This is a genomic window from Pseudoduganella sp. GW821-FHT12E03, assembly GCF_058807115.1.
Window position 1 is genome coordinate 658,554 of the sequence record NZ_JBXAQJ010000001.1, and the last position, 115,343, is coordinate 773,896.

The 115,343-nt window shown below is 65.8% G+C and carries 96 protein-coding genes (2 of these 96 cut by a window edge); 40 read left to right on the plus strand and 56 right to left on the minus strand.

Annotation, left to right across the window (positions count from 1 at the left end):
- A protein-coding gene (locus tag AC1RRC_RS02515; RefSeq protein ID WP_493053667.1) for a glycoside hydrolase family 2 protein crosses the window boundary here: on the minus strand, positions 1–416 show its 5' end (the start). Its footprint begins 1,651 nt before the window's first position; only the first 416 of its 2,067 coding nucleotides appear in the window; its start codon is at positions 414–416; its stop codon lies beyond the left edge, outside the window.
- A gap of 287 nt (positions 417–703) precedes the next feature.
- On the opposite strand from AC1RRC_RS02515, the gene AC1RRC_RS02520 reads away from it, so the two are divergent.
- Complete coding sequence (locus AC1RRC_RS02520; protein WP_493053668.1) at positions 704–1,531, plus strand: crotonase/enoyl-CoA hydratase family protein; 828 nt, start codon at positions 704–706, stop codon at positions 1,529–1,531.
- A 105-nt stretch (positions 1,532–1,636) separates the two neighbouring features.
- Here the strand turns inward: AC1RRC_RS02520 and AC1RRC_RS02525 are convergent, their stop codons facing one another.
- The 10 genes from AC1RRC_RS02525 to AC1RRC_RS02570 form a co-directional block, all read right to left on the minus strand.
- Complete coding sequence (locus tag AC1RRC_RS02525) at positions 1,637–3,049, minus strand: sensor histidine kinase (protein WP_493053669.1); 1,413 nt, start codon at positions 3,047–3,049, stop codon at positions 1,637–1,639.
- A complete protein-coding gene (locus AC1RRC_RS02530) occupies positions 3,046–3,720 on the minus strand; it encodes a response regulator transcription factor (RefSeq protein WP_493053670.1) in 675 nt (224 codons plus the stop codon). Before AC1RRC_RS02530 ends, AC1RRC_RS02525 begins: the two co-directional genes overlap by 4 nt.
- A 24-nt stretch (positions 3,721–3,744) precedes the next feature.
- Positions 3,745–4,383, minus strand: a complete 639-nt coding sequence (locus AC1RRC_RS02535; protein ID WP_493053671.1) for a tetratricopeptide repeat protein — start codon at positions 4,381–4,383, stop codon at positions 3,745–3,747.
- A 32-nt stretch (positions 4,384–4,415) separates the two neighbouring features.
- Positions 4,416–5,210 carry an SDR family oxidoreductase gene (locus tag AC1RRC_RS02540; RefSeq protein ID WP_493053672.1) on the minus strand — a complete coding sequence of 265 codons (795 nt, stop codon included), beginning with the start codon at positions 5,208–5,210 and terminating at the stop codon, positions 4,416–4,418.
- A gap of 1 nt (position 5,211) precedes the next feature.
- Entirely contained in the window at positions 5,212–5,886 is a 675-nt protein-coding gene (locus tag AC1RRC_RS02545; protein WP_493053673.1) for an iron-containing redox enzyme family protein, read from the minus strand.
- On the minus strand, positions 5,883–7,355 hold the full coding sequence (locus tag AC1RRC_RS02550; protein ID WP_493053674.1) for an AMP-binding protein: 1,473 nt from the start codon (positions 7,353–7,355) through the stop codon (positions 5,883–5,885). Before AC1RRC_RS02550 ends, AC1RRC_RS02545 begins: the two co-directional genes overlap by 4 nt.
- Positions 7,333–7,941, minus strand: a complete 609-nt coding sequence (locus AC1RRC_RS02555; protein WP_493053675.1) for a thermostable hemolysin — start codon at positions 7,939–7,941, stop codon at positions 7,333–7,335. Before AC1RRC_RS02555 ends, AC1RRC_RS02550 begins: the two co-directional genes overlap by 23 nt.
- Positions 7,942–8,114: 173 nt before the next feature.
- The gene (locus AC1RRC_RS02560) at positions 8,115–8,270 is read right to left on the minus strand and encodes a hypothetical protein (protein WP_493053676.1); all 156 of its coding nucleotides are present in this window, start codon (positions 8,268–8,270) and stop codon (positions 8,115–8,117) included.
- 27 nt (positions 8,271–8,297) lie between these two features.
- Positions 8,298–8,993, minus strand: coding sequence for a sensor histidine kinase (locus AC1RRC_RS02565; protein WP_493053677.1), 696 nt, complete (start codon positions 8,991–8,993; stop codon positions 8,298–8,300).
- A gap of 3 nt (positions 8,994–8,996) precedes the next feature.
- Complete coding sequence (locus AC1RRC_RS02570) at positions 8,997–9,764, minus strand: helix-turn-helix domain-containing protein (RefSeq protein WP_493053678.1); 768 nt, start codon at positions 9,762–9,764, stop codon at positions 8,997–8,999.
- A gap of 353 nt (positions 9,765–10,117) precedes the next feature.
- On the opposite strand from AC1RRC_RS02570, the gene AC1RRC_RS02575 reads away from it, so the two are divergent.
- Positions 10,118–10,873 carry a polysaccharide deacetylase family protein gene (locus AC1RRC_RS02575; RefSeq protein ID WP_493053679.1) on the plus strand — a complete coding sequence of 252 codons (756 nt, stop codon included), beginning with the start codon at positions 10,118–10,120 and terminating at the stop codon, positions 10,871–10,873.
- A gap of 283 nt (positions 10,874–11,156) precedes the next feature.
- Positions 11,157–12,770 carry a hypothetical protein gene (locus AC1RRC_RS02580; protein WP_493053680.1) on the plus strand — a complete coding sequence of 538 codons (1,614 nt, stop codon included), beginning with the start codon at positions 11,157–11,159 and terminating at the stop codon, positions 12,768–12,770.
- Between the two features lie 58 nt (positions 12,771–12,828).
- On the opposite strand, the gene AC1RRC_RS02585 is transcribed toward AC1RRC_RS02580, so the two are convergent.
- The 8 genes from AC1RRC_RS02585 to gmd are packed head-to-tail and all read right to left on the minus strand — an operon-like array spanning position 12,829 to position 21,736.
- Positions 12,829–13,095 carry a hypothetical protein gene (locus AC1RRC_RS02585; RefSeq protein ID WP_493053681.1) on the minus strand — a complete coding sequence of 89 codons (267 nt, stop codon included), beginning with the start codon at positions 13,093–13,095 and terminating at the stop codon, positions 12,829–12,831.
- A complete protein-coding gene (locus tag AC1RRC_RS02590; RefSeq protein WP_493053682.1) occupies positions 13,092–13,847 on the minus strand; it encodes a WecB/TagA/CpsF family glycosyltransferase in 756 nt (251 codons plus the stop codon). The genes AC1RRC_RS02585 and AC1RRC_RS02590 overlap by 4 nt, the downstream gene beginning before the upstream one ends.
- A complete protein-coding gene (locus AC1RRC_RS02595) occupies positions 13,828–15,066 on the minus strand; it encodes a glycosyltransferase family 4 protein (RefSeq protein WP_493053683.1) in 1,239 nt (412 codons plus the stop codon). Before AC1RRC_RS02595 ends, AC1RRC_RS02590 begins: the two co-directional genes overlap by 20 nt.
- A 29-nt stretch (positions 15,067–15,095) precedes the next feature.
- The gene (locus tag AC1RRC_RS02600; protein ID WP_493053684.1) at positions 15,096–17,054 is read right to left on the minus strand and encodes an acyltransferase family protein; all 1,959 of its coding nucleotides are present in this window, start codon (positions 17,052–17,054) and stop codon (positions 15,096–15,098) included.
- Positions 17,051–18,355: an O-antigen ligase family protein gene (locus tag AC1RRC_RS02605; RefSeq protein ID WP_493053685.1), complete on the minus strand. Its 1,305-nt coding sequence runs from the start codon at positions 18,353–18,355 to the stop codon at positions 17,051–17,053. Before AC1RRC_RS02605 ends, AC1RRC_RS02600 begins: the two co-directional genes overlap by 4 nt.
- Complete coding sequence (locus AC1RRC_RS02610; protein ID WP_493053686.1) at positions 18,336–19,277, minus strand: glycosyltransferase family 2 protein; 942 nt, start codon at positions 19,275–19,277, stop codon at positions 18,336–18,338. The genes AC1RRC_RS02605 and AC1RRC_RS02610 overlap by 20 nt, the downstream gene beginning before the upstream one ends.
- A complete protein-coding gene (locus tag AC1RRC_RS02615; RefSeq protein WP_493053687.1) occupies positions 19,237–20,565 on the minus strand; it encodes an oligosaccharide flippase family protein in 1,329 nt (442 codons plus the stop codon). Before AC1RRC_RS02615 ends, AC1RRC_RS02610 begins: the two co-directional genes overlap by 41 nt.
- A gap of 1 nt (position 20,566) precedes the next feature.
- Complete coding sequence (gene gmd, locus AC1RRC_RS02620) at positions 20,567–21,736, minus strand: GDP-mannose 4,6-dehydratase (protein ID WP_493053688.1); 1,170 nt, start codon at positions 21,734–21,736, stop codon at positions 20,567–20,569.
- Between the two features lie 286 nt (positions 21,737–22,022).
- Here gmd and AC1RRC_RS02625 point away from each other — a divergent pair, with 286 nt between their 5' ends.
- Entirely contained in the window at positions 22,023–22,625 is a 603-nt protein-coding gene (locus AC1RRC_RS02625) for a sigma-70 family RNA polymerase sigma factor (RefSeq protein ID WP_493053689.1), read from the plus strand.
- 30 nt (positions 22,626–22,655) lie between these two features.
- On the opposite strand, the gene AC1RRC_RS02630 is transcribed toward AC1RRC_RS02625, so the two are convergent.
- From AC1RRC_RS02630 to AC1RRC_RS02645, 4 genes are read right to left on the minus strand one after another with little or no spacing between them, the layout of a single operon-like run.
- Positions 22,656–24,341, minus strand: a complete 1,686-nt coding sequence (locus tag AC1RRC_RS02630) for an FAD-dependent oxidoreductase (RefSeq protein WP_493053690.1) — start codon at positions 24,339–24,341, stop codon at positions 22,656–22,658.
- 36 nt (positions 24,342–24,377) lie between these two features.
- Positions 24,378–25,556 (minus strand): GNAT family N-acetyltransferase, encoded by a 1,179-nt coding sequence (locus AC1RRC_RS02635; protein ID WP_493053691.1) that lies wholly within the window; start codon positions 25,554–25,556, stop codon positions 24,378–24,380.
- A gap of 29 nt (positions 25,557–25,585) precedes the next feature.
- Positions 25,586–27,880 (minus strand): polysaccharide biosynthesis tyrosine autokinase, encoded by a 2,295-nt coding sequence (locus AC1RRC_RS02640; protein WP_493053692.1) that lies wholly within the window; start codon positions 27,878–27,880, stop codon positions 25,586–25,588.
- Positions 27,881–27,898: 18 nt separating this feature from the next.
- A complete protein-coding gene (locus AC1RRC_RS02645) occupies positions 27,899–29,002 on the minus strand; it encodes a polysaccharide biosynthesis/export family protein (RefSeq protein WP_493053693.1) in 1,104 nt (367 codons plus the stop codon).
- A gap of 184 nt (positions 29,003–29,186) precedes the next feature.
- Between AC1RRC_RS02645 and AC1RRC_RS02650 the strand changes: the two genes are divergently transcribed.
- On the plus strand, positions 29,187–31,430 hold the full coding sequence (locus AC1RRC_RS02650; protein WP_493053694.1) for a glycosyltransferase: 2,244 nt from the start codon (positions 29,187–29,189) through the stop codon (positions 31,428–31,430).
- 42 nt (positions 31,431–31,472) lie between these two features.
- Here AC1RRC_RS02650 and AC1RRC_RS02655 read toward each other — a convergent pair whose 3' ends face one another.
- The 9 genes from AC1RRC_RS02655 to AC1RRC_RS02695 form a co-directional block, all read right to left on the minus strand.
- A complete protein-coding gene (locus AC1RRC_RS02655; RefSeq protein ID WP_493053695.1) occupies positions 31,473–32,552 on the minus strand; it encodes a GDP-L-fucose synthase family protein in 1,080 nt (359 codons plus the stop codon).
- 41 nt (positions 32,553–32,593) lie between these two features.
- A complete protein-coding gene (locus AC1RRC_RS02660; RefSeq protein ID WP_493053696.1) occupies positions 32,594–34,003 on the minus strand; it encodes an undecaprenyl-phosphate glucose phosphotransferase in 1,410 nt (469 codons plus the stop codon).
- Between the two features lie 77 nt (positions 34,004–34,080).
- Positions 34,081–34,329 (minus strand): hypothetical protein, encoded by a 249-nt coding sequence (locus AC1RRC_RS02665; protein WP_493053697.1) that lies wholly within the window; start codon positions 34,327–34,329, stop codon positions 34,081–34,083.
- An 8-nt stretch (positions 34,330–34,337) separates the two neighbouring features.
- The gene (locus tag AC1RRC_RS02670; RefSeq protein ID WP_493053698.1) at positions 34,338–35,420 is read right to left on the minus strand and encodes a sensor histidine kinase; all 1,083 of its coding nucleotides are present in this window, start codon (positions 35,418–35,420) and stop codon (positions 34,338–34,340) included.
- Entirely contained in the window at positions 35,381–36,202 is an 822-nt protein-coding gene (locus tag AC1RRC_RS02675) for a Crp/Fnr family transcriptional regulator (protein ID WP_493053699.1), read from the minus strand. The genes AC1RRC_RS02670 and AC1RRC_RS02675 overlap by 40 nt, the downstream gene beginning before the upstream one ends.
- 48 nt (positions 36,203–36,250) lie before the next feature.
- The gene (locus AC1RRC_RS02680; RefSeq protein WP_493053700.1) at positions 36,251–37,003 is read right to left on the minus strand and encodes a helix-turn-helix domain-containing protein; all 753 of its coding nucleotides are present in this window, start codon (positions 37,001–37,003) and stop codon (positions 36,251–36,253) included.
- On the minus strand, positions 37,000–37,920 hold the full coding sequence (locus AC1RRC_RS02685) for a diguanylate cyclase domain-containing protein (protein WP_493053701.1): 921 nt from the start codon (positions 37,918–37,920) through the stop codon (positions 37,000–37,002). The genes AC1RRC_RS02680 and AC1RRC_RS02685 overlap by 4 nt, the downstream gene beginning before the upstream one ends.
- 106 nt (positions 37,921–38,026) lie before the next feature.
- Positions 38,027–38,368 (minus strand): hypothetical protein, encoded by a 342-nt coding sequence (locus AC1RRC_RS02690; protein WP_493053702.1) that lies wholly within the window; start codon positions 38,366–38,368, stop codon positions 38,027–38,029.
- A 29-nt stretch (positions 38,369–38,397) separates the two neighbouring features.
- A complete protein-coding gene (locus AC1RRC_RS02695; RefSeq protein ID WP_493053703.1) occupies positions 38,398–39,168 on the minus strand; it encodes a Crp/Fnr family transcriptional regulator in 771 nt (256 codons plus the stop codon).
- 452 nt (positions 39,169–39,620) lie between these two features.
- Here AC1RRC_RS02695 and AC1RRC_RS02700 point away from each other — a divergent pair, with 452 nt between their 5' ends.
- On the plus strand, positions 39,621–41,051 hold the full coding sequence (locus AC1RRC_RS02700; RefSeq protein ID WP_493053704.1) for a UDP-glucose dehydrogenase family protein: 1,431 nt from the start codon (positions 39,621–39,623) through the stop codon (positions 41,049–41,051).
- Between the two features lie 29 nt (positions 41,052–41,080).
- On the opposite strand, the gene AC1RRC_RS02705 is transcribed toward AC1RRC_RS02700, so the two are convergent.
- A complete protein-coding gene (locus AC1RRC_RS02705) occupies positions 41,081–41,830 on the minus strand; it encodes a Crp/Fnr family transcriptional regulator (RefSeq protein WP_493053705.1) in 750 nt (249 codons plus the stop codon).
- A 139-nt stretch (positions 41,831–41,969) separates the two neighbouring features.
- Complete coding sequence (locus AC1RRC_RS02710) at positions 41,970–42,317, minus strand: hypothetical protein (RefSeq protein WP_493053706.1); 348 nt, start codon at positions 42,315–42,317, stop codon at positions 41,970–41,972.
- A 100-nt stretch (positions 42,318–42,417) separates the two neighbouring features.
- Here AC1RRC_RS02710 and AC1RRC_RS02715 point away from each other — a divergent pair, with 100 nt between their 5' ends.
- On the plus strand, positions 42,418–43,764 hold the full coding sequence (locus AC1RRC_RS02715; RefSeq protein ID WP_493053707.1) for an MBL fold metallo-hydrolase: 1,347 nt from the start codon (positions 42,418–42,420) through the stop codon (positions 43,762–43,764).
- Positions 43,765–43,773: 9 nt separating this feature from the next.
- Here AC1RRC_RS02715 and AC1RRC_RS02720 read toward each other — a convergent pair whose 3' ends face one another.
- Positions 43,774–44,493, minus strand: a complete 720-nt coding sequence (locus AC1RRC_RS02720) for a hypothetical protein (RefSeq protein ID WP_493053708.1) — start codon at positions 44,491–44,493, stop codon at positions 43,774–43,776.
- 29 nt (positions 44,494–44,522) lie between these two features.
- Between AC1RRC_RS02720 and AC1RRC_RS02725 the strand changes: the two genes are divergently transcribed.
- Entirely contained in the window at positions 44,523–44,924 is a 402-nt protein-coding gene (locus tag AC1RRC_RS02725; protein ID WP_493053709.1) for a hypothetical protein, read from the plus strand.
- Positions 44,925–45,135: 211 nt separating this feature from the next.
- Here AC1RRC_RS02725 and AC1RRC_RS02730 read toward each other — a convergent pair whose 3' ends face one another.
- Together AC1RRC_RS02730 and AC1RRC_RS02735 are read right to left on the minus strand one after the other, a co-directional pair.
- On the minus strand, positions 45,136–47,505 hold the full coding sequence (locus AC1RRC_RS02730; protein WP_493053710.1) for an FtsX-like permease family protein: 2,370 nt from the start codon (positions 47,503–47,505) through the stop codon (positions 45,136–45,138).
- Positions 47,498–48,259, minus strand: coding sequence for an ABC transporter ATP-binding protein (locus AC1RRC_RS02735; RefSeq protein ID WP_493053711.1), 762 nt, complete (start codon positions 48,257–48,259; stop codon positions 47,498–47,500). The genes AC1RRC_RS02730 and AC1RRC_RS02735 overlap by 8 nt, the downstream gene beginning before the upstream one ends.
- A gap of 171 nt (positions 48,260–48,430) precedes the next feature.
- On the opposite strand from AC1RRC_RS02735, the gene AC1RRC_RS02740 reads away from it, so the two are divergent.
- The 7 genes from AC1RRC_RS02740 to AC1RRC_RS02770 all read left to right on the plus strand — a co-directional run bounded on the left by AC1RRC_RS02740 (position 48,431) and on the right by AC1RRC_RS02770 (position 55,686).
- Positions 48,431–49,474: a sensor histidine kinase gene (locus AC1RRC_RS02740; protein WP_493053712.1), complete on the plus strand. Its 1,044-nt coding sequence runs from the start codon at positions 48,431–48,433 to the stop codon at positions 49,472–49,474.
- The gene (locus AC1RRC_RS02745; RefSeq protein WP_493053713.1) at positions 49,467–50,216 is read left to right on the plus strand and encodes a LytR/AlgR family response regulator transcription factor; all 750 of its coding nucleotides are present in this window, start codon (positions 49,467–49,469) and stop codon (positions 50,214–50,216) included. The genes AC1RRC_RS02740 and AC1RRC_RS02745 overlap by 8 nt, the downstream gene beginning before the upstream one ends.
- Positions 50,217–50,310: 94 nt before the next feature.
- Positions 50,311–51,057 (plus strand): hypothetical protein, encoded by a 747-nt coding sequence (locus AC1RRC_RS02750; protein ID WP_493053714.1) that lies wholly within the window; start codon positions 50,311–50,313, stop codon positions 51,055–51,057.
- A gap of 162 nt (positions 51,058–51,219) precedes the next feature.
- Entirely contained in the window at positions 51,220–52,296 is a 1,077-nt protein-coding gene (hppD, locus tag AC1RRC_RS02755; protein ID WP_493053715.1) for a 4-hydroxyphenylpyruvate dioxygenase, read from the plus strand.
- 10 nt (positions 52,297–52,306) lie between these two features.
- A complete protein-coding gene (locus tag AC1RRC_RS02760) occupies positions 52,307–53,500 on the plus strand; it encodes an amino acid aminotransferase (protein WP_493053716.1) in 1,194 nt (397 codons plus the stop codon).
- Positions 53,501–53,653: 153 nt separating this feature from the next.
- Entirely contained in the window at positions 53,654–54,469 is an 816-nt protein-coding gene (locus tag AC1RRC_RS02765) for a heparin lyase I family protein (protein WP_493053717.1), read from the plus strand.
- Between the two features lie 44 nt (positions 54,470–54,513).
- Positions 54,514–55,686, plus strand: coding sequence for a putative peptide maturation dehydrogenase (locus tag AC1RRC_RS02770; protein WP_493053718.1), 1,173 nt, complete (start codon positions 54,514–54,516; stop codon positions 55,684–55,686).
- A gap of 17 nt (positions 55,687–55,703) precedes the next feature.
- Here the strand turns inward: AC1RRC_RS02770 and AC1RRC_RS02775 are convergent, their stop codons facing one another.
- Entirely contained in the window at positions 55,704–61,388 is a 5,685-nt protein-coding gene (locus AC1RRC_RS02775; protein WP_493053719.1) for a diguanylate cyclase domain-containing protein, read from the minus strand.
- A 198-nt stretch (positions 61,389–61,586) separates the two neighbouring features.
- On the opposite strand from AC1RRC_RS02775, the gene AC1RRC_RS02780 reads away from it, so the two are divergent.
- A complete protein-coding gene (locus AC1RRC_RS02780) occupies positions 61,587–62,693 on the plus strand; it encodes an acyl-CoA dehydrogenase family protein (RefSeq protein WP_493053720.1) in 1,107 nt (368 codons plus the stop codon).
- Between the two features lie 3 nt (positions 62,694–62,696).
- Here AC1RRC_RS02780 and pdxR read toward each other — a convergent pair whose 3' ends face one another.
- Complete coding sequence (gene pdxR / locus AC1RRC_RS02785) at positions 62,697–64,175, minus strand: MocR-like pyridoxine biosynthesis transcription factor PdxR (protein ID WP_493053721.1); 1,479 nt, start codon at positions 64,173–64,175, stop codon at positions 62,697–62,699.
- Between the two features lie 115 nt (positions 64,176–64,290).
- On the opposite strand from pdxR, the gene gabT reads away from it, so the two are divergent.
- From gabT to AC1RRC_RS02810, 5 genes are all read left to right on the plus strand, one after another.
- Positions 64,291–65,571: a 4-aminobutyrate--2-oxoglutarate transaminase gene (gabT, locus tag AC1RRC_RS02790; RefSeq protein WP_493053722.1), complete on the plus strand. Its 1,281-nt coding sequence runs from the start codon at positions 64,291–64,293 to the stop codon at positions 65,569–65,571.
- A 23-nt stretch (positions 65,572–65,594) separates the two neighbouring features.
- Positions 65,595–67,055 carry an NADP-dependent succinate-semialdehyde dehydrogenase gene (gabD, locus tag AC1RRC_RS02795; protein ID WP_493053723.1) on the plus strand — a complete coding sequence of 487 codons (1,461 nt, stop codon included), beginning with the start codon at positions 65,595–65,597 and terminating at the stop codon, positions 67,053–67,055.
- Between the two features lie 150 nt (positions 67,056–67,205).
- On the plus strand, positions 67,206–67,766 hold the full coding sequence (locus tag AC1RRC_RS02800; RefSeq protein ID WP_493053724.1) for a dihydrofolate reductase family protein: 561 nt from the start codon (positions 67,206–67,208) through the stop codon (positions 67,764–67,766).
- A complete protein-coding gene (locus AC1RRC_RS02805; RefSeq protein ID WP_493053725.1) occupies positions 67,763–68,692 on the plus strand; it encodes an MBL fold metallo-hydrolase in 930 nt (309 codons plus the stop codon). Before AC1RRC_RS02800 ends, AC1RRC_RS02805 begins: the two co-directional genes overlap by 4 nt.
- A 121-nt stretch (positions 68,693–68,813) precedes the next feature.
- A complete protein-coding gene (locus AC1RRC_RS02810; RefSeq protein WP_493053726.1) occupies positions 68,814–70,004 on the plus strand; it encodes an acetyl-CoA C-acyltransferase family protein in 1,191 nt (396 codons plus the stop codon).
- Between the two features lie 3 nt (positions 70,005–70,007).
- Here the strand turns inward: AC1RRC_RS02810 and AC1RRC_RS02815 are convergent, their stop codons facing one another.
- Both AC1RRC_RS02815 and AC1RRC_RS02820 read right to left on the minus strand, forming a co-directional pair.
- On the minus strand, positions 70,008–70,283 hold the full coding sequence (locus AC1RRC_RS02815; protein WP_493053727.1) for an acylphosphatase: 276 nt from the start codon (positions 70,281–70,283) through the stop codon (positions 70,008–70,010).
- A gap of 10 nt (positions 70,284–70,293) precedes the next feature.
- Positions 70,294–71,994: a PHA/PHB synthase family protein gene (locus AC1RRC_RS02820; protein WP_493053728.1), complete on the minus strand. Its 1,701-nt coding sequence runs from the start codon at positions 71,992–71,994 to the stop codon at positions 70,294–70,296.
- 122 nt (positions 71,995–72,116) lie between these two features.
- Between AC1RRC_RS02820 and AC1RRC_RS02825 the strand changes: the two genes are divergently transcribed.
- The 3 genes from AC1RRC_RS02825 to AC1RRC_RS02835 all read left to right on the plus strand — a co-directional run bounded on the left by AC1RRC_RS02825 (position 72,117) and on the right by AC1RRC_RS02835 (position 75,008).
- Complete coding sequence (locus AC1RRC_RS02825) at positions 72,117–72,896, plus strand: enoyl-CoA hydratase-related protein (protein ID WP_493053729.1); 780 nt, start codon at positions 72,117–72,119, stop codon at positions 72,894–72,896.
- 73 nt (positions 72,897–72,969) lie between these two features.
- Positions 72,970–73,770 carry a ferritin-like domain-containing protein gene (locus AC1RRC_RS02830; RefSeq protein ID WP_493053730.1) on the plus strand — a complete coding sequence of 267 codons (801 nt, stop codon included), beginning with the start codon at positions 72,970–72,972 and terminating at the stop codon, positions 73,768–73,770.
- A gap of 56 nt (positions 73,771–73,826) precedes the next feature.
- Positions 73,827–75,008: a sterol desaturase family protein gene (locus tag AC1RRC_RS02835; RefSeq protein ID WP_493053731.1), complete on the plus strand. Its 1,182-nt coding sequence runs from the start codon at positions 73,827–73,829 to the stop codon at positions 75,006–75,008.
- Positions 75,009–75,037: 29 nt separating this feature from the next.
- Here the strand turns inward: AC1RRC_RS02835 and AC1RRC_RS02840 are convergent, their stop codons facing one another.
- The 3 genes from AC1RRC_RS02840 to AC1RRC_RS02850 all read right to left on the minus strand — a co-directional run bounded on the left by AC1RRC_RS02840 (position 75,038) and on the right by AC1RRC_RS02850 (position 78,846).
- The gene (locus AC1RRC_RS02840; protein ID WP_493053732.1) at positions 75,038–76,315 is read right to left on the minus strand and encodes a glycerate kinase type-2 family protein; all 1,278 of its coding nucleotides are present in this window, start codon (positions 76,313–76,315) and stop codon (positions 75,038–75,040) included.
- A 15-nt stretch (positions 76,316–76,330) separates the two neighbouring features.
- Complete coding sequence (dctA, locus tag AC1RRC_RS02845) at positions 76,331–77,674, minus strand: C4-dicarboxylate transporter DctA (protein ID WP_493053733.1); 1,344 nt, start codon at positions 77,672–77,674, stop codon at positions 76,331–76,333.
- A gap of 83 nt (positions 77,675–77,757) precedes the next feature.
- Positions 77,758–78,846 (minus strand): tartrate dehydrogenase, encoded by a 1,089-nt coding sequence (locus AC1RRC_RS02850; RefSeq protein ID WP_493053734.1) that lies wholly within the window; start codon positions 78,844–78,846, stop codon positions 77,758–77,760.
- A gap of 121 nt (positions 78,847–78,967) precedes the next feature.
- On the opposite strand from AC1RRC_RS02850, the gene AC1RRC_RS02855 reads away from it, so the two are divergent.
- The 3 genes from AC1RRC_RS02855 (at position 78,968) to AC1RRC_RS02865 (ending at position 81,491) form a co-directional block, all read left to right on the plus strand.
- On the plus strand, positions 78,968–79,897 hold the full coding sequence (locus tag AC1RRC_RS02855) for a LysR family transcriptional regulator (RefSeq protein ID WP_493053735.1): 930 nt from the start codon (positions 78,968–78,970) through the stop codon (positions 79,895–79,897).
- Positions 79,898–79,969: 72 nt separating this feature from the next.
- Positions 79,970–80,176, plus strand: coding sequence for a hypothetical protein (locus AC1RRC_RS02860; protein ID WP_493053736.1), 207 nt, complete (start codon positions 79,970–79,972; stop codon positions 80,174–80,176).
- A gap of 112 nt (positions 80,177–80,288) precedes the next feature.
- The gene (locus tag AC1RRC_RS02865) at positions 80,289–81,491 is read left to right on the plus strand and encodes a pyridoxal phosphate-dependent aminotransferase (RefSeq protein WP_493053737.1); all 1,203 of its coding nucleotides are present in this window, start codon (positions 80,289–80,291) and stop codon (positions 81,489–81,491) included.
- 25 nt (positions 81,492–81,516) lie between these two features.
- On the opposite strand, the gene AC1RRC_RS02870 is transcribed toward AC1RRC_RS02865, so the two are convergent.
- Genes AC1RRC_RS02870 through AC1RRC_RS02880 form a run of 3 tightly spaced genes read right to left on the minus strand, consistent with a single transcriptional unit; the run spans position 81,517 to position 83,326 of the window.
- Positions 81,517–81,723, minus strand: a complete 207-nt coding sequence (locus tag AC1RRC_RS02870) for a hypothetical protein (RefSeq protein WP_493053738.1) — start codon at positions 81,721–81,723, stop codon at positions 81,517–81,519.
- Positions 81,724–81,741: 18 nt separating this feature from the next.
- Positions 81,742–83,046: a permease gene (locus tag AC1RRC_RS02875; protein ID WP_493053739.1), complete on the minus strand. Its 1,305-nt coding sequence runs from the start codon at positions 83,044–83,046 to the stop codon at positions 81,742–81,744.
- A gap of 31 nt (positions 83,047–83,077) precedes the next feature.
- A complete protein-coding gene (locus AC1RRC_RS02880; RefSeq protein ID WP_493053740.1) occupies positions 83,078–83,326 on the minus strand; it encodes a DUF2249 domain-containing protein in 249 nt (82 codons plus the stop codon).
- Between the two features lie 174 nt (positions 83,327–83,500).
- Here AC1RRC_RS02880 and ubiU point away from each other — a divergent pair, with 174 nt between their 5' ends.
- From ubiU to AC1RRC_RS02910, 6 genes are all read left to right on the plus strand, one after another.
- Entirely contained in the window at positions 83,501–84,532 is a 1,032-nt protein-coding gene (gene ubiU, locus AC1RRC_RS02885) for a ubiquinone anaerobic biosynthesis protein UbiU (protein WP_493053741.1), read from the plus strand.
- A gap of 10 nt (positions 84,533–84,542) precedes the next feature.
- Positions 84,543–85,532, plus strand: coding sequence for a U32 family peptidase (locus AC1RRC_RS02890; RefSeq protein ID WP_493053742.1), 990 nt, complete (start codon positions 84,543–84,545; stop codon positions 85,530–85,532).
- A complete protein-coding gene (gene ubiT / locus AC1RRC_RS02895) occupies positions 85,529–86,020 on the plus strand; it encodes a ubiquinone anaerobic biosynthesis accessory factor UbiT (protein WP_493053743.1) in 492 nt (163 codons plus the stop codon). Before AC1RRC_RS02890 ends, ubiT begins: the two co-directional genes overlap by 4 nt.
- Positions 86,021–86,096: 76 nt before the next feature.
- Entirely contained in the window at positions 86,097–86,900 is an 804-nt protein-coding gene (locus AC1RRC_RS02900; RefSeq protein ID WP_493053744.1) for a thiamine pyrophosphate-binding protein, read from the plus strand.
- Positions 86,863–87,129: a hypothetical protein gene (locus tag AC1RRC_RS02905; protein ID WP_493053745.1), complete on the plus strand. Its 267-nt coding sequence runs from the start codon at positions 86,863–86,865 to the stop codon at positions 87,127–87,129. The genes AC1RRC_RS02900 and AC1RRC_RS02905 overlap by 38 nt, the downstream gene beginning before the upstream one ends.
- A gap of 371 nt (positions 87,130–87,500) precedes the next feature.
- Complete coding sequence (locus AC1RRC_RS02910; RefSeq protein ID WP_493053746.1) at positions 87,501–89,225, plus strand: methyl-accepting chemotaxis protein; 1,725 nt, start codon at positions 87,501–87,503, stop codon at positions 89,223–89,225.
- Between the two features lie 517 nt (positions 89,226–89,742).
- On the opposite strand, the gene AC1RRC_RS02915 is transcribed toward AC1RRC_RS02910, so the two are convergent.
- From AC1RRC_RS02915 to AC1RRC_RS02925, 3 genes are all read right to left on the minus strand, one after another.
- Positions 89,743–90,516 carry a ferredoxin--NADP reductase gene (locus AC1RRC_RS02915; RefSeq protein ID WP_493053747.1) on the minus strand — a complete coding sequence of 258 codons (774 nt, stop codon included), beginning with the start codon at positions 90,514–90,516 and terminating at the stop codon, positions 89,743–89,745.
- 253 nt (positions 90,517–90,769) lie between these two features.
- Entirely contained in the window at positions 90,770–93,088 is a 2,319-nt protein-coding gene (locus AC1RRC_RS02920) for a TonB-dependent receptor (protein ID WP_493053748.1), read from the minus strand.
- Positions 93,089–93,116: 28 nt separating this feature from the next.
- Complete coding sequence (locus tag AC1RRC_RS02925) at positions 93,117–93,263, minus strand: hypothetical protein (RefSeq protein WP_493053749.1); 147 nt, start codon at positions 93,261–93,263, stop codon at positions 93,117–93,119.
- A 202-nt stretch (positions 93,264–93,465) separates the two neighbouring features.
- On the opposite strand from AC1RRC_RS02925, the gene AC1RRC_RS02930 reads away from it, so the two are divergent.
- Both AC1RRC_RS02930 and AC1RRC_RS02935 read left to right on the plus strand, forming a co-directional pair.
- A complete protein-coding gene (locus AC1RRC_RS02930; RefSeq protein ID WP_493053750.1) occupies positions 93,466–96,615 on the plus strand; it encodes a TonB-dependent receptor in 3,150 nt (1,049 codons plus the stop codon).
- Between the two features lie 60 nt (positions 96,616–96,675).
- Complete coding sequence (locus AC1RRC_RS02935) at positions 96,676–98,691, plus strand: family 43 glycosylhydrolase (RefSeq protein WP_493053751.1); 2,016 nt, start codon at positions 96,676–96,678, stop codon at positions 98,689–98,691.
- Positions 98,692–98,922: 231 nt separating this feature from the next.
- On the opposite strand, the gene AC1RRC_RS02940 is transcribed toward AC1RRC_RS02935, so the two are convergent.
- Genes AC1RRC_RS02940 through AC1RRC_RS02965 form a run of 6 tightly spaced genes read right to left on the minus strand, consistent with a single transcriptional unit; the run spans position 98,923 to position 105,851 of the window.
- The gene (locus AC1RRC_RS02940) at positions 98,923–100,350 is read right to left on the minus strand and encodes an FGGY-family carbohydrate kinase (protein ID WP_493053752.1); all 1,428 of its coding nucleotides are present in this window, start codon (positions 100,348–100,350) and stop codon (positions 98,923–98,925) included.
- Entirely contained in the window at positions 100,347–101,399 is a 1,053-nt protein-coding gene (locus tag AC1RRC_RS02945; protein WP_493053753.1) for an ABC transporter permease, read from the minus strand. The genes AC1RRC_RS02940 and AC1RRC_RS02945 overlap by 4 nt, the downstream gene beginning before the upstream one ends.
- Positions 101,400–102,392: an ABC transporter permease gene (locus tag AC1RRC_RS02950; protein WP_493053754.1), complete on the minus strand. Its 993-nt coding sequence runs from the start codon at positions 102,390–102,392 to the stop codon at positions 101,400–101,402.
- Positions 102,392–103,933, minus strand: coding sequence for a sugar ABC transporter ATP-binding protein (locus AC1RRC_RS02955; protein ID WP_493053755.1), 1,542 nt, complete (start codon positions 103,931–103,933; stop codon positions 102,392–102,394). The genes AC1RRC_RS02950 and AC1RRC_RS02955 overlap by 1 nt, the downstream gene beginning before the upstream one ends.
- 11 nt (positions 103,934–103,944) lie before the next feature.
- A complete protein-coding gene (gene rhaS / locus AC1RRC_RS02960) occupies positions 103,945–104,964 on the minus strand; it encodes a rhamnose ABC transporter substrate-binding protein (RefSeq protein ID WP_493053944.1) in 1,020 nt (339 codons plus the stop codon).
- 20 nt (positions 104,965–104,984) lie between these two features.
- Positions 104,985–105,851, minus strand: a complete 867-nt coding sequence (locus AC1RRC_RS02965; protein ID WP_493053756.1) for a DeoR/GlpR family DNA-binding transcription regulator — start codon at positions 105,849–105,851, stop codon at positions 104,985–104,987.
- Between the two features lie 317 nt (positions 105,852–106,168).
- On the opposite strand from AC1RRC_RS02965, the gene AC1RRC_RS02970 reads away from it, so the two are divergent.
- The 5 genes from AC1RRC_RS02970 to AC1RRC_RS02990 form a co-directional block, all read left to right on the plus strand.
- Positions 106,169–108,280 (plus strand): bifunctional rhamnulose-1-phosphate aldolase/short-chain dehydrogenase, encoded by a 2,112-nt coding sequence (locus AC1RRC_RS02970; RefSeq protein WP_493053757.1) that lies wholly within the window; start codon positions 106,169–106,171, stop codon positions 108,278–108,280.
- Positions 108,281–108,354: 74 nt separating this feature from the next.
- Positions 108,355–109,656 (plus strand): L-rhamnose catabolism isomerase, encoded by a 1,302-nt coding sequence (gene rhaI, locus AC1RRC_RS02975; protein ID WP_493053758.1) that lies wholly within the window; start codon positions 108,355–108,357, stop codon positions 109,654–109,656.
- Positions 109,657–109,869: 213 nt separating this feature from the next.
- Positions 109,870–112,650, plus strand: a complete 2,781-nt coding sequence (locus AC1RRC_RS02980) for a glycosyl hydrolase (RefSeq protein WP_493053759.1) — start codon at positions 109,870–109,872, stop codon at positions 112,648–112,650.
- A complete protein-coding gene (locus AC1RRC_RS02985) occupies positions 112,647–114,137 on the plus strand; it encodes a glycoside hydrolase family 28 protein (RefSeq protein WP_493053760.1) in 1,491 nt (496 codons plus the stop codon). The genes AC1RRC_RS02980 and AC1RRC_RS02985 overlap by 4 nt, the downstream gene beginning before the upstream one ends.
- Positions 114,134–115,343, plus strand: partial view of a glycoside hydrolase family 88/105 protein gene (locus AC1RRC_RS02990; protein WP_493053761.1) — the 5' portion only. It continues 56 nt past the right edge of the window; the window shows 1,210 of its 1,266 coding nt (coding positions 1–1,210); the start codon lies at positions 114,134–114,136; its stop codon lies beyond the right edge, outside the window. The genes AC1RRC_RS02985 and AC1RRC_RS02990 overlap by 4 nt, the downstream gene beginning before the upstream one ends.

Genomic DNA, 115,343 nt, shown 5'->3' on the forward strand with positions numbered 1-115,343 from the left:
TTCAGCCAGCGCGTGACATCAAAACGGAAGCGCGCGAAGCCGCCCGCGTGGCGGCCGGCGTGGCGGCCATTGACCCAGACGTCGGTGACCAGCATGGCGCCGTCGAATTCCAGGAAATGGCGCCGGTCCGCCTGCCGGCGCGGCAAGTCGATGGTGCGGCGATACCATCCCGCGCCCCGGTAGTATTGCGGACTGGCGCTGTCGGCGCCGTTGAAGCTGTGCGGCAGGGTGACGGGTTGCCAGGCTGGCTGTTGCGCGGTACGGAATTGCCAGCCGGCATCCAGCGGCATGGACAGGCGTGGCTGCGCCCATGCGGCCGGGGCGGCGCACAGCGCCAGCGGCAACAGCCAGTTGCGGAAGAGGCTGGCGGCGGCGCGCCGGGTGACATCGCGGGGATATTGCGGATTGCTGGTCATTGCTCGCTGTCTGTTCAGTGATGGGACGGATTCTCGGAGGGTTCGCCGCCATCATAGAAACCGGCTTTTTGCGGTGTCAAACGGAAGTGGGCGGATCCGGCAATTTCATTGGCGGGTCTGGCTGTTTTGATGAAGCGGGCAGGGGAAAACGCCGCCGTGGTGATTTTCGCACTTGTGTCGCCAGGGCCTGTGCCCGGCCGTCCGGGCACGCCGGCGTTTCTTTAGGTTGACCCCTCGGGAAGATGTACAGGAAGATGGGGGTTTTCCACCATTCCCACGGACGCCCGATGCCCACCGAACTGCCTGCCTATGAAACCGTCACCGTCAGCGTGGCCGACCATATCGCCACCGTGCGCCTGAACCGGCCGGAAAAGATGAATGCAATGAACCTGGCGATGTGGCGCGACATCCGCCGCGCCTTCGAATACATCGACGCCTTGCCGGAAGCGCGCGTGGCGGTGCTGGAAGGAGAGGGCCGCGCCTTCACCTCGGGCATCGACCTGCAAATGATGATGGGCCTGAGCGGCCAGATCCAGGATGACTGCGACGGCCGCATGCGCGAGGCGCTGCGCCGCGTGATTCTCGACTTGCAGGACACCTTGACCAGCCTGGAACGCTGCCGCAAGCCGGTGCTGGCGGCGGTGCACGGCGCCTGCGTCGGCGGCGGGATCGACCTGATCACGTGCGCCGACATGCGCTACTGTTCGGCCGACGCGTGGTTCAGCATCAAGGAAATCGATATCGGCATGACGGCCGACGTGGGCACCTTGCAGCGCCTGCCGAAACTGATCGGTGACGGCATGGCGCGCGAACTGGCCTATACCGGCCGCAAGTTCGACGCGGCCGAGGCCCGGGAAATGCGCCTGGTCAACCGCGTGTACGAGTCGCCCGAAGCGCTGCGCGACGGGGTGTGCGCGATCGCGGCGGAGATCGCCGCCAAGGCGCCGCTGGCGGTGCGCGGCGTCAAGGAAATGATTACCTATGCGCGCGACCATTCGGTGGCCGATGGCCTCAACTACAACGCGACCTGGAACGCGGCGATGCTGATGTCGGCCGACCTGCAGGAAGCCATGATGGCCGGCATGGCCAAACGTGCGCCGGCATTCAGGGATTGAGGGCGGCGCCCTCAGCGCTTGCGTAGTCGGTTCGCGCAAACGGCGACCAGGTTGTTGTCCTTGGTATCAAGCGACGATCACGTGCCAGGTCCGCTTGCCGGTGCGTCAAGCCGGCCGGGCGCCCATTCCGGCGTCGCGGGGCAATTTCACACGCACCAGGGTACCCTGGCCATCGGGCCGGGGGCCGACATCGATCGTGCCGTGATGCCGGTCGACGATTTCAAGCACGATCGCCAAGCCGAGACCATGGCCGCCGGGTACGGTACCCGGCAAGCGGTAATACGGCGTAAACAGTTTGTCCCGTTCCTGTTCCGGGATGGGCGGACCGTCATTGGCCACGCCGAGGATGGCGCCATCCGCGCCGGATTCCAGCGTAACCTGGATGTCGCCGTGCGGCGCGCCATGGACGGAAGCGTTGTCGATCAAATTTTGCAGCATGCGATACAGTTGCGCTGGTTCGCCCCGGACTTCGCAATCGTGCGCGGCATCGAGGCCGATGCTCTGGCCGCGGCGGTCGAGCAGCGGGTCCATGGCGGCTATCACGTCGCAGCACAGCGCCCTCAAGGACAGGGTTTGGAATTGCAGGTGGTCGCCACCGGACGCGATGCGGCTCAGCGTGAGCAATTGTTCTGCCAGTTTGCTGGTGCGGCGCGCGCCGGCCATGGCCTGCTCCAATGAAGCGTCGCGCTGCGCCCGCGTGGCGGCGCGTGTGGCGTTGTCCAGGTGCAGCTGGATGGCGGCAATCGGCGTGCGGATTTCGTGCGCGGCGGCGTTGAGGAAGCGCTGCTCGCGCTGGAAGGCGGCGCGGATGCGGTCGAGCAGGTGATTCAGTTCGGTGACGATGGGTGCCAGTTCCAGCGGGGTTTCCCGCAAGGTGACCGGTTCCAGCGATTCCGGCTCGCGCGCCGCGATGCGGGCAGCCAACTCCGACAGTGGGCGCATATTGTGCAGGATCAGCAGGTTGACAGCCGCCAGCATCAGCACGCCGCCGATCGCCAGCGGCACCAGGATGGACATGCCGATGTCGTCCGACATTTCTTGGCGGACCTCATCCAGCTCGGCGGTCAACACCCAGATGGTGCCGGACTGGAGGGCGAAAACTTGCCAGTCGGCACTTTCAATATGGTTTTCCGAATACCCCGCGCGCAGCGGCGCCAGGGCCTTGGAGGGGGCCGAGGCCGACTTGGCCAGCAGCACGCCATTATCGCGCCAGACCTGGAAGGCGATCTTGGTTTCATAGCGGTGGCCAAACACTTCCGGTTCGTCGCTGGTGGAAGACTCGATCTCATGCGGCAGGGCAATCACGATGGGCGCGCTGATCGTGGCATGCTCGAGCTGGCGCGCCACCAGCGCTTCGAGCACCCGCGCCGAGGTGGCCAGGCGCGCGCTGAACAGTTCCACCGATTCATGGCGCGCCACGGCGCGCGCGCCGATGCCGATGCCCAGGAAGATGACAACCATGCACAGCAGCGTCGCCGCGACCAGGCGCCGGCGGACCGAGTATTGGCCGTGCCTCATCGGCTTTGCGCGGCCAGGTCGCCGATCCGGTAGCCGACGCCGCGGATGGTCTTGATGACGGCCGGGCTGATTTTGCGGCGCAAATGGTGCACATGCACATCGATGGTGTTGCTTTCCGCGCCTTCGCCCCAGCCGTACAACGACTCCTCCAGCTGGGCGCGGTTGAATACGCGCTGCGGGTTTTCCGCCAGTTGCAGCAGGAGCATGAATTCCAGCCGCTGCAATTCGACCGGCCGGCCCTGCCACGTGGTGCTCAGGTTCTCCGGGTTCAGGGCCAGGTCGCCCAAGGTCACTTGGTTGACCTGGCGGCCGCTGCGGCGCCGCAATAGTACGCGCAGGCGGGCCAGGAGTTCGTCCAGCTCGAATGGCTTGACCAGGTAGTCGTCCGCGCCCAGGTCCAGCCCCTTTACCCGGTCGCGGGTGGCATCGCGCGCCGACAACACCAGCACGGGAATCGGGTTGGCGCTGGCGCGCACGGCCCGCAGCACGTCGGTGCCATCCAGCGTCGGCAAGCCCAGATCCAGCACCATCAGGTCGAACGGGTTGTGCGCCAGCGCCTGGATCGCGGCCGGGCCGTCGCCGACATGTTCGACCGTATAACTGGCGCGGCGCAGCGCCACCAGCAAGCCGCTGGCTAGCAGGGCGTCATCTTCGACGAGCAGGATTTTCAAGGATGCGGCCTCCACTGGCTGTATTCATTTACGCATGGCGGCGATTTTCGCCAGCAATTGCTCGATCTCCCCGCGCCGGCCCTCGTCGGACACCTTGCGGCCCGGGCGGGGCGCCGCTTGCAGCGCCTTGTTCAGCGCGCGTTCCGCTTCCGCCAGTTCACCCTTGCGGAACAGGAAATCGCCGTAAAAGTAGTTGGGGTCGATGCCGTCCGGGTTGATGGCCAGCCCCTTCTTCAGGTATTCCAGCGCTTTCTTGTCATCGCCAAAGCCGATCGGCCAGCCAGGCACCTGGTAGTACAGCGAACCGAGGCTGGTATAGGCGGACCCGGACAGGGCGTCGGGGTTGATCGCCAGCGCCTGTTCCAGCGATTTCTTGGCGCTCTTCACATGCGTTAGCGCGCCCAGGCCGCCTTTGGCGCCGGCGTAGGTCGATTCAATAATACCGTACCAGACCAGGATTTCGGCACTGCCGGGATTGGCGGCGGCGGTTTTTTTTGCCTCGGCCACCAGTTGTTCGTACTGCGCTTCCTGGGCCGTCGCGGGCGTCTTATAGCGGATCTGTTCCCACTTTTGTTGCAGGCTGCTGACGTCTTCGGGCGCGCCCGCAAAGGCGAGAGCCGCCGGCAGCAGGAACAGGGCGATGAGTTGGGCAATGGATTTCATAGGATAGGTCGCGTTGGTTTGTGGGGGCGGATTTATTTCGGCAAGTACTGGCGGATCACCCCCAGTTGCTTGCGGATTGCGTCGTCGGGCAGGGCGGGGAGCAGCCGGTTGAGCAGGACAAAGAAACGCTCCTTGCGCCCCATGGTGGCTTGCCAGGCGCCGCCGGCCAGGAATTCCGCGAAGGCGGCCGCGACGGTTTCCGGCGTGTCCTGGGCGGTGCCGAGCGCGGTGTTCATGGCGTCCACGGCCGCGCTGTTGATGGCGGTACGGGTGGCGCGCGGTGCGAAATGGCGCACCTCGATGGCGCTGTCGGCCAGTTCGCGCCGCAGCGCCTGGGAAAACCCTTGCAGGCCGGCCTTGCTGGCGCCATAGACGGCGAAACCGGGATAACCCAGCATGCCGAACACGGAGCCGATATTAACCACCTGGGCCGACGGGGCTTGGTGCAGCAGGGGCAGCAACTGGCGCGTGAGCAACATCGGCGCCAGCAAGTTGGTGTCGAGCATGGCGCGGATGGTGTCGGGCGACTGCGTCTGGAAGCTGTGGAACTGGCTGACGCCGGCATTGTTGACCAGCAGGTTGAGGCCGCCGGCCGCGCCGGCCGCCTGCTCGATGGCCGCCAGCGTTTCCGGCGCCGTCAGGTCGCCGCAGACCACCTGGACGTGGCTGCCCAGTTCGGCTTGCAGGGCCCGCAGCGGGGCGGCTTGGCGCCCGACCAGCAACAAGGCGTCCGCTTGCGGCGCCAGGCGGCGCGCGATGGCGGAACCAATGCCGCCGCCGGCGCCGGTCAGGACGGCGCGATAGCGTTGGGGAGTGCGCCGGCCCATATCACGCCGCCTGTTCAAACAAAGCGCCGCCGTGAGGCAAGCTGCGGAACACGTCCCCATATAGCTGGTACATCATGCGCGCCACGTGCAGCACGGCCTGCTGGTCGGCCGGGCGCGTGAGGCGATTGACCAGGTCCTCGAAGAAGGCCACATGGCCGATGTCCAGGGTGCCATGCGAAGCGAGGTAAGTGAATGCTTCGAGTGGCAGGCCCAGCGCGCCGCGCAGGGTGTCGGCCGCATGGGTCGCCAGCGCCGTGCTGGTGCCTTCCAGCACGTGCACCATGCCGAGGAAACCGACCGGGTTGCCACGATCGACCTGGTGGTAGGCGTAGGCGACCATCAGCTCGGTGCTGGCGTGGGGCTGGCCATGGCGTACCGCGTCCGGTTCGCCGCCGCAGGCGGCGATATCGGACAGGATCCATTCCTGGTGCCCGACTTCCTCGTCAATGTATTCGGCCATGGCGGTGCGCAGCCACTCGTAGTCGGGGCCGAGGCGGCTGCCGCACGCCATCAGCAGCGGCACCGTGTGTTTAACGTGGTGGTAGGCCTGGCCCAGGAAGGCGATGTATTGCCCGGTGCTGGCCTGGCCGCGCAGCGCGTCCTGGATGATGGGAGTGGCAAACAGTTGCTGGCGTTCCAGTTCGGTGCCGGCTTTCAGGGTGTCGAAAAAACTCATACGGGTAACTCCAGTGGCTCATACAGGGAAGTGATCAGCGCGGCGTGCTGTTGCAGGATCGCGGCGCGGCGCGGCCGGCCGTTGGGCGTGGCCAGGCCGTTGGCGGACGTGAAAGGTGGCGCCACGGCCCAGCGCCGTACCTGGGCATAGTCCGGCAATTCCCGGTTGGCCAGGTCGACGGCCTGCTGCAGCTGGGCCGGCGTGAGCCGCTCCGTCGCCGGCACCAGCAATGCCGCCAGCCATGGCAGGCCGTCACCCACCACCAGAGCCTGCGCCAGCAAGCCGCTGCCCAGCAGGGCGGCTTCCGGCCATTCCGGCGACACATTGCGGCCATAGCCGGTGATCAGGATGTCCTTCTTGCGGCCATCGATGTACAGGAAGCCGTCTTGGTCCAGATGGCCCAGGTCGCCCGTGGCCAGCCAGTCCAGGCTGCCGGCCGGCTGACCCAGGTAATGGGCCGGCGCACCGCCGACTTCGATCTCGCCATCGGCGGCAATGCGCACCGGCCGGTGCGGCAGCGGCCGGCCGACGCTGCCGGGCCGTTCCGCGCCGGGCAAATTGAGCGCCACCACCGAGCAGCATTCCGTCAGGCCGTAGCCCTCGAACACCGGCAGGCCGCGCTGTCGCGCCGCCGCCAGCAGCCGCGCCGGCACCCTGGCGCCGCCAACCGCGACGAAGCGCAGGCTAGTGGTGCGGGCATCGTTGGGCGCCATGGCCGCGACCAGGGCTTGCAGCATTTGTGGCAGCACGATAATGCTGTGTGGCTGGTGGCGCGCGATGGCGTCCAGGCAGCGTAGCGGATCAAACTGGCTGGCGCCGGCCAGGCCGATTTCCGCGAGCGGCGGGCAGATGGTGGTGGCCCCGCTCAGCATCGCGGTATACGGGCCGGCGATGTTTTCCAATAAGACCGCGAACGGCAACAGGCACAAATGCCGTTCCAGGCGCAGCGGCGCGACGCCCTGCTGCAGCGTGCGCGCCAGTTCCCACTGCTGCGCGGTGGACAGGCAGACGCCCTTGGGGCTGGCGGTGGTGCCGGAAGTGAAGGTGATCTTCTGGGTGTGCGGCGGTGCGGGCTGGTCGGCCGCGCCGGCGGCCTCGTAGAGCCGCAGCGGGGCACCGTAGTCGGCCGGCGCGCCGAAGCCGAACCCCGCCAGCGGCGAGCCGGGTGGGGCCAGCACGGCGCCGGCGCCGCTTTCCTTCAGCACGTGGCCCCATTGGGGCGGTGTGAAAAACAGTGGCAAGGGCACCAGTGTCAAACCCAGTTGCTGTGTGGCGAGGTCGGCCACCAGCCATTCCGGGCCGTTGTCGGCCAGGATGGCCACTGGCGCGTGCGGCGCGCGGCGCGCCAGCAAGGCGGCGCACAGGCGGTTTACGCGCGCTGCCAGGGCGTTGGCGTCGAGGTGCTCGCTGCCGTCGCTGAGGACGGTGCGGGCGCCGGGAAAGAGATCAGGCAAGTTGTCTAAAACCATAATGGATATCGCCGAACATGACTTTGGGTTGGGTGTCGTAATAGCTGCCCCAGCGTTGACCGCCATCGGGCAGGCGGGCTGGATCGGCCGGGGCCAGCACATGGGGCTGAAGGCGGAGACGGCTGAAAGAATTGAGCAGGCTGGCGGTGGCGGTAAAGACCACCCAACGCAAGCCGAGCCCGTTCAACAGTTGCGTGGTGCTGATGATCAGGGCGCGTGCCGCGCCCGGCCGCAGCGCGGCCAGGTTGCCGACTTCGACAATGGTGTTCCGATCCACCGGGCCGCGCGCGTGGGCGCCGATAGCCTCTTCCACCGGGGCGTCGAGGTAATGTTCAAGGAACAGGTGGCGGCCGGCGGCCGGAGTAAAGCCCAGCGCGGCGACCAGGTGTCCCGCGCTGTCGCGCTGGCCAAGCAGGACGTCGCTGAAATGATTCACTTCGGCGCCATAGCTGGCGCGGAACGAGCGGGCAATAAAACGCTCCAGTTCGTTCCTGCCTGCGGCGCCGCGCGGGAACAGGGCGATCGTACCGGATTTCCCGGCACTTTCCGCGGGCACGGCGGGCAATTCAGTCTTGGCGCTCAACATGGCATCCCTCGAAAACGGCTGTTGGGATGACTTTAAGCAGGGAAGATTATCTGGGGATTAACCGGCGCGTGTCCGCGCACGGGCGCCGGATGGCCAGATCGCGTGCATCGTGGGGTGCCAGTGGTTGTCCGTTTCCCACTCCACCGCTCCCAGGCTGACAACGACCAGGTCCTTCATATCATTGAGACTGCGCGCGTTGGCGACTTTATCCGCACGGGGCCATCGAGGGCATACAGGATGTTGCCATGGTCAAGGCTGAACACGGGCTTGGCGGCGAAGGTGGAATTGGCCAGGCGTTCGGTGGAGGGGACGGTGACGAACGCATCCATTTCCCGGGTTCCACCAGGTGTTGCCGCTCAGCCAACCGGCAGCGGCAACAGCGCCATAATCCGCGTGCCGCCCTGGCCGCGCACCGAGATTTTCCCGTTCAGCGCCATCACCCGCTCGCGCATGCCGACCAGTCCCAACGAACGCGGCTTATGCAAGCTCCCGGCGTCCAGGCCGATGCCGTCATCCTCGATGCGGATGCGCAGCATGCTGTCCTGGCGGCGCACCGACACACACACATTGCGCGCCTGCGCGTGGCGGCCCACATTGGTCAATGATTCCTGCACGATGCGGTACACCGTGGTGCTGTAGCCAACGTCGAAATCCAGTTCGGATTCCACGATGTCGAGTTCGCACTGCAAGGGGTGGCGCCGGGCAAAGTCCAGGCACATGGCTTGCAAGCCATGGTACAGGCCGCCGCCGTCCAGGGCTTGGGGGCGCAGGTTGCGGGCGACGCGGTGCATCGAGGTGATGGCCGTCAGCAGCAACTTGTCCATGCCGTGGAGCTGCGCGGCGGCGGCGGGAGGCAAGGCCTGGACCTTTGCCAGCAAGGCCATGTCGACCCGCAGCGTGGCCAGCAATTGGCCCAGGTCGTCATGCAGTTCGCGTGCGATATGGGAGCGCTCGTCTTCCCGCACCAGTTGCAGTGTCGAGGCGTCGGTGGCGCGCCGTCCCAGGCTGCGTTCGCTGCGCCGGTTGCGCATGCTGTTCTTTCGCTGGTGCATACGTTATCCAGGGGCGCTGGCAGGGAGGGACAGTGGCGGCTGGCCGCCGCCGCCCGCCGGGATGGCGGCGGCGGGGATCGTCAACACGCGCCCGTTGACCAGCAACTGTCCCTCTGCCTGCAATTCGCTCAGCAGGCGGCTGACGGTGGTGCGGCCGATGCCCAGGTGATCGGCGAGATCCTGGCGCGACATCGGCAGGCGCAGGCGCATGCCACCGGCGCCGGACTGCGCTTGCAGGCCTCCCAGCGCGATCAGCGCACCCATCAGGCGCTGCCGCGCGTTATTGTTATGCAGCCGTAAGGTGATGGCGCGCTGTTGCTGCAACTGTTGCTGCATCAGCCCGAACATCACCGATCGCAGCGCGGGGTGATTGGAGGCCATCCGCTGCAGCGCGCTGAAGGACAGTTCGCACACTTCGACCGTATTGAGGGTGACGGCGCTGTTGATATGCTGGCTCAGGCTGATGGTGTCGAGTCCAACAATGTCGCCTTCACGGGGAAAGCGGTCGATGAAGCCCCGCCCGTCGCCGGCTTCCTGGACGATTTTCACATCGCCGCGCCGCAGGGCATACACACGGCCGTGCACCTGGGTCCCGGCACGGTACAGCCATTGACCGCGCGGCAAGGTCCGGCGCCGTTCGACCAGGCGGCCCACGCGTACCGTGTCGTCATCGTCGAGGGTGGCGGTAAAACAGCGCTCGCGCATGGCACAGCCCAGGCAGGCATTGGCGGCCTGCGTCAGGGCGTGGATATCGTGCTTTACGGGGATCATGGCTGCCTTGTGGAAACAGTGATTGGCGGAGGCGGAAACATCACTTGCCGCTTACTAGCGATGGTGGATGGTTCGGCGATGGAGTTTGCCATAACGACAATGGCAATGTAAGGGAAGAAGCCCGTCAGTTCTGTCTCCGCAATCAATTTTTAAGCAATCATGCACCGGCGAAAGCCCGGCCAGGCACATTTGCGCGCCAGCCGTCTTGTGTTTCGTCAGGTGCGGCACGGCTGGCGGACAAACGCGCCGACGGTCCTGTTGCTAGGGTGGGCGTGGGGATGGCAGGCGGATGAGACCGTATGGATATGGCCAGGCCACCCCGTAATGCGGCGCGGCCGCGGGGAGCGGCAACGATGCTGTGGTTCACCTGTTCCGTCGATGATGGCCATCCATCCGACCTGAAATTCGCGGCGCTGCTGGCGCACCATGGCTTGCACGGCACGTTTTTTGTCCCATTGTCGAACCAGGAGGGGCCGCCCGTCATGGCCGCGCCCGCGCTGCGCGAATTGGGCAGCCGCTTTGAAATCGGTTCCCATACCCTGACGCACCAGTTCCTGACCCGGGTCCCGCCGCAGCGGGCGGCGCGGGAAATCGTCGATGGCAAGCGAGCGCTGGAAGATCTCCTCGGCAACGCGGTGCACGGGTTTTGCTATCCCGGCGGGCGCTACCGCCGGAGTCACCGGGAGCTGGTGCGCGCGGCGGGCTTTGCCTACGCCCGCACCACGGTCAACCTGGCCTGCCATGCCGGCCCCGGCCCGTATGACATGGCCACCACCTGCCAATTTTTTCCGCATACCGCCGCGGTCTACCTGCGCAATTTTGCCAGTGGCGGGGGCTGGGTGCGCCGTGCCCCCGGCCTGGGCGTCGCGCTGCGGGCCGGGGATTGGGAGCGCCGGCTCGATGGCTTGCTGGCGTTGGCGGAGAAACAGGGGGGCGTGTTCCATTTATGGGCGCATTCGGCCGACATCGACCGGCTGCGGGCATGGGACCTGCTGGACCGGTTTTTAGGGCGCGTGGCGCGCAGTGTGGCTGTTCCGCAACGCTTGACAAATTACAGGTTAGCTGAGCTTGCATTTTTCGGTAAAAGCGGTGTAGTGCAAATGCCATGAGGGATCTTTCGGGAAGATCCGAGAAATCCCGTGTATTTCAATTAAATGTCGCCATCTACAGCTATCGTGCTTGCAATTTATCCATTTCAGAGCCATATCAGCCATTAATTGTCTTTAAATTATTAAACTTCCATGGATATTTCATAATGTGAAAAATTTCTTGTAGATAGAAAAGTTTGGCCCTTAAGATTGACGCAAATAAAAATTACTTCACGTTATTTTCTTGCGTTTTTTCTACAAAGGGCTTTCTATGTATTCCTGCAATTCACCTTCCGGAGTGGCCGTGTCGGTCCTGTCTTTCAGCGCTGCGATTTTGTTGGCAGGCTGCGGTGGCAATCCTGACAGCTCCACCGATGCGGCTGTTGCCGCACAGGCCGTCAAGATGGGTGGCGCCGCCACCAGCTGTACGTTCCCTGATTACAAATGGGGCACCAAGTACGTCACGGGCAACATCGTCCGCTACCCCGAGAATGGCCAGTTTTATATTGCCGAGCACGACAATCCCGGCTGGGATCCGGTCATCAGCACGTATTTCTGGAACCCGTACAGCTGCACACCGACCACGCCGCCACCGGCGCCCGGCACCGACCCCGGTACCGGCACCGCCTGCAGCTATCCAACCTGGCGCGGGGGTGTGCAATACAAGACCGGCGCCATCGTGTCCTACCCTGACAACGGCAAGCTGTATATCGCCGAGCATGACAACCCGGGCTGGGATCCGATCATCAGCACGTATTTCTGGAATCCCTACACCTGTACCGCGCCGGCGCCATCCCCGACGCCAACGCCGACACCTACGCCAACGCCGACTCCGACACCCACGCCAACGCCGACGCCACCCGTCACCAGCGGGCCGCAAATTCCCGCCAACGGTTGCAGCTTTGCCGCGGTGTCGGCGGCGGTCACGGCGGCGCCGGCCGGCAGCACGGTGATCATCCCCGCCGGCGATTGCAGCTGGGGAACCCAGCAATTGAACGTGCCGGGCGGGGTGGCGTTGCGCGGCGCGGGGCAGGACAAGACCACGATCCGGCGCGTGGGCGCGGTGTCCAATACCGCCTACCTGGTGGCCTATAACTGTTCCAACGGTAAACCAGCGACGTTCTCCGGCATGACACTGGTTGGCAACGGCAATGGCGCGATCCAGGATAAAGGCCTGGGGCTGCTCAATGGCTGCAGGGATTTCCGTGTCACCGACTCGAAATTCACGAAATTTATCTTCAGCGCGGTGTTTGTCGGCGATGCGCCGAACCAGCGCGGCGTGATCTACAAGAATAATTTCATCGATAACTACAGCGCCAGCCTGCGCAACCTCGGGTACGGCGTGGTGGTGTATGGCGGCGGCGCCTGGCCGGCGCTGAGCCTGGGGTCGGCCAACGCGGTGTTCGTGGAAGATAATTACTTCTCCGGCAACCGCCACAACATCGCTTCCAACAACGGTTCGGTGTACGTGTTCCGCCATAACAAGGTGGTCGGCACCGATGCCGCCAAGGACTATGCGATGACCGATGTGCACGGGCTGTCGTCGTCACCGCGCGGCTCGCGCAGCTTCGAGATCTATAACAACGCGTATTCCACCAATATCAGCGGCGGCTTGCAGCGCTCCGCGGTCGGCATCCGTGGCGGCGACGGCGTGGTGTTCAACAACACCGCGCCCGCCACCATCAGCCGCACCGTGGAACTGATGGTGGAAGGCTTCGGCTGCGGGACCTACCCGGGGCCGGACCAGTCGCGTTCGGTGTATATCTGGAACAATACCGCGAATCCGCAAAACGGCTACACCAGCAACGGTATCGACAATACCTGCCCGGCGTCGCTCGTGCTGAACCGCGATTACTTCCTGACCCAGAAACCAGGCTACACGCCGTATGCCTATCCGCACCCGCTGCGCGCCCAGTAATTGCCAGGCGCGGTGATGTAACAAAGCCGTAACGCGGTGATGGCGCCGCGCGGGACCGCTAATCCGCCAGCCGGATGCGGCCCCGCCGGTCGCCCATCAAGTCGCGCAATTCCTGGATACTGAGTTCGCTGACCTCATGCAAGCGTAGCAGCAGGCCGGCGCCGACCCGCATCCGCCGGTGCCGGATCTTGCTGATGGTGGGGGGCTCGATTTCCAGCAAGCGCGACAGCGCCGCGTCATTTTTCAGATTGAGCAGGCCCAGCAAGTGATCGAACAGGCGGTTCGGGTCATAGCCGGGCGGACTGTCGGACGAGACCGGGCTCATCGCAGCCGCCGGGCGCCCAGCTGGCGTGCCATGCCCAGGATGAACAGGGAATTGGTCACCAGGTAGCGGCCGGCCAGGCGGCGCGGTTCGCTGGCCAGCCGGTACAGCCACTCGAGTCCATGCCGCTGCCACCACAGCGGCGCGCGCCGCACCACACCGGCGTGGTAGTCGAACGCGGCGCCCACGCCGATCATGGGCGCGGCCACCCGGCCGCAATGGGCGCCCATCCACAATTCCTGCTTGGGGCAACCCAGTGCGACGAACACCATGTTGGCGCCGGAACGGTTGATCGCATCGACGTCGGCCTGGTCTTCGTCCGCGCTGAGCTCACGGTAGGGTGGCGCGCAGGCGCCGGCAATGCGCAGGCGAGGGAAGTCGCGCGCGATCGCCAGCTGCAAAGCGTCCAGGGTGGCGGGGCTGCAGCCATACAGGTACACGCTCTGGCCGCAGTCTTGCGCCGCGGCCATGTAGCGCTGCATCATGTCCGGTCCGTTGATGCGCTCCTGGCGCTGGCGGGCGAAATGTCCGACCGCCCAGGCCACCGGGGCGCCGTCCGGCGCCGCCAGGTCGGCATTGTCGATCACGGCGTGAAATTGCCGGTTACGGGTGCTGGTCACGACCGAATGCACGTTGCACAGGCAAACGTAGCGCGATGCCCGCTGCCGGCCCCACTCCAGCAATTGCGCCACGGTGGCGTCCCAGTCCAGGGCGGCGATGCGGGCGCCCAGCACTTCATGCGATGCGAGTTTCATTCAGGCCTCCTGAGAGTTGGCCGCCGCGCGACCGCATGGCGGTGTGATAAATCTGTTCCAGCCGCACCAGGTTGTGTTGCGGCGTATAGCGTTCCAGGTAACGCTGATACGCCGCCTGTCCCATGCGCAGCAATTGTTCCGGGTGGTTGTGGGCCCAGGTGATTTTCGCGGCCAGGTCGGCCACATCGCCGGGCGCGGCCAGCAAACCCGTGACGCCGTCTTCGACCAGTTCCCCCAGGCCGCCGTGGGCGCAGGCGATCACCGGCACGCCGCACGAATACGCTTCCACCGCGGCCAGGCCGAAGGTCTCCAGGCAAGTGCTGGGCGCCACCAGGAACTGGCTGCGGTGCAGCAGTGTGCGGACTTCGGCCGGCGCGCACCGCCCCAGGTAATCGTGTTGCAGCGCATGCGCCACGCTGGCGGCCAGGGGGCCGTCGCCCACCACGCGCAGTTGCAGGGGACGGCCGTCCCGCGCGGCGCGCTGCCGCAGCTGCGGTAATGCCGCCAGGAGCTGGGGCACGCCTTTTTCCGGCGACAGCCGTCCGACATACAGTCCGCCGGCGCGCCCGCTCCACGCCGGGGCGCCCGAGGGCGCCACGAAATTCGGTTTGAGGTGCAGCCGCGCCGCCGGCCAGCCGGCCGCGATGAACTGGTCTCGGCTGAAATGGCTGAGTGCGATGTAGTGCGCCAGCGGTTGCCGGTAGGTGCCGGCCAGCCGGTGCGCGACCAGCGCGCCGGTGGCAACGGCCGACTGCATGCGGGAATCGCGGTAGCATCCGTGCACGACCGCGCGCCACGGCGCCCTGCCGGCGCAATCCCGGCAAATCTTCCCGTCACGCAAGAACGTCGCCTGCGGGCAGAGCAGGCGGAAATTGTGCAGCGTCTGCACCACGGGAATGCCGTGCCGGGACGCCACCCAGTACGGCGCCGGCGACACCAGCGGGAAGGTATTGTGCAGGTGGATCACGTCGGGACGCTGGCCGGCGCACAGCTGGTCCAGTTCGCGCCCGGTGCGGTGCGACCACAGCGCCGAGGCGCCGGCCGCCAGCGCGGACATCGCGCGCAGTTCGTCATTGTGGCGCAGGTACAGCTGCACCTGGTGTCCCGCCGCGCGCAGCAGCGCCGCTTCGGCCTCGGCCACGACGTCTTCGCCGCCGCGCTGCTGGTAGCTGTTATGCACGATCAGGATACGCAGTGCTGTTGGGGAGCGGATGTCCATGGGCAGGTCCGGTGGCAAGTTGGTGGATGTTATTTCAGGCCGGGCGCGCCTGCCGCCGCCTGCAAGGTCCGCGCCAGGGGATTGCCTGCGGTGGCGGCATAGCGCCGCGCCAGCAAGTCCGCCGCCTTCAGGTTGATATGGTTGGCATCCTTGTAGAGGGCGGTATTGCCGATGGACGTGACACAGGTGTGCGCATTGCACATCACGCGTTTCGGATCGATGACGATGGTTTGCGGGTAGCGCTGCCGCAGCGCATCGATCACCGCGTCCATCGAGCCCTGGCGGGCGGTGATCTCGGCGGCGGCCATGTCGCAGTCGGCCGACGGCGGCAGCCAGCCGCGCCGGCGGAACAGGACGCAGCGCGACATGTCCTGTTCCAGCGACGGGTTGTCCTTGAACACCACCGGCACCGCGCCGGCCGCCGCAATCCGCCGCAGCACTTGCTCCAGGCGCTGTGCGAACAGCGCCTCCTGTCCCTTGTATTGCCAGAACGTGGCCAGCGCCACGTAACGGTAGCCGGGCGCCAGCGCCAGCAGGTCGGCGTTGCGCCGCTGGCAGGGCGTGGGCGCGGTGGCGGCGGCGGCATCATGCAAGTCGATGGCCGAACAGCTGCCTTCGACAAAATAGACCATCCGGATACCGCCATCGTGCGCCAGGCGCGACATGAACGGTTTGAAATGGTTGGCGTGGGAATCGCCAAACAGCAGCAGCTCGGCGCGCGGCTGGCGCCGGTCACCGGCGCTGCAGCGCTGTTCCAGGTAGTGCGCGCTGACGCCCTGGTATTCGCCGGATTTGATTGCGCAGGCCCCGCTCAGGTCGCGCTCGAACGAGTAGCTGGCGATCAGTTCCCGGGTCTCAAGGCCAAAGCGCGCGGGCAAGCCTTCGGTGGCATACGACGCGATGCCGACCGCCAGCGCCGCCACGGCCGGCGCCGCATACCAGCGCGGCAATGTCGTGCGCAGGCGTGCCGCGCCGTTGCGCCGCACCGGCAGTTCGACATAGCGGTACGACAGCCAGGCCAGTGCGAATGTCGCGGCACAGGCGGCGGCGATGGTGGCGCCATCGAACGGGATGCGGCGGTAATGCATGAATGAAAACAGCGGCCAGTGCCACAGGTACAGCCCGTACGACATGCGTCCAATGGCGGCCAGCGGCGCCAATCCGGTCCAGGCCGAGACCGGGTTGGCGCGGCTGCCCGCATACAGCATGAGCGCCGCGCCCGCGCTGGGGTAGAGGGAATTAATGCCGGGGAAATGCACGCCCCGGTGCAGCAGGAACAGGGAGACAACGGCCAGGCACAGGCCGGCCAGCGCCAGGAACGTGGCCGCGCCCGCCGCTGGCGGCGCGCGGTGCGCCGCGCGGGCCGCCAGTGCCCCCAGCAGCAATTCATGGGCGCGGTACGGCAGCAGGAAATAGGCGCCGGTCACGCCGGCGCGCCATTCCGACAGCGCCAGCGTGGCCAGCGCCAGCAATCCCAGGATGGCCGTCACCTGGCGCGGGCGGCGCCGCAACAGCCACACCAGCAGCAGCGGATAGAGAAAATAAAACTGTTCTTCCACCGACAGCGACCAGGTGTGCAGCAGCGGGAATTCCTCGGTGCGCCGGCCAAAATACCCCCAGCTCAGCATCGAAAAAAAGACGTTGGACACAAACCCCCACGACGCGGCCAGCGACGTGGTGAAAAACACGTAGTCGTTCGGTATCATCAGGTAACTGGCGGCCAGCAAGGTGGCCAGCGCCACCACGGCATAGGCCGGCAGCAGGCGCTTGATGCGCCGGTTATAGAATTCCGCGAGGCTGAAGCGGCCTTGTTCGGTCTCGCGCGTGATCAGGCTGGTGATCAGGTAGCCGGAAATCGCAAAGAAAATGTCGACCCCGGCGAACCCGCCGGTGACACCGGCCGGCCAGGCATGGAACGCGATCACGGCCAGCACGGCCAGCGCGCGCAGGCCGTCGATGTCGGCGCGGTAAGCGGCGGACGCAGTCATGGCGCGCTCCCGGCGGGCGGCGGTTTGGCCGGGTGCCAGGGCTGGCTGGCGCCGACGCACAGCAGGGCCAGGAAAATCACCCACATCTGGCCGCGTGGCGAGACCAGCGACGCTTCGGTCATGTTGTGCATCAGGTACACCAGCACGAACGTGACACTGAGCGGTGCGATGGAGCGGGCCAGGCGGCGCGGCCGCAGGAAATCCATGGCCCAGAACAGCAGCACCAGCGCCGTCAGCAGCAGCGCGGCCGCGCCGCCGTTGACGGCCAGGTCCAGCATGCCGTTGTGGTAGCTCGAATACGGCATGCCGGCCGAGGCGATCAGGTAGGCATGGTCGTCGAAACTCCAGCCCAGCAGCGGCCGCGCGCCGATGGCTTTCCATGCGTCGGCCCACACATTGGCGCGGCCGGTCAGTTCGCTGTCGCGTCCCAGCATGCCGAACAGCCAGCGCAAGTCCACCGCGCTTTCCAGCAGCTTGTACAGCGTGACGGCGGCGCCGCCGAGCGCCAGCGCGGCCAGGTAGACCCGCAGTCCGGCGCCGTGCCGCCACAGTGCGCGCAACGACGGCGCCAGCAGCAGCACCGCCAGGCAGGACAGTTTCGACGTCACGCTGTCGGCGCCCACCACCGCGGCCAGCGCCAGCAGGCAATAGCCCCAGTGCAGCCGCCGGTGGCGCGCGTGCGGCAGGCAAAACAAGACGCAGGCATTGGCCCAGAACGTGGTGAAGGCCAACGCGCCCAGCGTGTTCGGGTGCGGACTCAGCCCTTGCCAGCGGGCCTGCCAGTCCACCGCATAGGCCGGCGCCAGCAGCACCGCGGCCAGGTGCAGCGCCATGTTCAGGCCCAGCACATGGCCAAGATCGGTGGCCAGGCGCCACGGATCGCTCCGGTAATAGCCGGCGGCGGCCAGCGCGATCGCCATCACGCCGGCGTTGTGCACGAAATTGAGCGCCACCTTGGCCGGCTGGTAACTCCACAGCACACCGGCGCAGATCAGCGCCAGCAGGGCCGCCAGCGGCCAATGCCGGCCCAGCACCATGACGGCGCCGCGCGGGTGGCGCAGCAGCGCCAGCAGCGCGACGCCATACTGGCAACCCAGCACCGCCATGCTGAGCAGCGAATTCAGCGAATTCTGGCTGGAGGCGGCGGCGTAGGTCATCTCGGCGACGTCGGCCACCAGCATCGGGCGCGACTGCGTCAGGCTGTAGGCGATCGGCATGCCCGAACACGCCATGTACGCGAGCAGCGGCCACGCCATCCAGCGCCGGTCGGCGGCCGGGTGCTCAATGCTCAGGGCGGCCATGGTATTCCTCGACATCGCGGGTCACCAGGCAGCGCGCCAGCTGGCCGGCGGCGCCGGCGCCGCGCAAGGTCAGCGCCACGTAGGCCGGACGGCTGGCCAGCAGCAGCAGCGGCGCGGCGGCCAGCGCGCCCAGCAATTGCGCCACTTTCAGGGCAAACCACAGCGCCACCCTGGACGGCGGATAGCGGCGTACCACCACGCGGTAATAGGTTTGCCCGCTGCGGAACGCGCGCCGGCGGGCCCAGGACAGTTTCAGCCGCGCGTCCGGCACGGTCTCGGTGGCGGCTGCCTCCGCGCACCACACCATGCGGCGGCCGGCCAGGTGCAGGCGGTAAAACCAGTCGGTGTCTTCGCCGCCGGTGCGCCCGTAGGCGGGGTCGAACGGATCAGGGCGGTTGCCCAGCACCGAGCGCCGGAACGCCACGTTGCCGGCGCCGCCATGGGTGACCGGGGCGCCGGTGGCCAGCACCTGCTTGCGGTAGCACAGCCTGGCCCAGCGCGGCGCGTGGGGCGGCAGGACGCTGTCCACCGGCCCGAACACCACATCGGCGCGGAAGTGTTCCAGGCAGCCGAGGATGGCGGCCAGCCAGCCGGGCGACGGCAATTCATCGTCGTCGAGGAACGCGATGCGGCAGCCCCGGGACAGCGCCAGCGCGCGGTTGCGCGCCAGTGCGATGTTTTGCCGGGGCTCGATGTCGTACACCAGCTCGATGGATCCGCCATGGGCCGCGCGCCACGCGGCCACCGCGGGTCCGGCGCCGCCCTGCGCGTCGTTGTCGACGACAACGATCCGCATTTGCCAGCCTGGCGCCGTTTGCAGCGCCAGCGCATCGAGCAGGGCGGCCAGCTGGCCGGGGCGGCGGAACGTGGCAATACAGACATCAACCGTGCGCAACGGTTTGTGGGATGGCTGGGGGCGCATAGCGGATTTCCTTCCAGATCAGGTAAGTGAGGGTGAGTTCGCCAGCGAGCAGGCCCAGCAGGGCCCCGCCGGCGCCGTACAGCCCGGCCAGCAGCGCGCCCGCCGCCAGGGTCACGGCCGCGCTGGGCAGGTTCAGCAAGGTCAATACGCGGAAGCGCTGCTCGATTTGCAGCAAGACCGCGCCGCCGCTGCGCAACACCTGGAATACCAGCACGGCGCACCACAGCGCGGCCAGCTGCGCGACCCCGGGCACGCCGCGTCCCAGCAGCAATCGTTCGGCCAGGTCGAAGCCAGCCAGCAGCATGGCGCTATAGGCCAGCGCCAGCGCCGTCAGCGCGGCGGTCAGGCGGTGCGACAGGCGGCGGGTGCGCAGCGGATCAGTGGCGCGCAATTGCGCCAGGCGCGGGATGGCGATCTTGTTGACCGCCGGCAGCAGGAAAGAGAACGGCGAAATGAAGATGCGCGCCATGTTGGCCAGGCCCGCGCCTGCCGGGCCCAGCAGGGCGGCCAGCACGTAGGTATACGATTGCGCTTGCAGCCACGTGATGGCGACACCCCCCAGCGCCCAGCGGCCGTGGCGCCAGGCGGCGCGCCATTCGCGCCGCACGCTGGGCAGGCTGTGGCGCAGCGGCGGCCGGGCCAGCAAGGCCGCGGCGGCGCAGCCCAGCGCCAGCGCCGCGCAATACGCCAGCAGCACGGCCGTCGCCGACAGCGGCAGGTGCAACAGGTGCAGGGTGGCCAGGCCGGCGGCCAGCGCCGCCATGGTGACGGCATTGGCCGCCAGCGCGCGGTGTTCCATGCGCCGCAGGTAGGCATAGGATGCGAAAAATTCCAGGCCCAGCATCAGGGCGGCGGCGGGGGCCACCAGTTGCAGCGGTTGCAGCAGGGCAGGCCAGGGCGCGGGCAGCCAGGGCAGGCCCAGCGCCAGCAGCAGCGCCGGCCCCAGCAGCAGGCCGTTGAGCAGCAGGACCGCCAGCAGCAGGCGCCCGGCGCGCACCTGCTGTTCGGCCGGTGGACACCCCGGCAGGACGATGCTCAACTGGGTCAGGATCAGCGCGTTGCCGATGCCGACATACAGCAGGCAGGCGCCATAGCACATGCCATATAGACCGAACTGGTCGAGCGGCATGGTGCGGGCCAGGTACAGGCCGAGCAGGAAGTTGCCGCCGCTGCCGACCCCCTGGTTTGCCAGGCTGACCAGCAGCGGCCCGCGCCACGCCTTGCCGCCGGCATGCAGCCGGCGCAGCAGCGCGCGCTCCGGTACCGCCGGTGGAGTTGCGGCGCCCACGTCAGACCGGCTGCAGCGGCGTGGCGTGCGGGGCATCGCTGCGCAATGCCCGCTGCACCGCGTCGAGGTCGGACGCCACCATCTCGTCGACCAGCTGTTCAAAGCCGCAGGTGGGTTGCCATCCCAGCGCCCGTTGCGCCTTGCCGGCGTCGCCCAGCAAGGTCGCCACTTCGCTGGGACGGAACAGGCGCGGATCGACCTGCACCACCAGCTGGCCGGGATGGCAATGGCGCGCCGCCACGCTGTCCGGCTGCAGGCGGTCGATGACGGCCCGTTCCCCGCAGGCCTCGCCGCGCCATGCCAGCGTGATGCCCAGGCGCGCCGCCGCCGCGCTGACGAAGTCCCGCACGCTGTACTGGTGGCCGGTGGCGATCACGTAATCGTCGGCGGCGCTTTGCTGCAGCATCAGCCATTGCATTTGCACGTAATCGCGCGCGTGGCCCCAGTCGCGCAGCGCGTCGAGGTTGCCCAGCGCCAGCGGGTGCGGCTCGCCGCAAGCGATGCGCGCCAGTCCCAGGGTGATTTTGCGGGTGACGAAATTTTCTCCGCGCAGCGGCGATTCGTGATTGAACAGGATGCCGTTGCAGGCATACATGCCATACGCTTCGCGGTAATTCACCGTGATCCAGTAGGCATACAGCTTGGCCGCCGCATACGGACTGCAGGGGGCGAACGGCGTGCTTTCACGTTGCGGCGTTTCACGCACCCGGCCGAACAGTTCCGAGGTGGACGCCTGGTAAAAACGGGTCCGGTTGGACAAGCCCAGCTGGCGCACCGCTTCCAGCAGGCGCAGCGGCCCGATCGCGTCGGCGTCGGCTGTGTATTCCGGCACCTGGAACGAGACCGCGACGTCGCTTTGCGCCGCCAGGTTGTAGATCTCGTCGGGCGCGGTTTGCGCCACCACCCGCATCAGCGACACCGTGTCCGTCATGTCGCCATCGTGCAGCACCAGCGCTTCCCGTTCTTGCGCGGCGCGCAGGTGCGCGATGCGGCCATCGTTCGGCAGCGACGTGCGGCGCCGCACGCCGTGCACCTGGTAACCCTTGGACAGCAGCAGTTCGGCCAGGTAGGCGCCGTCCTGCCCGGTTATGCCCGTGATCAGCGCGGATTTGCGGTAGGGCGGCACGACTGGCGCGGTCATCGGTGGTTGCAGGGCGGGTTCGTTTCGCATGGAAGACTCCGTGAAGGTCGGGACGCGGGCGCCCGTTGCGGCAACGGGTCTGTGACCTGTTTTCCTGCCGGGCTTGTATCGATACTAGGCCAAGCCAGGCCCCGTCAGGCGCTAGACGCAGGCCGGTTGACTGCCGTCACTTTGCGGGCTGCCGTGCGTGCGCGGCGCGGCGCGCGGGGCGCGCCTGGACAGTTGCGCGCATGACCGATTCGCACCGGCCGCATTGGTACGCGACGGTATAACAGGGCACTGGGCGCAACCGGGCCGGCAACGCGGAGACAGCTTGATGAACCACGCCAGGCAGCCACGGCAGGTACCGGGCCTGTGCTATCCGCAATTGCCGGAAGACGTGCTGGTGCGCCTGGCGCAAGCGGGGGATGGCGCCGCGTTTGGCGAACTGGCGCGGCGTTGCCGCCCGCGCCTGGCCGGCATGCTGGCACGGATGCTGGCCAACCGGGCCGACACGGACGATGCGGTGCAGGGGGTGTTGCTGTGCGCGTGGCAGGCATTGCCGGAATTCCGTGGCGAAGCGCGTTTTTACAGCTGGCTGCACGCGATCGCGCGCAACTTCGCGCTGTACCAGCTGCGCCTGCTGCGGCTGCGCCCCGACCGTGCGGCGGAGGCGTCGGACGGCGCCGAGGAAGCCGATCCCGGCGCGTCGGCGCAACCCGAGCAGGTCCTGGCCTGCCGCCAGTTGCAGGCCACCTTGTTTGCCAGTGTGCGGGCGTTGCCGCCGCCGCTGCGGGCCGCGTATGTGCTGCGCGAGTACAGCGGCTTGCCGTATGGCGACCTGGCGCGTGTGCTCGATTGTCCGGTCGGCACCGTGCGCAGCCGCCTGGCGCGGGCGCGCGCCAGTGTCATCGAGGATGTGCGGCGGCAGGTGCTGTGACGGCCATGCCGCTTATGCCGCTCACGGCGCTTACGCCGACTGCGCCAGGGGCCGCTCCAATGGCTGCTCCAAGGGCGGCGCGTCCCGCAGTTCGGTGGCGGTGGCCAGGGTGGCGGCCAGCCGGTCCGCCAGGCGCAGCGCCAGCGCCGTCAGGGTGATGGTGGGGAAATTGGCGCCGGCGGTGGGAAACACCGAACTGCCCGCGATGTGCAGGTTGGCCAGGCCGTGCACCCGGCCATGGGCGTCCACCACGCCCTGGCGCGGGTCGTGGTGCATGCGCGTGGTGCCCATGTGGTGCCAGGTGCCTTCCGGCGCCAGGCTGGCGGGCCAGGGGCCGCCTTCCAGCGGAGCGTCCAGTTCCACCGTGGCCACGCCGCCCAGCTGCAGTTCGGCGGCGACGATGGCCAGCGTGCGGTCAAACGTGCGCTGGACGTTGTGGCCCAGGCGCCAGTTGACGCTCACGCGCGGCAGGCCCAGCTGGTCGTGGCTGCCGACCGCCAGCCTGACGCGGCTGTCCGGATCCGGCGCCGGTTCGACGATGGCCTGCAGCCGCACCTGCCGGATCAGGCAGCGCGGCTGGACCAGGCGGGTCATGCCGTAGCCCAGCGTGTCGAGCGGGTGCGCCGCCATTGTCGCCAGGTCGCCGCGCCAGTTCCAGCCCGGCTGGTCCTTGTGCAGCGTGGCTTGCTTGTAGCGGTACAGCGCGCCCGCGGCGGCGCTGCCTTCGCCGGGAAAGACCGACTGGAACCAGACCCGCGCATTCAACAGCCGTTCCTGCGCCAGCGTCGCTTCCGTCAGCGCCAGCTGGGCCGCGATGTGGGTGCCGCCGGCCGCCACGGCGCGGTTCATGTAATGGTATTTAATGTCAAACAGCTTGTTGCGGGCCCACGGCCGCGCGAACACCACGTTGCCCGACAGCAGGCGCGGATGGTCCATGAAGTAGCGGCCGACCAGGTCATGGCCGTTGCCGACGCCGGCCGGTTCAATGCGGTTCGACGCCAGCAGCAGGCGCGCGTTTTCAATACCGCCACAGGCCAGCACGTAATGCCGGGCCGTCACCGACAGGCGCAGGCCGGACAGCGTGGCGACGGCCACGCGCCGCACGCGCGTCGCGGGGCGGTCGGTTTCGATGTCCAGCGCATTGGCGTACAGGTGGATGTGCGCGTGGCGCGCCCGCGCCAGGTCGTCCCGGTACAGTTTGCCAAAGCGTACCGGCGGGCTGAACTGCGACACGGTATCGCGCACCCGGCCGCTCGGCAGCGGCAGGCGGCGGCAATCGTCGCGGCCGATGGCTTGTTCCCAGTAGGCGGCGGAAAAATTGTCCGGTCCCAGCTTGAGCACGGCCTGGGCGCGGCGATAGTAGCCGTTCAGTTCGCTGGCCGCGAAGGGCCAGCCGCTGTGCGGGATCCAGCTGCGCTGCTGGAAGTCCCACGGGTCCAGGGGGCGGCACCAGCCGCCCCAGCAATTGCTGCTGCCGCCCAGGAAGCGGCTGCGGCAGCCGTCGGCAAACTGGTAAGGCAGGCCGGTGTCATAGCCGCGATACAGGTCGCGGGTGGCCGGGTCAGGCGCGAAGCCGCCGCTCTCGAGCACGCAGCAAGGTATGCCCAGGGCGTCCAGCTCGAGTGCAATGGTCAGGCCGGCGACGCCGCCGCCGATGATGCAGACGGTGGTGTTGATCGTATGGCCTTGCGGTAACTGGCGGGTATCGATGAACATGGTGTGCTTTCATGGTGGTCAACAGGCATGCGTGTGTCAGGCGCCGGGCGCCGTGGCGTTGCCGATGCGCCAGCGGCGCCAGCGCTCCAGCAGATTCAACGCCACGGCAAACAACGGCGACGGATGCTGGCGGCGCTCATGCAGCCACAGCATGGCGCGCCGCCGCTGGCCGTTGTACCAGGTCCGGGCCACCAGCCCGCCCTCGCGCAGCATCGCCAGGCGCGAGCGGTACAGCACGATGCGGTACAGTTCCCGCAGGGCGCCGCCGAATGTCTGCTTGTACGCGTAGCGGCCCCACAGGAAATGGAATTCGCGGCCACCGCGCCCGATGCAGGCGCAAATGGTGTGGAAGCAGCACAGGAACCCCAGGCTCTGCTGGTCATACGCGGGATCGTGGGCCAGCGCCAGCAGGAAGTAGTTGTTGCCGGTGCGGCAAGCGATCGCGCCGGCCCGCACCACGCCGCCGACTTTGATCACGCCCACCAGGCCGCTATGTTCCACCAGCGACAGGATGCGCCGGATTTCGGTTTCATTGAAGCCGGAGCGCTTGTTCTTGCCGGCCATGCGCGCATAATTGAGTGCGATGATGGCCCGCACGTCGGCGGGCGGCACCTGGCCGCTGTCATAGACTTCGAACGCGCATTGCGCCAGCGCGTCGGCGGCTCTTTGTGCACGCTTGATGTTGCGCCGTGCATTCTTGCTCAGGCTGTCGTGGTAGATGGCCACGCTGGCCGGTAGCGTAATGACCGTATCTTCCAGGTAGTCATAACGCTGGCACGGGCGGGCGCCCCGGCAGTCGGCGGCGTGCACCGCGCGGCAGCCAACCGCCCGTACCTGCGGATGGCGCGAAAACGCCTGTTCCGCGAACGCGCGGATTTCCGCCGGCTCCAGGCAAATCACTTCATTGAGCACTTCAATCCGGTTGCCGGACAGGCGGTAGACCAGCAGCGTTTGCAACACGCCGCCCTGGTGTACCGCATAGGTGTGGCAGCCGTCGACGCTGCCATCGAACAGGAACTGGGGCAGCGTGGCGTACAGGTTGCCATACAGTTGCACCAGCGCGGGGCCGACCTGGGCGGGATCGACGCCGTCGCGCATGGTCACGGCGCGCGGCGGCGTCTGCGGCGGCGGCGCGCCAGCACCGGGCGGGAGCGGGGCCGGCCCGGCGCTGGCGCGCCGTAGCGGGAGGGGCGAGGGGGAGGCATTGCCGGGCATGGGTATCCTTTCTGTCAGGAATGGATGGATTAGCTGGCATGCGCCAGCAGGGGCGGGTAGTTGTCCAGTTGGCGCGCGCTTAATTTCTGGTCGTTGAACAGCACGCCCTGGGGCGAGACGCCCGCATGGTGGAGCCGCTTGATCGATTCATTGATGTCGTCTTCGGTGGTGACGCCGGCGCGCGCCAGCAGGAAGACCGCGCCGGCATGGGCCGCGCTGACCAGGCCGTCCGACACGTTGAGCAGCGCCGGGGCGTCGAGCAGCACGTAATCGTATTGCTGCGCCAGCGTTTGCAACAGCGTGGCGAAGTTCGGGTGCAGCAGGAATTCCGAAGGATTGGGCGGCAGGTTGCCGGTGGTCATGAAGTCCAGCCCCGGCAATTGGTTGGGATGGACCGCCTGGTGTGGCGCCACCTGGCCGGCAATGGCTTCGCACAGGCCATTTTCGCGCGGACGCTTGAAGCAGGCGTGCAACTGGCCATGGCGCAAGTCGGCGTCCACCAGCAGCACGCGCTTGCCGCTCATGGCCAGCACCGCCGCCAGGTTGGCGGTGACAAAGGATTGGCCGAGGTGGTCGGTGGCGCCGCTGACCTGGATGATGTTGTTGCGGAAGCGTCCCATCGTGCACAGCAGCGCGGTCCTGAACGTCCGCAGGCATTCGATGGCCGGGTCGGCGGGGGCGATGCACGCGAGCAGGTTGGGGATGCCGTTGGGGCCGGGCCAGTTTTTCTGCACATGGTGCTGTGCCGCGCTGTGGGGAATGCTGGCATAGACCACGCGCGCGCCCAGCATGCGTTCTATCCGCGCGGGCTGGTCGATGCCCTTGTGGAGCATGCTGCGCAGCGCCGCCAGCGCCAGTCCCAGCACCAGGCCGCCGATGGTGGCCAGCGCGACGATCTTGCCGCGGTCGGGGCGCGCCGGTTCCAGCGGCAGCATGGGCGGATCGACCAGGCGCACGTTGCTGACCTTGCCGGCCTTGACCAGCCGCAGTTGCTGGGCGGAATTCAGCAATGTGCTGTACAGGTCGGTGTTGATCTTGACTTCGCGGCTCAGGTGAAGCAGGTTGCGTTCAAGGCTGGGCAACTGGCGGATATGGCTTTCAGCCCGGCTGATTTCCGCGCCGACCGCCGCCAGTTGCCGGTCCACCGCTTGCAGCGCCGGATGTTCGGGGGTAAAGCTGGCCAGCAATTCGTGGCGTTTTTGCTGCAACTCCAGGCGGCGCGCCTTGGCGGCGGCGGTTTGTTGCAGGCTGAGCTTGGTTTCCTCGGCCAGGTCGATGGTGCCGCTGCCGTGGCGGAAACGATAATACTCGGCTTCGGACCGGTCCAGCCGTTCCTTGATGTCGGGTAGTTGGCGGTCCAGGAAGGCCAGCGACTTTTCCGCTTCCTCCAGCTTGCGGGCCACGTTCTGGCGCAGGTACTCGCGGCCGATTTCGTTGAGCACGTTGTGCGCGGAACTGGCGTCCGGCGCTTCCAGGGTCACGCTGATCAAGCCGGACTGCTTGCCGATTTCCGCCACGGTCATGGAGCGCTGCACATGTTCGATGGCATCGAGTTTGGCCACGTAGCGCAACTGGAAGCGCGCGCCGGGCAGGGCATCGAGGCGGTTGACGCGCAGCGACAGGCGGCCCTGCGGCAGGGTGGCCGTCATCAGCGTGTCGACGGCGCCCACCAGGTCCACAGCGAAGCGCTGCTGCTGCAAGCGGTATTTACCGGAGGGCAGCGTGATGACGTCGAACGGGACGCCGTGCAAGGCGGGCGACACATAGAATTCGGCGATGTCGATTTTTTCTCCCCCCCACGCGTAGCCGCCATAGCCGAAGATGCCGGGGGTGGACAAGCCGGGGTTCCAGCGCGCCAGGGCGCGGCCGACCAGCGGCAGGTAGACCGGGTGCGCGTCGACGTACAGCCCCAGGGTGTCGACGGCCTTGGCGATCACCATGCGCGACTTGAGCAGTTCCATTTCCGAGATCGCGGCGGCCTTGACATCGAACAGGGCGGAAATCTCGCCGATCATGTTCTTGGAATTGTTCGGCTTGTCTTCTTCGACATGGATCAGCATGGTCGCTTCATAGACCGGACTGGCCAGCAGCGCATATAGCAGGCCCAGTGCGCAGCAGAGCAGGGTGGACGCCAGGATTACCCAGCGGCTGGCGGCGAGCATGCGGGTATAGCCGGCCAGTTCCATGGTGTCGTCGACCAGCGAAGCCGGTGCGGCGGGGTGCAGCGGCAGTGGGCCCGGCGCCGGCAGCGGGGCGACCGGATGCGGGGATGAATGCGGGGATGACTGCGGAGACGAGTGCTGGGGCGAGTCTTGTAGCGGCATGGCGGCCTCCCGGGGCGGTTATTGGCGGCCGGCCGAAACGGCCGATGGCAGCGAGCCGGGAATCAGCAGGCTGAGTGTGCGGTGCCAGCTGGCCAGGGCGCTTTGCGCGACATACACGGTGTCGCGCGGGGTCAGCTCGAAGCTTTCCGCCACCGCCATCGCACCGGGGACCCCGGCGTCGAGCCGGTACACCACGGCGTCGGCGCCATTGCGGCGCACCACATACACCTGGCGCGGATCGCCGGTGGTGGTGTTGATGCCGCCGGCCTCGCCGATGGCTTCGTTCAGTGTCAGGCGGCCGTTATGCATTGGCAGCGCCTTCGGCGTCATGACTTCACCGGTGATGAACACTTTGCCCTCGTCGGCGCTGGGGACGCGCACCGCGTCGCCATGGCGCAGCAGGATGCCCGACGGATCGATCCCCTGGCGCACCAGTTCCGGCAGGCTGACCTGGTAGCGGTCGCCGCCGCGCATGATGGCGATGCGGCTCTGGTCGCCGGTGGGCAAAATGCCGCCGGCGCGGTTCAGCGCTTCCAGCAAGTGCATCGGAATATCGTTGATGGCTTGCAGCCCGGGGCTGCGCACTTCCCCGTCAATATAAATGCGCTGGCTGCGGTATGACTGGACCCGCAGCGTGACGCTGGGCTGATGGATGTAGCGCGCCAGCCGCTTGCGCAGCAGTTCGCCGGCGCCGAGGTCGGTCAGTCCGCCGACCGGCACCGTGCCGGCGAACGGAAATTGCAGCGTGCCCTGCGGGCCGACCACGAAACCCTGCGCGGTGGCGGCCGCCGCGGCCTGTTCAACCGGCGAGATGTTGGCGGCATTGCCGTTCAGCTGCGCCACGGTCAGCTCGGGATGGCCCCAGACCGTGATGGCCAGCACGTCGCCCGGGCCGATGGTGTAGGGGGCGGCGGTGGCGATCAGGACGCCGAGGTCTTCGGCCTTGCGGCGCAGGCGCTGGCTATACTGGTCCGCCACCAGTTCCGGCGTGATGGCCAGCGGCGTCACGGACAATTCGGCGGAGCCCCGCAGCGGGCCCGATGGCGGCGCCGCGCAAGCATTCAACAGCGCCGCGACGGAAACCAGCAGCGGTATACGGTGGCGTGACAGGACAAGTCCCATGGTGTGCACTCCTTCCGGGTTGGGGCCGCAAGCGCGGCCTTGTTTCAGCTTAGGGGAGGCGGCCCATGGCCGGTTGACGCCTGTCACTGCGGAAAATGACGGTGTGCAGCCGCTATGGCGGACACAGCGGTTTCAATGGGAGGGCGCCGGGGCATCCCCGGATCCGTCTCGCGAAAGGAACAGTATGTTAAAGATCGCCATTGTCACCAACACGCTCGCGCCATACCGCACGCCGGTGTTTTCCGCGCTGTCGCGGATGCCCGGCATCGCGGTCTGCGTGATCGCCTGCACTGAACGCGAGCCCAACCGGGAATGGGATTGTCCGCCCCTGGCGTGCGAGCAGACCATCCTGCGTCCCGCGATGACCGAGCATCGCGGCCGCTACATCCACCATAACGCCGACGTGGTGGACGCCTTGCGGCGCTATGCGCCGGACGTGGTGGTGACCGACGGCTTCAATCCGACCCACCTGTATGCGTTTGCCTATGCGCGCTGGCGCCGGCTGGCGCACGTGGCGATGACGGACGGCACCGAGCAGTCCGAACGTTCGCTGACCATTCTGCACCGCCTGGTGCGGGCCCTGGTGTATGCCCGTTCGCAGAGCTATGTGGCGGCCAGCAACGGCGGCCTGGCGCTGTTTGACCGCTACCGCTTGCCGAAGGCGCAGCGTTTCCTGTCGCAACTGTGCGTCGACAACAGCGCCTATGCACCGGCGCAGCCGCCGCCACGGTATGACCTGATTTTTAGCGGACGGCTGGAACCGGTCAAGAATCCGCAATTCGTGCTGGCGCTGGCGGTCGAACTGGGCAAGCGGCTGCGGCGCCGCATCCGTGTGCTGTTTGTCGGCGCCGGATCGCTGGAGCCGGAAGTACGGCGCGGCGCCGGCCTGTTCCCCGGCCTGGTGGACGCCAGTTTTGCCGGCTTTGCGGCGCAGCGGGAATTGCCGGCGCTGTATGGCGCGGCGCGGCTGTTTGTGTTCCCCAGCAGTTGGGATCCCTGGGGCGTGGTGGCCAATGAAGCGTGCGCCGCCGGCTTGCCGGTGCTGGTGACGCCGCATGCCGGCGTGGCCCATGAACTGGTGCGCGACGGTGAAAATGGTTTCGTGTGCGAGCTTGACGTGGCGGGCTGGGCCGACCGGGCGGAACTGTTGCTGACCCAGGAACCGCTGCGGCGCCGCTTTTCCGAGCGCAGCCGCGCCATCGTGGCGGAGTACACGTTCGTGCATGCCGCCGAAGGGCTGGCGCAGGCTTGCGCGCTCGCGGCCGGCCGGCAGCGCGAACTGCTGGCGGCCGGCCGTACTTACCGTTCGCGCTCGCGCGTCGTGATTGTCGAACGGCAGTTGCTGGGCTACCGGGTTGGTTTCTATGCGCGGCTGCGCGAACTGCTGGAGGCCGACGGGATCGAGCTGGAATTGCTGGTGGGGGAAGGCACCACGGCGGAAAAAATGAAGCGCAATGAAGCCCACCTGCCGTGGGCGCGGCAAATTCCCACGCGCTACCTGACGCAAAGCGGTTTGTGCTGGCAACCGTTCGGCAGCGCGGCGCGCGGCGCCGACCTGGTGATTGTCATGCATGAAAATAAAATCCTGTACAACCTGTGGCTGATGTTCGGCGCCCGGCCCCGGCGGCTGGCCTTCTGGGGCCACGGCGCCAACCTGCAGTCGGACCGTCCGCACGGCTGGCGCGAACGGTTCAAGCGCTGGACCGTGGGCAGGGCCGACTGGTGGTTTGCCTATACCGACCTGAGCGCCCGCCTGCTGGCCGCCGCCCGGTATCCGGCCGAGCGCACCACGGTGGTGGAAAATGCGGTGGACGTGGAGGAAATGATCGCCCAATGCGCCGCCATCACGGCGCCGGACCTGGCCGCCCGGCGCGCGGCCATGGCGCTGGAAGATGGCCCGGTCGGACTGTACCTGGGGTCGCTGTACAAGGAAAAGCGGCTGGAATTCCTGCTCGACGCGGCATGCCGGATCCGCGAACGGTTGCCGGCCTTCCAGTTGCTGGTGGTGGGAGCGGGGCCGCAGGAAAGCATGATGGCGGAGGCCGCCGCCAGGCTGCCATGGGTTCGCCTGCTGGGGCCGCTGCATGGCCACGCCAAATGCGAGGCCATGATGCTGGCCGACGTGATGCTCAATCCCGGCATGGTGGGACTGGGTATTCTCGATTCGTTTGCCAGCGGGCGGCCGATGTTTACCACCGATTGCGGCATGCATTCACCGGAAATCGCTTACCTGGAGAATGGCGTCAATGGCGTGATGACCGCCAACGGCGAGGCGCCTTATGCCGACGCGGTGGTGGCCGCGCTGCGCAACCCGGATCAGATGATTCGCCTGGGTGAGCAGGCCCGCGCCGGCGCCCGGCGCTATACCGTGGATAACATGGCCCGGCGCATGCACGCGGGCATCGGCGCGGCGTTATCGGTGCAATGACAATGCTGGGATTGCCGGGGCGCGTGGCGCCCCGGCCGCCGTTCAGGTGGGAGCCGACATATCCTGGTAAGCGTGGTGGCGCGCGGCATCGGTGAAGAACGAGCGGCGGCACTGCAGTCCGATCCCGTCCAGCCGGCGCGCCGGTGCATAGCGCTCGCCTTCGTTGGTGGCGCGGCAGTAGCTGTGGTAGGTTTCACGCAAGCCCGTTTCCAGCGCGACATGCGGCTGCCAGCCCAATTGCCGCATCAGCGACGAGTCGAGCAGCTTGCGCGGGGCGCCATCGGGCTTGCTGGTATCGAAGCGCAGCGTGCCGGTATATCCCACCACGTCGGCGACCAGCTGCGCCAGTTGTGCGATCGTGATATCGCTGCCGCTGCCGACGTTCAGGTGCGACATGTGCGGCGCGGTGGCGTCGCGGTAAGCCAGGCTGCTCAATCCCATCACATGCAGGCAGGCTTCCGCCAGATCGTCCACGTACAGGAATTCGCGCAGCGCCTGCCCGCTGCCCCAGATCGTCACTTCCGGCGCGTCCGCCAGCCGCGCCTGGTGCAGCCGCTGGATCAGCGCCGGGATCACGTGGCTGTTTTCCGGGTGGTAGAAGTCGCCGGGGCCATACAGGTTGGTGGGCATCACACTGCGGTAACTGGTGCGGTACTGGCGGTTGTACGCTTCGCACATCTTGATGCCGGCAATCTTGGCGACGGCATACGCTTCATTGGTCGGTTCCAGCGGGCCGCTCATCAATGCCGCCTCACGCATCGGCTGCTCCGCCAGGCGCGGGTAGATGCAGGACGAGCCGAGGAACAGCAGCTTGCGAATGCCGTGCCGCCAGGCTTCATGGATCACGTTGGTTTCGATTTGCAGGTTCGAATAGATGAATTCGGCCGGGTAGCGGTCATTGGCGCGGATCCCGCCCACCATGGCGGCGGCCAGGTAAATCTGGTCGATGGCTTCGGCCTGGAAGAATGCGCGCACCTGCGCCTGGTCGGTCAGGTCCAGCCGTGCGCGGCTGCGCGTGATGATATTGCGGTAGCCGTGCTGCCGCAGCGCGCGCACGATGGCGGCGCCGACCAGCCCGTTATGTCCCGCCACATAAATGCGGGCGGTTTTGTTGGTGTCCATTTCCTTCTCCTTTGCGTAAGGGGTAACAACAAGGGAACGCGTCAATAGGCGTTGCGGTCGCTCCAGCCGCGCAGCGCGGTCCACAGCACGATGCGCAGATCCAGCCAGAGCGTGCCGTGCCGGATGTAATACACGTCGTACTGGACCCGCTTGATCATTTTGTCGAGGGTGTCGGTTTCGCCGCGGCTGCCATTGATCTGGGCCCATCCGGTGATGCCGGGCTTGGCCCGGTGCCGCACCATGTAGGTGTCCAGCAAATCGCTGTACATCGCGGTATGCTGCACCGCATGCGGACGGGGGCCCACCACCGACATGTCGCCCAGCAGCACGTTGAGAAACTGGGGTAATTCATCGAGGCTGGTGCGGCGCAGGAATGCCCCGAACGGCGTGACGCGGCTGTCGTTGGCGGTGGCCTGGCGCAGTTCGTGGCCCGGCGCGTCATGCAGCCACATGGTGCGGAACTTGAACACATTGAAGACGGCGCCGTTCAATCCCACGCGGCGCTGGATGAAGCAGGCCGGTCCCGGTGACGACCGCTTCACGCCGATCCAGATTGCCAGGTACAGGGGCGACAGCAAGGTCAGGACCAGCACCGCGAACACCTTGTCGAACACCAGTTTGCCGAGCCGGTTGCAGTAGCCGGTACCGGGACAGTTCAGGTTCAGCGTCGGGTAGCCAAAAAAGGTTTCCATGTTGGTGCGCAGGATTTGCAGCGGGCCGGTGTCCATGATCCAGCGTATTTCCACGCAGTGGTGGCGCAGCAAATGCTGCAACCGGGCGATGGTGCCGGCTTCGCTGATCGGCAAGGCGATCCAGATTTCATCGATGGCGTTGTGTTGCAGGTACTCCGGCAACCGGTCCACCTGCTCCAGCGCGTCGACGCCGTGCGCCGGGGGCGCGCCGCCTTCCCCTGGCGCCGGGCACCATGCCCGTACCGTGTAGTCGAGATGGCCTTCGGTGCGCGCGTGCCGCAGCAATTGCCGGCCGAGGACGCCGCCGCCGATCATCAGCACTTGCGCGCCGTGCCAGCCGTGGCGGCGCGCCAGGGGCAGGCTCCAGCGTGTGGCGGCGCGGACCAGCGCCAGCAGCGCGGCGCCGGTTGCATACCAGTACAGCAGCCAAAGGCGGGACAAGTCGCCGGCCAGCCGGGTCAGCACGCCAAACAGGACGAGGATGCCGAGTGTGCAGGCCCAGGCGGAGCACAGTTGCAGCGCCATCCGTCCCGGGGTTTGCGTCGACCACGCGCTGTACAGGCCGAAGCGGGGCAACAGTGCGTAGCCGAGGCCGACCGCCACATATTGCAGCACGCTGTAAATCGGCGGAAATTCCGCGGTGGCGGGTCCGAAGCGCAGCAGAGTGGCAACTTCGGCGGCCAGCACCAGCGCCAGCAGGTCGAGCACACGGAGTATCGTGGCCAGCCTGAGGGGATCACGTTCTGTCGTGCGGTTCATGGGCTTCCTCTCGGAGGGGACGCGCGCTGCTTCAACGGTAGTGTGGCGCGGCGCCGGCCGGGGTGGCACGGTGGCAGTCATGCCCCGGCGTGACCGCCGTCAAGCGCGCGCCGCCGTGCGCGCGATGCGTGCAGCTTGAGGCGTTTGTGCCACCAGCCGTGGTCGCCCACGCGCGCCGCCAGCCAGTCCAGCAAATGGCGCCGTTCATGCGCCGTGACGGGTGGCGCGTGGGGCGGCAATTCGACGCCGTGGCTGCGGCAGTACTGCAGCAATGCGTGGTAATCCCCCTGTTCGGCCATGGCGTAACAGGCTTGGGCGTGTTTCAACGCTTGCTTCACGCTGGTGACAGCGTAAAACGCGGCAGGGTGATCGTGAAGGTACACCCGGCGCCCGGGCGGTCCGTGACTTCCAGGGTGCCGCCGCTGCCCAGCACCGACTGGCGGGCGATGGTCAGCCCCAGGCCCAGGCCGCTGCGGTTGCCGCCGGGCTGGGAAAATGGCAGGAAGATGGCGCCGGCGCAGCCTGGCGGCAAGCCGCCGCACTGGTCGCTCACTTCAATCAGGATGCGGGTGGCGGGAGCGTGGGCGCGCAGCGTGACACTGCTCCGGTCACGGGTGAATTTGAAGGCGTTGTGCAGCAAGTTGGCCACGGCCGCCAGCAGTAATTCGCGCTTGCCGTACACCGCCAGTTGCGGGTCGACTTCCGGTGTGACCAGGGTGCATGCCCTGGCGCGCGCCGCCAACTGGGCGGACAGTTGGGCTTCCTCGATGAAGCCGGCCAGCGAGAACAGCGCCATCGGCGTGCCCTGCTGATGGACGTTGCGCACTTCCGCCAGCGAGCTGGCGATCAGCCGCTCCATCCTGACCAGGCTGCGTTCGACGATCGCGGCGGGGATGCCGTCCAGCGCCAGGCGCCCGGACTTGACGGCGCTGAAGGCCAGGGTGGCGTTGTTGAGCAAGTTGCGCAATTCGTGCACGAAGACACCCAGCCGCCGGTTGCCATCGTCGTGGCCGGCGGCGGGAAAGGCATCGGCGGCGCCATATTCATTCAGGGTGTCGGCGATGGCGTTTTCCAGGCCCCGGCACAGCACGCGGAATTCCCCGGACTGGAACGGGACGCCGCGTTCCGTCGCCAGGTCGGTGATGGCCAGGCACAGGGCGCCATAGCCATGCACCACGTGATCGACGCTGAAGCCGAGTTCCTGCAATGCGCGGCCGCGCTGCGGGGCGCCGCGCCCGTGGGCGGAGGCATCGCCGTCCTGCGCGGTGCGCAACGCGTGGATCAGCTGGCCGAGCAGCATGGGGACGCCGTTGTTCAGTTCCGCGTCATACGCCGGCGGGTCCGGCCGCAGTCCCAGCATGGCGCGGCAACGCGTGTTCAGGGCTTCCCGGTTGTGGGAGACGAATTCGTACAACATGGCACACCTCTCTGCCTTGACGGGAGCCGCGCCGCTGGCAAGGCGCATTCCGCCGTGGTCCATTCCAGCGCGCCGTTCAGTTCCACTTGCTGCGCCGCGAACATGGCCAGCATGACGGTGCCGCATTCACAGGCGTGGCAGGCCAGCGCGCGCGGCTCCAGGATTTCAATCAGGCCCCGGGTGTACTGAACGATGCGCCGCAGCTGCAATCGCCGCAGCACGTCGTTGACGCACTCGCGCCGCACGCCCAGGATCGCCGCCAGGACTTCCTGCGTGATGTGCAACCGGTCCGACCGGCTGCGGTGCGCCATCAGCTGCAGCCATTTGCAGAGCCGTTGTTCGGCGCAGTGGTGGCGCACGCAAATGGCTTCCTGCAGCAGTTGCGCATTCAAGGTCCGGCCGTAATGCTGCAGCACGTGGCGCAGGGCGCCACTGTCATCGAGCGGCGTTTGCAGCATCGCGCAGTCGATGCGGTAAGCCGAGCCGCCATGCTGCACCTGTATCCGTTGCGAACGGGTGGTGCGCGCCAGCCATGGCGGCGCGCCCAGCATGCCTTCGCTGCCGACCGCGACGATCTCGGAGGTGTCGCCATTCTCCAGCAGACAACGCACCGACAGCACGGCGGTCAGGGGAAAATACGCATGCGTGATGGGACAGTCGGGGCCATACAGCAACTGTTTCGGCGCCAGCTCCACCAGGCGGGCACTGGCCACCCACGGTGCGCCGCCGCTGTGGAGGATCGCATCGAACAGTTGATTGCGCGGGCCATCGCGGGTCGCCATATTGCTGCCTCTCTTGATGACGGCATGCGCTCGTGTCCGCATGCGGGTTCAGTCACTCACCGCCGCCCGGGACCGCCCCGGCTGCTCCGGCGGCTCGCCGGTGGCGGCTTGCTGCAATGCCACCGGATCGAGCATGTGGATGGCCCTGCCATGAATCGCCAGCACGCCGTCGCGCTTGAACTGCAAAAAGCGCCGGCTGACGCTTTCCGGCGTCAGGTTCAGGAAATCGGCGATGTCATGCCGCGCCATCGGCAGATTGAAGCGTTCATGCGAATAACCGAGTTCGCCGTAGCGCAAGCCGAGGCGCAGCAAAAACGCGGCCAGGCGTTGCTCGGCGCCGGTGTAGCGCAGCAGCAGTCCGGTATGCTGCACGGTTGCCATTTGCCGGCTGAACATGCGATGCAACTGCGGAAACCCCGCCGGAGCGGAGCCGACGTCCAGCACGCACACTTCACTGTCTTCCACCGCGCTGGCGCCGCCGGCATGCCGCGCCAGGCCCAGATCGTCCAAGCCGATGAGGTCCGCGCTCATGGGAAAACCGGTGACATGGCCGCCGGGGCCGCCGTCATAGGTTTTGAAGCTGCCGAAACGCACCACGTACAACTGGCCGCCGGTGGGGGTGCCGGGCTGATACAACTGGGCGTTGCGGGCCACGCGTTGCCGATGCACGAGGGGCAGCGGCGGCTGTCCCGGCTCTTGCGGCACCAGGCAAATCCGCCGCAGCCGGCAACCGTCGCAACTGTCGGTGTAGGCGGGCGGCGGCGCGGCGCTGACCGGCGCCAGGGGCATGGCGTGGCTCATGGGGCGCTCCGCGCGGCGGCATGTTCGATGCGGCTGGCAGCCGCATGGTTGCCGCCGCCGCGCTTGGCGGCATACATGGCCCGGTCCGCGTGCATCAGCAGGGTGGCGCCGTCGGCGCCATCGTCGGGATACAAGGCGATTCCCAGGCTGGCGCCGATCACGATCTTCTGGCCGCGCAGCGTATAGGGCTGGCCGATCGCCTGTACCACCTTGTCGGCCAGCGCCAGCGCCACTTCCTTGCCCGGCACGATAGGCAACAGGATGACGAATTCATCGCCGCCATAGCGCGCCACCAGGTCGCCGTGCCGGACCGCGGCGCGCAGCCGGTCCGCCACCGCCACCAGCAGCAAATTGCCGACCTGGTGGCCGTGGGTGTCATTGACGGGCTTGAACTGGTCCAGGTCGACAAACAGCGTGGCGACGATGTGGCGCTGGCGGCTGGCATTGGTGATGGCCCGCTGCTGCTCCTCGATGAACTTGGTGTAGTTGGGCAAGCCGGTCAGCGCGTCATGGTAAGCCAGGAAATGCTCGGCGCCGCCATCGGGGCAGTGCTGCCCGTTATGCTGGATCGCGATGAAGTAATTGATGCCGCCTTGCTCGTCGACCAGCGGGGTGACCATTTCCGCCACCGCATAGGTGCTGCCGTCCGGCCGCCGCGCCAGCAATTCGCCTTGCCACACCTGGCCGGCCTGGACCGTGCGCCACATGTCCGCACTGTTCGGGCCGCGATAGGCATCCAGGGAAAACGCCTCCTGGCGCGATGCGCCCGCCTGTCCGTTGAGCCGTTCGAACGCCTGGTTCATCCACACCAGCCGGCCACTGCTGTCGGCAATGAAGATCGCATTGGCGGATAGCGCCAGCGCGTGCGCCAGCTGGGCCGGGGGCATGGTGTTGTCGCGGGTGATGTTCGGCGCCATGTAAACGTCCTTTCAGGATGGGGAGCGGTGGACGCGGCGGGAATTTCCACTGCCGCTTCACTATCGTGCTCCACAGGTAATTGCTGGCATTTGTTGCTTGTCATTTTTAAAACTGCCGCTGCATTGGTGCCGATGCGCACCAGCGTTCGCCGGCCGGCTGGTAGCGGGCAACCAAGTCGTAGATCGTCAAGATGCGGTCGATCGCGATGGCCAGGTCGTGTTCGCTCAGCGCGGCGATCGTGGCTGGCAGCCCGGCCTGTGTGGACTGCCCCGCGATCCCCAGGCACTCGCCCAGCTGGTCGAACTCGCTGCGCGCTTCGAGCGGGATTTCCTTGCGCGGCAAGCGGGCCAGGCCGGACAGGCAGGCCTGCAGCAAGCGTTCCCGCTGGGTTCCCGGCCCCGCCAGCAAGTGCACCGCGGCGTTGAATTCAAAATAGGCGCGCGACAAGCCGTGCTCCTTTGGCGAACGGCGCCATGTCAGCGCCGGTCACGCTGCAGGTTGCGCAGGGCGATCGCGTCGTGAATGCGGATCAGGCGGCGGTTCACTGCAATCAGGCCTTCGCTCTCGAGCATGCCGAGCGTGCGGATCACGGTTTCGGTGGCCATGCACAGATAGTTCGCAATATCTTCCCGCTGCATGCGCAAGGTGAAGGTGTTGCCGGAAAAGCCGCATGCGGCATGGCGTTCCGCCTGGTGGATCAAGAAGCGCGCGACGCGGGCGCGGGTGCCAAGACCGGCGCGTGTCCCGATCAGTACCGGCGCGCGCGCCAGGTTGCGGCCCATGACGCTGCATATGGCCAACTGCAAGCCGGGATGGCGCCGGCCCAGCATGGTCAGGTCGGCGAGGGGAATCAGCACCAGTTCGCAGTCCGACAGGGCCACCGCTTCCAGGGTATGGCGGCCGCTGGCGATGCCGTCTATGCCGAGCATGTCGCCGCGCATGGGAAAGCTGAACACTTGCTGCTTGCCGGGTTCGCCCATTTGCGTGGTTTTAAGGAAGCCGTTTTTCACGATGAACAGTTGATCGCATTGCTGGCCGATCAAATGCAGGCTTTGCCCGCTGTGCAAGATCACGTGGCGAAAGCGGTGCGGCTCCTGCTCGCAATCGGGCAGGTCGACGATCCGCAGCAACTCGCAGACGTTGGCGAAGCTGGAGCTGGACGCCGCGTGCGGCACGCCCGGTGGCGGGGACGGGCGGGGCGACAAGGGTGCAAGCGTGCCAAGCGGGACCGGAAAAGTGGAGTGCATCGTTGTCCTCCGTAAATAATAGTTTGGCTAAGCAGGCGCTGCCCATGTTGGACGCTGGCGTTGCTTCGCCACGCTTAGCCTGCGGCAGGCAACAAAAATTAATAAAAAGCAATAGGAGTATTCCTAAAAACTGCCTCTGTGAGTCCTAAAAAGCATTCGGAATACAGGTTACATTTTTAAGGTAACACCTAAGTCCGTAAAAATTTGTGACGAGAGTCATTTTTTTATCAAAATTACACAATAACTGGTGCAGCGCAGCAAAATTGCCTCAATTCCACATTTTGTCTATGACATCGCGCTTGACAAGTTTCCGCGCCAGCCTTGCCTCAGCCCATGACGACGGTCTTTTTCGCACATGCCATCCATCAATCGCCACGTTGCCGGTAGCCGATAGCGTGATGGTGCGGCGCGCAATCCTGCGTAGCCATCAACGGACTGTGAAAGGACATCCCATGAGGGTGACAGTGATAGGCGCCGGCTATGTGGGGTTGGTGACCGCGGCTTGCCTTGCCGAACAGGGTAACCATGTGTTGTGCATTGATGCGAACCGCAGCAGGATCGGCGTGCTGGAGCAATGTGGCATGCCGCTGCATGAAGCCGGGCTGGCGGAACTGGTTTCCCGCAACCGGGCGCGTGGCCGGCTGCGATTTTCCTGCGACCTGGACGACGCCGCGGCGCAATGCGGCATCCAGTTCATTGCCGTGGGGACCCCACCCAACGAAGACGGCTCGGCCGACCTGCAATACGTGCTGGAAGCGGCGCGCACCATCGGGCGGCGCATGGAATCGTTCCAGCTGGTGGTCAACAAGTCGACCGTGCCGGTCGGGACCGCGGCTTTGGTGCGGACGGCCATCCAGGCCGAACTGGACCGGCGCGGTGTGGCGCTGAGCTTTGCCGTGGTCTCGAATCCGGAATTCCTCAAGGAAGGGTCGGCGGTCCACGACTTCATGCATCCCGACCGCATTCTCGTCGGTTGCGAAGAGTCGCCCGAAGGGCGCTGCGCGGCTGAATTGATGGCGAGCCTGTATGCGCCGTTTAACGCCGACGCGGACCACATGCTGTGGATGGACACCCAGTCGGCCGAACTGAGCAAATACGCGGCCAACGCCATGCTGGCGACCCGCATTTCGTTCATGAACGAGATCGCCAACCTGGCGGACGCGCTGGGGGCGGACGTGGAAGCGGTGCGGCGCGGGATTGGATCGGACGGCCGCATCGGGACCCAGTTCCTGCGCGCCGGCTGCGGCTATGGCGGCTCATGCTTCCCCAAGGACGTGCAGGCGCTGTGCCGCATGGCGGACGAGGCGGGCCAGCCGCTGCTGCTGGTGCGCGCGGTGGAGGCGGTGAACCAGCAGCAGCAAGCCTTGCTGGGGACGCGGCTGCTGGCGCGCTTCGGCGACGATTTGCGCGGGCGCCGGTTCGTGCTGTGGGGGCTGGCGTTCAAGCCGGACACCAACGACGTCCGGCGCGCCACGTCGCTGGTGCTGTTGCGGCAATTGCTGGAGGCGGGCGCGCACGTGGTGGCGTATGACCCGGCCGCGCGCAACGAAACCGAGCGCACCATGGCGGATGATCCCATGCTCAGCGCGGCCATGCTGGCGCGCCTCAGCTATGCCGAGCGGCCGATGGACGCGGCGCGGGGCGCCGATGCGCTGCTGGTGGTGACGGAATGGCGGCAATTCGGGCAGGCCGACCTCGCCGAGCTGAAGGCGAAGTTGCGGCAACCGGTGGTGTTTGACGGCCGCAATGTGTTCGACCCGGCGGCGATGGCGCAGGCCGGCTTCGAATACCATGGCATTGGCCGTGCGGTACATACGCGCCTGTTACCGCCGTTGCCGGCCATGCGCCCGCAGGCCGATGTGCTGCCGGCGGGGCTGATCTGAACCGCGTCACCGGCGCCCCGCGCCCGGCGTCACGGCGCCGGTTCCTGTCCCGCCAGGCCGCGCAGACGGGACAGGTCGCGGATGACGATGGCGCGCCGGTCCAGTGCGATGGCGCCATGTCCTTCCAGCCGCACCAGCAGGCGGCTAACGGTGGCGCCGCTGAGGCCCAGATGGTCGCCGAGTTCCTGGCGCGACATGGGCAACGCCAGCCGCAGCGCTACCGCGCCGCGCGTGGCGCAGGTGTCGGCCAGGTTGGCCAGTGCGCCGGCCAGGCGTTGTTCCGCGTTGGCGCAGCGCAGCAGCCGGGTCAACGCTTGTTGCCGCAGCAATCGTTTTTGCAGCATGCTGAACAGCATCTGGGCAATCACACTGTCCAGCAGTGCCGCCTCGCGCAGCCGCCCCAGGGAAAATTCGCAGACTTCGCTCTCGCACAGCGCCTGCGCGCTGGCGGGCGTGGTGCCGCATTCCACGGGTTCGAGCGAGAACAGGTCGCCTTCGGCCAAAAAACTGTCGATGCATTGCACGCCGCTGTCGGCCCCCCGCAACACTTTCAGGTGCCCGCGCCGCACCGCGTACAGGCGGTCGTAGCCGGCGCCGCCGCTGACAGCCAGTTGCTGGCCCCGCTCCAGCGGCAGCCGCCGGTCGATCAGGCGCGCAACGCGCCCGGCATCGGCGTCGGGCAATCCCGCCACCATGCAGTGGGGGCGTGCCGGGCAGGACGGGCAACCGGCGACCGTGAGTTCAGGGAGAATGGTGGCCCCAGTATTGTGGTTGGCCATAGATGTAGGGATTCCTGGCAGTGATTTGCCAGGCAGAAATTGGATGGCATGCAGCCGATACTAGCTTGAAAGCCGAGTTTGATATTTGACAACCGTCAGTTTGGGGCCGGCGATTGCCTGACGGCTGACCGCTGTGCAGCTACTCGTCGAATTCCGAACTTAAATCCTTGAAGCCCTTGCGCACGGCAAACGGCAGGAATTCGTCCGGCGTATCGAGCACGACCAAGCGCTTTTCCTGGATCACCGGATCGCCCGCAGTCAGGTCGGGACCGGCGTAACCCAGCGTGCGCAAGTGCGCGCTGATGCCTGCGATCAATTTTTTATCCCGGTGCAAGCCGTCCGGCGCCGGGGCGGCAAGGTCCACATACAGGTCGATGACGCCATAGCCCTCATCGAAAATGCGGATGGCTTTGATGTCGACGGCGCGGCCGCTGCCGTCGGTGGTCTTGAAGGGGCCGCTGAGCTGGATTTCAGTGTCTTGGTTCATGCCGGCAGCATACACCAAATGGACGGACCGGTCCGCTTCGCTGTCCGCGAATCCGGCCGCTCCGGTACAATCCGGCGGCCCTCCACCCACCGCGACCGCCATGACCCAGCCCGCCCTGACGATTTCCCGCATCTTGCACGCCGGCTATGTGTTCGCCTGCGACGGCGTGCGCATCGCCTTCGACACCATCTTCGAGAACCCGTTCAGCCGCAACTGCCACGCGTTTCCCGGGGTGCGTTTCGACACGGAGCAGATCCGCCGCGAGCATTTCGACGCGGTCTTTATTTCCCATTTTCACGACGATCATTGTTCGCTGGAGAGCCTGGATTTACTGGACCGCGCCACGCCGCTGTACCTGTATTGTATTTTCGACGAACTGTTCGACATGGTGCGCCGGCTGGGTTTTACCAATGTGCACCGCTTGCACCTGAATCAGCCGGTCGAGGCCGGCCCGTTCAGGGTGACGCCCCGCGAAGCCATGGATGCCGACGTCGATTCAATGTTCCAGGTCCAGGCCGCCGGGCTCAATGTGCTCAATGTGGTCGATTCCTGGATCGACGACAGCACGCTTTCCCAACTGGTGCGGGAAGGGCCGTGGGACATGGTGCTGTGGCCGTTCCAGACCATGCGCGAAATCGAGGTGCTGGCGCCCACCCGCGCCGTGGCGGCGCCGCCGGCGTTGCCCGGGGAGTGGCTGGAGCAGTTGCAGGCGCTGGCGCCGCGCTACATCGTCCCGAGTTCTTGCCAGTTTGTGCAGGAACCGTGGTCCTGGTACAACCGCGCTTTCTTCCCGATTTCCTATGCGCAATTCGCGCGCGACGTGGCGGCCGTGCTGCCGGCGACGCCGGTGGTGCGCCTCGATCCGTCGGTCTCCGTGCTGCTCGACGCGGCGTCGCTGCGTCCGGCGCCACCGCTGAGCTGGGTGGTGCCGGTCGGTCCGCAGGCGGTGGATTATGTTTACGAGGGCCATGCCGCACCGCCGTCCACGGCGGACATCGCGCGTCATTTTGCACCGCTGACGGCCGCGCAGCAGGCGCGCGTGCTGGATTATTGCCACGCGGGGCTATTGGCAAAATATGGCACGGTGGAAACCGAATCCGAGTACTTCGAACAGCCCCGCATCTGGCAACTGTCGCTTTATGATCACGCCGGCGCGGCCACTTGTTTCCGCTACCGGCTCGAGCCCGGCGGGGGGATCCAGGCTTGCGGCGCCGGGGTAGTGGGATGGACCACGGAAATCCCGGCGGCCAAGCTGTACGCGGCGCTGGAAAATGGCGAATCGCTGACGTCGATGTACATGCGCATCAATGGCGCGGTATTCGATGCCGATACCGAACGGGACCTGGCGCAGGCCGATGTGGTCGACGATCCCCTGATCCGCTGCCTGTTCAGCGACACGTTCGGCGCGTACCAGCAGGCGCAACTGCGGCGGCTGCTGGCGCGCTAGGCCGCCTGGCTATTTCCCCAGCAAATGCAGCGACTCTTCCCAATCGGCTTCCCAGTCCATCAAAAAATCGTGGGTCTTGAAGGCGCGCTTCAATGGTCCCAACGGCGTGCGATAAACGTCGTGCAGTCCCAGCGCCAGGGTGACCGGATGCCACAGCGCGTTGCGTTTGGATTTCTTGACGCTGGCCTTGATGCGGGCGCCGTCGTCGCCGAAAATGCCCACCGCCTCATCGAGCGCGCGCCCCAGGTCCATCCGCACGCAGGTGGAAAACGCGGCCAGGACGTCGGCCTTGCCGATCCCGGCCTGGGATTCCCTGGCCCCGGCGGTGGCCGGCGGGGTGTGCCGCGCCGCTTGCGCCGCGTGTTTCAGCTTGCCGGCCAGCTTTTCCAGGTCCCGCTTTTGAAAACGCAAGTCATCGAGCGGCCTGCGAAAGCCCGGTTCCGGCAGCCTGACCGGCAATTTATACGCGTCCTTGGTCATCGTGATCAGCACGTCGGCGCTGCCGGCGGCCAGGCGGGCGACGTCGCCCTCGTAATAGATCGGCGCCGCATAGCCGCCGTTGGCGTCGCCGAACAGTTCGGGATACGCCGCGTCATAGTCGAGCCACACGACTGGCGTCAGCCCGTGCTCGAGCAGGCGGGCCAGCGTCCAGGCGGCGCCGGTCTGGTGCGCCAGCCAGGCGCAGGCTTCGGCGGTGGTGGCCCGGAAGGGCAGGTCGGTAAGGCTCATGGTGCTGGTTGACAATGAAGGCGAGGTGCATGCCGGAAGCCGCATGGTACCGGCAAAGGAATCGTGCTGACAATGATTTGCTGCGCAGTCGCGGGCGGACAGCGGCGGAACTTCATTACCTTCCCGTAACGGATCGCCAGCGCGCCGGCTTCGCGGTACAGTATGGGTTGGAAAGCGAACCCAAGCATATTCTCAGGAGCATCATGGCAAGTACCATCACACATCGCGGCGTTGCCATCATCACCCTTGCGGAGGGCGAGTCGATGCAGGAGCAATGTGCGGCCAATTGCATCGCCATCCGCCACGATGATGCGGGCTGGTGGACGTGTTTTATTGGCGAAGGCGGTGAAATCGAGTGCTACGACGAACCGTATCCGAGCCGTGACCAGGCCACATGGGCGGCGAAGGCCGCGGCGGAATTCGGAATTTAGCCGGCGTTCCCATGCCGGGAAACCGGCCGTTCATGACATCAAAGCCGCCTTTCGCCGCATCGCGCGGCGCAGCACCGGGCGTGCCGCGCACAGCGCGACGAACCGGGCAACATCACCGTGGAATTGCGCGGCCACCCGGCCCGGCTCAAGGTGGCGCAAAGCTGCAGCTGGCGCTTCAAGAGCGACGTGTACGTTGGCTGAGCGTTGCTCCTTATTCGTACTGCAGCGCCCTGACCACCGGCATCCGCAGCGCCTGCCGCGCCGGCCATGCGCAGGCGAGGAGCGATACCAGCGTCACCAGCAACAGCCAGCGTGCGGCGCTGGCGGGTTCCGGCGCCAGCGAGGCCGGCAGCGTGAACATCACGCGCCCGAACGCGTCGCCCAGCAGCGCGCTGACCGGGACCGACAGCGGCAGCGACAGCAGCCATCCCAGCAGCGCCATCACCAGGCCTTCCAGCTGGACCATGCCAAACACGGTGCGGTTGCGGGCGCCGATCGCGCGCAGTACGCCGATTTCGCGCTGGCGTTCCAGCACCGCGACACTCATGGTGGACGCCAGTCCCATGCCGCCGACCACGATCATGACCCAGCCCATCATGCCCAGGAAATTCACCACCATAAGCAGGTGGTCTTCAATGCCCTGGCGCGTCTCGCTCTGCAGCTTGGTGCCGGCGACCACCATGCCCTGGCTTTCCAGTGTGGCGCGCAAGCGGCGCAGCAAGCCGGGCTGGTCATCGTGGTGGCGGTCCTCCGCCCTGACCAGCAGCAATGACGCCAGGTCGGCGCCGCGCAGCGCCGCAAACGCGGGCCGGGCAATAAAGGCGACCGATTCGATGCCACTGTCAACAATGCCGGCAATCCGCAACGTTACCGGCCGGCTGTCAATGATCAGCGGCAACTGCTGCCCCACTTGCAAGCCTGGATACAGTTTCAACAGGGCGCTGCCGGCGACGATGCCGTCCGGCGCGTCCTCGCGCAGCCAACTGCCGGCGGTCATCCGGGGCGCCAGCACGCGGCTGTGGACCGGCACGGCCACCAGGTCAAAGGCTTTGCCGACGGTGCCATCGCCCAGCGCCAGTGCGGCGCTGGTCCGGCCCCAGGCTTCGGCGACGGCAACGCCGGCCTGGCCACTGACGCCGGCTTCGAGCGCCGGCGGCGGCAATGGCGTACCCACGCGCAGCACCATGTCGTAGCGCTGGCTGGCAAACAATCCATCCACCGATTGCTGGACGGCCAGCCGCAGGTTGCCGGCGCCGACGAACACCGCGCCCGCCACCGCCAGCGCCAACAAGCTCAGCCAGCAACGTGTCCGTTGCCGGAACGCGTTATGCAAGGACAGCAACTGCGGGCGCGCCAGGCGCACGCGATGCAGCCAGCGCCGCACGCGGTTGCCGGAGGTCGCGGCAGGCAGCCCGGTGTCGCGCAGCGCGTCGGACACCGGCTGGCGGCATGCGCGGGCGACCGGCCAGGCCGCCGCCAGCACGGGCAATCCGATGCCAACCGCCGCCTGCAGCAGCAACGCCCACGCCGGAATGGCATAGCGGTCCACCGGGAAATTCAGCAATTCGCCCTGGAAGCTGCCATAGGCGCGGCCCAGCAGGGCGGCCAGCGGCAGCGCCAGCGCCGTGGCAAGTATCCCCAGCCCGGCCGCCAGCACCAGCGCTTGCGCCGCCAGTTGCGATTCACTGGCGCCGATCGCCTTCATGATGCCCAGTTCGCGGCGCTGGCTGGCCAGCATGGCGGAAAACAGGTTGACGATCAGGGTGCCGCACACCAGCAGGGTCAGTACCCCGAACGCGCCTTGCACCATGGCCAGCGAATCCATTTGCGCCGCGTGCACATGGACGCCGTGTTCCGGCACGTCGATGCGGCCGACGCGCCGCCCGTCCGCCTCGGCCAGCGCCTTGATCCGCCACGCCAGTTGGCGCACCGCCTGCTGGGTGGGATGCGGCGCGGCGACGGTCAATTGCAGTTCATCGAATTCGGGCGGCACGCCGAGGCGCGCCATGGCCGCAGGGTTGACATAACCATACACCACGTGGTCCATCCAGCCGGGCGCCACGGCCACGTCGCGCACCACGCCGGCGACGTTCAACGTGGCCGGCGCCTTGCCGGCGGTGGCCAGCACGGCATCCTGGCCCACCTTGGCGCCGGAATAGCGCAGCGACGAGCGCTCGATGATGATGGCGCCGTCAGGCGGCGGCCAGGCGCCTTCGCTGTCCTGCAAGCGGCCGATATCGGGCCGCTGGACATCGTCGAGGGCGACCAGCACGGCGGTCTTGCGCTCGCCCCTTGAGAGCAGCGTCGCCACCACGGTGCGGCGCGCCCGCACCGCGGCGACTCCCGGCATTTGCCGTACCCGTTCGAGAAAGGCCGCATCGAGCGGCGACACTTTCAAGGTCGCCGCAACCGGATGGCTGGCCGCATAGCTGGCGCGGGTGGCCGTCTTCACCAGGGCCCAGGCATCGAGCACGGCGCCGGCGCCGGTCAGTCCCAGCGCCACGGCAAACACCACCAGCAGGGTGCGGGCCCGGTGGCCCCAGGCGTCGCGCAAGGTCTTGCGCCAGCGGGTATCAACCATGGCGCACCCCGCCACAGTCCACCGCGCGGCCGTCCACCAGCGTGACCGTGCGGTGCGCGCGCCGCAAGACGGCGGGGTCGTGGGTCACCATCACCAGGGTCTGTCCCTCGGCCACCAGTTCTTCCAGCAAATCCAGCAGGGCCGCCGCGTTGTGCGTGTCGAGGTTGCCGGTCGGCTCGTCCGCCAGCAGCAGGGCCGGGGCGTTGGCCAGCGCGCGGGCCACGGCAACGCGCTGTTGCTGGCCGCCGGACATGGCCGACGGCAGCTTGTCGGCCTGTTCGCGGATGCCGAGCCGTTCCAGCAGCGCCAGTGCGCGGCCGTGGCGCTCGCGCGTGGGCCAGTGCCGCGCCAGGTCCATTGGCAGCATGACGTTTTCCACGGCCGAGAGGCTCGGCATCAGCTGAAAGAACTGGAACACGATGCCAACCGCGCGGCCGCGCCAGCGCGCCAGTTCGCGTTCCGGCAGCGCGTGCACCGCCAGGCCGTCGACCCATACTTCGCCCGCGCTGGGCCGGTCCAGGCCGCCCAGCAAATTAAGCACCGTGGATTTGCCGCTGCCGGACTGGCCGGTGATGGCGACAAATTCGCCCGCGCCGACCTGCAAGTCAAAATCCGCCAGCGCGGTACAGCTGGCGCCGGCGCCGGCGTAAGTCTTGCCCGTGCCGGCCATCCGGATCAGTTGCACGGGCGGCGCGGAGGCCACGGGTTCGGCCGCGGCGCGCGGGCGGAAGGAGGGCGGGGTGGACAGGTTCATGGGGGGCTTTCGACAGGAATGGAACATGGGGCATAGCGTAAGCCGCCATGGGCCCGGCATGCGTGCCATTCACCGGCCTCGCCGGGCGATTGGGCGAATTCGGGCCGAATTTGCGCCCAATCGGATCCGGAAGCGGTTTGCCGGCGGGTGGACGCGTGCTAACCTTGCGCCATGTTGACTACGGCATCTCCTTCCCGCAGCTGGTTCTGGCTGCAAATGGCCGTCGGCTGGGCGCCGATGTGGATCTTGTTTACGCTGATGATCATGAGCGTGCATGAGTTCGCGTTCGGCGCCAGCGCCTGGATGGCCGGGCGCATGATCTTCAGCGCCGCCTTGCTGGGAATCGGCGTGCATGCGCTGACGCGGCGTTTTCCGTGGCCATCGCCATTTCGCTGGCCGTTTTTGCTGGTGCATATCCTGGCGGCGCTGCTGTATGCGGCCCTGTGGATCGTGTCGTACAACCTGATCGAGAGCCTGTTGCGCTGGCGGCTGACCTATGTCCCCGGTCCCGGCCTGCTCCGTTTCGGAATGACCGGCATCTGGCTCTACCTCACCATCACCGCCGTGGCCTATGCCCAGCAGGCAGCCCAGCGCACGGCGCTGGTGCAGGCGGCCGCCGCGCGGGCGCAACTGGCGGCGCTGCAGGCGCAGTTGCACCCGCATTTCCTGTTCAATGCCTTGCACACGGTGGTGCAACTGATTCCGCTCGATCCCGCCAGGGCCGCCCGGGCGGCGGAACAATTGGCGGAATTGCTACGCGTGGCGCTCGATGAACGCCGCGACCAGCTGTCCCTGGCCGAGGAATGGCGTTTTGTTGAGCGCTACCTGGCCATCGAGCAGTTGCGCTTTGGCGAGCGCCTGCAAGTCAGCGCCGACTTGCCGCCGGCTGTGCAGGACCAGATGTTGCCGTCGTTTGCGCTGCAAACCCTGGTGGAAAACGCGGTGCGCCATGGCGCCGCGCCCAAGGTGGGGCCGACCCGGCTGAAGGTCGGCGCCGCCATCCGTGGCCAGGTGTTCACCTTGGTGGTCAGCGATGACGGCGTGGGGGCGGAACCGGGCGCCATCGCGCACAGCGGCGGCACCGGCTTGCGCCGCCTGCGCGAGCGGCTGGCATGCTTGTACGGCGGCAGCGCCATGCTCGTGGTTGCGGCGTCGCGTTCCGGGGTGACGGCGACCTTGTCGCTGCCCGTGACAGCGGGGAGCGGCGATGACTGAACCCGCACCGGTAACGGTCTTGATTGCCGATGACGAACCGGTGGCGCGCGCCGGGCTGCGCCACCTGTTGCAAGACATCGGCTGGCTGCGGTGCGTGGGGGAAGCGGCGGATGGCCCGGCGGCGGTCGATGCCATCGGGCGCCTGCGGCCGGATGTCGTCTTGCTCGATATACAGATGCCGGGATGGTCCGGCATCGAGGTGCTGCGCCGCTTGGCGCCGCCGGCGCCACGCATCGTGTTTACCACCGCCTATGCCGAACACGCGGTCACGGCGTTCGAGCTGGGCGCGCTGGATTACCTGCTGAAGCCCTTTGGCGCGGAACGCCTGGGCGGGGCGCTGGCCCGGGTCCGCGCCGCGCTGGGCGAACCGCTGCCGCCCGCGCTGGACCGCTATGGCGAAATGCTGGCCAATGGCCCGATGCGGCGCCTGTTCGTGCGCAGCGGGCGGAGCATCCAGCCGGTCGCCGTTGGCGATGTGCAGCGCTTTGAAGCGGTGGGCGACTATGTCATCGCGTACACCGCCGGCGGCCAGCACCTGGTGCACCTGGCGCTGAACCGGCTGGAAGCGCGGCTCGATCCCCAGCAATTCGCCCGCATCCACCGCACCCACCTCGTCAACCTCGACCATGTGGCGCGCTTCCGGCGCGAGCTCGATGGCCGGCTCACCGCCGTGCTGCGCGGCGGTGAGGAACTCCCGGTCAGCAAGGGCAAGGCGCAAGTGTTGCGCGAACTGGCGCGCTGACCGGAGGGCCATATGGCATCCCGCGCACCTGCGACGAACAGCATTGGCGGTGCGGAAATGTTATAGTTGCTTGCGCCCTGACATTTGACCTCGCATGTTCTTCAAGAAATTCCACAACGTTTGTATTTTGCTGGCCGCCCTGGCCGCCCCGGCATGCGCCGCCACGGACATCCGCATGGGGACCGCCAACGGTGCGATCACCCAGTCCGCACTGACCGTCTTGCGCGAAGCGTACCGGCGCATTGGCGTTACCGTGTCGACCTCGGTGGAATCGGTCGACCAGTCGCTGCAACTGGCCAGCCGCGGCGAACTCGATGGCGTGGTGGCCCGCGTCGCGGGACTCGAAGCGCGCCATCCGGGCCTGGTGCGGGTGCCGGTCGCCGTGGTGCAGGTGGACGCCATGGTATTTGGTAACAAGACGCCGCTGGTGGTGGGCGGCTGGGATAGTTTGCGGCCGTACCGGGTCGGCATCCTGAAAGGGGTGCAATATGCGGCGGAAGGGACGCGCGGCATGCGGGTCGATGTGTCGGCCGATAACGCCCAGCTGTTCAGCAAGCTGGAAAACGATGACATTGATTTCGCCGTGTCGACCCGGATTGAAGGCGTGCTGGCGATGCGCGAACTGCGGACCCGCAAGAGCACCATGCTGGAGCCGCCGCTGGCCAAGGTGGTGTTGTACCACTACCTGCACACCAGCCACCGCGACCTGTTGCCGAAAATCACGGCCAGCCTGACTGAAATGGAGCGGGAAGGACGGATGCGCCACATCATGCAGCAGACCCTGGCGCGTATGCTGGACGAGGCCCGCGCCAGCGGCGCGAAACGGACCGCCGGCAACTGACACCGGGCCGGAATCGCCATGCCTGCGCAAAATATGCATAAAATCATATGAAAATCGATTTTATGTGCGCGTTTTCCGTTGCTGATCCTCCAAATCGCGCGCAATTTGCATAGTCCGCGCAATACACTTTCATGCATACCTACATCATACAAGGAGCATGACATGTCCGATCTGTTTGACAACCCAATGGGCCTGATGGGCTTTGAATTCGTCGAGTTCGCATCGCCAACCCCTGGCGTGCTGGAACCCGTGTTTGAAGCCATGGGTTTCACCAAGGTCGCCAACCACCGCTCCAAGCAAGTCACCCTGTACCGCCAGGGCGGCATCAATTTCATCATCAACAGCGAACCGCGCAGCGCCGCCGCCTACTTCGCCGCCGAACACGGCCCGTCGGCCTGCGGCATGGCGTTCCGCGTGAAAAATTCGCAGCAGGCTTACCGCCGCGCGCTGGAACTGGGCGCGCAAGCGGTCGACATGCCGGTCGGCCCGATGGAACTGCGCCTACCGGCCATCAAGGGGATCGGCGGCGCCCCGCTGTACCTGATCGACCGCTTCGAAGAAGGCAAGTCCATCTACGATATCGACTTCGAGTACCTCGACGGCGTGGACCGCAACCCGGTCGGCTTCGGCATGACGGAAATCGACCACCTGACGCACAATGTATACCGTGGCCGCATGGCTTATTGGGCCGGCTTCTATGAAAAGCTGTTCAACTTCCGCGAACTGCGCTATTTCGATATCAAGGGCGAGTACACCGGCCTGACCTCGAAAGCCATGAGCGCGCCGGACGGCAAGATCCGCATTCCGCTGAACGAGGAATCGTCGAAGGGATCGGGCCAGATCGAGGAATACCTGATGCAGTTCAACGGCGAAGGCATCCAGCACATCGCGCTGTTTACGCCCAACCTGATCGACACGCTGGACCGCCTGAAGGAAGCCGGCGTGCCGCTGATGGATGCGCCGCCGGCCACCTATTACGACATGCTGGAAGGCCGCCTGCCGGGCCACGGCGAACCGGTCGATGCGCTGAAAACGCGCGGCATCCTGCTCGATGGCGACATGTCCAATGGCCAGCGCCGCCTGCTGCTGCAAATCTTCTCGAAAACTCAGCTGGGTCCTGTATTCTTCGAATTCATCCAGCGCAAGGGCGATGAAGGCTTCGGCGAAGGCAATTTCAAGGCGCTGTTTGAATCCATCGAACGTGACCAGATCCAGCGCGGCGTACTGAAAGCAGACTAAAGGAAGAACGATGTTCAAGCATGTGGAACCATTTCCGGGCGATCCGATCCTGACGCTCAATGAACAATTTGGCGCCGACACCCGCGCCAACAAGGTCAATCTCAGCATCGGCGTCTACCTGAACGACGCCGGCAAGATGCCGGCCATGCGCGCGGTGCTGGCGGCGGAAACCGCGCTGGCGGCCGACCTCGGCACGCGTCCCTACCTGCCGATGGAAGGCAATGCCGCCTACCGCAAGGCGGTCGCCGCGCTGACTTTTGGCGGCGTGGTGCCGGTCGAGCGGATCGCCGTGGCGCAAACCCTGGGCGGTTCGGGCGCGCTGAAAGTGGGCGGCGACTTTATCGCCCGCTACTTCCCGCAAACCACGATATGGGTCAGCGACCCGACCTGGGATAACCACCACAGCATCTTCCAGGGCTCGGGCCTGAAGGTGAAGAAATACCGTTATTTCAACGCGGCCACCGGCCTGGTCGATTTCATGGGGATGCTGTCGGCGCTGGAAGCCATTCCCGCCGGCGACGTGGTGCTGCTGCACGCGTGCTGCCACAATCCGACCGGCGCCGACCTCGATGCCCAGCAATGGCGCGAAGTGGCGGCCCTGGTCAAGCGCCGCGGCTTGCTGCCGTTCTTTGACATGGCTTACCAGGGCTTTGGCAAAGGCGTCGATGAAGATGCCGGCCCGATCCGCCATTTTGCGCTGGAAGGCATCCCGCTGTTCGCCGCGACGTCGTTCTCGAAGAACTTTTCGCTGTACGGCGAGCGCTGCGGTTCGCTGTCGGTGGTTTGCGCCGATGCGCAGCAGGCCGACAACGTGCTGGGCCAGCTCAAAGCCACCATCCGCCGCAACTATTCGAATCCGCCCACGCATGGCGCCCGCATCATCGCGCGCGTGCTGGGCGACGAAACGCTGCGGGCCGACTGGCGCGCGGAACTGGAAGGCATGCGCCTGCGCGTGGCCACCATGCGCCAGTCGCTGTATGCGGCGCTGCGTGAACGCCTGCCGGACGGCGACTTCGAATACCTGGTGCGCCAGACCGGCATGTTCAGCTACACCGGCCTGAGCCCGGAAGAAGTGGCCAGCATGCGGGTGGAGTCGGCGGTCTACCTGGTGGGTTCCGGCCGCCTGTGCATTGCCGCGCTGACCGACGCCACCATCGCGCCGACCGCCGACGCGATGGCGCGCGTATTGAAGTTGCGCACTTGATATAACATGGTGTCAACTAAGTTAGCCTAACGTTATTCGAAGTGTTTTATTTTTAACGAAATATAATTTCGTAACGTTGGTCTGTGGCAACATATATTTGCCACACACATGCTATCGTGCCTCCCATTCGTATCCAAGCGTTTGGGAGGACACATGATTGCGTCAAAATTTGCCTGGCTGCTGTCCGGATGCCTGTTATGCGGCGCTGCCAGCGCCCAGGTCGATCCGCTGATCGGCGGCGTCACCACGCCGGCCGCCTTTTTTAACCGCTATGCGCTCAATTCCGGCGCCAGCGGCAACGTGGCGTTTATTCCCGACCCGGCCGGCACCAGCCGCACCGTGATCAGCACCACCGTGCGCGACACCGATACCCCGGTCGGCGCCCTGATGCGCACCGATTACACGCCGCTCAATGAAGCGCTGGCCACCGGCGTGCGCTGGTATGGCATCAGCGTGTACCTGCCGGCCGGCTGGACCGTGCATCCCTATCCCACGGTCATCGCGCAAATTGAAAACATCGGCGCGACCGCGCCCGGTTTGCCGTCGCTGCTGTCGCTGCTGGTGCGCGGCGACAACCTGGAATTGAACATCAACGCGAATTACCTGGACCCCGGCAGCGCCACCGAATCGAATTCCGCCACCCAGGTCATGATGCTGGGCCCCGCCATCAAGGAGCGCTGGAATTGCATGGTGGTGCGCTCGGACTGGCAACCGGCGCTGGGCAGCGGCGCCGTTACCATGTGGATCAATGGCGAGAAGGTGTATAACGCGGCGATGACCACCAGTTCCTATGTCGGCGCGGCGCAGCGTCCCAGCGCGGGCTTGCTGTTCCCCGGCATGATGGGCGTGCCCGAGCGCACCCTGGTGACCGATTTCATCAGCGTCGGCGGCCCCGCCACGACGGTGTCGCAGATGTACCAGAACAGCCCCTGTTCGGGCTATATCTCGGGTGGCAATATCCAGTGGTAAGCAGTGGTAAGATGGTCCGGCGTCCCCCATGACCGGAGCCTCCGATGCTGATCAGGCGCTGTGCCGTACTGCTGATTGAACCCAGGGAAGAACTGGGGCTGGATTTGAAGGCGATGTTTGCCGGTGGCGAGGCGCTGGCGGCATCGGTGCGCTGGGTGGCGCTGGCGCCGCACCTGGACCGTGAAGTCGACGTCAGCGCGGTCGATGTGGCGATCCTCGGCGCGCTGGGCCAGACAGTGTGGCGGCACAGCGCCGTGCTGGAACAGGAGTGGGGCGGCGACGCCGTGGCGCGCCTGCTCGATTGCGGCTTGCTGGTGGCGGACGCGCCGGAAGGCGCGGGCGCGTTGCCTGGCCGCCTGTCGCACTGGCGCGAGCGCGATGACACGCTGCGGGCGCAGCACTGGCGGCCCCTGTCCGCCGTGGCCCACGTGTTCAGCCGCTGGCATGGCATGCGCAGCGAATCGGGCATGCAATTTCCCTCGTTCGAAGAACTGGTCAAGGTGTATGGCCAGCCGCCGCCCCCGGTACTGGGACGTGGCGGCGCGCTCATCGCGCTGCCCGCGCCGGAAAGCAATGCGCTCGATGACGTGCTGCTGCGCCGCTATACCGGGCGCAATTTCGACACCGCCGCGCATGTGCCGCTGGCGCTGGCCGCGCGCCTGCTGCAGCGCACCTTTGGCGCGCAGGACCGCCGCATGATGGCGCCCGATGCGTGGGTGCTGAAGAAAACCAGTCCGTCCGCCGGCGGCCTGCATCCCTGCGAAGCCTATGTGCTGGCGCAGCGCATCGAAGGCATCGCGCCGGGCTTGTATCACTATCACGCCGCCGACCACGTGCTGGAAGCGGTGCAGGCGCTGCCCGCTGAAGAAGCGCACCGGCTGGCGGTGGTGGCGGTGGCCGACCAGGTGTGGTTTGCCGATGCGCCGTTCATGGTGGTGCTGGCGGCGCGGGTGGCGCGTAATTTCTGGAAGTACCGCAACCATGCTAAGGCGCACCGGGCATTGTTGCTCGACGCCGGGCACTTGTCGCAAACGCTGTATTTGCTGGCCACGGAAGCGGGCATGGCGGGATTCGTCACGGCCGCCATCAATGAAGCGGAACTGGAGCAGGCGCTGGGCCTCGATCCGCTGGCCGACGCCGTGATCGCGGTGTGCGGCTGTGGACCGGCCGGGCCGGGGGATTATGTCGAGTTGCGGGGCGCCCCGGACCGCGCGTGACAGGCGCCGCTCCCCGCTTATGCGCCGCCGCTCAATTCTTCGAGGAATTTCATGCTGACGTGGCGCTGCGTGGCCCGGAAGGCCGCGCGGTTGCGTCCATCCGCCTTGGCCTGGTACAGCATCTGGTCCGCCGCCTCCAGCAACTGGCTCCGCGATTCGTCGCCGGACAGCGCCCAGGTGGCGCCGCCCACGCTGACCGTGATGACCGGGGCACAGACGGAATGCGCGTGCGGTATCGCCAGCGCTTCGACGCCGGCCCGGATGCGCTGTGCAATGTCGAGCGCGGATTCCGCATCGGTGTCCGGCAGCACCAGGATGAATTCTTCGCCGCCGTAGCGGGCCGCCAGGTCGGCCGGGCGGCGCGCGCAGGCGCGCAGCACGCGGCCGAGCGCCTGCAGCACCTGGTCTCCGGTGGCATGGCCGTAATGGTCGTTGTATTGCTTGAAGCAGTCGACGTCGAGCAACAGCAAGGACAACGGCGACCCGTTGCGTTGCGCGCGGTTCCACTCGGCCGCATAGTGGTCGTCGAAGCGGCGCCGGTTGGGCAATCCTGTCAGACCGTCGATGTGGGCCAGGGCTTCCAGCTGGCGGCGCTGGCGCGCCAGTTGCAAATGCAGGGCGACCCGCGCCCGCACCACGGCCGGACTGAACGGCTTTGAGATATAGTCGGAGGCGCCCAGTTCCAGCCCGTGCGCCTCGTCTTCAGTACTGTCCAGGCCGGTGATGAAAATCACGGGAATGTGCGCCGTGGCGGCGTCCTGCTTTAAGCGGCGCAACACTTCGTGGCCGTCGATGCCTTCCATCATGACGTCCAGCAAAATCAGATCCGGCATGTGTTCGGACGCCCACGCCACGGCACCCGCGCCATCGCCGGATGTCTCGACGGCATAGTCGCCTTCCAGCAGCAGCGACAGGACATCGCGGTTCAATTCGTGGTCATCGACAATCAGGATGCATTGCCGCTGCAAGGGCGGTGTGGCGCCAGTGCCGGCAGGCGGCGCGGCGGCCGGTACGGCGCCGGCGCCCTGCGCCATGGCGTTACCCGGCCCGCCCACCAGCGCGGTCTCCAGCGCCGCATCCATCGCCGCCGCCAGCGACGCCAGCGCGGCGGCCAGCGGCGCCCGCAAGGCGTGCGCGTCGGCGCCACGGTCCTGGCGCAGCGCGTTTTCCAGCGCGGCCGCCATTTGCACGATGGCGTGGGCGCCCAGCGTGGCGGCGGCGGATTTCAAGCCGTGCGCAAAGCGCAGCAGGGCATCGGCGGCGGTGGCGTCGTCCAGCAGCAGCGCCTGGCCGGACGCGCCATAGGATGTCCTGAAGCCTGCCAGCACTTTCAGCAGCACGTCGTCCCGCTGGCCGACGTGGCGCAGCGCGGCTTGCCAGTCGATGCCAGCGATGGCCGGCAAGCCGGCGGAAACCGTTGCCCGCCCGGCGGCCGGCGGCGCGCCGGATTCGCCGGCGGCCAAGCGAGGCTGCCCGGAATCTTGCCCGGATTCTTGCCCGGCGCGCGGCGCAATCCAGCGCAGCAAGACGCCATACAGCGCGAAAGCATCGATCGGTTTGGTCAAATGCTCATTCATGCCGGCCGCCATGCTGGCGTCAATGTCGCTGGCCAGCGCATGGGCCGTCATCGCCACGATCGGCAACTTGGCATGGGCGCCCAGGGCGCGGATGGTGCGGGCGGCCGTCAAGCCATCCATGACCGGCATTTGCACGTCCATCAGCACCAGGTCGTAAGGGGTGCGCCGGACCATTTCCACCGCCTGCACGCCATCAAACGCCACGTCGACCGTGACCGGGGCTTCGGCCAGGAGGGCCAGCGCCACATCGCGGTTGATTGCATGGTCTTCCACCAGCAGCACGCGGGCCCCGGCCAGCGCTGACAGGTCGGGCCGGTCAGCTTCCGGCCCGGAGCGGGACGGCGTATCCGCCGCGCCGGCCGCATCGGGCGCGGCAACGCCCAGTGCAATGTCGAAATGGAAGCAACTGCCGACACCCGGCTCGCTGGCGACAGTGATGTCGCCGCCCATCAGTTGCACCAGCTGGCGCGAAATGGCCAGCCCCAGGCCGGTGCCGCCATATTTGCGCGTGACCGAATTGTCCGCCTGCGAGAACGACTGGAACAGACCGCTGATTTGCTGTGGCGTCATGCCGATGCCGGTGTCGCGCACGGCAAAGCGCAGCATGACCGTGTCCGGCCGGCGCGCGAGAACCTCGACCGAGATATTGATTTCACCCTGTTGCGTGAACTTCGCCGCGTTGCCGGCCAAATTCAGCAAGACCTGGCCCAGGCGCAACGGATCGCCCAGCAACCAGCCCGGCACCTCGTCCGCCACGCGCAATACCAGGCCGACCCCTTTTTCCCCGGTTTTTTGCGCCAGGACGCCGGCGACGTTGCCCAGCACATCGTCGAGCGGGAACGCGACCTGTTCCAGGTCCATGCGGCGCGCTTCGATCTTGGAAAAGTCCAGGATGTCATTGATGATGCCCAGCAGGTTTTCGCCTGACCACAGGATCTTGCCAAGGTAATCGCGCTGTTGAGGGTGGAGTTCGGTGCGCAAGACCAGCCGCGACAAGCCGATCAGCGCATTCATCGGCGTGCGGATTTCATGGCTCATGTTGGCCAGGAATTCGCTCTTGGCGCGCGAGGCGGACACCGCGTCGGCGCGGGCGCGCTCGATCACGCGCAGCGCGTGCGCTTTCTGGAAAGCGGAAACAAAGTGTTCCTTCAGGCCTTTCAGCAAATCCTGGTCGCTCTGGTCAAACGCCATGCTGTTGTGGGCGTTGGCGAAAACCAGGTAGCCTTGCACCATACCTTCGACCTGGATGCGCAGCGCCAGCCGGGCCGCCGCGCCGTCCGCCCCGGCATTGGCGCCGCGCACGACAAAAATGTCGTCGGAAATCGCACTGCCGGGCGGCGCGTAGCAGGCCGCCGCCGCGTCCGGCCCCAGCGCCGGCAATTCCGGGGCGGCGCCGCTGCGGGCCCACGCGGCCCGCACCGCAAAGGCGTCCGTTTGCGGGTCGCAGACCAGTGCATGGGCGGTTTCCACCCCTTCAATCACGGTCGCTTCGCGCAGCATGGTGACCAGCAGCGCGTCGAAGTCGACCTGCTCATTGATGGAGCGCACAATGGCGTTGAGTTTTTCCAGATGCCGGGTGCGGGCATAGATGCGGGCTTCGAGCCGCGCCCTGGCGCGCAACAGGTAGCCCATGCGCCAGCGGTACACGCCCCACACGGCGCCGCCGGCGGCCAGCGCATACAGCCATTTTGCCCACCACGACTGGTACCACTGGGGCGGCACAATCACTTGCAGCGACAGGGTTTGCGCGGTCCACGCGCCGCTGCGGTTGCTGCCGCGCAGGTGCAGGCGGTAAGCGCCGGGGGCCAGGTTACGGTAGATCGCCAGGCGTCCCGTCGCATCGATGGAGACCCAGTCGCGGTCCACGCCATCCATCCTGGCGGCATAGCGGTTCAGGTGGGGGGCGGAGTAATCGAGCGCCGCCAGCTGAACTTCCAGGCTTTTCGCGCCGGGCGCCAGCGTCAGCGTGGGATCCGCACCCGCGAGCCGGGCCATGATGCCACCCGCCGGCACCGGCTGGCCATCGATGCGCAGCGCGCTGATCACCAGGGGCGGTGCAAACGACCACGGGGCCAGTTGCTGCGGGCGCACCACGGTCAGCCCGCCGGTGGCGCCAAAGGCGAGATCGCCGTCCGGAGTCAGCGCCGCCGCGCCGCTGAAGTAGGTGCTGAACGCCATGCCATCCTGGCGTCCGAGAGGACGCGCTTTCAAGGTGGCCGGGTCGATGGCGGCCAGGCCATTGGCGGTCGACGCCCAGACCGTGCCCTGCGCATCCATTTGCAGGGCCGTGATGGCGCCATACGGCAGGCCGTGCGCGGTGCTCAACTGGCGAAAGACCGGCGTGCCATCGGCATGGCGCCTGAGCAGCACGTACACGCCGCCGCCATTGGTGCCGACCCACAGGCGGCCCAGGCGGTCCCTCAGCAGCGATGTCACCAGCGGATAGTGCAGCGCGCCGGCCACGTTGGGGTGGGCCGGGATGTGTTCGACCTTGCCGCTGCCTGGCGTCAGGTGGTTCAATCCGTTGCGGGTGCCGATCCACAAGCCGCCCTGGCCGTCATCGGCGATGGCATGGATACGGTTGTCGCTCAAGCCGTCCGGCGCGCCGCCCTGGACGATCGCGCGCAGCGCGCCGCTGTCCGGTTCATAGCGCAGCAAGCCATCGAAGGTGCCCAGCCACAGGACGTTGTCCTGTACCAGCATGGTGTTGATGCGCGGATAAGGCATATCGTGCGGCAATTTGACGTGCCGGACCTTGCGGCCTTGTGCGCTGCTGCGGTACAGGCCCAATTGGGTGCCGATCCACGCTTCATTGCCGGGCGCCGGCGCCAGCGCCAGCACAAAGCGCCGGGGCAGCGCTACATCCGGTTGCGACGGATCGGGCCGCAGCGCGGCGATGCGGCGGCCGTCCGGCAACACCTGGTCGACACCCTGGTCGGCCAGCGCGATCCACATGGTGCCGGCGGCGTCGCCCATCAGCGCCGACACGCCGGTTTCCGCCAGCCCCTCGGCGCCATGGATATTGCGCACGCCCTCGGCCTGGGGATTATAGGTATCGACGCTGCGCTCGTTGGCGACCCACACCAGGCCGCTGCGGTCGCGCAGCACGGCGGCGGTGCGGTCGGCGCCCAGGCTGCTGCCGACGGCTGGCTGGTGCACGATGCGGCGGGCGCGGCCACTGGCCATTTCCACTTCCACCACGCCGCCGCCATAGGTGGCGGCCCACCAGCGGCCGGCGCTGATTTCCGCGAGGCTGAGCACCATGTGCGCATGGACCTCGCTGACGCCGGCCAATGCCAGCAACTGGCCACCCCGGGCGCCGGCCTTGCCCAGGCCGCTCTTCATGGTGCCGAACAGAATGCCGCCGTGGCGCTCTTCCGCCAGCGACAGCACGGTGTCCGCCACCGGGGCGCCGCCGGCGCCGAGTACCTTGACCGTGTGGATCGCGCCGTCATGTGCCGAGCGCCGTTCCAGTCCGGTGACGGACCCGATCCACAGGTCGCCGGCGCGGTCGCGCAACAGCGAACGCACTTGGCTGTCGGGCTGCCCGGAGTTGCTGGTGGCAGCGCGGGTGATATGGCGTACGGCGCCACGGTCCGGCGGCAGGTAATCCAGGCCGGCCGCGGTGCCGATCCAGATCCCGCCGTCGGGTTCGCTGGCGATGGCATTGACGGCGGCGTGGCGCAGGCCGTCCGGCCCGGCGCCAAAACGCTGGAAGCGTTCGTTGACCTTGTCGTAGAGCGCCATGCCGCCGTTGGCGGTGCCGATCCACAGGCGGCCCTGGTGATCGACGTGCAAAGCCTGGATCAAGTCGCCCGGCAGCGAGTGGGGATCGGCGCCGTCGAACAGGAAATTACGCGTGCGGTAGCCATCCCAGCGCGCCAGGCCCTGCTGGGTGCCGATCCAGATGTAGCCGTCCCCATCCTGCGCCATCACCACGGTGACCGGATGGGGCAGGCCCTGTTCCATGCCGATGTGGTTGAACAGCGGGGTGGTATGCGGATCCCAGCGGGAAGCGCCGGGGGCCGCCGGCGCGGCAACGGGCGCGGCCAGCAGCAGCGCCAGCGCAATGCCGCGCAGTGTGCGCAGCGTGCGCAAGGTCGGGGGAGAAGCGGGGCGGATCAAACCGGAAGGGCTCCTGCGTATTTCCTGCGTCATTGAAACAGACATGGCGCGACGGGGATTGGGGCGCGGTGTCGGATTAGTCCTACAAAGTACATGCTAGCATGCCAGTGCGTTTCGCATATTAAAAGTTGCGTAAAATATATGGGTATTCGGCGCCATGCTATGCTGCGGGCCCCGACCGAACCGCTGGATGTCACGATGTTGTCACCTTCGATGTTGCCCCCTTTACCGCCCGCCGATGCCGCGCGCCTGGCGCGCCATGCCGCCGCCGCCGACCGCGGCGGATTCTTGCATCCGGTGCAGCAGGCGCTGATCCACCGGCGCGGCTGGCTGCGGATGCTTGCGCCGGCGGCGGCGGGCGGCATGGAATGGCCGCTGCCGCGTGCCGTGCGGCTGGAGGAGGCAGTGGCCCGGGTGGACGGCAGCGCGGGCTGGGTCGTGACCTTGTGCGCCGGCGCGGGCTGGTTCACCGGTTTCCTGCCGCCCGGGGTCGCGGCCGAAGTGCTTGCCACCGGTCGCGTGTGCCCGGCCGGCAGCGGTGCGCCGACCGGGTACGCGGATGAGGAGGGCGATGGCTATCGCCTGAGCGGCCGGTGGGATTACGCCAGCGGCGCGCCGATGGCCACCCATTTCACGCTCAACGCCGTGCTGCGCAGCGGCGGCCGGCCGCTGCTCGATGCGCAGGGCGCGCCCCGGATCCGGGCTTTCCTGGTGCCGGCCCGCCACGTCACGATCGAGCCGACCTGGAACATGACCGGGCTGCGGGCGACGGCGTCGCACAGTTACCGGATCGATGGACAATGGATACCGGCCGGTTACAGTTTTGCGATCCACCCCGGGGCGGCCACCGCGCCGGGGCCGTTGTACCGCTTCCCGTTTTATTCGCTGGCGTATGTGACCCTGGCGGCCAATGTGGCCGGCATGGCGGCGCACTTCATGGCGCTGGCGGGCGAGTGCCTGGCGCACCGGCGGCAGCCGGGTGCGTTAGCGCCGATGGCGCAGGCGCCTGCCGTGCAGCGGCGGTCGGCGGCGCTGCACGCGGCGTTTGATGAAGCGCGCGGCGCGTTTTACCGGGCGCTGGACGATGCCTGGGCGCGGGTGGAGTCGGACGGTGAACTCGATGACGGGGGGATGGCGTTGCTGAAAGACGTGTCGCTGGCGCTGGTGCGGGTGGCGCGCGACGCGGTGGACGGGCTGTATCCGTATTGCGGGCTGTATGCGGCGCGGGAAGACAGCGATATCAACCGGGTGTGGCGCGATTTTCATACCGCGTCGCAGCATTCGCTGCTGCTAGCGCTGGATTGAACCCTAGATGTACCTTGCGATAACGGCAGCGAGTTTCGCAAACGTGGGCCCGATCAGTTCATCGGGCACACAGGCATAGCCGAGCAGCAGCCCCCGCGCGGCGTGTTGCGGATCGCTGTAATACCCGGACAGTGGCCGTGCAATCACGCCTTCGCGCGCCGCCGCGCGGCTGATGGCCTGGTCGTCGCAGCCGTCGGGCAGCATCAGGGTCAGGTGCAGTCCCGCATCGCCGCCCGTGGTGGCCAGCCTGCCTTGAAAACTGTCATCGATCGCCTGCTGCAGCAACTGGCGGCGCTGTCCATACAATTGCCGCATGCGCCGGATGTGCGAAGCGAAATATCCCTGCGTCATGAAGTCCGCCAGCACCGCTTGCGTGAACATCTGGCCACCCCGGTACAGTTCCGCCACGCCGGTGGCAAAAGCGTCGGCCACCGGCTCCGGCACCACCATGAAGCCGATGCGCAACCCTGGAAACAGGGTTTTGCTGAATGAACCCAGGTACACCACGCGCTGGAACGTGTCCATGCCCTGCAGCGACGCCAGCGGCCTGCCGGTATAGCGGAATTCGCTGTCGTAGTCATCTTCCATGATCCACACCTGGTGCTTGGCCGCGTATTCCAGCAGCGCGCGGCGCCGCGCCAGCGACATCACGGGCCCCAGCGGATACTGGTGCGACGGGGTGACAAAGATGAAGCGGGGCGGCGCGCGCAAGGTATCGGGCGGCAACGTGATGCCTTCGCCATCGACCGGCACCGGCACGGGCGCCAGGTCCAGCGAATTCAACACGCTGTGCGTGCCCCAGTAGCACGGATCTTCCACCCAGGCGCGGTCACCCGATTCGCCCAGCAGCTTGGCCGCCAGGTCGATGGACTGGTGGATGCCCGCCGTGATGATGACCTGGTCCGAATGGCAATTGACAGAACGCGCCACGCGCAGGTAATCGGCGATCGCAGTCCTGAGCGGCAGGTAGCCGGCGCCCGATGCGTACGACAGCAATTCCGGCTTGCCGCGCTGCCAGTGCACGTTTTGCAGCCGGCTCCACACCTTGACGGGAAAGCGCGTGACATCGGGCACGCCCGGCATGAAAGCGCCCCACTGGGTTTTCGAGGCGCCCGCCCGCTTGACCAGCCGCGCGCCGCGCGCCGACAGGCCCGCGTGGCCGCCGGCGCCGGCCAGCGCGGGTTCGGCGCGGTGGGCGTCGGACCACTGGTCCGGCACCGTGTCCGTGACAAAGGTGCCGGCGCCGTGGCGCGTGGCGATATAGCCCTCCGACGCCAGGTGGTCATACGCATTGATGACGGTGTTGCGCGAAATCGCCAGTTCACGCGCCAGGTCGCGCGATGACGGCAGTTGCAGCCCGGCTGGCAACACTTCGGCCAGGATCGCGGCGCGCACCACCTGGTAGAGCTGGCGGTTCAGCGGCTGGCCGCCATGGCGGTCCATGCGTTGCAGTACAAAGTCGGAAAGGGTGGCGATTTTCAAGACAAGCCCGGAAGTGGATCCATCATTTATTGTGGATTGGATCTCTATTGTAGGTCCATTGTAGCTTTACCATGCGGCTTCAGTTGATTAATTTATTTCCTGGAGCGACACGACCATGACGAACGCCGATCTGCAACAGCGCAAGGAACAAGCCACCCCACGCGGCGTCGGGGTGATGTGCCAGTTTTACGCGTCCCGCGCCAAAAATGCCGAACTGTGGGATGTGGAAGGCAAGCGCTATATTGATTTCGCGGCCGGTATTGCCGTGCTGAACACGGGCCACTGCCATCCAAAACTGGTGGCGGCGGCGCAAGGGCAAATGGAAAAGTTTTCCCATACCGCGTACCAGATCGTCCCGTATGAAAGCTACGTGGAACTGGCCGAGCGCATCAACCGCCTGACCCCGGGCAGCCACGCCAAGAAAACCGCGTTCTTCACCACCGGCGCGGAAGCGGTGGAAAACGCGGTCAAGATCGCCCGCGCCGCCACCGGGCGTTCCGCCGTCATTGCTTTCAATGGCGGCTTCCATGGCCGCACCATGATGGGCATGGCGCTGACCGGCAAAGTGGCGCCCTATAAAATCGGCTTCGGTCCATTCCCGGCCGAGGTGTACCACGCGCCTTACCCCTGCGCGCTGCACGGCGTGTCGGTGGAGCACGCGGTGCGGGCGCTGCAAAACCTGTTCAAGGCCGACGTGGAGCCCCGGCGCGTGGCGGCCATCATCCTGGAGCCGGTGCAGGGCGAGGGCGGTTTTTATATGGCGCCACCGGACTTTATGGAGGCGCTGCGCGCGCTGTGCGACCAGCACGGCATCCTGCTGATCGCCGATGAGGTGCAGACCGGTTTCGCCCGTACCGGCAAGATGTTCGCGATGGAGCACTACGATGTGCTGCCGGATTTGATGACGATGGCAAAAAGCCTGGCGGGCGGGCTGCCGTTGTCGGCCGTGTGCGGCCGCGCGGAAATCATGGATGCGCCGCTGCCGGGCGGCCTGGGCGGCACTTATGGCGGCAACCCGGTGGCGATCGCATCGGCGCTGGCGGTGCTGGCCGTGATCGAAGAGGAACGGTTGGTGGAGCGCGCGGTGGCCCTGGGCGGCAAGCTGCGCCAGCGCCTGCATGCGGTGCGCGAAGCGGGCGTGGCGCAGATTGCCGAAGTGCGGGGCGCGGGCGCCATGGTGGCGGCGGAATTCCTGCACCCGGGCACGCACCTGCCGGATGCCGGTTTCACGAAGCTGGTGCAATCCCGCGCGCTGGCAAACGGCTTGCTGCTGCTGACCTGCGGCACCGATGGCAACGTGATCCGTTTCCTGTTCCCGCTGACCATCGAAGATTCGCTGATGGATGAGGCGCTCGCTATTCTGGAAGGCGCGCTGCGCGACGCGGCGGGCTTGTGATCCAACTCCCGGAGGTATTCACCATGCTGCACCTGAAAGACCCGGCATTGCTGCGCCAGCAAGCCTACATCAACGGCGCCTGGACCGGCGCCGACAGCGGCGAGCGGTTTGCCGTCACCAATCCTGCCACCGGCGAAACCATCGGCAGCGTCCCCGGCATGGGCGCCGCGGAAGCGCGCCGCGCCATCGCCGCCGCCCATGCCGCCTGGCCGGCATGGCGCGCGAAAACCGCCAAAGAGCGCAGCGCCATCCTGGGCCGATGGTCCGATTTGATGTTGGCCAACCTCGACGACCTTGCAACCCTGATGACCGTGGAACAGGGCAAACCGCTGGCCGAGGCCAAAGGCGAAATCGCCTACGCCGCGTCGTTCATGGAATGGTTTGCCGAAGAAGCCAAGCGCGTGGCCGGCGACACCCTGCAGTCGCCATGGGCCGACAAGCGCTTGATGGTGACGAAAGAACCGATCGGCGTGTGCGCCGCCATCACGCCGTGGAATTTCCCGGCCGCGATGATCACCCGCAAGGCCGGTCCCGCGCTGGCGGCCGGCTGTCCGATTGTCGTCAAGCCGGCCGAGGCGACACCGTTTTCCGCGCTGGCGCTGGCGGTCCTGGCGGAGCGCGCCGGCGTGCCGGCGGGGGTGTTCTCGGTGGTGACGGGCGACGCCCGCGCGATCGGTGGCGAAATGACGTCCAATCCCACCGTGCGCAAGCTGAGCTTTACGGGGTCCACGGAAGTGGGGCGCCTGCTGATGCGCCAGTCGGCGGACACCATCAAGAAGCTGTCGCTGGAACTGGGTGGCAATGCGCCGTTCCTTGTGTTCGACGACGCGGACCTGGACGCGGCCGTGGAAGGCGCGATGATCTCCAAGTTCCGCAACGCGGGCCAGACTTGCGTGTGCGCGAACCGCATCTATGTGCAGGACGGCGTGTATGACGTGTTTGCCGCGAAACTCACCGCCGCCGTGGAAAAACTCCAGGTTGGCCATGGCCTGGAACCCGGCACCACGCAAGGCCCGCTGATCGACAGCGCCGCCGTCGCCAAGGTCGAGCAGCACATCGCCGACGCGGTGGCCAAGGGGGGCCGTGTGCTGACGGGCGGCAAGCGCCACGCGCTGGGCCACGGTTTTTTCGAGCCGACCGTGATTGCCGGCGCGACGCCGGCCATGCTGGTGGCCAGGGAAGAAACCTTCGGCCCGCTGGCGCCGCTGTTCCGCTTCAAGGACGATGCCGACGCGGTTGCCATGGCCAACGACACGGAATTTGGCCTGGCCGCGTATTTTTACGCCCGCGACGTGGGCCGCATCTGGCGCACGGCCGAGGCGCTGGAATCCGGCATGGTCGGCATCAACACCGGCCTGATCTCCAATGAAATCGGCCCGTTTGGCGGCGTCAAGCAGTCCGGCCTGGGCCGCGAGGGGTCGCACTACGGGATGGACGACTACCTGGTGATCAAATACCTGTGCCTTGGCGGGTTGAACGTGTGATGCAGGGGGCAGCGTTCTGCTGACCGCTATTCCCCTGCGGGCTTGGTGTCGGCTGGAAATCGCGCGTGCTACAGTGGCGTCAATTTTTCATAACAAGCCCACGACACTGCCGCCCGAGGACAGCGATGGGCCATGATTGGGAGAACATGCATGCGCCCCCTGAAATACTCCATCAACCTCACCCTGGACGGCTGTTGCGATCACACCGCCGTACAGGCGGACGAGGCCTTGCACCGCCATCACGCCGCCAACCTCGCGCAAGCCGATGCGCTGCTGTTTGGCCGCGTGACTTACCAGATGATGGAAGCGGCATGGCGTCCGCAAGCCGGCACCGGCGCCTGGCCGGAATGGATGGCGCCGTGGATGGTACCGTTTGCGCAAACAATCGACGCGGCAAAAAAGTACGTGGTTTCCAGCACCCTGGAGCAGGCCGACTGGAATGCGCAACTGTTGCGCGGGGACCTGGAAACGGCTGTGCGGCAACTCAAGAGCGAGCCGGGCAAGGGGATATTCACCGGTGGCGTTACCCTGCCGCTGGCGCTGGCCGAACTGGGGCTGATCGATGAGTACGAATTCGTGATCCATCCCCGGATCGCCGGCCACGGCCCGGCCCTGTTCGCGGGCCTGTCGAAATACGTCGATCTGCAACTGACCAGCCAGCACGCGCTCGGTTCGAATGTGGTCGTGCTGCGCTATCGGAGCCGCACATGATCGCCACCCTGATGCTGGCATTGGGCGTGGCCGCCACGCCGGCGCCGTATACCTTTATTGAAGGCAAGGTTCCGCAGGGCGTGCAGCCGGACGGGAATTCAATCGTGTTCGAAGGGCCGGATGGCATGCTGGTCATCGACACCGGCCGCCATCCCGAGCACACCGACAAGATCATCGCGGTGGCCCGGGCGCGCAACAAGCCCATCACCGCCATCGTCAATACCCATTGGCACCTCGACCATTCGACCGGCAATGCGCGCATCCGCGCCGCTTATCCGGGCGCGAAGCTGTACACCAGCAGCGCCGTCGAGGGCGCCCTCAAAGGCTTCCTGGCCCGCAATGCCGAACAGGCCAAAGCCAGCCTGGACGATCCGGCGGTGCCGGAATCCCGCAAGGCCGATACCCGCCTGTACCTGAACGCGATCAGCGATCCCGCCAACCTGGTTCCCGACCAGCCGGTCAAGGACGCGATGACGATCAGGCTGGGCGAGCGCGAATTGCAGCTGCACCTGGCGCCCCACGCGGCGACCGAAGCCGATGTCTGGGTGCACGACGCGGCCAGCAAGACCGTGTTCGTGGGCGACCTGGTGGTGGCGCCACTGCCATTCTTTGACACCGGCTGCGCGGAAGGCTGGCGCCGGGCGCTGGCGCGGATCGACCAGCTGGATTTCCAGACCCTGGTGCCGGGCCATGGCTTGCCGATGGACCATCCAACCTTTTCCACCTACCGCGAGGCGTTTGACGCCTTTACAACGTGCGCCGAAGGCGCGCAGCCAGCGGCAAGCTGTGTCGCCATCTGGATGCGGCGCGGCGCGTCCTTCGTCGCCATGCACCCGGACCCCAAGTACAGCGAGGCGGCGCTGGCTTATTACGTTGACAAGATCTTGCGTGTGCCGGCCAAGCGCGCGGAACTCTGCGGCAAGTGAGCACGAGACCTCTGCAATAAAGAACGATCGTGCTTTAAATTTAGTTTCTGTGTATAGTGCGTTTACACTAAACCGCATTGCGACGAATTCTCACTTGAACACACCTTACCAGGAACCCATCATGACCCTCTCCAAAGACGTAGTAATTGTCGGCGCCACCCGTACCGCGATCGGTACCTTCGGCGGCGCGCTGAAAGATTTTTCCGCTGCCGACCTGGCCGCCATCGCTGTCAAGGAAGCGTTTGCGCGCGCCAAGGTGGATCCGGCGTCCGCACAGCAAATCGTGCTGGGCAATGTGATTCATTGCGAACCACGCGACATGTACGTGTCGCGCGTGGCCGGCATCAATGCCGGCATGGTCAAGGAATCGGCGGCGCTGACCCTGAACCGCCTGTGCGGCTCCGGTCTGCAAGCCATCGTCACCGCCGCCAACGCGATTCAACTGGGCGACGCGGAAATCGCGGTCGGCGGCGGCGTGGAAACAATGAGCCGCGCCCCGTACGTGGTGCAGGCGGCGCGCTGGGGTGCGCGCATGGGCGACACCAAGATGCTCGACATGATGCTGGGCGCGCTGCAAGACCCGTTTGGCGCGGGCCACATGGGCATCACGGCGGAAAACGTGGCCGACCTGTACCAGATTTCCCGCGAAGAGCAGGACGCGTTCGCGGCGGACAGCCAGCGCAAGGCGCTGGCGGCCATCGACGCCGGCTACTTCCAATCGCAGATCGTGCCGGTGGAAATCAAGGGCCGCAAGGGCGTGACGCTGTTCGATACCGACGAACATCCGAAACAGGGCGTCACGGCGGAATCGCTGGGCGCATTGAAACCGGCGTTCAAGAAGGAAAACGGCACCGTGACGGCCGGTAACGCTTCCGGCCTGAACGACGGGGCCGCCGCCTGCGTGCTGATGGACGCGGCCGCCGCATCGCGTGCCGGCCTGGCGCCGTTGGCCCGTATCGTGTCGTATGCGGTGGCCGGCGTGGATCCATCGCTGATGGGCACCGGCCCGATCCCGGCCGTCAAACTGGCGCTGCAGCGCGCCGGCCTGACCCTGAACGATATCGACGTGATTGAATCGAACGAGGCCTTTGCCGCCCAGTCGCTGGGCGTGTGCCGTGGCCTGGACCTCGATCCGGCCCGCACCAACCCGAACGGCGGCGCGATTGCGCTGGGCCACCCGCTGGGCGCGTCCGGCGCCATCATCACCGTCAAGTGCCTGTATGAATTGCAGCGCACCCAGAAGCGCTTCGGCCTGGCGACCATGTGCATCGGTGGCGGCCAGGGTATCGCGGTGATCTTCGAGCGCCTGTAATTCTCAGGCGGTCGGCGCGATCTGAAAGCCGGTGGCGGGCAATTCCGCCCCGGCCTGCGTCACCTGCACCTCATCGACCCGCGCCGCCGGCGGCCCCTTGCGCGCCCACGCGACGATCTGGTCGATGGCGGGGGCGGCGCCCTGCACACACGCTTCCACCGTGCCATCGCGCCGGTTGCGCACCCAGCCGGCGAGCCCCAGTTGCGCGGCCCGGTCCGCAAACGCGTAGCGGTAACCCACGCCCTGCACCCGTCCCGCCACCACAATGTGCGTCGCCATGGCGCTCCTCCTATTTCACCAGCACATACTGGCCAGGCGCATCGTCTTGCGCCGGGTACGCTTCGCATCCCATGGCGGGCGGCGCCACGGGCGCGCCGGAATGCGACTGCAGCCACGCCAGCCACGCCGGCCACCATGAGCCTTGCTGTTCGGGCACGGCGTCGTGCCAGGTGTCGGGGGCGGTATAGGGCATGCCGCGCTGGCGCGTGCCGAGCCGGTAATGGCGCAGCGGGTGGCCGGGTTCGCTGATGATGCCCGCGTTGTGGCCGCCGGAAGTCAGCACGAAGGTGAGTTCGGCGCTGGTCAGGTTATGCAGCTTATAGACGGAACGCCAGGGTGACACATGGTCGGTTTCCGTGCCGACGCAAAACAGGGGCTGGGCGATATCGTTGAGCGAGACGGGGCGGCCGTCGACCGGATAGCGCCCTTCGCTGAGGCGGTCTTCGAGGAACAGCCAGCGCAAGTACTGGCTGTGCATGCGCGCCGGCATGCGCGTGGTGTCCAGGTTCCATGCCATCAAGTCGTTGACGGCGGTGGTTTCGCCCAGCAGGTACTGGTTGATCATGCGCGACCACAGCAAATCGTAGGAGCGCAGCATCTGGAAGGCGCCCGCCATTTGTTCGGCTTTCAGGTAGCCGGTTTCAGCCAGTTGCGCTTCGATCAGGCTGACCTGGCTCTCATCGATAAACAGCCCCAGTTCGCCCGGTTCGCTGAAATCCGTTTGCGCGGCAAACAAGGTCAATGAGCGTAGCCGTTGGTCGCCATTGCGCGCCAGCGCCGCCGCGCCGATCGCGGCCAGGGTTCCGCCCAGGCAGTAGCCGGCCACGTGGACCGGCGCGCCCGGCACGATCCGGCCCACCGCATCGAGCGCATCGAACATGCCCAGTTTCAGGTAGTCGTCCATGCCCAGGCCCCGGTCGGCGGCATCGGGGTTTTTCCATGAAATGCAAAACACGGTATGGCCCTGCGCCACCAGGTGGCCGATCAGGGAGTTATGGGGGGACAGGTCGAGGATGTAGTACTTCATGATCCACGCCGGCACCATCAGGATCGGCTCCGGGCGCACTTGCCCGGTGGCGGGGCGGTATTGAATCAATTCGATCAAGGCATTGCGCAGCACCACCTTGCCGGGCGTAACGGCGACTTGCACACCGGGCACATAGTTCTCCAGGCCGGGTTGCGGGCTGTTGTCCACCTTGCGCAGCGCATCGGCCGCCAGCGCTTGCGCGCCCCGCGCAAAATTCGCGCCGTATTCCCCCGCCGTGCGCTGCAGCACCGTCGGGTTGGTCAGCCACAGGTTGCCGGGCGACGTCACATCCTGCCACTGGCGCGCCAGGAACGACAGCACATCTTCATGGTGCTGGCTGACGCCCCAGACGCCCCGCACCGCCTGTTCCCACCAGTGCTGGCGCAGCAGGAAGGCTTTGCGCCAGACGTGGAAGGGCCAGTTTTGCCATTCCGGCGCGGCAAAGCGGCGGTCACGTCCCGGGGTGGCGTCGGCGTCGGTGGGCTTCCACATGGCGGCCATCAATTCGAAGGTTTCATTCCACGCCAGCCAGGCCAGGTCTTGCTGCTTGCCCGGGGACAGCGCCAGGTGCCGGGCCCAGTCCAGCCAGGCCAGCCGTACGGATTCCGGCGACAGTGTCTTGTTCAGCCGCGCCCACGCCGCATGGACGTGGGGATCGAGTGCTTGCGCACAGGTGGTGGTCATGGCGGTTCCCCTTTGGCTGGAAATCACATATGATTCACAAATGCATGGAGTGTATTGAAATCTGTATCAAGAAAAATCCGGGCAACCCGGACAACACGACTAAGACGAACGGAAACGACATAATGAACGAATATCAGGATATCGTGGTGGAACCCGCCGCCTCCGGTGTGCAAGTGATCCGGCTGAACCGCCCGCAGTCGAAAAACGCGCTGCGCAACGCGACCCTGCGCGAAGTAGTGGTGGCGCTGGCGGCGGCCAGTGACGATGCGGACGTGCGTGCCGTGGTCATCACGGGCGGCGGCGAGATTTTCGCCGCCGGCGCGGATATCCATGAAATGGCGGCGCTTGACGCGATTTCCGCCGCCCGCGATGTGCGGCCCCAGTACTGGCGCGCCATTGCCGGTTTTTCCAAGCCGCTGGTCGCCGCCGTGAATGGCTATGCGCTGGGCGCCGGCTGCGAATTGCTGATGCATGCCGATATCGTGGTGGCGGGCGAGTCGGCCCGCATAGGCCAGCCGGAAATCAACCTTGGCGTGATTCCGGGCGCGGGCGGCACGCAGCGCCTGGTACGCGCGGTCGGCAAGCCGCTGGCCATGAAAATGGTACTGGGCGGTGAAATGATTTCCGCCGAGCGGGCGCTGGCGGCGGGCCTGGTCAGCGATGTGGTGCCGGATGGCGAGGTGCTGGCGACCGCCATGGCGCAGGCGCAGCGCATTGCGCAAAAATCGCCGCTGGCGGTGGCGCTGGCCAAGGAAGCGGTGTTGCGGTCATTTGACATGCACCTGGAGGCGGGGCTGCAGTTCGAGCGCAAATCGTTCTCGCTGCTCGCCGCCAGCGAAGACCGCAAGGAGGGAATCGCCGCGTTCATGGAAAAACGTCCGGCGGTTTTCACCGGCAAATAAAGCAGCGCAAATGCAGGGCGTGTAGCCGGCCGCGTGGATTTGGTACACTCGCAGCTTTTTGCTGCAAGGAAGTATGATGCCGGAATTGCGCGCCCTGGCGCTGGAATGCCTGTTGATCGCGGACCCCGCCGCCAAAGTGGCGGCGATCGCCGCCATGAACGACGCGGTGCAGGCCAACGCCTGCGCGCTCGACAGCAGCGCCGCGCTGCGGAACGAAGGCCCGGTGCCGGGCCGCCCGCACCGGCCGGAACTGGTGCCGCCACGGCAGGTCGGACGCCGTTCGATGGCCACCGTCGAAGGGCGCGCGATGCTGGTGCACGCGCTGGCCCATATTGAATTCAACGCCGTCAACCTGGCGCTCGACGCGCTGTGGCGCTTTCCCGGCATGCCGGACCCGTATTACCACGACTGGCTGCGCGTGGCGCGCGAAGAGGCCTATCACTATTCGTTGCTGTCGGCGCACCTGGGCACACTGGGTTTCCAGTACGGCGACTTCACGGCGCACGACAGCCTGTGGGAAATGGTGGAACGCACCTGCGGCGACGCCCTGGCGCGCATGGCGCTGGTGCCGCGCACGCTGGAGGCGCGCGGACTCGATGCGATTCCGCCGTTGCGCGCCAAGCTGGCGCAGGCCGGCGACCACCAGGCCGCCGCCATCCTCGACATCATCTTGCGCGATGAAGTGGGCCACGTGGAAATCGGCAACCGCTGGTATGGCCACCTGTGCCGCCTGCGCGGGGTCGATCCGGTGCCGACGTACAGCGCCTTGCTGGTGCAGTACCGGGTGCCCGTCAAGGGACCATTCAACCTGGACGCGCGGCTGCGGGCGGGCTTCAGCGAAGAGGAAATGCGCAGCTTTGCCCGCTTTGATTAGCCGCTGAATCCGGTTATGATCGTGTTTTAAAGGCAACTTTGCAGGGTGGGGGCATCATGGTCGATAAACGAATCACCGAGCCGGCCAGGACGGCCGTCAAACAGGTGAGCGGGGCGGTCAACGAGACCAGGGATTTGCTGGGACAAAGCGGCCCGCTGACACCGGGCAGCGGACTGGCCAGCGGCGTGCTGGCGTTGTCGCTGGCGTTTTTAAGTTTGCTGGGCGTGGCGGCGTTCCACTTCCCGCAATATCTGACCACGCCGGAATTGCGGCGGGAATACGACCCGGACCTGATCCGCCATATCATGTTCGCGGCGCTGGTGCTTGCCGGTTCCATCAGCCTGCTCAACGTGCTGTTCAAGCGCGAGCGCGCATTGAACGGCATCGCCGGCGTGATGGTGATTGCCGCCGTGGCGGCAGGCGGCTCGCATGTCCCCGTCAGCGACTTCCCCGACCACACGCCTTACATCGGCCTGGACTGGTTCATCCTCGACTTGCTGGGGTCCACCGTGATCTTCGCGGCGATTGAAAAAGTCTTCCCGCTCTATAAAGGCCAGTTGCTGTTCCGCCGGGAATGGCAGACCGACATGGTGCATTTCGCGGTCAACCATTTTATTGTCGGCCTGGCGCTGCTGACGGTGAACTTCGCGATCCACCGCCTGTTTGGCTGGATGGTCAACGACTCGGTGCAGACGGTCGTGCAAACGCTGCCGTTTATCCCGCAACTGCTGCTGTGCATCCTGGTGGCGGACCTGGTGCAGTACTGGACCCACCGCAGCTATCACGAAATCCCGTTCCTGTGGCGCTTCCACGCCGTGCACCATTCCGCCAAGACCATGGACTGGCTGGCTGGTTCGCGCCAGCATATCCTGGAATTGCTGTGCACCCGTGTTGGCGTGCTGGGCGCCCTGTATGTGCTGGGCTTTGAAAAGGAAGTGATGGATGTGTACATCATCGTGGTCGGCTTCCAGGCCGTGTTCAATCACGCCAATGTGCACCTGCCATGGGGCCCGCTGAAATACGTGATCGTCACGCCCGACTTCCATCACTGGCACCATTCGTCGGACGACATCGCGATCGACCGCAATTACGCCGCCCATTACGCCTTCCTCGATCACCTGTTCGGCACCGCCATCAAGGGGCAAACGGGCTTCCCGGAAAAATATGGCGTGCAGGGCGACTACATGCCCGATGGCTTTGTCAACCAGTTGCTGTTCCCGTTCCGGCGGCAAAAATAAGGCTGCCCGCGCGCAAACCGCCTTTGGCCTCATCCGGGCGGCAACACCAGCAACGCCCGGAAGTCATTGACGTTGGTGCGCGTGGGGCCCGTCACCACGCTGTCGCCCAGGTGCTGGAAAAAGCTGTGCGCATCGTTGAAATCGAGCGCATCGCCGGGCCGCAGGCCTGCCGTCCAGGCGCGCCGCAGCGTATCGGGCGTGATGACGGCGCCCGCGATGTCTTCCTGGCCGTCGACGCCATCGGTGTCGCCCGCCAATCCGTATATCCCCGCCGCACCCTGCAACGCCAGCGCGCATGACAGCAGGAATTCCACATTGCGGCCGCCACGGCCCTTGCCCCGTACCGTGACCGTGGTTTCCCCGCCGGACAGCAGCACGCACGGTGCGGCAAACGGCTGCCCTTGCCGCGCCGTGTGCAGCGCGATGCCTGCCAGCACCTTGCCGACGTCGCGCGCCTCGCCTTCCAGGCTGTCGCCCAGGATGCGGGGCGCCACGCCGGCATCGGCAGCCACCCGGGCTGCCGCTTCCAGCGCCATTTGCGGTGTGGCGATCATCCGTACCTCGGCCCGGGCCAGGCGTGGATCGCCAGGTTTGACGGTTTCACCGGTGCCGCTTGTCAACGTCTCGAGCACCGCGGGCGGCGCGGCAATGCCATAGCGCCGCAAGATGGCCAGCGCGTCGGCGCAGGTCGATTCATCGGCCACCGTCGGGCCGGAGGCGATATCGCGCGGATCGTCGCCCGGCACATCGGAAATCAGCAAAGTGATGACACGGGCCGGATGGCACGCCGCCGCCAGCCGTCCGCCCTTGATGGCCGACAGGTGGCGCCGTACGCAATTCATTTCCGAGATCGTCGCGCCGGACGCCAGCAAGGCGCGGTTGATTTGCTGCTTGTCTTCCAGGCTGATGCCGGGCAAGGGCAGCGGCAACAGCGCCGAACCGCCGCCGGAAACCAGGCACAGCACCGTGTCGTCGGCCGTCAGGCCGCGCACCAGCTCCAGCACGCGCCGCGCCGCTTGCAGGCCCGCCATATCCGGCACCGGATGCGCGGCTTCGACGATCTCGATTTCCGTGCATGGCGCGCCATATCCATAGCGTGTCACCACCAGCCCTTGCAGCGGGCCGCGCCAGTGCTGTTCCACGGCCAGCGCCATTTCCGCCGAGGCCTTGCCGGCGCCAATCACCAGCAGGCGGCCTTTGGGCCGTGGCGGCAGCGCCGGCGGCACGCACAGCGCCGGCTGGGCGGCCGCCACGGCGGCGTCAAACATGCGGCGCAGCAGGGCGCGGGGTTCGATGGGGGAAGTCATGTTGCGCTCCATGGTTCAGGCGGTGGCTTTATGCAGCGTGACCGGCGCCGCGCCGGTGCCGCCGTCACCGCTGGCATACAGCGCCTGCAATTCCGCGGCGGACGAACCGCCGTCGAGCACCCGGTGCATGCGCTCCTGGTCGATCGCGCCAACCCAGCGCGCGATCGCCATGGTCGCCACTGCATTGCCGATGGTGTTGGTGATGGCGCGCGCTTCGGACATGAAGCGGTCCACGCCCAGCAACAGCACCATGCCGGCCACGGGGATCTTGCCCATCGACGCCAGGGTGGCGGCCAGCGTGATGAAGCCGGAGCCGGTGACGCCGGCCGACCCTTTCGAGGTGACCATCAGCACCCCGAGCACCACCAGCTGGTCGGTCAGGGTCAATGGCGTATTGGTGGCCTGCGCAATGAAGATGGCGGCCATGGTGTAGTAAATGCATTGGCCGTCCGGATTGAAGGTGACGCCGGACGGAATCACCAGTCCCACGACGGGCTTGGAAATGCCCACGTGTTCGAGCTTGCGCATCAGTTGCGGCACCACCGATTCGGACGAGCTGGTGCCGAGCACGGTAAAGATTTCTTCACGGATGTAGCGCAGGAATTTGAACAGGGAAAAGCCGCACACGCGCGCCACCAGGCCCAGCACCACCACCACGAACACGATGCACGTGATGTACATGCACGCCATCAATTGTCCCAGCGACATCAGGGACGCCAGGCCGTATTTCCCCACCGTGAACGCGATCGCACCGAAGGCGGCGATGGGCGCGACCCGCATGATCATGCCCACCATCAGGAACATGCCGTTGCTGAACGCTTCCAGGACATCCACCACCGGTCTGGCGCGCTGGCCCATGTGCGACAGCGCCACGCCAAACATGGTGGCAAACACCAGGATTTGCAGGATATCGTTCTTTGCCAGCGATTCCACCACGCTGGTGGGAATCATGTGCATCAGGAAGTCAACAAAGGTGCCGCCCTTGGCCGCCGCCGCCGTGTAGTTGCCGATTGCGCTGGTGTCCAGGGTCTTCGGGTCGATATTCATGCCGGCGCCGGGTTGCGCGAAGTTCACCACCACCAGTCCCAGCAACAGGGCAAAGGTCGACATGACTTCGAAATAAATCAGGGCGCGCACACCGACGCGGCCCAGTTCCTTCATGCTTTCCATTTTGGCGATGCCGAGCACCACCATGGCAAAGATGACGGGGGCGAATACCATTTTAATCAGGCGGATGAAGGCGTCGCCGAGCGGTTTCAGGTCCGCGCCGAGTGTGGGATGGAGCAGGCCAAGCAGGCCGCCCGCCAGTACGCCAATCAGCACTTGCACGTACAGTTTTCCGAAAAATTTCCTGGACATGATAGTCTCCTTGTTGTGATACATAACCATGAGGGCGCCCCGCCTCGCTCTTTGGCGGGTCGGGGCGCCGGGATACCGCGTCTTTATGCGGCTTGGCGCCGCGTGCCTTGCGCCAGCCATGCGCACACGGCGCCGGTGACGTCGGCCGTGGTGGCGGTCCCGCCCAGATCACGGGTGTGCAGCGACGGATTGGCGGTCACCGCTTCAATGGCCTGCATGACGCGCTGCGCGGCGGCGTGTTCGCCCAGATGATCGAGCAGCATCACGACCGACCAGAAGGTGCCGACCGGATTGGCCAGGCCTTTGCCCATGATGTCGAACGCTGAGCCGTGGATCGGCTCGAACATCGATGGATAGCGCCGTTCAGGATCGATGTTGCCGGTCGGGGCGATGCCCAGGCTGCCCGCCAGTGCGGCGGCCAGGTCGGACAGGATGTCGGCGTGCAGGTTGGTGGCGACGATGGTATCGAGCGTGGCCGGGCGGTTGACCATGCGCGCTGTCGCGGCATCGACCAGTTCCTTGTCCCATTGCACGTCCGGGAAGTCACGCGAGACTTCCAGCGCGATTTCGTCCCACATCACCATCGCGTGGCGCTGCGCGTTGCTCTTGGTGATGACAGTCAGCTGCTTGCGGGGACGCGATTGCGCCAGCACGAAGGCAAAGCGCAGGATGCGTTCGACGCCGGTGCGGGTCATCATCGACACGTCGGTGGCCGCTTCGATCGGATGCCCCTGGTGCACCCGGCCGCCCACGCCCGAGTATTCGCCTTCCGAGTTTTCCCGTACGATCACCCAGTTCAAGTCGTCCTGTCCGCAACGTTTCAGCGGCCCGTCGATGCCGGGCAGGATGCGGGTTGGACGCACGTTGGCGTACTGGTCGAAGCCCTGGCAGATTTTCAGGCGCAAGCCCCACAGGGTGATGTGGTCGGGGATGTCCGGATCGCCGGCGGATCCGAACAGGATGGCGTCCTTGCCGCGCAGCGCATCGAGGCCGTCGGCCGGCATCATGACGCCGTGCCGGCGGTAGTAATCGCCGCCCCAGTCGAAGTCTTCGAAAGCAAAGCGGAATTCCCCGCCGCCGGCGGCCAGCGCTTCGAGCACGGCGCGGCCGGCGGGAACCACTTCCTTGCCGATGCCGTCGCCTGGAATGGTTGCGATGTGGTAAGTCTTCATGGTGCGTCTCCTTGGTGGTTGGGGGGAATCGGGGGCTGACGAGGGCACTGTAAAGGGTGGACGGCATTGAAAATGGCCGATAAACTCAATCCATTGTTAACCCGTACCTCCACAATCAACCATGAGCAGCGCGTTCCAGCCGGCCGAACTGGCCTTTTTTGTCACCTTGTCCACTTGCGGTAGCCTGAGCGGTACGGCGCGGGAACTGGGCATTACCACCTCTGCCGTCAGCAAGCGGCTGGCCCTGATCGAGGCGCGCATCGGTGTGCCTCTGGTGAACCGCACCACGCGGCGCATGGGACTGACGCCGGAAGGCGACGTGCTGGTGCGGCATGCGCGCCGCATCCTCGATGAGATGGCCGAACTGGACCAGTTGCTGACCGCGTCGAAAGGTGTGCCGAAAGGCCAGTTGCGCGTCAATGCCACCCTGGGATTCGGGCGGCTGCATGTGGCGCCGGCGATTTCCCGCTATGTGCTGCGCTATCCGGAAGTCGATGTGCAATTGCAACTGTCGGTGGACCCGCCTGCGCTGACCGATGACCAGTTCGACGTGTGCATCCGCTTCGGCGCGCCGGCCGATACCCGGGTGCTGGCGCGGCGCCTGGCGCCGAACCGGCGCTTGCTGTGCGCCGCGCCGAAATACCTGGCGGCGCACGGCGAACCGAAAGCGCCGGATGATTTGCGTAAGCACAATTGCATCAGCATCCGCCAGGGCGATGAAGCGTATGGCCTTTGGCGGCTGGTGTCCGGGCGCGACACCGACAAGCAGGCCGACGCCGTCAAGGTGCGGGGCAACCTCACTACCAATGATGGCGAAATTGCCGTCAACTGGGCACTGGACGGCCATGGCATCCTGATGCGGGCGGAGTGGGATATCGCACGCTACCTGCAGAGCGGGCGGCTGGTGCAGGTGCTGCCTGCTTATCGGACAACGGATGCCGACATTTACGCTGTCTATCCGCAACGGCACCAGCTGTCGGCGCGGGTGCGCACGTTCGTGGACTTCATGACCGACGCGCTGGCGCCAAAAATAGCTGAAAAAGACGCTTGACCTTCCCATGATGGGAATGATTAACCTGATCTTGCTGGCACACCTGGCCAGCGCCACTTCAAGGAGATCAGCATGAACTTTACCAATCGTTATACTTCCCGCCAGTCGGCCGCCACCGCCTGCGCCTGCCGCGCGTGCGCCGGTGCGGGGTGCGGCTGCGGTTGCGCGCCACAGGCAGCGGCGGCGCAATGCAGTTGCGGCCCGAACTGCGGCTGTGGCGATAATTGCCAGTGCAATGCGGTGGCCGCCGGTCCGTTGGCCGAGACGCGGGGACTGTAAGCGGCGGTGCGGTATACGGCGGCGTGGCGCCGTCCTATACCGCGCTGCGGGGTTTTCGCAGAACAGCGTTCCGCTATAATCGGAGCCCCGCCGTTCCGCCTGAAAGCACCGTATGAATCCGACCCAGCCTGAAGCTTCCCGCGCCCTGCAAGCCGCCGCCCGTGTGCAGGCGATCGAACCGTTCCGTGTCATGGAAATCATGAAGGCGGCCAGCGACGTGGCGAAGTCCGGTGTCGATGTGATCAGCATGAGCGTGGGCGAACCGGATTTCACGGCGCCCGAACTGGTGGCCGAAGCCGCCGTGCGCGCCATCCGTGGCGGCGCCACGCAATATACCGATGCACTCGGCTTGCCCGCGCTGCGCGAAGCGATCGCCGAACATTATCGCGCCGCGTTCGGGCTGGACATTCCCGCGCGCCGCATCATCGTCACGGCCGGCGCGTCGGCCGGGTTGCTGCTGGCGTGCGCCGCGCTGGTGTGCGAAGGCGATGAAGTACTGATGCCGGACCCCAGCTATCCCTGCAACCGCCATTTCGTTTCGGCGTTTGGCGGCAAGGCGGTTTTGCTGCCCTCCGGCCCGGAACAGCGCTACCAGTTGACGGCGGAGCACGTGGCGCAACACTGGGGCGCCGCTACCCGTGGCGTCATTGTGGCGTCGCCGTCGAATCCGACCGGCACTTCGCTGACGGTCGAACAAATGACGGCGTTGCTGGCGGCGGTCAAGGCGCGCCACGGCTTTGCCATCGTCGATGAGATTTACCAGGGCCTGTCCTATGGCCAGCCACCGCACAGCGCGCTGGGCCTCGATGACGATGTCATCACCGTCAACAGTTTTTCCAAGTATTTCAATATGACGGGCTGGCGCCTGGGCTGGCTGGTGGTGCCCGACGCGCTGGTGGGCGTGATTGAAAAACTGGCGCAAAACCTGTTTATTTGCCCGTCAACGGTGGCGCAGCACGCGGCGCTGGCGTGCTTCCACCCGGAATCGATCGCAGTGTACGAACAGCGCCGCCTTGAATTCCAGCGCCGCCGCGATTTCTTCGTGCCGGCCTTGCGCGAGCTGGGTTTCAGTGTGCCGGTGATGCCGGACGGCGCGTTTTATGTCTATGCCGATTGCAGCGCCGTGCCGCACCAGAGCGCCGGCGACAGTACCGCGTTTGTCATGGCGGTGCTGCGCGAAGCGGGGGTGGCCTTTGTGCCGGGCGACGATTTCGGTGTCGCCGCGCCACATCGGCACGTGCGCTTTTCCTATGCCACCGCTTATGACCGTATCGAGCAGGCCGTGGCGCGCATGGGCAAGCTGTTCGGGCGCTGATGGTGGACGCGACCGGGGGGCCAGGTCAGGCGGCGCGCTTGTTGCGGCGTGGCGGTTTGCCTGGCGCGCCGAACAGCGCCGCCACCATCGGGTCGCGCCGGATCACGCAAGTGTGCACCCGCCCGTGGTAGGGCCGGTCGTCCGCCAGCCGGTGTACCCGGTGGCCATCGGTGGTGACGGTGACGCTCATGGAAGGGCCGCGATAGGCGGGAAGGATCGGGGTACTCATCATCGTTCTCCAAGCAAAGTGTCAGGCAGGGCGCGGCAGGGGCGCGCCGGTCCCGTTGCGGCGCAGCCGCGCATAGACGCGCAGCGCGCACGCCAGGTTGGCGCACAATAAACAACACGACAGGCAAAATGCCGCCGCCGCCGGACGCGCCAGCCAGTCCGGCCGTACGCACGCGCCAAGCAACAGCGCCAGCGCCGCGGCGTGCACGCCGAATTGGCGCCGGGTCCAGGGATCAGGAATCATGGTTTTCACATCGGGCACACTGCGGCTGCCGCCTTGGACCGACTCCTGCAAGTGGTACCAGACCAGGAACGGCACGATCTTGTACAACATGCCGTTGATGGCGGAAAACGCGAATCCGACCACCAGCAGCACGCCCGGCACCAGCGGCGCCACGCTCATCGCGCCCACTGCGCCCAGCGTGCAGGCCGCCACCAGGCTTCCGATCGCCGTGTACCAGAACAGGCTGGTGACGTCCGGCTTGGGACGCTTGCGGCCCAGCAGCAGCGCGCCGGTGACGGCGCCGAACACCGCGAAGCCCGCCGCGCCCAGCACCACCCCGGCCCGTGTAAAGGTTTGCGCGGCGTGTTCCGCCAGGCCGCTCGCGACCGAGACGACCGCCAGCAAGATGAACATCGTGCTGGTGAAACCGCGCGTCATCCAGCCGGGATACAGCGCCGTCACCTGGAACATCGGCACCACCTGGTAAGCCACGCCGGCCACCAGCAAGCCGGTCCAGCCCAGCAAGCCCCAAGCCGCATGGATGTCAGTCACGTGGAGCAGCGGCAGCGGCAGCGACGAGGGCCAGGCAAACTGGCTGGCCAGCAGCACGCCCAGCACCACGGTGACCACCAGCGCGGCCAGCGCGGTGCGGATCGCCGCCACCATCGATGCCGCGCCATCGGCGTGGCGCTGCCACAAGCCGGCCGCGCACAGGCCGGTCAATCCCAGCAGCGCGGGCGCCAGCATTGCCGGCGCGCCGATGAACAGCATTGGCAGTTCAAACAGGAAGCCGCCTGCCAGGGCCAGCGTGCCGGCGCACAGGAGCGCATGGGCGGCGGCGCCGCAGCGGTGCTGCGGGATCGCGACACCGGCCACCGACGGCAGCATTTGCAGCAGGGAGCCCAGCATGGCCATACACAGGCTGCCCAGGGTCAGCAAGTGCGTGGCGGCCAGCATGGGTGAAGTCCAGCGGCTGGCAAAGGCGGCCGGCCCGGACCACAGCAGCACGCCGCCCGCCAGCAGGGCGAACAGCGGCGCGCACAGCAGGAAGCGCAGCGGCACCGACAGCGGAGGATTGTGGGAAAAGGTCAGGGCGCGCTGCATGGCAGATCCGAACGGGAACGGGTTGCGTGGCTCAGGCGGGGTCGCGCCAGATCAGCAAGCGGTAGCTGCGGTCTTCCTGCCAGCCGCCGTGGCGGCGGTAATCGTTTTGATCGAGCACCCGGAACAGCGGATGCGGCTCGCGGTCGAGTTTCACCAGCAGGGCGCCATGCTCCGGCAGCACCTCCAGTGCTTCGAGGATGGCCAGCATGGGTTCCGGCGGCTCCATGCCGGTGACGTCGATTTCGCTGGTGGCGGAGGGGAGGGTGGTGGTGTTCATCATGCGCTCTCTTCGGTATTGATCTGAATCCATTGTCACATTCAGTCAAGTCTTGCTTCCTTGATCAAAGTCAAGGAAAGCCGCGATAGGGGCGCGGTACAGTGCGTCGTGCCTGGCGGATTCCCCACCCTGCATGTTTGCCGGCCGTCCGCGGCCGGCTTTTTTTCACTCACTACCATGACCCAGACAGCCGTACCTGAAACCGCCCCGCCGATCGAACTGGTGTGCCCCGCGGGCAGCCTGCCGGCGCTGAGGGCCGCCGTTGACAACGGCGCCGATTGCGTCTATCTCGGCTTTCGCGACGCTACCAATGCGCGCAATTTCGCCGGCCTCAATTTCGACGATGCCGCCATTGCGCAAGGCATTGCATACGCCCACCGGCGCGGCCGCAAAGTCTTGCTGGCGCTGAACACCTACCCGCAACCGGGCGCCGTGCAATTGTGGCGCAACGCCGTGGGCCGCGCCGCGCAGGCCGGCATCGACGCCGTGATCCTGGCCGACCCGGGCCTGATGCGCTACGCGTCCGAACGCTATCCGGACTTGCGCCTGCACTTGTCGGTGCAGGGGTCCGCCACCAGCGCCGACGCCATCAACTTTTACCAGCGCCACTTCAACGTGGCGCGCGCCGTCCTGCCGCGCGTCCTGTCACTGGCCCAGGTTGGGCAGGTGCTGGAAAACACGTCGGTGGAAATCGAAGTGTTCGGTTTTGGCAGCCTGTGCGTGATGGCGGAAGGGCGCTGCGCGCTGTCGTCGTACGCCACCGGCGAGTCGCCCAATACCCACGGGGTCTGCTCGCCGGCCAAGGCGGTGCGCTGGGAGCCTGCCCCGCAAGGGCTGGAAGCGCGCCTGAACGGCGTGCTGATCGACCGCTACGCCGATGGCGAGAACGCCAGTTACCCGACCCTGTGCAAGGGCCGCTTCGATGTGGCGGGAGAAACCTATTATGCGGTGGAAGAACCGGCCAGCCTGAATACCCTGGAATTGCTGCCGCGCCTGATGGCGATGGGTGTGCGCGCGGTAAAAATCGAAGGCCGCCAGCGCAGTCCCGCGTATGCGGCGCAAGTAACGCGCGTGTGGCGCGAAGCGATCGACCAGTGCCGCGCCAACCCGGCGCGCTACAGCGTGCGCCCGGCCTGGATGGCGGAAATGAACAAAGTCGCGGAAGGCCAGCAGCACACGCTGGGCGCCTATCACCGCGCGTGGAAGTGAAAGGAATCCCATGTTGAAACTTGCGCTGGGCCCATTGCAGTATTACTGGCCACGCGACACCGTGCTGGCGTTTTATACCGGCGTCGCAGCCAGTGCGGCCGATATCGTATACCTCGGCGAAACCGTGTGTTCGCGCCGCCACGAACTGCGCCTGGCGGACTGGATGGCCGTGGCGGAGCGGCTGCAGGACGCCGGCAAGAAAGTCGTGCTGTCCACCCTGGTGTTGCAGGAATCGGGTTCGGACGCGGCGGCGCTGCGCCGCGTTGTGCGTAACGGCCATTACCAGGTCGAAGCGGGCGATATGGGGGCGGTGCATCTGCTGACCGGCGACGATGCGCTGCCCGGTGGCTTTATCGCCGGTCCCCACCTGAATATTTATAACGCGTGCACCTTGCACCTGATGCATGACCTGGGCGCGCGGCGCTGGGTGATGCCGCTGGAAATGGGCCGCGAGGGCCTGGCGGAGATCCTGCGCAAGCGTCCGGCCGGCATGGAAACCGAAGTGTTTACCTATGGCCGCATGCCGCTGGCGTTTTCCGCCCGCTGCTTTACGGCGCGCAACCGCAATTTGCCGAAAGACGATTGCCGCTTCAGCTGTATCGACTATCCCGACGGATTGCTGCTGGAAACGCGGGAAAAGCAGCCGTTCCTGGTGCTCAATGGCATCCAGACCCAGTCGGCCAAAGTCTATAACCTGGCCGGCGACCTCCCGGAGTTGCAGGAACTCGGGGTGGACGTGCTGCGTATCAGCCCCCAGTCGCGCGGCACCATGGAGATTCTGGCGGCGTTTGACGCGTTGCGGCGCGGCTTGGTGCCCGTGGCCGGCAGCCTTGAACCGGTCGCGCCGGACGGCGCGTGCAACGGCTATTGGCATGGCCGTCCCGGGATGGAGGGGATGCCGCCCGAGGGCGGCATCCCTGGCGCAATTGCGGCCCACGCCGGCATCGGCGGCAATGCCCGGCGCGCTGGCGCGGCCGTGGTGGAAGGAGCGGCATCATGAGCGCGCAGCCATCGCGGTCCGGCGCGGCCGCTCCGGCGCGCCCGGGCTTGCCGCCGCCACTGGCCGCGTTGCTGGGCCGCCTGCCGCCGTTTCCCGGTTCCGTGCTGTTTTGCGCGGCGCTGAACGTGGTGCTGCGGCCGCACTTGCCGGCCGACGTGCGGGACAGCTTGCAAGGGCGGCCGTTGCGCATCGCCGTCACGGACGCCGGCGTGGCGTTTGATTTCACCTGGCAGGGAACGCGCTTTGGCGCACTGCCGCGCGGCGCCAGGGCCGACCTGGAAATCGCCGCCAGCGCGGGCGACTTCGTGGCGCTGGCGCGGCGCGAAGAAGACCCGGATACGCTGTTCTTCAGCCGCCGCCTGGCCATGTCCGGGGATACCGAACTGGGCCTGCTGGTGAAAAACACCCTCGATGCGATGGAGTCGCCGCTGCCGCAAACGCTGCGCACCGCACTGTCGGACTGGCTGCGGAAGGCCGCTCCGCGCTAATGCTGACGGTCCCCGCCATCGTGCACGCGGTGGCGGAGCCGCTGGCGCAATCCGTCATCTCAGAAAAGGAATCCACATGAATAACTTGTCGATCGCGCTGCTGGAAGCCCTGAAAGCCCATGGCGCGCAAGCGCTGTTTGGCTTGCCGGGCGACTTCGTCCTGCCGTTTTTCCGCCAAGCCGAACTATCCGGCATCCTGCCGCTGCACACGCTGAGCCACGAGCCCGGCGTGGGGTTCGCCGCCGATGGCGCGGCGCGCTACCAGGGCGGTCCCGGGGTCGCCGTGGTCACCTATGGCGCGGGCGCGCTGAACCTGGTCAATGCGGTGGCCGGCGCCTACGCGGAAAAAGTACCGCTGGTGGTGATTTCCGGTGCGCCCGGCGCGCTGGAACGCGGCAACGGCTGGCTGCTGCACCACCAGTCGCGCAACCTGCAATCGCAGCTGGCGATCTTCCGTGAAATCACCTGCGACCAGGTGATCCTGGATGACACGAAGCAGGCGCCGGCGCTGATCGCGCGCGCGCTGCGCAATTGCCTGTCGCAGTCGCGGCCCGTGTATATCGAACTGCCGCGTGACATGGTCGATGCGCCGTGCGCGCCGGTGGTCCCGCTGCCGCCGCCGGCCTGGGATGCCGACGCGGTGCGGGCCTGCGCGCGTGAAGTGTTGCGGCGCCTGGCGGCGGCGGTCCGGCCGCTGCTGCTGGTGGGGATCGAGATCCGCCGCTGCGGCGTCGAGCACAAGGTGGCGCAACTGGCGCGCCTGCTGCGGGTGCCGGTGGCCACCACCCTGATGGGACGCGGCTTGCTGGCCGGGCAGGACGCGCCGCTGCTGGGGACTTACCTTGGCGCTGCGGGCGGCGATGGCCGACCTGCTCGATGACTTGCGGCAGGATTTCGTGGCGGAAGAACGCGTGTTGGCGGCGCTGCGCAGCCACAGCGCCGCCGGTCACATTGCTGAGCACGGCAATGTGCTGGCGCGGCTGGAAATGGCGTCCGACTCGGGTACCGAGGTTTGCCACCAGGCGCTGCGCGCCTTGCCCGGCTGGTTCCGGCACCATCTTGACCACTGGGATGCCCTGCTGGCGCGGGACTTGGGGCAGACGGGGTGATGCTGAGAAAAAGAGCCCGCCGAGCTCCGTCTGATGGTGATCTGGGACAATTGTCACATCCGCGCAAAGCCTGAATCTGTGATTGAAACCTAAAAGCCCACTTTCAAACGCAGTTCGTGCGGCGCAAAAAAAAGCCCGCTACGGAGCGGGCTGAATCCAATTCTGAGAGAGTTGGAGGAGACAGGTGTAATGATGCTGCATCGCGGCATATTTGTCCAATTTCAATTTCACATACTTGATATAGCCATTTCGTATAATGTTTAAAACAGGCAACAAGTATGCATGTTTGAATTGTAACGTGCTGGACCGATAACAAAAGTGGAGTTACTGTGCATGACGGGTCCCACCTATTCTGCGCGACGGAGGCTGCCATGCGCCATTTGTCCATCAAACAAGCATTTACCGCCACATTCCTCCTGACCCTGTTGCTCGCCGCCCTGACGTTCTGGGCCTTGCTGCGGATCTCCGACAAACAGGCTGCCGCCACGGCGGCCAGCCAGGCGCGCTACCAGTCCTATGTCCTGGCCGATGAATTGCGCCAGAGTTCGGATGATTTGACGCGGCTGGCCCGCACCTACGTGGTGTCGGGCGATGCCGCCTACGAAAAGCAATACATGGACATCCTTGATATCCGCAACGGCAAGAAAGCCCGGCCGGAGCACTATGAACGGATTTACTGGGATTTCGTGGCGGGCGGCATGCCGGTGCCCCCGGCCAGCGGCCAGCCGGTGGCGCTGCAGGAATTGATGAAGCGCGCCGGTTTCACGGAACAGGAATTTGCCCGGCTGAAGCAGGCGCAAGCCAATTCCGACGGCCTGGTGAAAACCGAAGTCATTGCCATGAATGCCGTCAAAGGCTTGTATGACGATGGCAAGGGCAATTTCACGCGCAAGGACACGCCCGACCTCGAGATGGCGCGCCGCATCATGCACGACGCCACGTACCACCAGAACAAGGCGCGCATCATGCAGCCGCTCAATGAATTTCTCGCGCTGCTCGATACCCGCACGGCCGACGCCGTGGCGACGGCGGAAAGCGCGACCCGCACCGCGTTCATGCTGGCGGTGGGGCTGCTGGCGCTGTCGGTGGGCGCCACGGTGATCTGCCTGCTGCTGGTGTACCGCTATATCGAACGCAACCTGGCCAGCGCCACGTCGGCCGCCGCGAAAATCGCCGCGGGCGATCTGACGGAAGACATCCGCGTCGCGTACGACGATGAAGTGGGCACCCTGATGCGCGCGATTGCCACGATCAACGACAACCTGGCCGGCATGATCGGGAAGATCCACACCAGCACCGATGAAATGGAAGTGGCGACCGGTGAAATCGCCCAGGGCAATGCCGACCTGTCGGCGCGCACGGAGTCGCAGGCCAGCTCATTGCAACAGACCGCCAGTTCGATGGAATCGCTGACACACACGGTGCAGCGCAATGCCACCGACGCCACCGAAGCGAACCGGCTGGCCGCCAGCGCGTCGTCGATTGCCACGCAAGGCGGGAATGTGGTGTCCCAGGTGATCAGCACCATGGGCTCGATCCGTGAAAGTTCGACCCGGATTGAAAACATCACCGGCGTCATCGATGGCATCGCGTTCCAGACCAATATCCTCGCACTCAACGCGGCGGTGGAAGCGGCGCGCGCCGGCGAGCAGGGCCGGGGCTTTGCCGTGGTGGCGTCCGAAGTGCGGTCGCTGGCGCAGCGCTCGGCGGCGGCCGCCAAGGAAATCAAGGAATTGATCGGTGATTCCAGTGGCCGGGTGGAGGCGGGCGCACGCATGGTCGATGAAGCCGGCAAGACCATGGCGCAGATCGTGCAGGCGGTGCGCCAGCTGGAAACCATCATGGCGGGCATCACCAACGCCAGCGCCGAGCAAAGTACCGGGATCCAGGAAGTCAACCGGGCCGTCACGCAAATGGACGCCATCACGCAGCAGAACGCGGCGCTGGTGGAGCAGGCCGCCGCCGCGGCGGAAAGTTTGCGCGAACAGGCGCAGGGACTGGCGCGCGCGGTCAGCAGTTTCCGCTTGCGCGGTGGCGCGCCCGCCAGGGCGATGCCCAAGGCCAGTCCGTCGCGCCTGCACCTGTCGCATGCATAGCGCGCAGGCAAAAAAAACCCGCCGGGGCGGCGGGCAAAGCCCTGTGTCAGGACCTAGGAGACAGACGGTAGGACAGTATCGTGGCGTCATGGGCCCGGTTGCCGGTGGCCGGCGCGCAGCGTGGCCCTGGCCGCATGGGCTGCGCTGCCGGTGATGGCGGCAACAGCTGCAATAGCTGCAATAGCGGCAACAGTTGCAATGGCACTGATACGCGGCGCGATACTTGTCGAATTCGGGGGAACTTCAGCGCGGACCGGGGATGGGGGCCGCAGTGGCATGCCGTAGCCGGCATTGCAACGCGAGTGGGGCGTCGCTGGAATAGCTTGGTCAGGAAGGACCGTTGAATAGAATGTAGCACAGGATGCCGCGCGCCGCGACCATCAGTTTGCCGCCCGCGGTGGTTTGATGGCAATAGGCGACAAGTTGCAAAGTGCTAGCCGGAATGCAAAACGCCGGGCCCATGGGCCCGGCGTTGACATACAGCGGCAGATCGGGCGCTGTCAGGCGCCCGCTGCCATCATTTCTCGGCGAACGCGCGTTCGATCACGAAGTCGCCCGGGGTGGACGTGTTGCCTTCGTTGAAGCCACGGGCTTCCAGCATTTCTTTCAGGTCGCGCAGCATGTCGGCGCTACCGCAAATCATCACACGGTCATCGTTCGGGTTCAATTCCGGCACGCCCAGGTCGGCGAACAGCTTGCCGCTCTCGATCAAGTCGGTAATGCGGCCCGTGTTCTTGAACTCTTCGCGCGTCACGGTCGGGTAGTAGCGCAGCTTCGAGGACACCAGGTCCCCCAGGAATTCATGGTTCGGCAAGTGCTCGACCAGCAGGTCGTGGTAAGCCAGTTCATCGACCTGGCGGGTGCCGTGGACCAGGATCAGCTGGTCAAACTTTTCGTAGATTTCCGGATCGCGCACGATCGACAGGAACGGCGCCAGGCCGGTGCCGGTCGACAGCATGTACAGGCGTTTGCCTGGCAACAGGTAGTCCGACACCAGGGTACCGGTTGGCTTGCGGCCGACGATCACGGAATCGCCCACCTGCAAGTGCTGCAGGCGCGACGTCAGCGGACCGCCCGGCACTTTGATGCTGAAAAATTCCAGGTGGTCTTCATAGTTGGCGCTGGCGATCGAATACGCGCGCAGCAGTGGCTTGCCATCGATGCGCAGGCCGATCATGGTGAAGTGGCCGTTCGAAAAGCGCAGCGACGGGTCGCGCGTCGTCGTGAAGGAAAACAGGGTATCGGTCCAGTGGTGCACGCTCAAGACGCGCTCTTCATTCATATTGCTCATGTATTCGTTCCTGACTCAATGACAAGCACTGTCCATCCCCGAAAATCCGGGCCTGGCAACCTGCTGGGCTGGTGCGACAGTGCGGAGGGTTAAAGCGTGTTAATGCTGGTGTGTACAACAATGTCCGATATGTTAAGGCATTTGACGGTTTTTTGCCTGGGAAACGGCCATATGGTTACCATTTAATAGGCATATGCATATATGGGAAGCTCATATATGAGCTTTCCTGGCATAAAGCAGGGCATTCATATCGCTAATACATTGCCTGCAAACTCAGGCTCAAGCGTCGTGGCGCACCCTGGATAAAGTAATCGAAGCCGAACCCGGCCAGGCTGATCGCGTAACTGTCGTAGCGGCGGTCCAGCAGGTTGCTGGCCTGCGCCACCAGCGTATAGCGGCCGCTGCTGTCGGACAGGGCGGCGCGCGTATTGAGCACCCCATAGCCGGACTGGCCAATGCGCTGGTAGCCGGGGCGGCCATTGTAGGCGCTGTACCATTGCCGTCCCTGCGCACTGCCGGCCAGGCTCAGTTCGAGCGCGCCGCCTTGCGCCAGCCGCGTACGGTAATCGATGGCGGCGTTGATCCGCGCTTTGGGCGCGGAAATCAGTTGATTGCCGTCGAGGCGGTCCGCGCCGAGCACCAGTTCGGTATAGCTGGTGCGCATCAGGTTGATGCCGGCCGTGGTTTTCCAGGCATCCGTGGGGCGCCACTGCAGGTCGGCTTCGATACCGCGTATCCGTGCCGCGCCGGCATTGAGCAGCATGGTCGACGCGCCCACCACGTTGATGAATTGCTGGTTGCGGTAGCGGTAGCCGTAACCCGCCAGGTTCAGGCGCAGCCGTCGCTGTGGCCATTCCTGTTTGAGTCCCACTTCCAGCGCGGTAATGGTTTCCGGCCGCGTATATCCCTGTTGGATCACGGTCTCGGGCGAATACACCAGTCCCGGATTGAAGGCGCCGCTGCGGAAACCGTTCGACAGGCTGGCGTAGGCCATGGCGTGCGGCGTCAAGCGGTAGTCCGTCCCCAGCTTGCCGGACCAGTTATGTTCGCGCTCGGTGCGGCGCGGGCCGGACGCGGTGGTATAGGGCCCGGTCAGGTAACGTCCGCCGAGGCCGGGCGGCAGGAAGGCCGCTTCGATGCCGCTGGCGTTGCCCGGGATCCAGCTTCCGATGGGCACGCCGGCCGTGGAACGCTGCGAAATATTGATGTATTCAAGCTTGCCGCGGTCCGCCGTGAAACGCACCCCGGCGTCAAAGCCCAGTTGGGCGCTGGCTTGCCAGCGGCCCTGGGCATAGGCCGCCGTGCTGGTGGTCCGCGTCGTCATGCTGTGGTCCACCAGGCCATAGGCATTGAGCATGGCGGCCAGCGCCGGGTCTTGCAGTTGCACCAGCGGCAGTGGCGTGTCGAAGAAGCGGTAGGTATTGAACATGGCGCGCTGTTCGCGGTTCCAGTACACGCCGCCGATCACGCTGAACGGGCTGTTCCAGTTCGAGCCGATGCGCACGTCCTGCGACAGCGCGTGGCCATTGAAGCGCCAGTCCGGCTCGATCAGCGCCTGCGGGCTGCCGTCGCCATCGGCTTCCAGCCGGTAGCGCGTGCGGTACCACGACGTCACCGACGTCACCTCATACGACCCGGCATGATGGCGCAGGCGCGCACTGGCCAGGTCCAGTTCCACCAGCGCGTGGCCGGCCTTGTTGATCGCGGTTTCCAGGGTATCCATGTCGGCCGGGCGCGTGTAGCCGGCCAGGTTGACGTTGCCCAGCCCCGGCACCGCGAAAATGCCTTCCATGCGCGGCGGGTTGGTGCGCGGCGAACTGCGGCTGTGCGTGAGCTTGAACAGGACATCGGTGGCCGGCGCCAGTTGGCCATGCATGGTGACGCGGGCCGCGTAGCGGTCGGCCTGCGCCATCGCGGGGCCCAGGCGGTTCTTGATATACCCGTGGTCGCGCTCCGCGTCGAACGCGGCGCGGATGGCCAGCACACCGGGCGAGAGCGCGGCTTCGCCGGCCAGGAACAGACGCCGCGCGCCATCATCGCCCACCCCGGCCCGCACCTCGCCCGATGCCGCGCCGTCGAGCGCCGGGCTGCGCGTGATCAGGTTGATGGCGCCGCCGGTGGTGTTCTTGCCATACAGCGTGCCTTGCGGGCCTTTCAGCACTTCGACCCGTTCCAGGTCGAAGAACGCCATGCCGTGCGTGGTGATGGCGCCCAGGTACGCTTCATCGAGGTAGACGCCGATCGGGCTGGCCTCGGTGCTGTTGAAGTCCGACATCGAGACGCCACGCAGGGAAAACACCATTTGCACGCCGTTCGACGTCGACGCCTGCAATCCCGGCACTTGCTGGTCCAGTTCATAGCTGCTGAGTACACCGCTGCGCTCCAGTTCCCGTCCGCCCAGCGCGGTGACCGACATCGGCACCCGCTGCACCGGTTCGCTGCGCCGCTGCGCGGTGACTTCGACGACTTCCATGGTTTGCGCGGTGACGATCGCGGGGAGCGCGGAGAGGGCCAGCAGGCCACCCAGGGCGGCGGGGCGCAGCGGGGGGCGCGGATGCGTGCGACGGATCATATGGAAACTCCTGATGCCGGAATCGGTATCACTGTACCAAATTAATTGATTGGCCGGGAAGCCTGGCAATGATCATCATATGCGCATCGGACTGATTGATCCGGGCGGGCGGGATATTGTCCCGCCGTCCGCCATAACGGTATAAATCGTTTATTCCGGTGTTGCGGCGCAGCATCCGGTTTTTCTGGCGCGGTTTGGAAGCGCGCCCGCCGTTACAGGGCTTTTCGCATTTTTCGCGATCCCGATTGATTCGATCATCCTCGTGATTCTTTAAAAGAGTGGACCAAAATTCGTGCAGTGCTCACCTAGAATGCAATCTGAAAGTCGATCAAACAAACGACAGGCCAATCAATGGCCGATCTTCGGAGGAGAGCATCGTGAGTCGCAATGTGATTGAAAGCAGTAACGTTTTTGCACCCGTTCCACGTCCCGGCACCCAACTGCGCGCGATTGCCGCCGCGGCGGCGCTGCTGGCGATGTACCCGGCCATGGCACAGGAAACTGGCGCCGCCAAACCAGCGGCACAGGCGGAGAAGCCGATTGAAAAAGATACGGTCGTAACGGTGACCGGTACCCGCAAGTCGGTGGCGTCCGCGATTGACCGGAAGATCCGCAACGCCACCGTGTCCGATTCGCTGGTGGCGGAAGATATCAATCAATTCCCTGATAAAAACGTCGGTGAAGCGCTGTCGCGCATTACCGGCGTGCAGCTGACCCGCGACTTTGGCGAAGGTTCGCAAGTGGCGATCCGGGGCGTTGAGCCGGATTTGAACCGGGTGGAAATCAATGGCATGTCGGTGCTGAGCACCAATGGTACGGCGGGGCGCGGCGCGGAATTGCGCGAGCTGGCCTCGGAACTGATCGCCTCGATCGATGTGTTCAAGGGGACCACTGCCGACATGACCGAAGGTGGCGTCGGCGGCACTGTCAGCATCAAGACCCGCAAACCGCTGGACTTCAAGCAGACCACCATCGCCACCACGATTTCGGGCGAACAGGCGTCGAGCCGTGGCGGCGTGCAGCCGCGCGCCAGCCTGCTGCTGGCCGACAAATTCCTGGAAGGCCGCCTCGGTGTGATGGCCAACATTGTCTACGACAAGGTCTACACGCAAAACGATTATGCGCGCAACACGTCGTGGCGTTTCTTGCGCGACTGGGATTTCTCACCGGAGAAAACCGTGGTCAGCCGTGACGCCGCGCTGGCGGGCATTAACACCAAGGCTGGCTGCGCCGGGCTGCCGGCCGCGCAAAAGACCGCGTGCGAAGCGCAGTGGAATGATTATTCGCCGGGCACGCCGCGCTACGGTATCTGGACCCGCGACCATGAGCGCACGTCCGCCGAAATGACGGCGCAATATAAATTCTCGAATGCGCTGAGCGCCTATGTCAGCTACCAGGCCAATACACAAGACCAGCGCCTGAACGACCGCAACTTCGGGACCGACTTCGGCGCCACCACGCGGTTGTCGAACGCCGGCACGGCGCCGGTCTATAACCAGGCCACCGGCGTACCTTCCACGGCCGGTACCTGCACGCCGGTCAGCGCCACGGCGACGCCGGCCGGCGTGGTGGTCAACAACCATTACGTGACCCAATACACGGTGGGGAATTGCCTGAACGTGGCCGGAGCCGGCGGGCAGGGCGCGTTTTCCACGTCGGCGCGCGACTTTGCGCTGAACGTGAAATCCCAGTACACGTCGGGCGGCTTCAATTACCGCAAGGACGCCTGGGAAGTGGAAGGCATGGTGGCCAAGTCGAAATCCGACTACCAGAGCCAGTCGAACAATATCGTGCTGACGCAAAACGCGCCCGGCCTGAAAGTCACGCTCGACAGCCAGGGTTTGCCGCACTTCGATTTCCCGGCGGCCTATTCGCCGGACAATGCCGCGTCCTACGTGCAAGTGCAGTTGCAATACCGCCCATCGGCCACGAAGAACACCGAAGACCAGGCCAAGCTGGATTTCAAATACCGTCTCGATAGCCCTTTCTTCACCAAACTGTGGTTTGGCGCCCAGGCCCGCAAGGCGGCCGCCAGGCAATATAACGGCGGCGGCTACCTGGCCAGCAATGGCGACAACCTGACCAGCACGGCGGACGACATCACGGTGCCCACCGCCAACGCCAACCAGACCCTGATTTTCGATCCGCTGTTCACGGGATCGGCCCAGCGCGCGGCGGACGTGCAAAGCGCACTGAATGCGAACTTCGCCACCAAATACACCAACGCGGCCGGCATGGCGGCGCTGATCAACCAGATCCGTGGCACGTCGCCCGGTACCTTCTTCAGCGGCTACGACAAGGTCAGCAACCTGCCGGCCAACTGGATGACGCCGAATTACGCTGCGGCCGCGCCGGCCTTCGACACCTCGCACTTCAATTACGGCAACCTGTACCAGGCGGTCGGCACCGACGGCAAGGTGTACCCGCAAGTGCCGGCGTTTGGGGTCGATGAACGCGTGCAATCCGGTTACCTCCGCGCCGACTGGGACACGGAAATCGCCGGCTTTGGCATCCAGGGCAATATCGGTGCGCGCTATACCCGCACCCGCGATATCTCGACCGGCTTGAACCGCTTGCAAGTGCGCCGCGCCTCGTCGGCGACAGGGGGCTACACCGATTACATCGTGACCAATTCGATCGCCTCGGTGGACAACCGCTATACCGATATCCTGCCAAGCGCGAACGCGATGGTGTGGCTGGTGCCGGACGTGTTCCTGGCCCGCCTCGGCTGGGGCAAGGTGATGGCCCGTCCGAAGATCGATTTGCTGGCGCCAAACGCCACCTGCACCATCGGCAGCGGCAATCCCGCTTTCGGCGGCGATAACACCGACGATTGCGCGGCCGGCAATCCGGACTTGAAACCGTTCCGCGCCACCAATACCGACTTGAGCCTGGAATACTATCCGTCGCAGGACAGCCAGGTCAGCATGGGCCTGTTCAAGAAGGATATCAGCAGCTACATCATGGACAAGGTGCTCGTGAAAAACGTGGACCTGTTCAAGAACGGTACCCTGTTCGACGTGACCCAGCCGATCAATGGCCAGGGCGCCACCACCAAGGGCATCGAATTGACGGCGCGCACCGCGTTCACCTTCCTGCCGGGCTGGCTGGGCGGCTTTGGCGGCGACGTCAATTACACCCGCATGACCTTCAAGTATGCGCCGGGCACCGAGCGCCTGAACGTGCTGGACGGGACCGTGCTGCCGTACCCGGGGCTGTCGAAGAACAGCTACAACGTGGCGCTGTGGTATGACCAGGGCCCTATCAATGCCCGCGTCGCCTACAACTACCGCGACCGCTTCTTCACGGGGAACAACGACGTGTCGGGCAACCCGGTGTTCATGGAAAAGAATGGCTTCCTGGATGCGAAGATCCAGTGGCGCTACAACAAATACATCACGTTCTCGCTGGAAGGCAAGAACCTGACGGACCAGGCCCAGATCACCGACGCGGGCGACCTGTTCCGTGTGAATGAACTGGCGTGGTCCGGCCGGCGATATTTCCTCAGTGTGTCCATCAAAAATTAGATAAGGAGACTTATGTTTCACCGCCTGCACAATTCAGTTCGGCGGATCCGGCCGGTAGCCATGGCAGCAATGCTGCTGGCAGCCGGCGCCCTCGGGGGCTGCGCCTTGCAACAAGGCGCAGCCCCTTCGGCGTTGCCGCAACCGGACTCCGACGCATCCTTTGCCAATCCCCTGGTGCGCCAGCGCGCCGACCCGCATGTCACCCTGCACAGCGACGGTTATTACTATTACACGGCCACCGTGCCGGAATATGACCGCATCGAAGTGCGCCGGGCGCGGACCCTCAATGGGCTGGGAACGGCGGAAGCGCAGGTGGTGTGGCGCAAGCATGCCACCGGAGCGATGGGTGCGCATATCTGGGCGCCGGAACTGCACCATGTCGATGGCAAGTGGTATATCTACTTTACGGCGGGAAGGGCCGATGCGCCGTGGGAAATCCGCCTGTATGTGCTGGAAAACAGCGCGGCCAATCCCTTGCTGGGGCAGTGGGTGGAAAAAGGGCAGCTGAAAACCGGCTGGGAAAGCTTTTCACTCGACGCCACCACCTTTGTCGTGAATGGCCAGCGCTACCTGTCATGGACGCAGACCGCGCCCGGTGCGAAAGACCATGGCACCAATATTTACCTGGCCAAGATGGACACGCCGTGGTCGATCGTGCAGCCTGGCGTACTGATCTCGAAGCCGGAATATGCCTGGGAAAAGGTCAAGCATGACGTCAACGAGGGGCCGGCCGTCATGGTGCGCCATGGCCGTGTGTTCCTCACGTATTCGGCATCAGCCACGGATGCGAATTATTGCCTCGGGTTGTTGACGGCCGATGATGGCGCGGATTTGCTGAATCCCGCCTCGTGGCGCAAATCGGCCGAGCCGGTGTTGCGCAGCAGCGAGACGTCGGGCCAGTATGGGCCGGGGCACAATGCGTTTACCACCACGCCGGACGGGAAGACGGACATTTTGGTGTACCACGCGCGCAATTACCGCGATATCGCCGGGGATCCGCTCAAGAACGCGGACCGGCATACGCGGGCGCAGGCGATCCGCTGGCGCACCGACGGTACGCCGGACTTTGGCGCGCCGGTCGCCGACGCCGCGCGCAACGCCTCGGGCAACATCGCCAACAAGCCGCTGTTCCGCGATCCCGGCATGGATGGAGCGGCCGATCCGGTGCTGGTGTGGAATGCGCAGCGGGGCCGCTGGTGGATGTATTACACCAACCGCCGCGCGCGCGTGAACGATCCGGCGCCGATCGCGTGGGTGCACGGCACGCGCATCGGCATTGCGGAATCCGGCGACGGCGGCGCGTCGTGGGCTTACGTGGGCGAAGCGGACATCGAACTGCCTCCCGCCATGGGCGGCAAGGACGCCACGCATTGGGCGCCGGACGTGGTGCGCGGTGACGACGGCTTGTACCACATGTACCTGACGGTGGTGCCGGGCATCTTCACCAACTGGCAACATCCACGCCACATCGTGCACATGACCAGCACGGACATGCGCACATGGCGCCATCCGGAGGAAATGAAACTGGGTTCGCAAAACGTCATCGACGCCAGCGTGGTCAAGCTGCCCGGCGGCGGATGGCGCATGTGGTACAACAATGAAGTCGACCGCAAGGCGATCTGGTACGCCGACAGCCCCGATTTGAAGACCTGGACCGACAAGGGCCGCGCCGTGGGCGACCAGGCGGGCGAGGGACCGAAGGTCTTCCAGTGGAAGGGCGTGTGGTGGATGATCACGGACGTGTGGCAAGGCCTGGGGGTGTACCGCTCCGACGATTTGCTGGCGTGGAAGCGGCAGGACGGCAATTTGCTGCAGGGCGGAGGTTCCGGCCTCGATGACCAGGTGCAGGGCGGCCATGCGGATGTGGTGATCAGCGGCGGCAGGGCCTACCTGTTCTACTTCACCCACCCGGACCGCCGCGGCCCGGAGAAGGACAAGGACGGCCCGGAACAGCGCCGCAGCGCGATCCAGGTAACGGAACTGTTCGAAGACGCCGGCAAACTCCACGTGAACCGCGACAAACCCGTCCCCATCGAATTGCTCCCTCCAGCGACAATGGGGGCAGGCGTGCATTGATGCACAACCTGCGTGGGGTCAGGCGTGCATTCGTGCATTCGCGCGTGCGATATTCGCGCCCGACCCTGCTATTGCCGGGTAAAACCCGGGAGAGTTTGCCGCACCCGCCGTAACGCGCTGGCTGGATTGTGGATGCAACGCGGGAGATCCAGTGACCGGACCTCGCGCGCTTGCCGGGGCGACCAGGATGCGAATGCACGAACGCACGCCTGACCCCACGGGAAAACTGCATCAATGCACGCCTGACCCCACAGGGGCTGACCCCACAGGAGGGGGCAGGGCGAGGCGCCAGCGGGTGCGGTAGGGGTGGAGGGCGGGGAGATCGGCTGGCGCGGCGGTGGTATTGTGGCCGCCGGGAGCGCGGCCCCAGTGGCGCAGCATCCAGCCGCCGCACGTGGTGCCGCTGGTGTCGGCTGACACCTGGACTTCCTGGCCGGGACGCAATGCGGCCAGCAGCGGGGCGAAGTGGGGATTGCCGGTGAAGCTGCCTTCCACGATCACCGGGCCGGCGCCGACGCCCAGCAATTCCAGGCAGTAGTCGCTCATCATGACGCTGTACAAGGTTGCCAGCGCATAGCGCTCGCGTGCCGATTGCGGGGCCGGGTCGGTGATGGCGCCCGCATGCGCGGCGAACGGGCCACCGGCGGCAAAGGCCGGCACGGCCAGCGTGCCTTGTTCGAGCAGTTGCGCGATGTCGTCCAGCGTACAGGTTTCCGGCGCGTCGCCCGCCAGTTCGCCAAACTCCCTGCCGCCCATGAACCGCATGCACGCCACCGGATCGCCCAGCGCGTTGACGTTGGCCAGCATGTCCGCCGCTTCCCGCAAGCCGTCCAGCGGCTGGTCCAGCGCCGCGGCAATGACCCAGGTGCCGGTGGACAGCACCGTGCACGGTCCCGTGTCGATGCCGCTGCCAGCCAGCGGCAAATGCCGCAGCAGCGACGCATTGCTGTCATGGATCCCGCACACGATCACGCAATCTTCCGGCACCCCCGTCTGGCGCGCCAGCGCGGGCTTGATCGTGCCGAGAATGTCCCACGCGTGCCGCATGGCCGGAAACCGGCCGGTCCAGCCCATCTTTTCCACCAGCGCGGAATACTGGCGGCGGCCCGGCTGCCATAAATCCGTATGGCAGCCCAGCGACGTGACTTCGGTCGCGGCCACGCCTGACAACAGCCAGGCCCAGTATTGCGGGTACATCAATATATGCCGCGCCCGCGCAAATTCGGCCGGATACGCGGTGGCCAGCCAGTGCAACTGGCGGCCGAGGTTCAGGCCTGCCGGCAGGGCGGGCGACAAGGTCGTGGCAAACGTCGGCCGCACCGCGTCATAATGCCCGCCGCCGCCCGGCAGCGTGTATTCATAATCCGGCACAGGCAGCACCAGCCCCTTGTCGTCGACCAGCGCCGCCGTGGCGCCGTGCGTGACGGGGACAATCGCGGTGATGTGCGCCTGCGATGAAAACCCGCGCAGGGCCGCCAGCAGCCAGCCCCGGATGCCTTCCGTGTCGTGGTGCGGATACGGGCCATCGGTGAGGATGGTATTGGCGCGGCGCGCCTCGCCGATCACCCCGCCGTCGGCATCGAGCAGCACCAGCTTGACATTGGTCTTGCCGATATCGAGGATCGCGGTGGCTTCCCTGCTTGCCTTCAGTGCCGTCATTTCGCCACCTTCCTGCCGGCCAGCAGGCGCGGCACCGCGATCGTCGCCAGCAACAGCAATCCCACCACGATCGTCATGTAAATCCCCGGCACATTGGCCAGCGACAGCCCGTACGTCAGCGCGCCCAGGGTCAGCACCGACAGCATGACACCGCCAATGGTGCCGGTGCCGCCGGCAATGCCGACGCCACCCAGTATCACCATGGTGATGGCTTCCAGTTCCCAGCCCATGGCGATGTTCGGCCGGGTGCTGCCAATCCGGCCGGTCAACAGCCACGCCGCCAAGCCCGCCATGGCGCCCGTCAGGACGAACAGCGCCAACCGGTAGCGGTCCACGGCGATCCCGGAAAAACGCGCCGCTTCCGGGTTGTTGCCGATCGCGTACATCCTGCGCCCCCATGTGGTGCCATGCAGCACAAAGGCAAACGCGGCGGCCATCACCAGCAGCACCACGAATTCGCGGGGAATCACGTCAAGGAAATAACCCTGGCCCCAGTCCATCATGACTTGCGGGTACCCTGTAAACGCCTTGTCGCCGAGCACCACGCTGGCCAGTCCGCGATACAGGGACACCGCGCCAATCGTGACGACAATCGACGGCAGCGCGTGCACGGTGACCAGGTAGCCATTGAGGAAGCCGCAAGCGGCGCCGGTGGCGATGCCGACCAGCAGCAGGCTTTCCGGCGGCCAGCCCGCGTTCATCGCCAGCCCCATGGCGACCGAGGCCAGCGCCAGGATGCCGGACACCGAGATGTCGATTTCGCGGCAAATAATCAACAGCGCCATCGGCAGTGCGATCAGCGCCTTTTCACTGAAGTTGAAGGTGCCGTCCATCAGGTTGTACGGATCGAGGAATGCCGGCAACAGCGCGCCATTGACGGCGAAAACCAGCACCAACAGTAAGACCAGCAAGGCTTCGCGCCGCGCCAGCAAGGTTTTCAGCGTGGCCGGCGCCCGGTCCAGCACGGTGTAACGGGACGTGTGATTGGCCGCGTCGGCCGGCGCCGGGATGACTGCGGCGGTCGGGGCGGCGGAAAGTGGTGCATTCATTTAAACGTGGCTCCCGGATTGAATCTGGTGCAGCGGCAGGATCTGGCGTCCGCCTTGTTTATTGCCGCGTGCATTGATCAGCACGGCGGCGAGGATCACGAGCCCGGTCAGCGCGCTTTGCCAGAACGGCGACACCTTGACCACGGGCAGTGCATTGCCGATCACGCCCAGGAACAGCGAACCCAGGACGGCGCCGGCCACTGTGCCGGCGCCGCCGGCGATGCTGATGCCGCCAATCACGCAGGCGGCAATCACGGTGAATTCAAAGCCATAGGCGATTTCCGTGTAGGCCACCGCATAACGCGCCACCCACAGGTAGCCGGCGAGCCCGGCCACCATGCCAGAAATGCCATAAGTCCAGAACAGGCGCTGTGCAATGGGAATGCCGACGTAGCGCGCCGACGCGGGCGCATTGCCGATCGCGAACAGGTCGCGGCCAAAGCGCGTGTGGCGGGCGCCATACCAGCAAGCCAGCACCGCCAGCGCGGCAATCCACACCAGGTGCGTGGCGCCCAGCAGGGTGTCGAGCGGGAAGGCGATGAAATTGGCCGGCATCTGGTGCGAATTGACCCAGGCGCCGCCCGACAGCACGAACACCAGGCCACGGTACACGCTCATCGTGCCCAGGGTGACGACGATCGGCGGCAAATCCAGGTAACCGATCAGGGCGCCGTTGACGAGCCCCAGCAGCAGGCCCGTCACGGTGGCGGCCAGCATCACCACCACCAGCGGCAAGTCCGGATTGGCCGCCGCCAGCATGGCGGCCACCATGCCGCTCAGCGCCAAGGTCGACGCCACCGACAAATCAATCCCGCGCGTGACGATCACCAGCATTTGCGCCAGCGCCAGCATGATCAGCAGGGTGCTGTCGGTCAGCACGTTGCCCAGGCTGGCGGGCGAGACGAACACCGGCGCGCGCATGCCCACCAGCAGGATCAGCGCCACCACCATCAACGCCAGGATGGTTTCGCGCTGCTTCAAAAGTATTTTCATTATGCTGCTTCCTTTGCTTCGGCGATCCCGGAGGCCGCCGCCACCACGCTTTCCGGCGTGGCTTCCCGCCGGGAGAATTCACGCACCATGCGGCCGTGATGCATCACCATCACGCGGTCGGCCAGTCCCAGTACTTCCGGCAGTTCCGACGACACCAGGATCACCGATAAGCCTTGTTCCACCAGCCGGCTGATAAACCGGTGCACGGCGGCTTTCGAGCCGATGTCGATGCCCTTGGTGGGTTCATCGAGGATGATGACCCTGGGGTTGGTGGCCAGCCATTTGCCCAGCACGACTTTTTGCTGGTTGCCGCCGGACAGTTCCGACACGTTTTGCATCAGGTGATGCGCCTTCAGTTCCAGCTGTTCCGCGAAATGGCGCGCCAGCGTGGTTTCCTGCGGCCGTTTGCGGCGCAGGAAAAATCCCAGGCGGTTCAGCACCGGCAAGGTCATGTTGTGCAGGATCGGCAGGGACAGGTGCGCGCCATGATGCTGGCGGTCTTCCGGCACATAGGCAATCCCGTGTCTGACCGCATCATCCGGGCACGTGATGCGCACCGGGGCACCGTCGATCTTCACGCTACCGCGCACGTTCGGCGTCAGGCCAAACAGCGCCTGCATGACTTCCGAGCGGCCCGCGCCCACCAGCCCGTAAAAGCCAAGGATTTCACCCTTGCGCAGGCTGAAACTGACGCTGTCGAACTCGGTCGGATGGGAAAAGCCCTCGACTTCGAGCAAGGTGCCACCCGGCGCCACGTCGGCCTTCGGGTAAGCCTGGTGCACCGCGCGGCCCACCATCAGGGCGACCAGTTGCGGCTCCGTGATCTGATCCATGGCGCCATCGGCAACGAACTGGCCATCGCGCAGCACCGTGTAGCGGTCGGCCACGGTGAAAATTTCATCGAACTTGTGGGAAATGAAAATGATCGCGGTGCCGGCCGCCTTCAACTGGCCGATGATGCGGTACAGTTCCACGATTTCCCGCTGCGACAGCGACGCCGTCGGCTCATCGAGGATCACGACTTTCGCATCCTGCGACAGGGCGCGGGCGATTTCCACGAAATGGCGCTGCGCCACGGACAAATCGCGCACCCGGGCGCGCACGGGGATCGCCACTTCCAGCCGCGCGAACAGCTTTTCCGCTTCATCCTCGATGCGTTTCCAGTCGATCCGGCCGGCTTTGCCCGTGCAGGGCTGGCGGCCGACAAAGATGTTTTCCGCCACCGTCAATTCATCGAACATCACGGTTTCCTGGTGCACCGCCGTAATGCCTTCCAGCATGGCTTGCTGCGGTCCGTGAAACGCGACCTGGCGGCCGTCCAGCAAGATGCTGCCGCCGTCCGGCTGGTAAATGCCAGTCAGGGTTTTCACCAGCGTGGATTTACCCGCGCCGTTTTCCCCCAGCAGCGCCATGACTTCACCGGCGCGCACTGTGAGCGCTACCTCGTTGAGCGCGACGATACCGGCAAAGCGCTTGCATATGCCGCGCATTTCCAGCACGGGCGCCGCGTTCAAGGGGGCGCCTGCGTTATTGACTTGCATACGGCGTCCTGTCAGAAAATCTTCGAGAACTGCTCGACGTTCTCTTTGTTGTAGACGAATGGCGCGGCCATCGCGGCCTCGCCGCTGGCGTCGATGGCGATGGTGCCCATGCGCCCGACATTGAGGGCGCCGCCGGCCTTGGCTTCCGGCGCGCCCTTGACGAACTGGTACGCCGCGTAGGTTGCCGCGTAACCGAGGTCGATCGGATTCCAGATCGCGAATTCCCGCACCGCGCCGCTCTTCACATGGCCCGCCATTTCCGATGGCAGTCCCAAACCGGTCACGAACACTTTGCCCACCAGCTTTTCATCGACCACCGCCTTGCTGGCGGCGTTGATGCCGACCGTGGTCGGGGCGATGATGGCTTTCAGGTTCGGATTGCTGCGCAACAGGCCGATCGCTTCGCGGTAACTCTTGTCCGACTGGTCGTCGCCATACACGGTGGCCACCAGTTTGAGTTTCGAAAACGCCGGTTTGGCCAGTTCATCCTTCATCACATTGATCCAGATATTCTGGTTGGTGGCCTGCGCGGACGCGGACAGGATCGCGATCTCGCCGGCGCCGCCAATCGCGTCGGACGCCATTTGCAGCTGTTTCTGGCCGATCAGCAACGCATTCGATGGATTCAGCTGCATCAAGCGGCCCTCCGGGGCCAGCCCGCTGTCAAACGACACCACCTTGATCCCGCGCTGCATGGCCTTCTTTGCAATCGGCACCAGCGCATTCGGATCATTGGCGGAGATCACGATGGCGCTGACCTTTTGGCTGATCAATGAATTGATGATTTCAATCTGGCCTTCGGCCGAGGGGGTGGTGGGACCGGTATAAATGATTTCCACGTCCTTGAGCTGGGCGGCCGCTTCCCTGGCGCCGGTGTGGGCCGCGTCGAAGAAGCCATTGCCGAGGTTTTTCACCACCATCGCGATGCGGACCTTTTCAGGTGGCTTGCTGCAACCGGTGGTCATCAGCAAACCGGTGGCGATGGCCCCGGCGGCGATGGCTTTCAGGGCGGTGCGGCGGGTGGTGGTCATGGTGTGGTGTGCGTGCTGGTTCAATGTGCAGTCTCCGTCTGGAACATGGCGGGTGGGGCAAGGTCGTACATATTAGGAAAAGGGGAGGCGGCCGCCTGTGGCGGCAATTGTTCCGGCTCCACGGCCACCACCTTGACGCCCGACTGTTCCAGCAGCTGCACGGCGGAATCCGATGCATAGGTATCGGTGATCACCGTTGAAACACGGTTCAAGCCGCACAGGATCAGACCGGCCTTCTTGGCAAACTTGGAACTGTCGGCCAGCACGATCAATTCCTCCGCCTGGCTGATCAGGCGCTTTTCCGCCTGGATCAGCAGCGGGTCGGCTTCCATCAGGCCCAGTAACGACAGCCCGTAGACGCTCATGAACATCTTGGCGGCGTAATGGTGCTGGGTGATGTCGTTGTCGAACGGGCTGAGGATGACATTTTGCTCACGGTAGACCTTGCCACCGGGAACGATGATTTCATTTTCACTGGTGACCAGCAGGCGCTCGGCCATCAGGAAGGAATTGGTGAGGATTTTCAGGTGCTGGTCGACCAGGAATTCAGCCATCATGAAAGTGGTCGTGCCGCCATTGATGATGATGGTTTCGCCTTCGCGGCACATGCCGGCGGCGTGGCGGGCAATGGCGCGCTTGCTTTCCGCGTGGGCCCGGATATTATTCTGGAACGATTCGCTCGTCAGGGGGAAACTGCGCTTTTTCTGCGGCAGGTTGGCGGCGCCGCCACGGGTGCGGGTCAGCAGGTTGCGCATGGCCAGCCAGCTGATGTCGCGCCGTACGGTGGCGGGGGATGCATTGAGCCAGTCGACCAGTTGCGGCACGGTGGCCGTTTCATGTTCGGCGAGCAGCTTCAGCAAACGTTTACGGCGTTTGTGATTGACCATCTTCGTCTCCTTTTGTTGTACCTACTCCAATTTTCCCGGCGCCTGGTTTGGAGGCGCGGGAGCTGGGTGATCGCTGTTGTTACCGGAAAGACTAATCACTCTGCCCGTGAGCGTCAATCAGGGAATAATCAACCGGTTGATTATTTCAGGCCAGCCGCCCACGAAATCGCGCAATTCGCTCATCATCATGATTATTCCAAACTTGCTCACCATGTTGATCGGTAGTGCGTTGACACCCCATGGCCGCCCGGTTTCTACTGGCTCCGTATGCCGAACAGGCACTTACCGCAAGCACAAACCAACGACGGAGAACAGCAATGAATGACCCGAAGCAGCAAGAACCGATCACTTCGCAGTGGAATGACAGCGTGGCCGCCAGCATGAGCGAGCCGGAACTGCTGCTGTACCGTTCCAACCTGCTCGGTTCAGACCTGCGCATCACCAATTTCGGCGGCGGCAACACCTCGGCCAAGGTCACCATGACCGATCCGCTCACCGGCCAGCAATCGGAAGTGCTGTGGGTGAAAGGCTCGGGCGGTGACCTGGGCAGCATCAAGATGGATGGCTTTTCCACGCTGTACATGGACAAGCTGCAGGCGCTGAAGGGCCGTTACCGTGGCCTGGAACATGAAGATGAAATGGTGGGCTACCTGCCGCATTGCACGTTCAACCTGAATCCGCGCGCCGCGTCGATCGACACGCCGCTGCACGCCTACATCGCCCGCCGCCACGTTGATCACATGCACCCGGATTCGTGCATCGCCATCGCTGCTTGCAAAAACAGCAAGGAACTCACGCAAAAGATTTTCGAGGGTGAACTGGGCTGGCTGCCATGGCAGCGTCCCGGCTACGACCTGGGCTTGAAGCTGGAAGCGCTGTCGCAATCGCAGCCGAACCTGAAAGGCATCATCCTCGAAGGCCACGGCCTGTTCACCTGGGGCGATACCGCCAAGTCGTGCTATGAAACCACGGTTGCCATCATCAAGCGCGCCGAGGAATGGCTGGCGGCCAACATCAAGCAGCCGGTGTTCGGCGGCCAGGCCGTGCAGCCGCTGGCGCCGGAAGCGCGCGCCGCGCTGGCCGCGCAACTGATGCCGCTGTTGCGCGGCAAGATCAGCCAGCAGGAATTCAAGCTGGGCCACTTCGACGACAGCGCCGCCGTGCTGGAATTCGTCTGCGCCCGCGACCTGGCGCCGCTGGCCGCGCTGGGCACGTCCTGCCCCGACCACTTCCTGCGCACCAAGATCCGTCCCTACGTGGTGGCGTTCGACCCGGCCAATCCGGATTTCGAAGCCGCAGTTGCTTCGCTTACTGCGAGCCTGGACGCGGGCCTGGAAGCCTACCGCGCCGACTACGCCGCCTACTACGAGCGCTGCAAGCGTTCCAACAGCCCGTCGATCCGCGACGCCAACCCGATCATTTACCTGATCCCGGGTGTCGGCATGCTGTCGTTTGCCAAGGATAAAGCCACCGCCCGCATCGCCGGCGAATTCTATGTCAACGCCATCAACGTGATGCGCGGCGCGAACGGCGTCGACCAGTACGTCGGCTTGCCGGAACAGGAAGCGTTCGACATCGAATACTGGCTGCTGGAAGAAGCGAAGCTGCAGCGCATGCCGAAACCGAAGTCGCTGGCCGGCCGCATCGCGCTGGTGACCGGCGGCGCCGGCGGCATCGGCCAGGCCGTGGCGCGCCAGATGCTGCAGGAAGGCGCTTGCGTCCTGCTGACCGATATCGATGCCGAAGCGCTGGCGGAGGCCCATGCCACGCTGGGCAAAGTCGCCGGCAGGGATAACGTGGCCACCATCGTTGGCAACATCACCAGCGAATCCGCCGTCGAGGGTGTGTTGTCCGAGGCCGCGCTGCGCTTTGGCGGCGTCGACCTGCTGGTGTCGAATGCGGGCATCGCCTCGTCCGCGCCGCTGGAAGACACCACGCTGGAAATCTGGAACCGCAACCAGGAAATCCTGGTCACCGGTTACTTCCTGGTGTCGCGCGCCGCGTTCCGCATGATGAAGACGCAGAAACTGGGCGGCTCGATGGTGTTCGTGGCGTCGAAAAACGGCCTGGTGGCGTCCGGCGGCGCATCGGCTTACTGCACCGCCAAGGCGGCGGAAATCCACCTGGCGCGCTGCATTGCACTGGAAGGCGCGCCGCTGGGCATCCGCGTCAACGTGGTCAATCCGGACGCGGTCATCAAGGGTTCCCGCATCTGGGACGGCAAGTGGAAGGAAGAACGCGCCGCGTCGAACAAGATCGGCGCCGACGATATCGAAGAATTTTACCGCCAGCGCAGCATGCTGAAACGCTCGGTGCTGCCGGAAGACATCGCGGAAGCGGTGTATTTCCTGTCCAGCGACAAGGCCGGCAAGAGCACCGGCAATGTGCTGAACGTGGATGCGGGTAACGCGGCGGCATTCACCCGCTAAACTCACCAATAATAAGCGGCGGGGCGCGGGCGTCCTGCCGCGCACTTTTGCGAAACAACGCAATGGAGACAGGAATGACTGAAGCAAGCAAGATCGCAGCTGGCCAGGTGGCCGAACATAACGCGCAACGCGAAGCCAATCTGGAAGCGGACTACGCCGCGCTGGGCGGCATGCTGGAACGCCGCGGCATCGATATCGAAGCCATCACGGCCCAGGCGCAAACCTTCGCGGTAGCGCTCCCGAGCTGGGGTGTCGGCACCGGCGGCACCCGTTTCGCGCGATTCCCGGGCAAGGGCGAGCCGCGCAACGTGTTTGAAAAAATCGATGATTGCGGCGTGATTCACCAGTTGACGCGCGCCACGCCGACCGTGTCGCTGCACTTCCCGTGGGATAAGACCGATGACCCGGCCGCGCTGCGCGAACACGCCGCCGCCCATGGCCTGGGCTTCGATGCGGTGAATTCCAACACCTTCCAGGACCAGGTGGGCCAGGAACAGTCTTATAAATACGGCAGCCTGACCAACATCAGCGCCGGCGCGCGTGAACAGGCCGTGGCGCACAACGTGGAATGCATCGAATTGGGCCGCGCGCTGGGTTCCAAGGCCCTGACGGTCTGGGTCGGCGATGGCGCCAACTTCCCCGGCCAGACCAACTTGCGCGGCGCGCTGGAACGTTACCTCGACAGCATGCGCGGCATCTACAGCGCGCTGCCGGACGACTGGAACGTGCTGATCGAACACAAGCTGTTTGAACCCGCGTTCTACGCCACCACCATCGCCGACTGGGGCACCAGCTTCGCCTGCGCACAGGAACTGGGCCCGAAAGCCAAGTGCCTGGTGGACCTGGGCCACCATGCGCCGAACACCAACATTGAAATGATCGTGGCCCGCCTGGCGCAATTCGGCAAGCTGGGCGGCTTCCACTTCAATGACAGCAAGTATGGCGACGATGACCTCGATTCCGGTTCCATCAACCCGTTCCAGCTGTTCCTGGTGTTCAACGAACTGGCCGACGCGGCATCGCGCGCCGGCGCGGGCTTCCAGACCGCCAACATGCTGGACCAGTCGCACAATGTGACGGATCCGATTGAAAGCCTGATGAGCAGCGCGGTGGAAGTGCAACGCGCCTTCGTGCAGGCGGCGCTGGTGGACCGCGCGGCGCTCAAGCAACACCAGGACGGCAATGACGTGCTGCAGGCGGCGCAAACCCTGAAGCACGCGTTCCGCACCGACGTGTCGGCGATCCTGGCCATGGCGCGCGTGCGCGCCGGCGGCGCGGCCGATCCGGTCGCGTGCTACCGCGCTTCCGGCTACCGCGCGCACGCGGCCGAACAGCGTCCCGCCAAGGCAGGCGCGTCCAGCAGCGGCATCGTTTAAACGGCGCGGCACCCGATGGATTGCATACGCAATGTGTGCGGAACGGGTGCGCCCGTTTCCGCCGGGGCGGCGCATGGCGCTGGTTTGTGCATCGGATCCAGGCTGGCCATGCCGGATGCTGCTGCGCCATCCGGCGTGGAGGTTCGCGCCGCAGGCGGTCCGTCAAGCCGGTCTGCCGCAGGTGGCAAGGCTGGGTTTGGCCGCCCATCGCGGTTGCAGGCAATAGCGGCGGCCTGCGCCGCATTGCTGGTGTCGGGCGTATCGCTTGCCGCCGCTGCCGGCGCTGCGTCGGCAGCGGCGCCACGGCCCACGGCCAGCATTGGCGATGCCGCGACGATGCGCATGGCCGAGGTCGCGGCGCACCTGGCCGCGCCGCCGGACAGCGCGCGCGCCATGGTGCGCTGGTGGTGGTTCGGGCCGGCCGTGGTCAACAGCCAGCTGGAACGCGAAATGCGCGCCATGAAGGCGGGCGGCTATGGCGGCTTTGAAATCCAGCCGGTATATCCGATGGAACTCGACGATCCGGCGCGCGGCATCCGCAATGTGCCGTATCTCTCTCCTGAATTCCTGCGTTCGCTGACATTCGCCAATGACAAAGGGCGCGAACTTGGCTTGCGCGTGGACCTGACCCTCGGTTCCGGCTGGCCTTACGGCGGCCCGCACATTGATGCGCGGCATGCGGCCAGCCGCATGCGGATCGCAATGAGCACGGTGGCGCCGGGCGCGGCGTCGTATATGCTGCCTTCCGTGATGAGCGGCGAGGTACTGGTGGCCACGTTTATCGGTGACGGGTCGGTCAAGGAACATGATCCGGCAAAACTCACGCTGGCGGACAACCAGCCGGCGCCGATCGCGGGACGGGCCGTTGTCACGCCCGCCGCGCACGAGCGCGTTGCCGTGTTTTACATCGCCAGCCGCACCGGCCAGCAAGTCAAGCGCCCGGCATTGGGCGCGGAAGGCTTTGTGCTGGACCATATGGATGCCAACGCGGTCCAGCGCCACCTCGACACGGTGGCCGCGCCGCAAGTGCAGGCGTTTGGTAAGCAGCCGCCAACGGCCGTGTTTTCCGACAGCCTGGAAGTGTATGGCACCGACTGGACCGGCGACTTCCTCACGGAATTCCGCCGCCGCCGTGGCTATGATTTAAAACCGTACTTGCCACAAGTTTATAGTGGCCAGGGCCCCGATGCCCCGGCATTGCGTCGCGACTGGGCGCTGACGCAGACGGAACTGGTCAACGAACGTTTTCTCACCCCGATCAACGCCTGGGCGCGCGCGCACGGTACGCGCTTCCGTTCCCAGACCTATGGTGAACCGGCGGTATCGCTGTCGAGTACCCGGCTGGTGGATTTGCCGGAAGGCGAAGGCCCGCAGCACCGTACATTTTCGTTTACCCGGCTGGCGACGTCCGGCGGCCACCTGTTTGGCCGCAACGTGATTTCCGCCGAAACCTGGACCTGGCTGAATTCACCCGCATTCAACGCCACGCCGCTGGACATGAAGGCCGAGGCGGACCGCATGCTGCTGCAGGGTGTCAACCAGTTCATCGGCCATGGCTGGCCCTACACGCCGCCCGGCGCGCAGGAACCCGGCAATGCGTTTTACGCCGCCGCCGTGTTTAATGACCACCAGCCCTGGTGGAACGTGATGGCGGATGTGAACGGGTACTTACAGCGCATGAGTTACCTGTTGCGCCAGGGCCGGCCCGCCAATACGGTGGCGGTGCTGCTGCCCAACGACGACGTCTATGCCACATTGAATCCGGGCAAGGTGTCGCTGTCGGCGGAAATGCACCATCACGTGACGCCGGAACTCACCGCTCAAATCCTCGATGCCGGCCATAACCTTGATTACACCGATGCCGAAGCGGTGCTGGCGCAGGGCATTGCGCAACCTGTGCTGGTATTGCCGCACGTGACGCGGCTGGCGCCGGAAGTCATCGCAAAAGTCCAGGCTTATGCGCAGCGTGGCGGCAAAGTGATCGCGGTGGGTTCGCTGCCGTCCGCCGCGCCGGGATTCCGCGATGCGGCGGCCATTGGCGAACAGGTTCGTGCCGCGTCGAAGGCGCTGGCGGCTGCCGCCACCGTGCAAGTGGTGGCGGACGATGCCGCAGTGGGCGCGGCACTGTCGCGTGCCGCGCGTCCTGACTTGCTGGTGCGCGGACAAAACGGCGATGTCGGCTTTATCCGCCGCCAGCTCGACGACGCCGATCTTTATTTTATTGCCAACACGGGTAACCGCCCGGTGCGCACCTCGGCGGCCATTGGCAAGCAACGGGGTCATGCCGCGTGGGTCAATCCGCATGACGGCAAGGCCACGGCCATCGCTGTGGCCGATGGCCAGGAACTGGCGCTGGAACTGGCGCCTTACGAGTCGCGGGTGCTGGTGGTGTCCGACCGGCCGCTGCCCGCGGTGTGGCAGCCCGTGCGCGCCGGTGAATCCGCTGTGCTGGCACGGCTCGACAGCGGCTGGCAACTGGCGTTCCCCGGCCTGAAACAGCCGGCAAAACCGGTCGATGCGCTGCGTTCCTGGACCGACGATGACACTACCCGTTATTACTCGGGCATCGGCGTCTACAGCCGCGACGTGGAACTCGACGGCGCCGCCTTGGCCGGTAAGCGCATCGCGCTGGACTTTGGCCAGGGCACGCCTTTGGCGACCACGGCGAAAGTGCCAGCCGGAATGCGCGCCATGCTGGAAGGACCGGTGCGCGAAGCGGCGGTGGTCTACGTCAACGGCAAGCGCGCGGGTTCCGCCTGGTGCCCGCCTTACAAGGTCGATGTGACGGCGCTGCTGCGGCCGGGCCGCAACCGGATCGAAGTGCAAGTGGCCAACCTGGCGCTGAACGGGCTGGCGGGACAGGAACGGCCTGATTACCGGCTGTTGTGGGCCCGCTATGGCCAGCGCTTCGTGCCGCAAGATATCCAATTGATCGCACCGAAACCGTCCGGCATGCTCGGACCGGTGCAACTGGTGACGGAGAACAGGGAATGAGGAACCATCTGAATACTCAAGTGCGCGGGACAGGCGCGGCGCAATTGCCGGTATGGCTGGCATCGCTGGCGTTGCTGCTGGTGCTCGCTTGCACAACTGGCGGCGCCTTCGCGAAGGACTTTAACCCGGCCGCCTTTGGCGCAAAGGCCGATGGCGTCACGATGGACACGAAAGCCATCCAGTCCGCCATCGATGCGGCCGCACGGGCCGGGGAGGGTAACCGCGTGGTGCTGTCCGGCGGCACCTACCTGTCCGGGTCCGTGTTTGTGAAAAGCGGCGTGACCCTGATCATCGCGAAGGGTGCAACCTTGCTGGGTTCGCAGAATATCGCCGACTACCCGGTGATGCCGACGCGCATCGCGGGCATCGAAATGCGCTGGCCGGCGGCGCTGGTCAATATCACCGGCGAGAAGCATGCGGCGGTCGAAGGCGAAGGCACCATCGACGGCGACGGCAAGGTGTTCTGGGACAGTTACTGGACCTTGCGTAAAGCCTATGAGCCGCGCGGCTTGCGCTGGGCTTCCGACTACGATGCGCAACGCCCGCGGCTGGTGCAGGTGTTCAAGTCCTCGCACGCGAAGATCGGCGGCGGCCTGCTGTTGCGCCGCGCGGGATTCTGGACCGTGCATATCTGCTATTCCGAGGATGTGACGGTGGAAGATGTCACGATCCGCAATAACGAAGGCGGGCGCGGGCCGTCCACGGACGGCATCGACATCGATTCGTCGAAGCGGGTGCTGGTGCAGCGCGCCGATATCGCCGTCAATGACGATGCGCTGTGCCTGAAGGCCGGACGCGATTCCGATGGGCAGCGGGTGGCGCGTCCCACGGAAGACGTGGTGATCCGCGATTCCGTGATCCGCGACGCGGCGGCCGGCATCACGTTCGGCTCCGAGACCGCGGGCGGATTCCGCAATATCGAAGCCTATAACCTGAAGGTCATAGGCAATGTGCCGGTCGGTATCCTGTTCAAGTCGGCCCATACCCGGGGTGGCTTTGGCGAAAACCTGCGCATCCACGACATCACGATGACCGGCATCCCGGTGGTGATGCGTGTGACGATGAACTGGAACCCGAGCTACAGCTACGCGCAAATCCCGGCCGACGTCAAAGACGTGCCGCCGGTCTGGAAAGTGCTGGCCACCCCGGTGCCGCGCGACAAGGGCATGGCGCGCTTCAAGGATGTGAAAATCTGGAATATCCGCGCCACCGGCGCCACCACGGCGTTCGAAGTGGATGCCTACAAGGAAGCGCCGCTGGTACGTTTCAGTTTCAGCGGGCTCGATATCCAGGCCAGGCAGGGCGGGTACATCCACGATGCGCAAGACTGGCGTTTTCACGATGTGAAGCTGGTGCTGGAACAGCCGGTGGGCATCGAAGATGCGGCCGCTGTGCAGGGGTTGCCCGCCGACGCGGTGCGGGTGCGCCCCGCGCCGCCGAAAGCCGATCCACTGAAGAAAAGTTTTGAGGAGCAGGACAAGACATGAAGTTCCAACGACAGGGCCCGATGATCGCCATGCTGGCCGCCGTGGCCGCGGTTGCCAATCTGGCCGGATGCGCCGGCGCGCCGTTATCGGCGCCGTCCGCATGGCAGCCTCCCTACGCGTCGAACGCCTACCCGCTGCCGACACCGGCCATGCAGGCCATTGTCGACAAGGACACCAGCCGCCACTTCGGCGATGCCCCGGCCGATGGCGGTCCGATGGCCTTGGACCTGTCGCCGGCGCTGCAGCCGGCCGCGATCGACCGCGCGCTGCGCAAGGTGGCGGACTGGCAGCTGGCCCGCACGCAGCGGCATATCGACCGCATCTGGACCTCCGCTGTGCTGTTTACAGGGTTCATGGCCGCCAGCGAAGCCACCGGCGATGTGAAATACCGCAACGCCATGCTGGCCATGAGCAAAGGCTTTCATTGGGATTTGAAGGGTCCTTACCCAAACGCGGATGACATCAGCGTGGCGCAGACCTACCTGGAACTGTATGCGCTGGACCCGTCGCCCGACAAGCTGTTGCCGGTCAAGGCGCACCTGGACCAGTTGATTGGACTGAAAACACTGAACCCGCAGGATACCCGGGCGCCATGGTGGTGGTGCGATGCGCTGTTCATGGCGCCGCCGGTATGGGCGAAAATGTACCAGGCCACCGGCGAGCGCAAGTACCTCGATTATGTGCACGAGCAATGGCGCGTCACGTCCGATCTGCTGTACGACAAGGACGAGCATCTGTATGCGCGCGATACCAGCTATATCGGCAAGGCGGAGCCCAACGGCAAGAAGATTTTTTGGGCGCGCGGCGAAGGCTGGGTGCTGGGCGGGCTGGCCCGCACCATCGATTACATCCCCACGGACGACCCGCGCCGCCCTTTCTACCTCCGGCAATTGCGGGAAATGTCGGCAAAGATCGCCTCGCTGCAAAATCCGCAAGGCTTGTGGCACGCGGGCCTGCTCGATCCGGGCACCTATCCGCTGCCGGAAACGTCCGGATCCGCGCTGTTCGTGTATGGCATGGCCTATGGCGTGAACCGTGGCTACCTGGACGAAAAAACGTACCGGCCCGTGATTGAAAAAGCATGGGCCGGACTGTTGAAACACGTGTATGCGGACGGCCGCCTGGGCGGCATCCAGCAGACCGGGGCGGAACCGGCGTTTTACCGTCCCGCGTCGAGTTTTAACTATGGCGTGGGCGGCTTCCTGC

Coding starts and splice junctions, on each gene's coding strand:
- AC1RRC_RS02835 (WP_493053731.1), top strand. CDS start 73,827: ATGGTCGATAAACGAATCACCGAGCCGGCCAGGACGGCCGTCAAACAG.
- AC1RRC_RS02685 (WP_493053701.1), bottom strand. CDS start 37,920: ATGGCGCCGAACATCACCCGCGACAACACCATGCCCCCGGCCCAGCTG.
- AC1RRC_RS02640 (WP_493053692.1), bottom strand. CDS start 27,880: ATGCCGCTACAAGACTCGCCCCAGCACTCGTCTCCGCAGTCATCCCCG.
- AC1RRC_RS02710 (WP_493053706.1), bottom strand. CDS start 42,317: ATGAACCAAGACACTGAAATCCAGCTCAGCGGCCCCTTCAAGACCACC.
- AC1RRC_RS02950 (WP_493053754.1), bottom strand. CDS start 102,392: ATGAAAATACTTTTGAAGCAGCGCGAAACCATCCTGGCGTTGATGGTG.
- AC1RRC_RS02680 (WP_493053700.1), bottom strand. CDS start 37,003: ATGAGCCACGCCATGCCCCTGGCGCCGGTCAGCGCCGCGCCGCCGCCC.
- AC1RRC_RS02735 (WP_493053711.1), bottom strand. CDS start 48,259: ATGAACCTGTCCACCCCGCCCTCCTTCCGCCCGCGCGCCGCGGCCGAA.
- AC1RRC_RS02610 (WP_493053686.1), bottom strand. CDS start 19,277: ATGCGCCCCCAGCCATCCCACAAACCGTTGCGCACGGTTGATGTCTGT.
- AC1RRC_RS02605 (WP_493053685.1), bottom strand. CDS start 18,355: ATGGCCGCCCTGAGCATTGAGCACCCGGCCGCCGACCGGCGCTGGATG.
- rhaI (WP_493053758.1), top strand. CDS start 108,355: ATGACTGAAGCAAGCAAGATCGCAGCTGGCCAGGTGGCCGAACATAAC.
- AC1RRC_RS02815 (WP_493053727.1), bottom strand. CDS start 70,283: ATGGCGACGCACATTGTGGTGGCGGGACGGGTGCAGGGCGTGGGTTAC.
- AC1RRC_RS02875 (WP_493053739.1), bottom strand. CDS start 83,046: ATGCAGCGCGCCCTGACCTTTTCCCACAATCCTCCGCTGTCGGTGCCG.
- AC1RRC_RS02985 (WP_493053760.1), top strand. CDS start 112,647: ATGAGGAACCATCTGAATACTCAAGTGCGCGGGACAGGCGCGGCGCAA.
- gabT (WP_493053722.1), top strand. CDS start 64,291: ATGACGAACGCCGATCTGCAACAGCGCAAGGAACAAGCCACCCCACGC.
- AC1RRC_RS02965 (WP_493053756.1), bottom strand. CDS start 105,851: ATGGTCAATCACAAACGCCGTAAACGTTTGCTGAAGCTGCTCGCCGAA.
- AC1RRC_RS02880 (WP_493053740.1), bottom strand. CDS start 83,326: ATGATGAACACCACCACCCTCCCCTCCGCCACCAGCGAAATCGACGTC.
- AC1RRC_RS02970 (WP_493053757.1), top strand. CDS start 106,169: ATGAATGACCCGAAGCAGCAAGAACCGATCACTTCGCAGTGGAATGAC.
- AC1RRC_RS02955 (WP_493053755.1), bottom strand. CDS start 103,933: ATGCAAGTCAATAACGCAGGCGCCCCCTTGAACGCGGCGCCCGTGCTG.
- AC1RRC_RS02645 (WP_493053693.1), bottom strand. CDS start 29,002: ATGGGACTTGTCCTGTCACGCCACCGTATACCGCTGCTGGTTTCCGTC.
- AC1RRC_RS02810 (WP_493053726.1), top strand. CDS start 68,814: ATGACCCTCTCCAAAGACGTAGTAATTGTCGGCGCCACCCGTACCGCG.
- AC1RRC_RS02865 (WP_493053737.1), top strand. CDS start 80,289: ATGAATCCGACCCAGCCTGAAGCTTCCCGCGCCCTGCAAGCCGCCGCC.
- AC1RRC_RS02705 (WP_493053705.1), bottom strand. CDS start 41,830: ATGGCCAACCACAATACTGGGGCCACCATTCTCCCTGAACTCACGGTC.
- AC1RRC_RS02860 (WP_493053736.1), top strand. CDS start 79,970: ATGAACTTTACCAATCGTTATACTTCCCGCCAGTCGGCCGCCACCGCC.
- AC1RRC_RS02565 (WP_493053677.1), bottom strand. CDS start 8,993: ATGCACCAGCGAAAGAACAGCATGCGCAACCGGCGCAGCGAACGCAGC.
- hppD (WP_493053715.1), top strand. CDS start 51,220: ATGTCCGATCTGTTTGACAACCCAATGGGCCTGATGGGCTTTGAATTC.
- AC1RRC_RS02915 (WP_493053747.1), bottom strand. CDS start 90,516: ATGAGCAATATGAATGAAGAGCGCGTCTTGAGCGTGCACCACTGGACC.
- AC1RRC_RS02575 (WP_493053679.1), top strand. CDS start 10,118: ATGCTGTGGTTCACCTGTTCCGTCGATGATGGCCATCCATCCGACCTG.
- AC1RRC_RS02780 (WP_493053720.1), top strand. CDS start 61,587: ATGTTGTCACCTTCGATGTTGCCCCCTTTACCGCCCGCCGATGCCGCG.
- AC1RRC_RS02840 (WP_493053732.1), bottom strand. CDS start 76,315: ATGACTTCCCCCATCGAACCCCGCGCCCTGCTGCGCCGCATGTTTGAC.
- AC1RRC_RS02650 (WP_493053694.1), top strand. CDS start 29,187: ATGTTAAAGATCGCCATTGTCACCAACACGCTCGCGCCATACCGCACG.
- AC1RRC_RS02940 (WP_493053752.1), bottom strand. CDS start 100,350: ATGACGGCACTGAAGGCAAGCAGGGAAGCCACCGCGATCCTCGATATC.
- AC1RRC_RS02585 (WP_493053681.1), bottom strand. CDS start 13,095: ATGAGCCCGGTCTCGTCCGACAGTCCGCCCGGCTATGACCCGAACCGC.
- AC1RRC_RS02925 (WP_493053749.1), bottom strand. CDS start 93,263: ATGCTGCGCCGCAACACCGGAATAAACGATTTATACCGTTATGGCGGA.
- dctA (WP_493053733.1), bottom strand. CDS start 77,674: ATGTCCAGGAAATTTTTCGGAAAACTGTACGTGCAAGTGCTGATTGGC.
- AC1RRC_RS02750 (WP_493053714.1), top strand. CDS start 50,311: ATGTTCTTCAAGAAATTCCACAACGTTTGTATTTTGCTGGCCGCCCTG.
- AC1RRC_RS02740 (WP_493053712.1), top strand. CDS start 48,431: ATGTTGACTACGGCATCTCCTTCCCGCAGCTGGTTCTGGCTGCAAATG.
- AC1RRC_RS02590 (WP_493053682.1), bottom strand. CDS start 13,847: ATGAAACTCGCATCGCATGAAGTGCTGGGCGCCCGCATCGCCGCCCTG.
- AC1RRC_RS02675 (WP_493053699.1), bottom strand. CDS start 36,202: ATGGCGACCCGCGATGGCCCGCGCAATCAACTGTTCGATGCGATCCTC.
- AC1RRC_RS02670 (WP_493053698.1), bottom strand. CDS start 35,420: ATGTTGTACGAATTCGTCTCCCACAACCGGGAAGCCCTGAACACGCGT.
- ubiT (WP_493053743.1), top strand. CDS start 85,529: ATGAGCGCGCAGCCATCGCGGTCCGGCGCGGCCGCTCCGGCGCGCCCG.
- AC1RRC_RS02945 (WP_493053753.1), bottom strand. CDS start 101,399: ATGAATGCACCACTTTCCGCCGCCCCGACCGCCGCAGTCATCCCGGCG.
- AC1RRC_RS02890 (WP_493053742.1), top strand. CDS start 84,543: ATGTTGAAACTTGCGCTGGGCCCATTGCAGTATTACTGGCCACGCGAC.
- rhaS (WP_493053944.1), bottom strand. CDS start 104,964: ATGACCACCACCCGCCGCACCGCCCTGAAAGCCATCGCCGCCGGGGCC.
- gabD (WP_493053723.1), top strand. CDS start 65,595: ATGCTGCACCTGAAAGACCCGGCATTGCTGCGCCAGCAAGCCTACATC.
- AC1RRC_RS02655 (WP_493053695.1), bottom strand. CDS start 32,552: ATGGACACCAACAAAACCGCCCGCATTTATGTGGCGGGACATAACGGG.
- AC1RRC_RS02850 (WP_493053734.1), bottom strand. CDS start 78,846: ATGAAGACTTACCACATCGCAACCATTCCAGGCGACGGCATCGGCAAG.
- AC1RRC_RS02635 (WP_493053691.1), bottom strand. CDS start 25,556: ATGCCCGGCAATGCCTCCCCCTCGCCCCTCCCGCTACGGCGCGCCAGC.
- AC1RRC_RS02870 (WP_493053738.1), bottom strand. CDS start 81,723: ATGATGAGTACCCCGATCCTTCCCGCCTATCGCGGCCCTTCCATGAGC.
- AC1RRC_RS02820 (WP_493053728.1), bottom strand. CDS start 71,994: ATGACCACCACCTGTGCGCAAGCACTCGATCCCCACGTCCATGCGGCG.
- AC1RRC_RS02855 (WP_493053735.1), top strand. CDS start 78,968: ATGAGCAGCGCGTTCCAGCCGGCCGAACTGGCCTTTTTTGTCACCTTG.
- ubiU (WP_493053741.1), top strand. CDS start 83,501: ATGACCCAGACAGCCGTACCTGAAACCGCCCCGCCGATCGAACTGGTG.
- AC1RRC_RS02715 (WP_493053707.1), top strand. CDS start 42,418: ATGACCCAGCCCGCCCTGACGATTTCCCGCATCTTGCACGCCGGCTAT.
- AC1RRC_RS02760 (WP_493053716.1), top strand. CDS start 52,307: ATGTTCAAGCATGTGGAACCATTTCCGGGCGATCCGATCCTGACGCTC.
- AC1RRC_RS02720 (WP_493053708.1), bottom strand. CDS start 44,493: ATGAGCCTTACCGACCTGCCCTTCCGGGCCACCACCGCCGAAGCCTGC.
- AC1RRC_RS02900 (WP_493053744.1), top strand. CDS start 86,097: ATGAATAACTTGTCGATCGCGCTGCTGGAAGCCCTGAAAGCCCATGGC.
- AC1RRC_RS02800 (WP_493053724.1), top strand. CDS start 67,206: ATGCGCCCCCTGAAATACTCCATCAACCTCACCCTGGACGGCTGTTGC.
- AC1RRC_RS02560 (WP_493053676.1), bottom strand. CDS start 8,270: ATGGATGCGTTCGTCACCGTCCCCTCCACCGAACGCCTGGCCAATTCC.
- gmd (WP_493053688.1), bottom strand. CDS start 21,736: ATGCGAAACGAACCCGCCCTGCAACCACCGATGACCGCGCCAGTCGTG.
- AC1RRC_RS02765 (WP_493053717.1), top strand. CDS start 53,654: ATGATTGCGTCAAAATTTGCCTGGCTGCTGTCCGGATGCCTGTTATGC.
- AC1RRC_RS02730 (WP_493053710.1), bottom strand. CDS start 47,505: ATGGTTGATACCCGCTGGCGCAAGACCTTGCGCGACGCCTGGGGCCAC.
- AC1RRC_RS02660 (WP_493053696.1), bottom strand. CDS start 34,003: ATGAACCGCACGACAGAACGTGATCCCCTCAGGCTGGCCACGATACTC.
- AC1RRC_RS02535 (WP_493053671.1), bottom strand. CDS start 4,383: ATGAAATCCATTGCCCAACTCATCGCCCTGTTCCTGCTGCCGGCGGCT.
- AC1RRC_RS02805 (WP_493053725.1), top strand. CDS start 67,763: ATGATCGCCACCCTGATGCTGGCATTGGGCGTGGCCGCCACGCCGGCG.
- AC1RRC_RS02540 (WP_493053672.1), bottom strand. CDS start 5,210: ATGGGCCGGCGCACTCCCCAACGCTATCGCGCCGTCCTGACCGGCGCC.
- AC1RRC_RS02550 (WP_493053674.1), bottom strand. CDS start 7,355: ATGGTTTTAGACAACTTGCCTGATCTCTTTCCCGGCGCCCGCACCGTC.
- AC1RRC_RS02830 (WP_493053730.1), top strand. CDS start 72,970: ATGATGCCGGAATTGCGCGCCCTGGCGCTGGAATGCCTGTTGATCGCG.
- AC1RRC_RS02570 (WP_493053678.1), bottom strand. CDS start 9,764: ATGATCCCCGTAAAGCACGATATCCACGCCCTGACGCAGGCCGCCAAT.
- AC1RRC_RS02725 (WP_493053709.1), top strand. CDS start 44,523: ATGCCGGAAGCCGCATGGTACCGGCAAAGGAATCGTGCTGACAATGAT.
- AC1RRC_RS02595 (WP_493053683.1), bottom strand. CDS start 15,066: ATGGACATCCGCTCCCCAACAGCACTGCGTATCCTGATCGTGCATAAC.
- AC1RRC_RS02625 (WP_493053689.1), top strand. CDS start 22,023: ATGAACCACGCCAGGCAGCCACGGCAGGTACCGGGCCTGTGCTATCCG.
- AC1RRC_RS02545 (WP_493053673.1), bottom strand. CDS start 5,886: ATGAGTTTTTTCGACACCCTGAAAGCCGGCACCGAACTGGAACGCCAG.
- AC1RRC_RS02630 (WP_493053690.1), bottom strand. CDS start 24,341: ATGTTCATCGATACCCGCCAGTTACCGCAAGGCCATACGATCAACACC.
- AC1RRC_RS02555 (WP_493053675.1), bottom strand. CDS start 7,941: ATGTTGAGCGCCAAGACTGAATTGCCCGCCGTGCCCGCGGAAAGTGCC.
- AC1RRC_RS02935 (WP_493053751.1), top strand. CDS start 96,676: ATGGCAGCAATGCTGCTGGCAGCCGGCGCCCTCGGGGGCTGCGCCTTG.
- AC1RRC_RS02600 (WP_493053684.1), bottom strand. CDS start 17,054: ATGACTGCGTCCGCCGCTTACCGCGCCGACATCGACGGCCTGCGCGCG.
- AC1RRC_RS02525 (WP_493053669.1), bottom strand. CDS start 3,049: ATGAGGCACGGCCAATACTCGGTCCGCCGGCGCCTGGTCGCGGCGACG.
- AC1RRC_RS02770 (WP_493053718.1), top strand. CDS start 54,514: ATGCTGATCAGGCGCTGTGCCGTACTGCTGATTGAACCCAGGGAAGAA.
- AC1RRC_RS02695 (WP_493053703.1), bottom strand. CDS start 39,168: ATGCACTCCACTTTTCCGGTCCCGCTTGGCACGCTTGCACCCTTGTCG.
- AC1RRC_RS02745 (WP_493053713.1), top strand. CDS start 49,467: ATGACTGAACCCGCACCGGTAACGGTCTTGATTGCCGATGACGAACCG.
- AC1RRC_RS02910 (WP_493053746.1), top strand. CDS start 87,501: ATGCGCCATTTGTCCATCAAACAAGCATTTACCGCCACATTCCTCCTG.
- AC1RRC_RS02825 (WP_493053729.1), top strand. CDS start 72,117: ATGAACGAATATCAGGATATCGTGGTGGAACCCGCCGCCTCCGGTGTG.
- AC1RRC_RS02920 (WP_493053748.1), bottom strand. CDS start 93,088: ATGATCCGTCGCACGCATCCGCGCCCCCCGCTGCGCCCCGCCGCCCTG.
- AC1RRC_RS02700 (WP_493053704.1), top strand. CDS start 39,621: ATGAGGGTGACAGTGATAGGCGCCGGCTATGTGGGGTTGGTGACCGCG.
- AC1RRC_RS02520 (WP_493053668.1), top strand. CDS start 704: ATGCCCACCGAACTGCCTGCCTATGAAACCGTCACCGTCAGCGTGGCC.